The sequence below is a fragment of the Ruegeria sp. AA3 genome, assembly GCF_056542905.1.
Window position 1 is genome coordinate 737,823 of the sequence record NZ_JBQGAQ010000001.1, and the last position, 113,743, is coordinate 851,565.

Annotated in this window: 113 protein-coding genes, 1 tRNA gene and 2 pseudogenes (2 of these 116 only partly in view); 55 read left to right on the plus strand and 61 right to left on the minus strand. The window is 57.1% G+C overall.

Annotated features, from left to right (window positions below):
* Positions 1-1,289 carry the 3' portion of a DEAD/DEAH box helicase gene (locus tag ACR0JR_RS03675; protein WP_480455036.1) on the plus strand. 64 nt of this gene lie to the left of the window's left edge, so only the last 1,289 of its 1,353 coding nucleotides appear in the window; its start codon lies off the left edge, out of view; its stop codon occupies positions 1,287-1,289.
* Here ACR0JR_RS03675 and ACR0JR_RS03680 read toward each other — a convergent pair.
* The 3 genes from ACR0JR_RS03680 to ACR0JR_RS03690 are packed head-to-tail and all read right to left on the minus strand — an operon-like array spanning position 1,286 to position 3,308.
* Positions 1,286-2,188: an EamA family transporter gene (locus tag ACR0JR_RS03680; protein ID WP_480455037.1), complete on the minus strand. Its 903-nt coding sequence runs from the start codon at positions 2,186-2,188 to the stop codon at positions 1,286-1,288. The two genes, ACR0JR_RS03675 and ACR0JR_RS03680, sit on opposite strands and share 4 nt — an antisense overlap.
* A gap of 21 nt (positions 2,189-2,209) precedes the next feature.
* Positions 2,210-3,112, minus strand: coding sequence for a fatty acid desaturase (locus tag ACR0JR_RS03685; RefSeq protein ID WP_480455038.1), 903 nt, complete (start codon positions 3,110-3,112; stop codon positions 2,210-2,212).
* Complete coding sequence (locus ACR0JR_RS03690) at positions 3,105-3,308, minus strand: DUF2061 domain-containing protein (protein WP_010440411.1); 204 nt, start codon at positions 3,306-3,308, stop codon at positions 3,105-3,107. The genes ACR0JR_RS03685 and ACR0JR_RS03690 overlap by 8 nt, the downstream gene beginning before the upstream one ends.
* A gap of 108 nt (positions 3,309-3,416) precedes the next feature.
* Between ACR0JR_RS03690 and ACR0JR_RS03695 the strand changes: the two genes are divergently transcribed.
* Positions 3,417-4,283 (plus strand): helix-turn-helix domain-containing protein, encoded by an 867-nt coding sequence (locus tag ACR0JR_RS03695; protein ID WP_480455039.1) that lies wholly within the window; start codon positions 3,417-3,419, stop codon positions 4,281-4,283.
* A gap of 76 nt (positions 4,284-4,359) precedes the next feature.
* On the plus strand, positions 4,360-4,542 hold the full coding sequence (locus ACR0JR_RS03700) for a hypothetical protein (RefSeq protein ID WP_010440418.1): 183 nt from the start codon (positions 4,360-4,362) through the stop codon (positions 4,540-4,542).
* A gap of 1 nt (position 4,543) precedes the next feature.
* On the opposite strand, the gene ACR0JR_RS03705 is transcribed toward ACR0JR_RS03700, so the two are convergent.
* From ACR0JR_RS03705 to bcoG, 3 genes are read right to left on the minus strand one after another with little or no spacing between them, the layout of a single operon-like run.
* Complete coding sequence (locus tag ACR0JR_RS03705; RefSeq protein WP_170781673.1) at positions 4,544-5,305, minus strand: SDR family oxidoreductase; 762 nt, start codon at positions 5,303-5,305, stop codon at positions 4,544-4,546.
* Positions 5,302-6,768, minus strand: coding sequence for a carnitine 3-dehydrogenase (locus ACR0JR_RS03710; RefSeq protein ID WP_480455040.1), 1,467 nt, complete (start codon positions 6,766-6,768; stop codon positions 5,302-5,304). Before ACR0JR_RS03710 ends, ACR0JR_RS03705 begins: the two co-directional genes overlap by 4 nt.
* A gap of 29 nt (positions 6,769-6,797) precedes the next feature.
* Positions 6,798-7,721, minus strand: coding sequence for a 3-dehydrocarnitine:acetyl-CoA trimethylamine transferase BcoG (gene bcoG / locus ACR0JR_RS03715; protein ID WP_480455041.1), 924 nt, complete (start codon positions 7,719-7,721; stop codon positions 6,798-6,800).
* A 132-nt stretch (positions 7,722-7,853) separates the two neighbouring features.
* Between bcoG and ACR0JR_RS03720 the strand changes: the two genes are divergently transcribed.
* Positions 7,854-8,840, plus strand: a complete 987-nt coding sequence (locus ACR0JR_RS03720) for a GlxA family transcriptional regulator (RefSeq protein WP_480455042.1) — start codon at positions 7,854-7,856, stop codon at positions 8,838-8,840.
* Positions 8,841-8,915: 75 nt separating this feature from the next.
* On the opposite strand, the gene ACR0JR_RS03725 is transcribed toward ACR0JR_RS03720, so the two are convergent.
* Genes ACR0JR_RS03725 through ACR0JR_RS03735 form a run of 3 tightly spaced genes read right to left on the minus strand, consistent with a single transcriptional unit; the run spans position 8,916 to position 11,936 of the window.
* Positions 8,916-9,962 (minus strand): aldo/keto reductase, encoded by a 1,047-nt coding sequence (locus ACR0JR_RS03725; RefSeq protein WP_480455043.1) that lies wholly within the window; start codon positions 9,960-9,962, stop codon positions 8,916-8,918.
* A gap of 32 nt (positions 9,963-9,994) precedes the next feature.
* Positions 9,995-10,453, minus strand: a complete 459-nt coding sequence (locus ACR0JR_RS03730; protein WP_480455044.1) for a DNA polymerase III subunit chi — start codon at positions 10,451-10,453, stop codon at positions 9,995-9,997.
* A gap of 4 nt (positions 10,454-10,457) precedes the next feature.
* On the minus strand, positions 10,458-11,936 hold the full coding sequence (locus ACR0JR_RS03735; protein WP_170773912.1) for a leucyl aminopeptidase: 1,479 nt from the start codon (positions 11,934-11,936) through the stop codon (positions 10,458-10,460).
* Between the two features lie 219 nt (positions 11,937-12,155).
* On the opposite strand from ACR0JR_RS03735, the gene lptG reads away from it, so the two are divergent.
* The 5 genes from lptG (at position 12,156) to rsmA (ending at position 18,551) form a co-directional block, all read left to right on the plus strand.
* Positions 12,156-13,256, plus strand: coding sequence for an LPS export ABC transporter permease LptG (gene lptG, locus ACR0JR_RS03740; protein WP_480455188.1), 1,101 nt, complete (start codon positions 12,156-12,158; stop codon positions 13,254-13,256).
* A complete protein-coding gene (locus tag ACR0JR_RS03745) occupies positions 13,256-15,421 on the plus strand; it encodes an LPS-assembly protein LptD (RefSeq protein WP_480455045.1) in 2,166 nt (721 codons plus the stop codon). Before lptG ends, ACR0JR_RS03745 begins: the two co-directional genes overlap by 1 nt.
* Positions 15,412-16,665: a peptidylprolyl isomerase gene (locus tag ACR0JR_RS03750; protein WP_480455046.1), complete on the plus strand. Its 1,254-nt coding sequence runs from the start codon at positions 15,412-15,414 to the stop codon at positions 16,663-16,665. The genes ACR0JR_RS03745 and ACR0JR_RS03750 overlap by 10 nt, the downstream gene beginning before the upstream one ends.
* Positions 16,662-17,627: a 4-hydroxythreonine-4-phosphate dehydrogenase PdxA gene (pdxA, locus tag ACR0JR_RS03755; RefSeq protein ID WP_480455047.1), complete on the plus strand. Its 966-nt coding sequence runs from the start codon at positions 16,662-16,664 to the stop codon at positions 17,625-17,627. Before ACR0JR_RS03750 ends, pdxA begins: the two co-directional genes overlap by 4 nt.
* An 81-nt stretch (positions 17,628-17,708) precedes the next feature.
* Positions 17,709-18,551, plus strand: a complete 843-nt coding sequence (gene rsmA, locus ACR0JR_RS03760) for a 16S rRNA (adenine(1518)-N(6)/adenine(1519)-N(6))-dimethyltransferase RsmA (RefSeq protein ID WP_480455048.1) — start codon at positions 17,709-17,711, stop codon at positions 18,549-18,551.
* Between the two features lie 56 nt (positions 18,552-18,607).
* Here the strand turns inward: rsmA and ACR0JR_RS03765 are convergent, their stop codons facing one another.
* The 3 genes from ACR0JR_RS03765 to prfA form a co-directional block, all read right to left on the minus strand.
* The gene (locus tag ACR0JR_RS03765) at positions 18,608-19,186 is read right to left on the minus strand and encodes a DUF4167 domain-containing protein (protein WP_010440450.1); all 579 of its coding nucleotides are present in this window, start codon (positions 19,184-19,186) and stop codon (positions 18,608-18,610) included.
* 228 nt (positions 19,187-19,414) lie between these two features.
* The gene (prmC, locus tag ACR0JR_RS03770) at positions 19,415-20,272 is read right to left on the minus strand and encodes a peptide chain release factor N(5)-glutamine methyltransferase (RefSeq protein WP_170470761.1); all 858 of its coding nucleotides are present in this window, start codon (positions 20,270-20,272) and stop codon (positions 19,415-19,417) included.
* Positions 20,269-21,324 carry a peptide chain release factor 1 gene (prfA, locus tag ACR0JR_RS03775; protein WP_480455189.1) on the minus strand — a complete coding sequence of 352 codons (1,056 nt, stop codon included), beginning with the start codon at positions 21,322-21,324 and terminating at the stop codon, positions 20,269-20,271. The genes prmC and prfA overlap by 4 nt, the downstream gene beginning before the upstream one ends.
* Before the next feature lie 62 nt (positions 21,325-21,386).
* Between prfA and ACR0JR_RS03780 the strand changes: the two genes are divergently transcribed.
* Positions 21,387-21,689, plus strand: a complete 303-nt coding sequence (locus ACR0JR_RS03780) for a hypothetical protein (protein WP_170781662.1) — start codon at positions 21,387-21,389, stop codon at positions 21,687-21,689.
* On the opposite strand, the gene ACR0JR_RS03785 is transcribed toward ACR0JR_RS03780, so the two are convergent.
* From ACR0JR_RS03785 to ACR0JR_RS03800, 4 genes are read right to left on the minus strand one after another with little or no spacing between them, the layout of a single operon-like run.
* On the minus strand, positions 21,615-22,016 hold the full coding sequence (locus tag ACR0JR_RS03785) for a DUF1499 domain-containing protein (RefSeq protein WP_170781661.1): 402 nt from the start codon (positions 22,014-22,016) through the stop codon (positions 21,615-21,617). The genes ACR0JR_RS03780 and ACR0JR_RS03785 overlap by 75 nt on opposite strands.
* A gap of 55 nt (positions 22,017-22,071) precedes the next feature.
* A complete protein-coding gene (gene speB, locus ACR0JR_RS03790) occupies positions 22,072-23,019 on the minus strand; it encodes an agmatinase (protein WP_480455051.1) in 948 nt (315 codons plus the stop codon).
* Between the two features lie 59 nt (positions 23,020-23,078).
* Positions 23,079-24,047 (minus strand): agmatinase, encoded by a 969-nt coding sequence (gene speB / locus ACR0JR_RS03795; protein WP_480455052.1) that lies wholly within the window; start codon positions 24,045-24,047, stop codon positions 23,079-23,081.
* Positions 24,048-24,059: 12 nt separating this feature from the next.
* Positions 24,060-25,223, minus strand: a complete 1,164-nt coding sequence (locus ACR0JR_RS03800) for a M20 aminoacylase family protein (protein WP_170781659.1) — start codon at positions 25,221-25,223, stop codon at positions 24,060-24,062.
* A 66-nt stretch (positions 25,224-25,289) separates the two neighbouring features.
* Here ACR0JR_RS03800 and mazG point away from each other — a divergent pair, with 66 nt between their 5' ends.
* The 3 genes from mazG (at position 25,290) to ACR0JR_RS03815 (ending at position 27,595) form a co-directional block, all read left to right on the plus strand.
* Positions 25,290-26,147, plus strand: coding sequence for a nucleoside triphosphate pyrophosphohydrolase (mazG, locus tag ACR0JR_RS03805; protein WP_480455054.1), 858 nt, complete (start codon positions 25,290-25,292; stop codon positions 26,145-26,147).
* A 63-nt stretch (positions 26,148-26,210) separates the two neighbouring features.
* Complete coding sequence (locus tag ACR0JR_RS03810; protein ID WP_480455056.1) at positions 26,211-27,149, plus strand: nucleoside hydrolase; 939 nt, start codon at positions 26,211-26,213, stop codon at positions 27,147-27,149.
* Positions 27,146-27,595 carry a GNAT family N-acetyltransferase gene (locus ACR0JR_RS03815; RefSeq protein WP_480455057.1) on the plus strand — a complete coding sequence of 150 codons (450 nt, stop codon included), beginning with the start codon at positions 27,146-27,148 and terminating at the stop codon, positions 27,593-27,595. The genes ACR0JR_RS03810 and ACR0JR_RS03815 overlap by 4 nt, the downstream gene beginning before the upstream one ends.
* Here the strand turns inward: ACR0JR_RS03815 and ACR0JR_RS03820 are convergent.
* The 6 genes from ACR0JR_RS03820 to ACR0JR_RS03845 form a co-directional block, all read right to left on the minus strand.
* Entirely contained in the window at positions 27,592-27,759 is a 168-nt protein-coding gene (locus ACR0JR_RS03820) for a hypothetical protein (protein WP_010440483.1), read from the minus strand. The genes ACR0JR_RS03815 and ACR0JR_RS03820 overlap by 4 nt on opposite strands.
* Before the next feature lie 100 nt (positions 27,760-27,859).
* Positions 27,860-28,177, minus strand: a complete 318-nt coding sequence (locus ACR0JR_RS03825) for a hypothetical protein (RefSeq protein ID WP_480455059.1) — start codon at positions 28,175-28,177, stop codon at positions 27,860-27,862.
* A 135-nt stretch (positions 28,178-28,312) separates the two neighbouring features.
* Positions 28,313-29,590 (minus strand): phosphopyruvate hydratase, encoded by a 1,278-nt coding sequence (gene eno / locus ACR0JR_RS03830; protein WP_480455190.1) that lies wholly within the window; start codon positions 29,588-29,590, stop codon positions 28,313-28,315.
* Between the two features lie 144 nt (positions 29,591-29,734).
* Positions 29,735-30,613, minus strand: a complete 879-nt coding sequence (locus ACR0JR_RS03835; RefSeq protein WP_480455061.1) for a DMT family transporter — start codon at positions 30,611-30,613, stop codon at positions 29,735-29,737.
* 136 nt (positions 30,614-30,749) lie between these two features.
* Positions 30,750-31,163: a Fur family transcriptional regulator gene (locus ACR0JR_RS03840; protein WP_010440496.1), complete on the minus strand. Its 414-nt coding sequence runs from the start codon at positions 31,161-31,163 to the stop codon at positions 30,750-30,752.
* A 72-nt stretch (positions 31,164-31,235) separates the two neighbouring features.
* The gene (locus tag ACR0JR_RS03845) at positions 31,236-31,940 is read right to left on the minus strand and encodes an endonuclease/exonuclease/phosphatase family protein (RefSeq protein WP_029621850.1); all 705 of its coding nucleotides are present in this window, start codon (positions 31,938-31,940) and stop codon (positions 31,236-31,238) included.
* A gap of 215 nt (positions 31,941-32,155) precedes the next feature.
* On the opposite strand from ACR0JR_RS03845, the gene ACR0JR_RS03850 reads away from it, so the two are divergent.
* Positions 32,156-33,067 (plus strand): adenylate/guanylate cyclase domain-containing protein, encoded by a 912-nt coding sequence (locus ACR0JR_RS03850; protein WP_083829000.1) that lies wholly within the window; start codon positions 32,156-32,158, stop codon positions 33,065-33,067.
* Here ACR0JR_RS03850 and ACR0JR_RS03855 read toward each other — a convergent pair.
* Complete coding sequence (locus ACR0JR_RS03855; RefSeq protein ID WP_480455191.1) at positions 33,043-34,461, minus strand: protein adenylyltransferase SelO; 1,419 nt, start codon at positions 34,459-34,461, stop codon at positions 33,043-33,045. The genes ACR0JR_RS03850 and ACR0JR_RS03855 overlap by 25 nt on opposite strands.
* Positions 34,462-34,548: 87 nt before the next feature.
* On the opposite strand from ACR0JR_RS03855, the gene ACR0JR_RS03860 reads away from it, so the two are divergent.
* Entirely contained in the window at positions 34,549-34,968 is a 420-nt protein-coding gene (locus ACR0JR_RS03860; RefSeq protein ID WP_480455062.1) for a cupin domain-containing protein, read from the plus strand.
* Positions 34,969-35,069: 101 nt separating this feature from the next.
* On the opposite strand, the gene ACR0JR_RS03865 is transcribed toward ACR0JR_RS03860, so the two are convergent.
* A complete protein-coding gene (locus ACR0JR_RS03865) occupies positions 35,070-36,149 on the minus strand; it encodes an anhydro-N-acetylmuramic acid kinase (RefSeq protein ID WP_480455064.1) in 1,080 nt (359 codons plus the stop codon).
* A 230-nt stretch (positions 36,150-36,379) separates the two neighbouring features.
* On the opposite strand from ACR0JR_RS03865, the gene tyrS reads away from it, so the two are divergent.
* Together tyrS and ACR0JR_RS03875 are read left to right on the plus strand one after the other, a co-directional pair.
* Positions 36,380-37,630 (plus strand): tyrosine--tRNA ligase, encoded by a 1,251-nt coding sequence (gene tyrS / locus ACR0JR_RS03870; RefSeq protein ID WP_480455065.1) that lies wholly within the window; start codon positions 36,380-36,382, stop codon positions 37,628-37,630.
* A gap of 254 nt (positions 37,631-37,884) precedes the next feature.
* Complete coding sequence (locus ACR0JR_RS03875) at positions 37,885-38,970, plus strand: DUF2652 domain-containing protein (RefSeq protein WP_480455066.1); 1,086 nt, start codon at positions 37,885-37,887, stop codon at positions 38,968-38,970.
* A 385-nt stretch (positions 38,971-39,355) separates the two neighbouring features.
* Here the strand turns inward: ACR0JR_RS03875 and ACR0JR_RS03880 are convergent, their stop codons facing one another.
* Positions 39,356-40,615, minus strand: coding sequence for a YfiM family lipoprotein (locus tag ACR0JR_RS03880; protein WP_480455067.1), 1,260 nt, complete (start codon positions 40,613-40,615; stop codon positions 39,356-39,358).
* 355 nt (positions 40,616-40,970) lie between these two features.
* On the opposite strand from ACR0JR_RS03880, the gene ACR0JR_RS03885 reads away from it, so the two are divergent.
* The 4 genes from ACR0JR_RS03885 to ACR0JR_RS03900 all read left to right on the plus strand — a co-directional run bounded on the left by ACR0JR_RS03885 (position 40,971) and on the right by ACR0JR_RS03900 (position 45,178).
* The gene (locus tag ACR0JR_RS03885; protein ID WP_480455068.1) at positions 40,971-42,521 is read left to right on the plus strand and encodes a trimethylamine methyltransferase family protein; all 1,551 of its coding nucleotides are present in this window, start codon (positions 40,971-40,973) and stop codon (positions 42,519-42,521) included.
* 78 nt (positions 42,522-42,599) lie between these two features.
* Positions 42,600-43,703, plus strand: a complete 1,104-nt coding sequence (locus ACR0JR_RS03890; protein WP_480455069.1) for a mandelate racemase/muconate lactonizing enzyme family protein — start codon at positions 42,600-42,602, stop codon at positions 43,701-43,703.
* A 12-nt stretch (positions 43,704-43,715) separates the two neighbouring features.
* A complete protein-coding gene (locus tag ACR0JR_RS03895; RefSeq protein ID WP_480455070.1) occupies positions 43,716-44,447 on the plus strand; it encodes an SDR family NAD(P)-dependent oxidoreductase in 732 nt (243 codons plus the stop codon).
* Positions 44,444-45,178, plus strand: a complete 735-nt coding sequence (locus tag ACR0JR_RS03900; protein ID WP_480455071.1) for an SDR family NAD(P)-dependent oxidoreductase — start codon at positions 44,444-44,446, stop codon at positions 45,176-45,178. Before ACR0JR_RS03895 ends, ACR0JR_RS03900 begins: the two co-directional genes overlap by 4 nt.
* 12 nt (positions 45,179-45,190) lie before the next feature.
* Here ACR0JR_RS03900 and ACR0JR_RS03905 read toward each other — a convergent pair whose 3' ends face one another.
* The 4 genes from ACR0JR_RS03905 to ACR0JR_RS03920 are packed head-to-tail and all read right to left on the minus strand — an operon-like array spanning position 45,191 to position 49,717.
* Positions 45,191-46,531: an NAD(P)/FAD-dependent oxidoreductase gene (locus ACR0JR_RS03905; RefSeq protein ID WP_480455072.1), complete on the minus strand. Its 1,341-nt coding sequence runs from the start codon at positions 46,529-46,531 to the stop codon at positions 45,191-45,193.
* Positions 46,528-48,024 carry an aldehyde dehydrogenase gene (locus ACR0JR_RS03910; RefSeq protein WP_480455073.1) on the minus strand — a complete coding sequence of 499 codons (1,497 nt, stop codon included), beginning with the start codon at positions 48,022-48,024 and terminating at the stop codon, positions 46,528-46,530. The genes ACR0JR_RS03905 and ACR0JR_RS03910 overlap by 4 nt, the downstream gene beginning before the upstream one ends.
* A 3-nt stretch (positions 48,025-48,027) precedes the next feature.
* Entirely contained in the window at positions 48,028-48,945 is a 918-nt protein-coding gene (locus tag ACR0JR_RS03915) for a dihydrodipicolinate synthase family protein (protein ID WP_480455074.1), read from the minus strand.
* A 7-nt stretch (positions 48,946-48,952) separates the two neighbouring features.
* Complete coding sequence (locus ACR0JR_RS03920; RefSeq protein ID WP_480455075.1) at positions 48,953-49,717, minus strand: GntR family transcriptional regulator; 765 nt, start codon at positions 49,715-49,717, stop codon at positions 48,953-48,955.
* Positions 49,718-49,795: 78 nt separating this feature from the next.
* On the opposite strand from ACR0JR_RS03920, the gene ACR0JR_RS03925 reads away from it, so the two are divergent.
* The 3 genes from ACR0JR_RS03925 (at position 49,796) to ACR0JR_RS03935 (ending at position 52,128) form a co-directional block, all read left to right on the plus strand.
* Positions 49,796-50,746 (plus strand): GlxA family transcriptional regulator, encoded by a 951-nt coding sequence (locus ACR0JR_RS03925; protein WP_010440542.1) that lies wholly within the window; start codon positions 49,796-49,798, stop codon positions 50,744-50,746.
* A 74-nt stretch (positions 50,747-50,820) separates the two neighbouring features.
* The gene (locus ACR0JR_RS03930; RefSeq protein ID WP_480455076.1) at positions 50,821-51,576 is read left to right on the plus strand and encodes an SDR family NAD(P)-dependent oxidoreductase; all 756 of its coding nucleotides are present in this window, start codon (positions 50,821-50,823) and stop codon (positions 51,574-51,576) included.
* A gap of 9 nt (positions 51,577-51,585) precedes the next feature.
* The gene (locus tag ACR0JR_RS03935; RefSeq protein WP_480455077.1) at positions 51,586-52,128 is read left to right on the plus strand and encodes a sugar O-acetyltransferase; all 543 of its coding nucleotides are present in this window, start codon (positions 51,586-51,588) and stop codon (positions 52,126-52,128) included.
* A 193-nt stretch (positions 52,129-52,321) separates the two neighbouring features.
* Here ACR0JR_RS03935 and ACR0JR_RS03940 read toward each other — a convergent pair whose 3' ends face one another.
* From ACR0JR_RS03940 to ACR0JR_RS03960, 5 genes and pseudogenes are all read right to left on the minus strand, one after another.
* Positions 52,322-53,095 carry a class I SAM-dependent methyltransferase gene (locus tag ACR0JR_RS03940; RefSeq protein WP_480455078.1) on the minus strand — a complete coding sequence of 258 codons (774 nt, stop codon included), beginning with the start codon at positions 53,093-53,095 and terminating at the stop codon, positions 52,322-52,324.
* 233 nt (positions 53,096-53,328) lie between these two features.
* Positions 53,329-53,493: pseudogene (locus ACR0JR_RS03945) on the minus strand (hypothetical protein); the annotation flags it as partial.
* A gap of 384 nt (positions 53,494-53,877) precedes the next feature.
* A pseudogene (locus ACR0JR_RS03950) lies at positions 53,878-55,137 on the minus strand (ABC-F family ATP-binding cassette domain-containing protein); the annotation flags it as partial.
* Positions 55,138-55,205: 68 nt separating this feature from the next.
* The gene (locus tag ACR0JR_RS03955) at positions 55,206-55,940 is read right to left on the minus strand and encodes a GNAT family N-acetyltransferase (RefSeq protein WP_480455079.1); all 735 of its coding nucleotides are present in this window, start codon (positions 55,938-55,940) and stop codon (positions 55,206-55,208) included.
* 101 nt (positions 55,941-56,041) lie between these two features.
* Entirely contained in the window at positions 56,042-56,518 is a 477-nt protein-coding gene (locus tag ACR0JR_RS03960; protein ID WP_170470812.1) for an outer membrane protein assembly factor BamE, read from the minus strand.
* Between the two features lie 84 nt (positions 56,519-56,602).
* Between ACR0JR_RS03960 and ACR0JR_RS03965 the strand changes: the two genes are divergently transcribed.
* From ACR0JR_RS03965 to ACR0JR_RS04000, 8 genes are all read left to right on the plus strand, one after another.
* Entirely contained in the window at positions 56,603-57,139 is a 537-nt protein-coding gene (locus ACR0JR_RS03965; protein ID WP_480455080.1) for a YceD family protein, read from the plus strand.
* Between the two features lie 205 nt (positions 57,140-57,344).
* The gene (gene rpmF, locus ACR0JR_RS03970) at positions 57,345-57,551 is read left to right on the plus strand and encodes a 50S ribosomal protein L32 (protein ID WP_008756996.1); all 207 of its coding nucleotides are present in this window, start codon (positions 57,345-57,347) and stop codon (positions 57,549-57,551) included.
* Between the two features lie 24 nt (positions 57,552-57,575).
* On the plus strand, positions 57,576-58,661 hold the full coding sequence (plsX, locus tag ACR0JR_RS03975; RefSeq protein WP_010440567.1) for a phosphate acyltransferase PlsX: 1,086 nt from the start codon (positions 57,576-57,578) through the stop codon (positions 58,659-58,661).
* Between the two features lie 24 nt (positions 58,662-58,685).
* Positions 58,686-59,657, plus strand: coding sequence for a beta-ketoacyl-ACP synthase III (locus tag ACR0JR_RS03980; protein WP_480455081.1), 972 nt, complete (start codon positions 58,686-58,688; stop codon positions 59,655-59,657).
* Positions 59,658-59,753: 96 nt separating this feature from the next.
* The gene (gene ihfA, locus ACR0JR_RS03985) at positions 59,754-60,056 is read left to right on the plus strand and encodes an integration host factor subunit alpha (protein WP_008755922.1); all 303 of its coding nucleotides are present in this window, start codon (positions 59,754-59,756) and stop codon (positions 60,054-60,056) included.
* A gap of 18 nt (positions 60,057-60,074) precedes the next feature.
* The gene (locus tag ACR0JR_RS03990; RefSeq protein ID WP_480455082.1) at positions 60,075-60,662 is read left to right on the plus strand and encodes a MerR family transcriptional regulator; all 588 of its coding nucleotides are present in this window, start codon (positions 60,075-60,077) and stop codon (positions 60,660-60,662) included.
* A 61-nt stretch (positions 60,663-60,723) separates the two neighbouring features.
* Positions 60,724-60,800, plus strand: a tRNA-Pro gene (locus ACR0JR_RS03995).
* Positions 60,801-60,861: 61 nt separating this feature from the next.
* Positions 60,862-61,941 (plus strand): 2'-deoxycytidine 5'-triphosphate deaminase, encoded by a 1,080-nt coding sequence (locus ACR0JR_RS04000; protein ID WP_480455192.1) that lies wholly within the window; start codon positions 60,862-60,864, stop codon positions 61,939-61,941.
* A gap of 3 nt (positions 61,942-61,944) precedes the next feature.
* Here ACR0JR_RS04000 and ACR0JR_RS04005 read toward each other — a convergent pair whose 3' ends face one another.
* From ACR0JR_RS04005 to argS, 6 genes are all read right to left on the minus strand, one after another.
* Positions 61,945-62,184 (minus strand): hypothetical protein, encoded by a 240-nt coding sequence (locus tag ACR0JR_RS04005; RefSeq protein WP_480455083.1) that lies wholly within the window; start codon positions 62,182-62,184, stop codon positions 61,945-61,947.
* 65 nt (positions 62,185-62,249) lie between these two features.
* The gene (gene scpB / locus ACR0JR_RS04010; RefSeq protein ID WP_480455084.1) at positions 62,250-62,900 is read right to left on the minus strand and encodes an SMC-Scp complex subunit ScpB; all 651 of its coding nucleotides are present in this window, start codon (positions 62,898-62,900) and stop codon (positions 62,250-62,252) included.
* On the minus strand, positions 62,893-63,687 hold the full coding sequence (locus tag ACR0JR_RS04015) for a segregation and condensation protein A (protein WP_480455085.1): 795 nt from the start codon (positions 63,685-63,687) through the stop codon (positions 62,893-62,895). Before ACR0JR_RS04015 ends, scpB begins: the two co-directional genes overlap by 8 nt.
* Positions 63,677-64,684 carry a beta-N-acetylhexosaminidase gene (gene nagZ / locus ACR0JR_RS04020; RefSeq protein ID WP_480455086.1) on the minus strand — a complete coding sequence of 336 codons (1,008 nt, stop codon included), beginning with the start codon at positions 64,682-64,684 and terminating at the stop codon, positions 63,677-63,679. Before nagZ ends, ACR0JR_RS04015 begins: the two co-directional genes overlap by 11 nt.
* A complete protein-coding gene (locus ACR0JR_RS04025; protein ID WP_480455087.1) occupies positions 64,681-65,721 on the minus strand; it encodes an SPOR domain-containing protein in 1,041 nt (346 codons plus the stop codon). Before ACR0JR_RS04025 ends, nagZ begins: the two co-directional genes overlap by 4 nt.
* An 89-nt stretch (positions 65,722-65,810) precedes the next feature.
* Positions 65,811-67,556, minus strand: coding sequence for an arginine--tRNA ligase (gene argS, locus ACR0JR_RS04030; RefSeq protein ID WP_480455088.1), 1,746 nt, complete (start codon positions 67,554-67,556; stop codon positions 65,811-65,813).
* 136 nt (positions 67,557-67,692) lie between these two features.
* Between argS and ACR0JR_RS04035 the strand changes: the two genes are divergently transcribed.
* Positions 67,693-68,244: a putative pterin-binding protein gene (locus tag ACR0JR_RS04035; RefSeq protein WP_480455090.1), complete on the plus strand. Its 552-nt coding sequence runs from the start codon at positions 67,693-67,695 to the stop codon at positions 68,242-68,244.
* Here the strand turns inward: ACR0JR_RS04035 and ACR0JR_RS04040 are convergent.
* On the minus strand, positions 68,226-69,383 hold the full coding sequence (locus ACR0JR_RS04040) for a deoxyguanosinetriphosphate triphosphohydrolase (protein ID WP_480455092.1): 1,158 nt from the start codon (positions 69,381-69,383) through the stop codon (positions 68,226-68,228). The genes ACR0JR_RS04035 and ACR0JR_RS04040 overlap by 19 nt on opposite strands.
* A gap of 76 nt (positions 69,384-69,459) precedes the next feature.
* Here ACR0JR_RS04040 and ACR0JR_RS04045 point away from each other — a divergent pair, with 76 nt between their 5' ends.
* Entirely contained in the window at positions 69,460-69,783 is a 324-nt protein-coding gene (locus ACR0JR_RS04045) for a HesB/IscA family protein (RefSeq protein ID WP_480455093.1), read from the plus strand.
* Positions 69,784-70,063: 280 nt separating this feature from the next.
* On the plus strand, positions 70,064-70,843 hold the full coding sequence (gene xth / locus ACR0JR_RS04050) for an exodeoxyribonuclease III (protein WP_010440595.1): 780 nt from the start codon (positions 70,064-70,066) through the stop codon (positions 70,841-70,843).
* A 4-nt stretch (positions 70,844-70,847) separates the two neighbouring features.
* On the opposite strand, the gene ACR0JR_RS04055 is transcribed toward xth, so the two are convergent.
* Positions 70,848-71,999 carry an FAD-dependent monooxygenase gene (locus ACR0JR_RS04055; RefSeq protein WP_480455095.1) on the minus strand — a complete coding sequence of 384 codons (1,152 nt, stop codon included), beginning with the start codon at positions 71,997-71,999 and terminating at the stop codon, positions 70,848-70,850.
* A 72-nt stretch (positions 72,000-72,071) separates the two neighbouring features.
* Complete coding sequence (gene dksA / locus ACR0JR_RS04060) at positions 72,072-72,494, minus strand: RNA polymerase-binding protein DksA (RefSeq protein ID WP_039537084.1); 423 nt, start codon at positions 72,492-72,494, stop codon at positions 72,072-72,074.
* Between the two features lie 376 nt (positions 72,495-72,870).
* Here dksA and ACR0JR_RS04065 point away from each other — a divergent pair, with 376 nt between their 5' ends.
* From ACR0JR_RS04065 to ACR0JR_RS04095, 7 genes are all read left to right on the plus strand, one after another.
* On the plus strand, positions 72,871-73,716 hold the full coding sequence (locus ACR0JR_RS04065; protein WP_319544767.1) for an AAA family ATPase: 846 nt from the start codon (positions 72,871-72,873) through the stop codon (positions 73,714-73,716).
* A 90-nt stretch (positions 73,717-73,806) separates the two neighbouring features.
* Positions 73,807-74,256, plus strand: a complete 450-nt coding sequence (locus tag ACR0JR_RS04070; RefSeq protein WP_170781626.1) for a GNAT family N-acetyltransferase — start codon at positions 73,807-73,809, stop codon at positions 74,254-74,256.
* Positions 74,253-75,617 (plus strand): DUF2927 domain-containing protein, encoded by a 1,365-nt coding sequence (locus ACR0JR_RS04075; RefSeq protein WP_170781625.1) that lies wholly within the window; start codon positions 74,253-74,255, stop codon positions 75,615-75,617. The genes ACR0JR_RS04070 and ACR0JR_RS04075 overlap by 4 nt, the downstream gene beginning before the upstream one ends.
* 6 nt (positions 75,618-75,623) lie before the next feature.
* Positions 75,624-75,791 carry a hypothetical protein gene (locus ACR0JR_RS04080; RefSeq protein WP_170781624.1) on the plus strand — a complete coding sequence of 56 codons (168 nt, stop codon included), beginning with the start codon at positions 75,624-75,626 and terminating at the stop codon, positions 75,789-75,791.
* Positions 75,792-75,795: 4 nt separating this feature from the next.
* On the plus strand, positions 75,796-76,980 hold the full coding sequence (locus ACR0JR_RS04085; protein ID WP_480455098.1) for a vWA domain-containing protein: 1,185 nt from the start codon (positions 75,796-75,798) through the stop codon (positions 76,978-76,980).
* A 159-nt stretch (positions 76,981-77,139) separates the two neighbouring features.
* On the plus strand, positions 77,140-78,912 hold the full coding sequence (locus ACR0JR_RS04090) for a hypothetical protein (protein WP_480455100.1): 1,773 nt from the start codon (positions 77,140-77,142) through the stop codon (positions 78,910-78,912).
* Between the two features lie 85 nt (positions 78,913-78,997).
* Positions 78,998-79,687 carry a M48 family metallopeptidase gene (locus ACR0JR_RS04095; RefSeq protein WP_170540452.1) on the plus strand — a complete coding sequence of 230 codons (690 nt, stop codon included), beginning with the start codon at positions 78,998-79,000 and terminating at the stop codon, positions 79,685-79,687.
* Positions 79,688-79,755: 68 nt separating this feature from the next.
* Here the strand turns inward: ACR0JR_RS04095 and ACR0JR_RS04100 are convergent, their stop codons facing one another.
* The 6 genes from ACR0JR_RS04100 to ACR0JR_RS04125 form a co-directional block, all read right to left on the minus strand.
* Positions 79,756-80,298 (minus strand): RSP_2648 family PIN domain-containing protein, encoded by a 543-nt coding sequence (locus tag ACR0JR_RS04100; RefSeq protein WP_480455101.1) that lies wholly within the window; start codon positions 80,296-80,298, stop codon positions 79,756-79,758.
* Complete coding sequence (locus tag ACR0JR_RS04105) at positions 80,295-81,497, minus strand: RSP_2647 family RNA methyltransferase (protein WP_480455102.1); 1,203 nt, start codon at positions 81,495-81,497, stop codon at positions 80,295-80,297. Before ACR0JR_RS04105 ends, ACR0JR_RS04100 begins: the two co-directional genes overlap by 4 nt.
* A 41-nt stretch (positions 81,498-81,538) precedes the next feature.
* Positions 81,539-81,811, minus strand: a complete 273-nt coding sequence (locus tag ACR0JR_RS04110; protein WP_480455103.1) for a hypothetical protein — start codon at positions 81,809-81,811, stop codon at positions 81,539-81,541.
* The gene (locus tag ACR0JR_RS04115) at positions 81,798-84,590 is read right to left on the minus strand and encodes a [protein-PII] uridylyltransferase family protein (RefSeq protein ID WP_480455104.1); all 2,793 of its coding nucleotides are present in this window, start codon (positions 84,588-84,590) and stop codon (positions 81,798-81,800) included. The genes ACR0JR_RS04110 and ACR0JR_RS04115 overlap by 14 nt, the downstream gene beginning before the upstream one ends.
* A complete protein-coding gene (locus tag ACR0JR_RS04120; protein ID WP_480455105.1) occupies positions 84,587-84,976 on the minus strand; it encodes a DUF4440 domain-containing protein in 390 nt (129 codons plus the stop codon). Before ACR0JR_RS04120 ends, ACR0JR_RS04115 begins: the two co-directional genes overlap by 4 nt.
* 78 nt (positions 84,977-85,054) lie before the next feature.
* The gene (locus ACR0JR_RS04125) at positions 85,055-86,128 is read right to left on the minus strand and encodes a hypothetical protein (RefSeq protein ID WP_480455106.1); all 1,074 of its coding nucleotides are present in this window, start codon (positions 86,126-86,128) and stop codon (positions 85,055-85,057) included.
* A 305-nt stretch (positions 86,129-86,433) separates the two neighbouring features.
* On the opposite strand from ACR0JR_RS04125, the gene ACR0JR_RS04130 reads away from it, so the two are divergent.
* The 4 genes from ACR0JR_RS04130 to ACR0JR_RS04145 all read left to right on the plus strand — a co-directional run bounded on the left by ACR0JR_RS04130 (position 86,434) and on the right by ACR0JR_RS04145 (position 88,653).
* Positions 86,434-86,859 (plus strand): DUF2852 domain-containing protein, encoded by a 426-nt coding sequence (locus tag ACR0JR_RS04130; protein ID WP_170540470.1) that lies wholly within the window; start codon positions 86,434-86,436, stop codon positions 86,857-86,859.
* 65 nt (positions 86,860-86,924) lie between these two features.
* Complete coding sequence (locus ACR0JR_RS04135; RefSeq protein ID WP_010442168.1) at positions 86,925-87,356, plus strand: RDD family protein; 432 nt, start codon at positions 86,925-86,927, stop codon at positions 87,354-87,356.
* Positions 87,357-87,432: 76 nt separating this feature from the next.
* Positions 87,433-88,257, plus strand: a complete 825-nt coding sequence (locus ACR0JR_RS04140) for an arginyltransferase (protein ID WP_170779962.1) — start codon at positions 87,433-87,435, stop codon at positions 88,255-88,257.
* Between the two features lie 6 nt (positions 88,258-88,263).
* On the plus strand, positions 88,264-88,653 hold the full coding sequence (locus ACR0JR_RS04145) for a VOC family protein (protein ID WP_170540473.1): 390 nt from the start codon (positions 88,264-88,266) through the stop codon (positions 88,651-88,653).
* A gap of 70 nt (positions 88,654-88,723) precedes the next feature.
* On the opposite strand, the gene ACR0JR_RS04150 is transcribed toward ACR0JR_RS04145, so the two are convergent.
* The 3 genes from ACR0JR_RS04150 to ACR0JR_RS04160 all read right to left on the minus strand — a co-directional run bounded on the left by ACR0JR_RS04150 (position 88,724) and on the right by ACR0JR_RS04160 (position 93,224).
* On the minus strand, positions 88,724-91,078 hold the full coding sequence (locus ACR0JR_RS04150; RefSeq protein ID WP_170773268.1) for a TRAP transporter large permease subunit: 2,355 nt from the start codon (positions 91,076-91,078) through the stop codon (positions 88,724-88,726).
* Positions 91,079-91,095: 17 nt separating this feature from the next.
* Positions 91,096-92,022, minus strand: coding sequence for a TRAP transporter small permease subunit (locus ACR0JR_RS04155; RefSeq protein ID WP_170472153.1), 927 nt, complete (start codon positions 92,020-92,022; stop codon positions 91,096-91,098).
* A 119-nt stretch (positions 92,023-92,141) separates the two neighbouring features.
* Positions 92,142-93,224 carry a TRAP transporter substrate-binding protein gene (locus ACR0JR_RS04160; protein ID WP_170473331.1) on the minus strand — a complete coding sequence of 361 codons (1,083 nt, stop codon included), beginning with the start codon at positions 93,222-93,224 and terminating at the stop codon, positions 92,142-92,144.
* Between the two features lie 246 nt (positions 93,225-93,470).
* Here ACR0JR_RS04160 and ACR0JR_RS04165 point away from each other — a divergent pair, with 246 nt between their 5' ends.
* Together ACR0JR_RS04165 and ACR0JR_RS04170 are read left to right on the plus strand one after the other, a co-directional pair.
* Positions 93,471-94,904 (plus strand): cache domain-containing protein, encoded by a 1,434-nt coding sequence (locus ACR0JR_RS04165; RefSeq protein ID WP_029622026.1) that lies wholly within the window; start codon positions 93,471-93,473, stop codon positions 94,902-94,904.
* A complete protein-coding gene (locus tag ACR0JR_RS04170; protein WP_010442161.1) occupies positions 94,904-95,551 on the plus strand; it encodes a response regulator transcription factor in 648 nt (215 codons plus the stop codon). Before ACR0JR_RS04165 ends, ACR0JR_RS04170 begins: the two co-directional genes overlap by 1 nt.
* Positions 95,552-95,634: 83 nt before the next feature.
* Here the strand turns inward: ACR0JR_RS04170 and ACR0JR_RS04175 are convergent, their stop codons facing one another.
* Positions 95,635-96,015, minus strand: coding sequence for a bleomycin resistance protein (locus ACR0JR_RS04175; RefSeq protein WP_480455108.1), 381 nt, complete (start codon positions 96,013-96,015; stop codon positions 95,635-95,637).
* 51 nt (positions 96,016-96,066) lie between these two features.
* Entirely contained in the window at positions 96,067-96,912 is an 846-nt protein-coding gene (locus ACR0JR_RS04180; protein ID WP_480455109.1) for a HalD/BesD family halogenase, read from the minus strand.
* Positions 96,913-97,337: 425 nt separating this feature from the next.
* On the opposite strand from ACR0JR_RS04180, the gene ACR0JR_RS04185 reads away from it, so the two are divergent.
* From ACR0JR_RS04185 to ACR0JR_RS04195, 3 genes are all read left to right on the plus strand, one after another.
* A complete protein-coding gene (locus tag ACR0JR_RS04185) occupies positions 97,338-99,089 on the plus strand; it encodes an acetolactate synthase 3 large subunit (protein WP_480455110.1) in 1,752 nt (583 codons plus the stop codon).
* 66 nt (positions 99,090-99,155) lie between these two features.
* Complete coding sequence (gene ilvN, locus ACR0JR_RS04190) at positions 99,156-99,716, plus strand: acetolactate synthase small subunit (protein WP_010442156.1); 561 nt, start codon at positions 99,156-99,158, stop codon at positions 99,714-99,716.
* A 337-nt stretch (positions 99,717-100,053) separates the two neighbouring features.
* A complete protein-coding gene (locus ACR0JR_RS04195; RefSeq protein WP_480455111.1) occupies positions 100,054-100,752 on the plus strand; it encodes a helix-turn-helix domain-containing protein in 699 nt (232 codons plus the stop codon).
* A gap of 10 nt (positions 100,753-100,762) precedes the next feature.
* On the opposite strand, the gene ACR0JR_RS04200 is transcribed toward ACR0JR_RS04195, so the two are convergent.
* The 4 genes from ACR0JR_RS04200 to prfB all read right to left on the minus strand — a co-directional run bounded on the left by ACR0JR_RS04200 (position 100,763) and on the right by prfB (position 104,927).
* Positions 100,763-101,560, minus strand: a complete 798-nt coding sequence (locus ACR0JR_RS04200) for a DUF2189 domain-containing protein (protein ID WP_480455112.1) — start codon at positions 101,558-101,560, stop codon at positions 100,763-100,765.
* A gap of 29 nt (positions 101,561-101,589) precedes the next feature.
* Positions 101,590-102,987, minus strand: coding sequence for an amidase (locus ACR0JR_RS04205; protein ID WP_480455113.1), 1,398 nt, complete (start codon positions 102,985-102,987; stop codon positions 101,590-101,592).
* A 104-nt stretch (positions 102,988-103,091) separates the two neighbouring features.
* Positions 103,092-103,799: a M50 family metallopeptidase gene (locus ACR0JR_RS04210; protein WP_480455114.1), complete on the minus strand. Its 708-nt coding sequence runs from the start codon at positions 103,797-103,799 to the stop codon at positions 103,092-103,094.
* Complete coding sequence (gene prfB, locus ACR0JR_RS04215) at positions 103,800-104,927, minus strand: peptide chain release factor 2 (protein ID WP_480455115.1); 1,128 nt, start codon at positions 104,925-104,927, stop codon at positions 103,800-103,802. It abuts the gene before it with no gap.
* Between the two features lie 89 nt (positions 104,928-105,016).
* Here prfB and ACR0JR_RS04220 point away from each other — a divergent pair, with 89 nt between their 5' ends.
* Positions 105,017-105,835 carry an aminoglycoside phosphotransferase family protein gene (locus ACR0JR_RS04220; RefSeq protein WP_480455116.1) on the plus strand — a complete coding sequence of 273 codons (819 nt, stop codon included), beginning with the start codon at positions 105,017-105,019 and terminating at the stop codon, positions 105,833-105,835.
* Here the strand turns inward: ACR0JR_RS04220 and ACR0JR_RS04225 are convergent.
* The 3 genes from ACR0JR_RS04225 to ACR0JR_RS04235 all read right to left on the minus strand — a co-directional run bounded on the left by ACR0JR_RS04225 (position 105,829) and on the right by ACR0JR_RS04235 (position 110,861).
* Positions 105,829-108,315, minus strand: coding sequence for a penicillin-binding protein 1A (locus ACR0JR_RS04225; RefSeq protein WP_480455117.1), 2,487 nt, complete (start codon positions 108,313-108,315; stop codon positions 105,829-105,831). The genes ACR0JR_RS04220 and ACR0JR_RS04225 overlap by 7 nt on opposite strands.
* A gap of 95 nt (positions 108,316-108,410) precedes the next feature.
* Positions 108,411-109,631, minus strand: a complete 1,221-nt coding sequence (locus ACR0JR_RS04230) for an N-acetylmuramoyl-L-alanine amidase (RefSeq protein WP_480455118.1) — start codon at positions 109,629-109,631, stop codon at positions 108,411-108,413.
* Between the two features lie 66 nt (positions 109,632-109,697).
* The gene (locus ACR0JR_RS04235; RefSeq protein ID WP_480455119.1) at positions 109,698-110,861 is read right to left on the minus strand and encodes a pyridoxal phosphate-dependent aminotransferase; all 1,164 of its coding nucleotides are present in this window, start codon (positions 110,859-110,861) and stop codon (positions 109,698-109,700) included.
* On the opposite strand from ACR0JR_RS04235, the gene ACR0JR_RS04240 reads away from it, so the two are divergent.
* The 3 genes from ACR0JR_RS04240 to ACR0JR_RS04250 form a co-directional block, all read left to right on the plus strand.
* Positions 110,860-112,245, plus strand: coding sequence for a M48 family metalloprotease (locus ACR0JR_RS04240; RefSeq protein ID WP_480455120.1), 1,386 nt, complete (start codon positions 110,860-110,862; stop codon positions 112,243-112,245). The two genes, ACR0JR_RS04235 and ACR0JR_RS04240, sit on opposite strands and share 2 nt — an antisense overlap.
* Positions 112,242-113,000, plus strand: coding sequence for a DsbA family protein (locus ACR0JR_RS04245; protein WP_480455121.1), 759 nt, complete (start codon positions 112,242-112,244; stop codon positions 112,998-113,000). Before ACR0JR_RS04240 ends, ACR0JR_RS04245 begins: the two co-directional genes overlap by 4 nt.
* A 232-nt stretch (positions 113,001-113,232) precedes the next feature.
* Positions 113,233-113,743, plus strand: the 5' portion of a protein-coding gene (locus ACR0JR_RS04250; protein WP_480455123.1) for a CHAP domain-containing protein. 98 nt of this gene lie beyond the right edge of the window; 511 of the gene's 609 nt are visible here — the first part of the coding sequence; it begins with the start codon at positions 113,233-113,235; its stop codon lies beyond the right edge, outside the window.

Consider the following 113,743-nt stretch of genomic DNA (forward strand, 5'->3'; position numbering starts at 1 on the left):
ACGAAAATCCGACCCCGATCCAGGAAGGCGCAATTCCAGCCGCACTGGAAGGGCGCGATGTTCTGGGGATCGCCCAAACCGGCACCGGCAAAACCGCCAGCTTTACCCTGCCGATGATCACGTTGTTGGCCCGTGGGCGCGCCCGCGCGCGCATGCCGCGCTCGCTCGTCCTGTGCCCGACTCGGGAACTGGCGGCGCAGGTGGCCGAAAACTTCGACACCTACGCCAAGCATCTCAAGCTGACCAAAGCGCTGCTGATCGGCGGCGTTTCGTTCAAGGAACAGGATGCGCTGATCGACCGCGGCGTGGACGTACTGATTGCCACCCCCGGCCGTTTGCTGGACCATTTCGAGCGCGGCAAACTGTTGCTGACCGGCGTTCAGATCATGGTGGTGGATGAGGCCGACCGAATGCTCGACATGGGCTTTATCCCCGATATCGAACGCATCTTCTCTCTGACACCATTTACCCGCCAGACCCTGTTCTTCTCTGCCACCATGGCGCCCGAGATCGAGCGGATCACCGACACCTTCCTGTCGGCCCCCACCCGGGTTGAGGTTGCGCGTCAGGCCACCGCGTCGGAAACAATCGAACAGGGCGTGGTGATGTTCAAAGGCGGTCGCCGCGACCGCGAGGCCAGCCAGAAGCGCAAGACCCTGCGCGCATTGATCGATGCCGAGGGCGACACCTGCACCAACGCGATTATCTTCTGCAACCGCAAGACGGATGTAGATATCTGCGCCAAGTCGCTGAAGAAATACGGCTATAACGCCGCCGCGATCCATGGCGATCTGGACCAGTCGCAGCGGATGAAAACGCTGGACGGATTCCGCGATGGATCATTGCGCCTGCTGGTGGCCTCGGACGTGGCAGCGCGGGGGCTGGATATCCCTTCCGTCAGCCATGTGTTCAACTTCGACGTTCCCGGCCATGCCGAGGATTACGTCCACCGCATCGGCCGCACGGGCCGTGCCGGGCGCGAAGGCAAGGCGATCACCATCTGTTCGGGCCGAGATGAAAAAGCTCTGGCCGCGATCGAGAGCCTGATCCAGAAGGATATTCCGCGCATCGACAATCCGGTCAAGGCAGACGAGCCCAAGCCCGAAGCGCCGAAACCTGAGAAAAAGGCCAAAGCCTCGGAAGGCAAGAAAAGCGAGAGCCGCAAAGAGCGTGAGCCCAAATCCCGAGGCCGTGGTCGTCGCGACGATAGCGGGCCAGCGGTTGTGGGCATGGGCGATCACCTGCCCAGCTTTATCGCACTCAGCTTTGATGAGCGTCGCGCAGGCTAGATCGTCAGCACAAGCGCCAGTATCGACAGGCCAAGCAACGTCATCCCGGCGATCTCGCGCCGGGTGATGGTTTCGCGGAAAAACAGCAGCGATGCGACCAGGCTGAGGATCAGTTCGATCTGCCCGAGGGCCTTCACATAGGCCGCATTCTGCAGCGTGAAGGCAAAGAACCAGCAAAACGAACCACAAAGGCTGGTCAGGCCGACAAAAACGCCGGTCCGGCGGGTCTCCCACACGGCGCGCAGCTCAGCCCGATCTCGCCACAGCAACCAAAGCCACATGCTGAGGAATTGGAACGTCACCACGGCGGCCAGTGTCACAAGCGCCCGGAACCACGCATCGATATCGCCCAATTGCAGTGAGGCACCGCGATAGCTGACCGAGGAAAAGGCGAACAACACACCTGACCCAAGTCCAAGGCGCGAGGCCTTGTTTGTCAGATGTTGCCACCAAGCCCCGCTGCCACCGGGTGTTTTTGACAACAACAGAACCGCCAGCAATCCAAGCAGAATTGCCCCAAGCGCCCCGGTCGAAACCTGATCGCCGAGGATGAGGAACCCCACGATAGCGGTTTGAATAACCTCGGTTTTCTTGAAGGTAATCCCAACCGCAAAGTTGCGCTGCTTGAACAGAGCCACAACGCAGATCGTGGCCAATATCTGCGAGGTCCCGCCGATGACAGCAAAGATCCAGAACTTCGCCGTCAACGCTGGCAATTCGTACCCTGTTGCGCCCAAAGCTATGAAAAGTCCCAGCAACGCTAACGGCATCGAATAGGCAAATCGCGCGAATGTCGCCCCGGCAGCCGAGAGTTTCACGCTGCTCAGCGATTTCTGCAGCATGAACCGCACCGTCTGGAACGATGCTGCTGCGATGGTGACGGGAATCCATAAACTCATGGTTTCCCTTCTGTCGTTAAATCAAGGCTTTGGCCAGAGCGGATGCGCCACTGGATCCTTGGCGTGCCAGAAATATTCCCGAAATATTTGCGCATATGAACGGTATACATAGGCCTCGTTACAAGCCAGATAGCGCTCTTTTCCTGCACGGTAGAGTGTCGGCAAACGGTACCACGGCGCGGCTGGATTCATATGATGAACGACGTGCAGGTTGTTGTTAAGAAACAGAAATGAAAGGATGCCACGATCTTCGACAATCACGGTCCGGGCACGGGATTTCTCATGGGCGCGATGCTCCAGGAATGTGCGGATCTTGACCAGACCCAGCCCGATATATGCAGATAAGGCAAAGGCCCAAATCGGCATTTGCGAAAGTGCGGCGATCCAAAGCACCGCAACAACGCCGGGCAAATGTAGCGCCCATGCCAACTGAATCTCCCGATCCCCGTGCAATGCACCTCGTATTTCATCCCGCAGGAACGCAATCTGCCCAATTGCAGGCCCCAGAACCATCCGCCCAAGCAGAGTATTGTTCACCTGATACATCCGCCTCTGCCAACCGGCCAGAGACGCCCAGACCTGCGGGTCAAGATAGTTGGTCTCAGGGTCATCGTAAGGATCGGTCAGGTTCGCATCACAGTGATGCGCCAGATGCAGGTCCCGAAACCGATTGTATGGAATGAACAAGGTCAGCGGCAGTGCCATCAGCGCCTCATTTAGCCATTTCTGGCGAAAGGGATGCCCGTGCAGCGCCTCATGGGTCAGCGAGGAATGCAAAGCGGCCACCAGCCCCATGACTGGGATTGCCAGCCAAAGAGACACATCAGCCAGCCAGAAGATCACGCCAAGCCAAACGGAATAACACGCGAGGATCAGGGCAAATGTCGCCCACTCGGGCGACTTGGGTGTGGTGGGATCAGCCATTGCGGCCCCACGAAATCCCGGCCCATACGCGTTCGTAAATCACGTACATCGTCAGACCAATGGCCGTGTTGACCAGAGCAACCATTCCCCCGAGCGCTGCCGAGCCTGTAGCGATCAAACCAACCAGCGTCATCATTGCTAGTCCCATCGCATTCCACACCAGCGCTTTCACGACTGACCTGCGTCGCGTTTCCATTCCAGACCCCATTCTTGTTTTTGTAACACCAGCGTTACAGACGCATCCAAGGGTCGGGAATTCTGAATATGATTAACAATTCACAACATAGGTGATATTAATCACCATATGATTGAAAAAATCGACAAACGGGATCGTGCCTCGCAGTTCCGGCAGCGCCTGGCCAGGGCGATGCAAGATCGCGACGTCAGTCAGAGTGCGCTGGCACGTAGCATTGGTGTTGACCGATCAACTGTCTCACAATTGCTGACCGGAGCAGGCGCACGCCTGCCTAATGCGCATGTGGTTGGCAGCTGCGCCTCGGCGCTCGGGGTATCCGCCGACTGGTTATTGGGCCTCTCCAACCGACCTGAAAGCGCGGCGGAATTGCTGGCCAGCTCCCTTACGCTGACTGAAGCCGCGCGAGCGCTTGTAGATGAGCGAATCTTTGAATGGCACCAAGAGGCCGCCGGCTACAAAATACGTTATGTTCCCGCCACCCTGCCCGACATGCTCAAGACCCGTGCAGTTTTGGAATGGGAATACGCTCCGCATTTGGGCCGTACTGCGGATCAAGCCATTGGCGCTTCGGCGGACCGGCTGGCCTGGATGCGTAGCGCACAGTCCGATTATGAAATTGCGATGCCGCTTTATGAGCTCCACAGCTTTGGTCACGCCACCGGATACTACGAGGGGCTGCCCCTGCAGGTCCGGCTGGATCAAATCGACCATCTGCTAAGCCTATGCAAACAACTCTACCCCCGCCTTCGCATTTATCTATTTGATGCCAAACGGCTTTACTCTGCCCCGGTTACGATATTCGGTCCGCTTCTATGTGTATTCTATGCTGGAAGCCACTATATGGCCTTCCGCGACCGCGACCGGATTGAGGTGTTCACTCTTCATTTCGATCGGCTTGTGCGCGAGGCGGCGATGACCGCCCGTGATTTCCCAACGCATTTGCAACAATTACGTGCCGAAATTACACAGACATGACCTGAGCGATATCCTGTTGTATAGTCACTTGGCGCGAACCCATAGACATTCCGATCTGAGATGGAGGATGACGGGAATGGACGCACTCAAAACCGCAGAATACGCACGTGCCCTTTACACGGCTCATGGAGATCGGGCCGAGGCCGAAGCTGCGCAGAAAATGCGCGAAAGCCAAGCCGCCGGAAACCAACAGGAGGCGCAGGACTGGAAAGCCGTCCGCAGCGCCATCCGCCAGATCCGCGGCCCCAATCAGGGCTGATCTACAGTTTCGGGTCAGGATTGACTGTATGACCATCCACCGCGATCACCTGACCCGACACCAGCCGCGCCGCATCTGACGCCAAAAATACAGCCATGTTTGCAATGTCCCGCCCCTCGACGAAGCGGCCCATGGACGTGCCCGAGGCGTAACCGTTGTAAACCTGATCCCGGGTCATGCCCTTTGCAACGGCTTCGCGTTGCAGCACGCCCTCCATGCGTGGTCCTTCTACTGAACCGGGGCAGATTACATTGCATCGGATTCCGTGCGGCCCCAGTTCCATCGCCAGCGTTTTGCCCAGGCCCACCATGCCCCATTTCGCCGCCGCATAAGGCGCGCGGTTGGGATAGCCGTATTGGCCTGCAGTCGAAGACGTGATCAGGATCGCACCACTCCTCTGCTGCTTCATTATTGGAGCAGCGTATTTGGAACACAAAAACGCCCCTTCCAGATTTACTGAAAGACAAGAACGCCAATCAGTTAGAGGCACATCCTCAACCGCAGCGGTCGGCCCGGCGACCCCTGCATTCGCGCACAGCACGTCGAGCCCACCCCACGCCGCCTCAACTTCTTTGAATGTAGATGAAACAGCGGTTTCATCCGAAACGTCCAATAGACTTTGCTTCCAGTCTGATGGACATTCTGCCAGCGCATCTACGTCAATATCCGCCACCCAGACCTGCGCCCCGGCAGCATCAAACGCCTCCGCCATTGCGCGACCGACACCCGAGGCGCCGGCAGTAATCAGAACCCGGCTGGTCATGCAGGCTTGCGGATCGCAGCGCCCGCACCTTCCGGATAAGGCAATCCGGCCTGCGCCTCAGAAATCCGCGCCATCGCGGCCTCGATTTCGGGTGATGGCGGACTGGGGCGGCGGGTTTCAAGGCTGACATGCAACAAAAAGCTTTCGCCAGTGGCCAACAACGTCTCACCTTCGTACATGCTGTGGAAGACATGCAGCTTCTTGCCCTGCCCCAACAACATCTGCGTACGGCACTCGATCCGCGAACCGGCATGGGTCTCTTGCATATATCGGATGTGGTTCTCGGCGGTGAAATAGCTGCCGCCAGTGGCGATATATTCCATGTCACAGCCGATTATCTCCATGAACCGATCCGTGGCGGCTGCAAAAGCTTCAAGGTATTTGGCCTCGTTCATATGGCCGTTGTAATCCGTCCAATCCAGCGGCACGGCGCGCGATAGCGTCAGAATGGGCTGGCTCAGATCCGCTTGATCCAGGGTCGGCAAGACTCCCGGTTTCAGCGCCGCGTCATGTTGGTTCAACACCGCCCCGGCCCCGTAGTTCTGCGCCTTCAACGCCCGCATCATGCCCACAAGGTTGTTGTCGCGAATGCGCTCCAACTCCCTAATTGAGTGCATGCCCGATTGTGCATCCGACTGATCTGCGATCATGTCGACCAATTCATCGGTGAACTCGGGTACATCCATCAGCTTGGTCCAGGGCCATTTCAACGCCGGGCCGAACTGTGCCATGAAATGCCGCATCCCGGCTTCGCCACCGGCCACGCGATAGGTTTCGAACAGTCCCATCTGCGCCCAGCGGATGCCAAACCCCATGCGGATGGATTCGTCGATCTCCTCGGTTGTTGCGATACCGTCCTTGACCAGCCACAGCGCCTCGCGCCAGACCGCCTCAAGGAAACGGTCCGCGATATGCGCGTCGATCTCTTTTTTGACGTGCAACGGAAAGAACCCGACCGAGGTCAGCAGTTCCTTCGCCTTCGCGACCATCTCAGGTGTATTTTTGTCAGTCGGCACAAGTTCGATCAACGGCAACAGATAAACCGGGTTGAATGGATGCGTGACCACGATCTGCTCGGGCCGCGACGCACCTTCCTGCAACTCAGACGGTTTGAACCCGCTGGTCGAGGACCCAATGATGGCACCAGGGTCACATGCCTCCTGCAGACTTTTGTAAACCTTCAGTTTCAGGTCGAGCCGCTCCGGCACGCTTTCCTGAATCCATATGGCGCCGTCTACGGCGTCACCAATCTCATCATGAAAACTCAGCGCCCCCTCCGGCGGCAGGGGCACATCGCTCAGGCCTGGCAGAGAGCGGCGTGCATTGTCCAGCACCTCGCCAATCTTTCGTTCCGCCTCCGGATCCGGATCAAACACCCGAACATCCCAGCCATTCAGGAGAAACCGCGCAGCCCATCCGCCGCCGATCACACCGCCACCAATGATTGCAGCAATCTTTTTCATATCGCTTGACCTTACTCGTAGGGCGGGCTTCAGCCCGCCACTCCTGCCGGTGCCCGCTTGACCAGACCCAGTTTCTCACGCACTTCCTGTGGCCCGATCACGCGCGCACCCATGTTTTCGATGATGCTGCCCGCACGCTCGACCAACTGCCAGTTCTCAGCCAATACACCCTTCTCGAGCCACAGATTGTCCTCCAACCCGACACGCACATTGCCACCCGCCAGAACTGAGGCCGCCACGTAGGCCATCTCATTTCGACCCAATGAAAACGCACTGAACGTCCAGTCATCTGGCACGTTGTTTACCATCGCCATGAAGGTGTTCAGATCATCGGGTGCACCCCAGGGCACACCCATGCACAGTTGCACCAGCGCATTCGGTTCGAGAACACCCTCTTTCACCAGTTGTTTGGCAAACCACAGATGACCGGTATCAAAGGCCTCGATCTCGGGCTTCACTCCCAGATCGGTCATTATCTGCCCCATCGCGCGCAAGGCGCCGGGGGTATTGGTCATCACATAGTCGGCTTCGGCAAAGTTCATCGTGCCACAATCCAAGGTGCAGATTTCCGGCAAGCACTCGGCTACGTGTGCCACACGCTCAGTGGCACCAACCAGATCGGTTCCGGCCTCCGCCAATGGCAGCGGATTTTCGATCCCGCCGAACACCATGTCCCCGCCCATGCCAGCCGTCAGGTTCAGCACTGCATCAACCTCAGCATCACGTATACGGTCCGTCACCTCACGATACAGCGCCAGATCACGCGACGGCGCACCCGTCTCAGGGTCGCGCACATGGCAGTGCACCACCGCCGCACCAGCCTTGGCTGCAGCAATCGCGCTTTCGGCGATTTGCTTGGGTGAGCGCGGGACATGAGGGCTGCGATCCTGTGTTCCGCCCGACCCAGTCACGGCACAGGTGATAAAGACTTCGCGGTTCAATTCCAAAGGCATGGCGTTTTCCCCAGCTTATACCCGGTTTTACCTTGGGTTTTCCCCAGGCTTCTCCCCGGATTCCGATTTGCGTCAACGCCAACTCTGGCGCAGCCTTGGCCAAACCACTTGGCAGAATGCGAATCAGACTTGATGAAATCCGCAAAAAACATACTCCAACCTGAACATCGCGCCCTGAAAACGGCGGTACTGGTGCTGGACGAATGCAACACGCTCAGCTTTGCTGCTGCGGTCGACCCAATGCGCGCAGCCAACCGATTGGCAGACCGGCCCGCTTTTGACTGGGACTACGTCACCGCAACTGCTGAGCCCGCGATGTTAACGAGCGCTCTGAATGTACAAGGCATCCCATTGGCACGCCTGCAAGGCTGCGACCTGATGATTGTCGTTGCGGGCTTCCAACTCGCACGTCACGCAACGCCTAGCCTACTTGCCGGTCTTCGCCGGATCGCCGCCTCGGGCGCCACAATGGCCGGGATAGATGGCGGCCCTTGGTTGCTGGCCGAGGCTGGGCTGCTGGATGGTCACGCTGCGACGACGCATTGGGAGGACTTGGAAAATTTTTCTGCCCGCTTCCCGAATGTCGATGTGCGACCCGACCGGTTCACCGTGTCCGAAAACCGCCTGACCTCGGGCGGTGCTGTTCCGGCGATCGATATGATGCTGCACATCATCGCCGCCCGCCACGGTGCAGGATTTGCTGCACGGGTCTCCGGACTGTTCCTCTACGAAGGCACATCCGAACCCTCAAAACCGCAAAGCCGTACCGGCGCACCGCATCGCCATACTGCCCTGACCGCCAAGGCAAACTCGCTGATGGAATCATCTTTGGACGAACCCCTTCCACTGGCTGACATCGCTGACGCTCTCGGCACCAGCGCCCGCACCCTACAGCAGCAATTCCGGCTACGCCTAAATACCACACCGCAAGACCACTACCTGCAACTCAGACTGGCCGAGGCCCGCCGTCTCGTCACCGATACCGACCTGCCGCTGATGGACGTGGCACTCGCCACAGGCTTCGCGTCACAATCCAGCTTCGCCCGCGCCTTCCGCACCGCACACGGCCTCTCGGCCCGCGATCTCAGACAAGACCGCACACAACCCACCCATCACTGAGGCGATCCAGCTTCATCTGGCCAAAAATATCTCGGGGGAGTCGCCAAAGGCGACGGGGGCAGAGCCCCCAACCCTTCAATATGGCATCGGAAACGCCCGGTGCGCCGCACTGATCTCGGCCATCACTTCGGACGACAGCTTCAGATCCTTGCCCACCAGAATATGCTCCAACTGCGCCACCGTCGTCGCGCCAAAAATGGTCGATCCCATAAACGGCCGGCTGCAACACCACGCCAGGGACATGTGCACCGGATCCAACCCGTGTCGCTGCGCGATATCCAGATAAGCAGCCACAGCATCATACACGCGATCCGTTTTCCGCCCGCCCATATTTGGCACCAATGCCATGCGTGATCCCTCGGGCACGGCACCCCCTTGATATTTCCCCGTGAGAAAACCCGCCGCCAAGGGTGAGAATGATAGCAACCCGACATCTTCGAGCAGACACAATTCCGCCAAATCCGTATCGAACAACCGGCAGAGAAGCGAATACTCGTTCTGGATCGACGCGACCCGAGGTCCGCCGACCTCGTCCGATGCCCGCAACCATTGCGCGGTGCCCCAAGCACTTTCATTCGACAGACCAAAGGCGCGGATATTGCCCTTGTCCAACTGCGCTTGCAGAGCAATCAGACTCTCGCGCATCTCATCCACGATCTCATCCCGGTCGTGCCCCAAGGGCGCATAGTCCCAGTTTTGCCTGAACATGTAGCTGCCGCGATTTGGCCAATGGAACTGATAGAGGTCGATGACATCCGTCTGCAATCGACGCAATGATCCTTCAATCGCCTCAGGAATGGTTTCTTTCGAGATCGGAGCCCCATTGCGCGCATGCACGAATCCCTCGCCGGAGTGCTTCGTGGCCAGCACATAATCCCCACGCCGCGAGGGATTGGCGGCATTCCAATTGCCCAGAATCTCTTCAGTCCGCCCGATTGTTTCCTTGGAAATTGGATTCACCGGATACATCTCGGCGGCGTCGACAAAGTTGATTCCACCCGCAAGCGCCATATCCATCTGGCGGTGCGCCTCAGCTTCCGATGTTTGTGTGCCAAAGGTCATTGTGCCCAGACATAAATCCGACACCATGATCCCGGTACGCCCCAAAGGCTTCATATCCATTTAAAATCTCCCAAAAAAATTAATGCTGCCGATCAAGCCTCGGCCTTCTTCTCCCATCGTCCGGATTCCTCGGACCAATATTGAGCCGTGCATCCTGAGCCGGTCAGGGATTTCCATTGCCCACGCGCATGTTGCACCGCCTCCGGGTCGTTGCCGTCAAACAGAATACAGACACGCTCCAACGCCGAAACCTCGTCCGCCTCAATCGGTGCCCCATCGACGGCCATCACGCAAGTCGCCCCATTGGCGGCCTCTGGTCCGGTCGTCAGCAAAATCGGCTGCGCCGCGTCATGCGGGCCACCTTCACGGCCATGTGGCAGGAACCCCTCTTCGGGACCCAGCCACAGTTTTTCATCCAGCCAGTCCATCCGCGCTGGGTCAATCCCCCGCACGGCAATCCGCCACCCGGCCTGCCGCGCCTTGTCCAACAGCACAGGCAGGGTGTGCTCCAACGGCTGACGAGTCAGGTGGTAGAAATAGACCGCACCCACGGATCTATTCGCCCGTGGTCTCGAAATTGTCCTGTACGAAGCGGCTTAGCGCACGGACGCCCCAGCCGGTGGCCCCTTTGGGCGCATAAGACGTCTCGGAGGACACCGAGGCCACACCAGCGATATCGAGGTGAATCCAAGGTGTCTCTTCCTTGACAAAGCGCTGCAGGAACTGCGCCGCTGTGATCGAACCAGCTGGCCGTCCCCCTACGTTCTTCATATCCGCAATGCGTGATTTTAGCTGCTTGTCATAACCTTCGCCCAATGGCAGCCGCCATGCGCCCTCATCCTCGGCCTTGGCGGATTTCAGGAAGGCATCACAGAACGTGTCATTGTTCGAAAACACACCGGCATTCTCATGCCCCAGTCCAATGATCACTGCCCCCGTCAAAGTGGCCAGATCGATCATGCCCACCGGCTGGAACCGATCCTGCGCGTACCACATGACGTCGCACAGAACCAAACGACCCTCGGCGTCGGTGTTGATGATCTCAACAGTGTCGCCTTTCATCGATTTGACGACATCACCGGGGCGTGAAGCATTGCCCGACGGCATGTTCTCGACCAACCCGACCAGCCCCACGACATTGGCCTTTGCCTTGCGCTTGGCCAGCGCTCGCATGGTTCCGGCAACAACACCCGCGCCGCCCATGTCCATGGTCATGTCTTCCATGCCACCCGCGGGCTTCAGCGAGATACCCCCGGTATCGAACACAACACCCTTGCCGACCAAGGCCAGCGGCGCGTCATCCTTGTCACCACCATCCCACTGCATCACCACAACTTTCGAGGGGCTGACTGAGCCCTGCCCGACACTCAGCAGCGTGCGCATGCCCAGTTCGGCCAACTTGTCTTCTTCCAGAACCTCGACCTTCAGGCCCAGCGATTCCATCTCGACCAACCTGTCCGCGAATTCGGTTGTCGTCAGCACATTTGCGGGTTCATTTGTCAGATCCCGTGTCATGCGCACCCCATCCGCGACGGCATAGAGCGGCGCAAATTTGGCCTCGGCCTCTTCCGGTTTAGAATGACCGATAACGATCTCTCCTGTCGGATCAGAATCTTTGGTTTTGTGGACATCAAAATCGTAGGCCCTCAGAACCATGCCCAAAGCCAACTCTTCGATTCGCGCGTGGTTGGCGGCCATGACCAGCACGGATTTACCAGCAGACAGCTTTGCCAGATTAGCCCCGGCCTTTCGTGCTTCGTCGAAATCGGGTCGGCGCGGCAGGACCAAAATATCCAGCGCCTCCGCCTCCATTCCTGCCGGCCATGCCAGCGAAATCACATCACCCGATTTCACTTTGCTGAAACGCTCGCTTTCGACCAGCCGCGCAATACCACCTTTGGTCAAACGATTGGCCCGTCGCGCGGCAGGGCTCATCTTGCCATCGGCGGGAATGAGAATGGCCACGCGCCCTTCGGCCTGCGCCATCGCATCAAGGTCAAAAGGGGTGAAACGGACGGGCATGAGACTGCTCATATCATTCTCCTGAAAAATGCGTTGCCCAAGTCCTAGCCCGCGCAGCCACCGTTGACCAGATAGCAGTTTTCCCCGCCGGGCAATTGCATTATGGTCGCGCGAAAATAACGGCAGGCTCGGGGGAGAGAACGTGACACCAATCGGCAGTTACAGGCCGTCGCGCATGATTCCATGCCCGATCGTGATTCTTGGATGCCGGGGTTTGACGGGGATGCCCACGTGATCCTCGACCGCTATTTTGCCCGCCGCTTTATCCAAAGCTTTCTCATAATCGGCGGAATCTTTCTGACTTTGATGATCCTGATCGATCTGATCGAGCAGGTGCGCCGGTTCGATGGTACTGGCCTGTCCTTTGGTCAGCTATTGCAGTTGACGCTTCTAAACACGCCCGCCGCGATTAGCGAGATGCTACCGCTTTTGATGATCTTGGCCACTATTGCATTGTTCGTTGGCCTTGCCCGCAGTTCCGAATTGGTCGTGACCCGAGCCATCGGCCGGTCTGGAATCCGCGCGTTATTGGCCCCGGTATTGCTGGCGCTGACAATCGGAACACTCGCGGTTGCTTTGCTGAACCCGATTGCCGCTGCCACCTCAGAAGAATTTCAGCGTCTGTCGGATGGCTACCGAAACCAAGGCAGTTCGGCCCTTTCGATCAGCCGCGAAGGGCTATGGCTGCGCCAGGGTTCAGCCAATGGCCAGTCGGTGATCCACGCAACCGGTACGGTCAACGGAGACAGGTTCGCCTTGAAAGACGTAACCATCACCACATTCGCACCCGACGGTAAACCGAACCAACAAATTTCAGCCCGACAGGCCGATCTTGAGGATGGGTTCTGGACCCTGCATCAGGCCAAGATCTGGCCTATTCAGGATGACCTCAACCCCGAAGCAAATTCCAGCACGCACGAGGTACTGAACCTCCCGACAACGCTGACACGAGATCGGATTCTGGACACTTTGGGGCAGCAGGATTCAGTATCCGTCTACGACTTGCCGCAATTGATCCGAGATCTGGAAGAGGCCGGATTTTCCACCAAACAATATGAAGTCTGGTTGCAGGTACAGCTCGCCCGTCCGCTGTTTCTGGTCTCGATGGTTCTGATCGGTGCGGCCTTTACAATGCGCCATGTCCGGTTTGGTGGCACGGGTGTTGCCGTACTAACTGCCGTTTTGCTGGGGTTCGGCATTTATTTCATTCGAAACTTTGCGCAAATTCTTGGCGAGAACGGACAATTGCCGATCCTTGTTGCGGCCTGGGCTCCACCTTTTGCGGGTATCCTTTTGTCACTGGGTCTTTTGCTTCATGCGGAGGACGGCTGATGCGCCCTATCCTCTCCTTACTACTTTCGACCGCATTGATCCTGTCCCTGCCTGCTGTTGCTATGGCACAGTCGGAAGTGCCAGGCGCCACCAACGACACCGGTACGGCTGAGCAAAATCAACCAGCCCTACTTGTGGCCGATGAGATTTTCATCACCCCGGACCGCAAACTGGTCGCCGAAGGAAATGTCGAAGCTTTTCAGGGCGACGTGAAACTCACAGCCCAAAGCGTCACCTATGATCGTGAAACAGGTGAGCTGACTCTGGTCGGCCCAATCCGGATCGATCAAGGTGGGGACAGCACATTGCTGGCCGATTCTGCACAATTGGATAGCGGCATCCAGAATGGCTTGTTGATGGGCGCGCGCATGGTATTTGAGCAGCAGGTTCAGATCGCGTCGGTCCAAGCTACCCGTGCGGCGGGGCGATACACACAGTTCAGCAAAGTGGCGGCAACCTCATGTCATGTCTGCGCAAACGGCAACCCACCAATCTGGCAAATTCGCGCACGCAAAGTCACGCATGATCAGCTCGAAAGGCAGCTGTATTTCGAAGGCGCCCAGTTCCGCATTCTGGATGTACCTGTCTTCTATTTCCCCACCCTGCGCCTGCCCGATCCAACTCTCGAACGCGCGACAGGTTTCCTGGTGCCATCAATCCGCACGACCTCGCAGTTGGATACTGGCCTACAGGTCCCTTATTTCTTCAAGATCGGGGATCACAAAGACCTGACGCTGACACCCTATCTGTCATCCAAAACCCGCACCCTAGGATTTCGGTACAGACAGGCGTTCAAATCCGGTCGCATCCGATTAAGAGGCGCCTATACGCGAGACGATCTTCGACCTGGCAAAGATCGCGGATACCTCTTTGCAGATGGTCGCTTCAGCCTGGGAAACAGCTATCGACTGACGTTTGACATCAAAACAACCTCGGACGACTCGTATCTGGCCGACTATGGCCTGCCCGATTTTGATCGCCTGCGCAGCGAGATCGCCCTTGAAAGGATAAAACGCGACACTGCATTCAGGACCGGCTTCATCCACTATAAGACTCTGCGGGATAGCGAAGATCAGGACGAGATCCCATCGCGTATCTTCGACCTTAACTATCGAAAACGTTTATTTCCCAATGCCCTCGGAGGCGAAGTTCAACTGGCCTTTCTTGGCCACACTCACACTCGCACCAGCGATGAGGATATTGTTGGGCGCGATGTTGCCCGCGCGACTTTTGACGCAGAATGGCTGCGCAACTGGACTTTCGCAACCGGGCTACGTGCCGAGGCCCAGCTGGGCGCAGCAATTGACACGTTCAACATCAGAAATGACAGTAGTTATCCGAACAATGTGACGCGCTCGACGCCGCGCGCGGCCTTTACTTTGCGCTACCCAATGTTGCGACGCGAGCAATCTGGCGCAACGCAAATTCTGGAACCTATTGCACAAATCGGTTGGACACATGTTTCAGATAACGATGTGCCTAACGACGAAAGCACATTTCAAGAACTCGATCAGGGCAATCTGCTCGCGCTTTCGCGATTTCCTGCGCCGGACCGGCGCGAAGATGGCACAACCGCAGTGGTTGGCTTGAATTGGTCCCGCTACAACGCTGATGGTTGGCGGGCACTCGCAACAATAGGGCAAGTTTTTCGGTCCGACGCAGATCCGGATTTCACACTGACTTCAGGGTTGCAGGGGACGAAATCGGACATTCTGCTGGCCGGTCAACTTGACAATGGCAATGGGCTGACATTGGCAGCACGTGGACTGCTTAACAGTGATTTCAGCTTTACCAAGGCCGAATTGCGCGCAGCTTGGATAAAAGGGGATACTGCATTAGCTGCCGGTTATATCTGGCTCGAGCCAGACCCTGCTGAGCTCAACAACGATGAAATTTCAGAACTGCGTGCTTCAGGGCGCTATCGTGTGGACCAGAACTGGCTGACAAGCGCCAGTGCGCGCTATGATTTCAGCGAATCTGAGCCACTCCGACTGGGATTTGGTTTGACCTACCAGAATGAGTGCGTGCAGGTGAATGTGAACGTCAACAGACGCTTTACCTCCACATCAAGTATTGAGCCTTCGACGGAATTCGGCTTTACCGTAGCCCTGACAGGGTACTCCGTCGAAGGCAATGGACAAAAGTTTAAGAGAAGATGCAGTTGATCTCAGGTTTCACAAAATCTCTTCGCGCGGGCTATCGTAATTCGGTCCTGCCGGTGTTGGCCGCCGCGTTTGTTGCCCTGGCGACACCCCCGGCCCAGAGTCAAAGCCTTTTCTCTCCTGCAATCCGGGTCAATCAAGACATTGTCACTTGGTATGAACTGCAACAGCGCCAACAGTTTCTGGATCTTCTGGGTATCCCCGGCAGTTCCGAAACAGAAGTTCGCAATGCATTGATCGATGACAGGCTGCGTAAACAGGCTATGCGTGATGCCGGGATTCAGGCGACGCCGGAAGATGTTCAATCTGGAATTGATGAATTCGCCTCACGCGGCAACCTAAGCACGGACGAGTTTCTAAGACTACTGAACGAGGAGGGTGTTTCCACGGAAACCGTACGGGATTTCGTGGCCGACCAATTATCCTGGCGGGATTATGTCGCCACTCGCTTTTTGTCACAGGCCCGGCCGAGCGAGGATGAAATCAATCGCGCACTGGGACAGGGCGGCGGCGGCGGCTTGCAGGTTTTATTGTCAGAAATCATCATTCCAGTAACCCCGCAAACACTGGCTCAAGCCGAGGCTCTGGCCGACGAAATTGCATTGCTCCCTGATCAGGAGAGCTTTTCGGCCGCCGCAACACAGTACTCTGCAGCGGCTACACGTGAAAATGGCGGGCGGCTCGAATGGCTTTCGATCACAAATCTGCCGCCCGCTCTGCAGCCGGTCATCCTAGGCCTGAAAAATGGTGAGATTACTGATCCGCTTGCGCTGCCAAACGCGGTGGCGCTATTCCAGATGAGGGGTATCCGTGAAACAGCGGGCAGTGCTCCGCGATATTCCGAAATCGACTACGCCATCTATTACCTCCCAGGTGGCCGCAATACAGATACGCTCGCAAAAGCCACCAAACTCAAGGAAGAGATCGACACCTGCGATGATCTCTATGGATTGGCCAAGGGTCAGTCGCCGGATATTCTTGATCGTATCAGCGCTAAACCGTCCGAGATACCACGCGATGTTGCATTGGAACTGGCCAAGCTTGACCCAAATGAGGTTTCAACTGCACTGACACGAAACAACGGTCAGACGCTGATGTTCCTGATGCTGTGCAACAGAACCCGCGATCTGGGTGAAGAAACGACCCGAGTGGATGTCGCCAACGCTCTGACACAACAACGCTTGCAGGCTCTTGCTGATAGCCTGCTGGAACAGCTCCGAGCAGAAGCCGTCATCATCGAGCAATGACACCATCTATCGCACTCAGCTGCGGCGAACCTGCAGGAATAGGCCCCGAGATCGCGGCCAAAGCCTGGCAATCATTGCGCGATGAATGCCCGTTCTTCTATATCGGCGATGCCTCGCACCTCCCGGCCGGCACTCCGATCAATCGGATATCTGACCCAGCAGAAGCCCGTGCAGCAAGCGCCACTGCCCTGCCCGTTCTGCATGTCGAGTTTTCGTCTGCAAATACACCCGGACATCCCGAAGCCAAAAATGCGCCCGCTGTCGTTGATGCTATTGAACGGGGTGTCGAGTTGGTCCAATCCGGTGCAGCATCGGCGCTTTGTACAGCACCGATCCACAAGAAGGCACTGATCGATGGGGCTGGATTTGCGTTTCCGGGACATACCGAATTCCTAGCCTCACTGGCGGGACAGTCGCGAGTCGTGATGATGCTCGCGAGCGATCAGTTGCGGGTGGTACCAGCCACCATCCATGTTCCGCTATCGCAAGTCACAAGCGCGCTCACTCCAGAAGTTTTGCGTGAAACGATCGAGATCACCGCACGGGGTTTGCGCGACCAGTTTGGCATCCCCAATCCCAGAATCGCCGTGGCTGGATTGAACCCCCACGCGGGCGAAGAGGGAAAGATGGGGACTGAGGAGCTCAACTGGATCGCGCCGCTGATCGCCGATTTGTCACCCATTGGCTATTCAGTGACCGGCCCGCACCCCGCAGATACCATGTTCCACACCGCGGCACGTGCGCGCTACGACGCGGCGATCGCAATGTATCACGACCAGGCGCTAATCCCGATCAAAACGCTGGATTTCGACCGAGGTGTAAACGTGACGCTGGGCCTGCCCTTCGTCAGGACCTCGCCGGATCACGGCACGGCCTTGGACATTGCAGGCCAAGGGATCGCAAACCCAACCAGCCTGATCGAGGCGCTCAAACTGGCCCAGAAGATGGCGCATTCCCGCTAATGCTTCATCTGGCCAAAAATATCCCCGCCGGAGGCAAAAAATATCTGGCGCACCAAATCCAATCCGAACAACGATAAAGCCATGAGCGCCATCGACTCCCTCCCCCCGCTGCGCGAGGTTATCGCCACCCATCAGCTCTCGGCCCGCAAATCGCTGGGTCAGAACTTTCTGCTCGACCTCAACCTGACGGCAAAGATCGCGCGGCAGGCCGGAGACCTGGACGAATGCGATGTCCTTGAGATCGGGCCGGGACCTGGTGGTTTGACCCGTGGCCTGCTGTCTGAGGGGGCCCGCAAAGTTGTCGCCGTTGAAAAAGACACCCGCTGCATCGCAGCCTTGAACGATATTGCCGCCGCTTATCCCGGCAGGCTCGAGGTCATCAACGGTGATGCGCTGGAAATCGATCCATTAGCCCATCTTACGCCTCCGATTCGCGTGGCCGCGAACTTGCCTTATAATGTCGGGACCGAGCTTCTGGTCCGCTGGCTCACCCCGCCCGTATGGCCGCCCTTCTGGCAAAGCCTGACCCTCATGTTCCAGCGCGAAGTGGCCGAGCGGATCGTAGCACAACCCGGCAGCAAGGCCTATGGCCGCCTTGCCATCCTCGCCCAATGGCGGGCCGAAGCGCGCATCGCGATGTCCCTGCCGCCCGGAGCGTTCACACCCCCACCGAAGGTCTCTAGCGCGGTGGTTCACCTGACAGCGTTGCCCGAGCCCCGGTATCCAGCGGACGCCCGCACCCTGTCCCGTGTGGTCGCTGCGGCCTTCAATCAACGTCGCAAAATGCTGCGTGCCTCGCTCAAAGGTACGGCCCCGGATATCGAAGACCGCCTGCTTGCCGCTGGTATCAAACCCACTGAACGCGCCGAGCAGATTCCGCTGGAAGCTTTCTGTGCCTTGGCTCGCGAAATTCAGAAACCCTGATCGCAATAAAAAGCCCCGGGTAAAAACCTCGGGGCTTTTGTCGGCGTGAGCCGATCTTATTCGGCCGCTTCTGGTGCGTCGCCTGTATCGGCGGGCGTATCCTCAGCTGCAGGCGGTGCTTTGGGCTTGCGCGCCCGCGGTTTACGCGCCGGCTTTTCCTTCTTCTCCTGAGCCGGAGCTTCGGCACCTTTGCTTTCGGGTGTCTCGACCAACCCGCTTTCAGGCGTCGGTTCGGCCGAGGCGAAATCCATCACATCAGGTTGCGGAGCTTCGGCAGGGTCCGCCTGACGAGCCGCTTCGCGCTCCTGACGTTCGGCACGCTCACGGTCACGTTCAGCTTGCCGTTCGCGGTTCTGGCGCTCTTGCTCTTCGCGGCGCGCTTCGATCTCGCGCTGCGCCTCGCTCAGCATGCGCAGGTAATGCTCGGCGTGTTGCTGAAAGTTCTCGGCCGCCACACGGTCATTCGACAGCTGTGCGTCGCGCGCCAGTTGGTTGTATTTGTCAATGATCTGCTGCGGTGTGCCACGCACTTTGCCCTCAGGACCCGAGCTGTCAAAAACCCGGTTAACGACGTTGCCGCCAGAAGGACGATTGCGGTTGTTCTTGGCCCGCGAGCGGGATTTGGAAGATCTCATCTTACTTTACGTCAGCCTTATCAATTCACTGTCGATCAGCCCGTATCTAACGCTGCTCAGTGGCTTTGTGCCGTTACGCGCTATCGACTTTTTGGGCTTGGCGTCAGGGGTGCGCTGAAACAGCGTCAACCTCGCCGACTAATCCTGAGTAAACATGTCCTGAGCGCTCAGACAAGAGGATTCTCACAATTGTCGCAGCTTTTTTACATCAATCGGCATTTTTCAGCTTCAGATTCCCCTGGATGGTGGCATTCTTGCCCCTACAACCCGGTCACGCCCGTCCAGATCAGGGATCACCTGCGTGCGCGTCAGTCCAGCGGCATCAAATAACGCTGATACATAAGCGCCTTGTGTTGGACCGATTTCTACCAAAATACGCCCGCCAGGCATCAGATAATCTGGGGCCGAGGCCGCTATACGACGGTACGCATCCAATCCGTCGCCCTCATCCGTCAAAGCCATGCGCGGCTCATGTTCACGTACTTCCGGCGAAAGATCATTCATTTCTTCCGCCGAAATATAAGGCGGATTCGAAACAATCAGGTCAAATTGCCCCTGAATGTTTTCAAACCAATCCGACCGCCGAATCTCCAAACGCGCCTGAACTTGATGCTGAACAGCATTGGCGCTGGCCTGCAGGCAGGCCGCTTCGCTCAAATCCACCCCGACGCCCGAGGCGCTCGCCCGTTCAGCTAGCAAAGTAATCAAGATACAGCCCGAGCCCAAACCCAGGTCCAGAACATGATCGAACGGTTCACTTAGAGCTGCTTCGATCAAAGCTTCGGTTTCGGGACGAGGGTCAAGTACATCACGGCTGACCCGGAACCGACGACCATAGAATTCGCGCTCGCCCAGAAGGTGCGACACCGGCACCCGGATGGCACGAAGAGAAATCAACTGGTCATAGCGCTCTGCGATATCAACGGGCAGCTCCTCGGGTGCGATCAGCGTCACACGGCTGGCCTCGATCCGTGCCGCATGGGCCAGCAGCACCCGCGCATCCCGCGCCGGATCGGGCACCCCTGCCGCGCGCAAACGCGCGGTGGCCGCTACCATGGCCTGCGCAGCTGTCAGTGCCGCAATCATTGCGCCATCTCGGCCAGCAGCCGGGCCTGATCATCTGCGGTTAGCGCATCAATCACCTCATCCAGATCGCCCTGCATCACCTGATCCAGCTTATAGAGCGTCAGGTTGATGCGGTGATCCGTCATACGACCCTGTGGGAAATTATAAGTCCTGATCCGTTCCGACCGGTCACCCGAGCCCACTTGGCTGGCGCGATCCGCTGACCGCTCACTGTCGATCCGCTGCCGCTCCAGATCGTAAAGGCGCGTTTTCAGCACCTGCATCGCAATCTCACGGTTGCGATGTTGCGATTTCTCGGAGCTGGTCACCACGATACCGCTGGGCAGGTGCGTGATCCGCACCGCCGAATCCGTAGTATTAACGTGCTGCCCACCCGCGCCGGAACTGCGCATCGTGTCGATGCGGATGTCATTCGCGTCGATCTGGATGTCTACATCCTCAGCCTCAGGCAAAACCGCGACGGTCGCTGCCGAAGTGTGAATACGCCCGCCACTTTCGGTTTCGGGCACACGCTGTACCCGATGCACGCCAGATTCATATTTCATCCGCGCAAAGACGTTGTCGCCTTTGATATGAGCCACTACTTCTTTGATCCCGCCGAGATCCGAGGCCTGTTCCTCGATGATTTCAAACTGCCACCCCTTACCTTCGGCATAGCGCTGATACATACGCAGCAGGTCTCCGGCGAACAGGGCCGCCTCATCGCCACCTGTACCGGGCCGTATCTCCAGCATTGCCGGGCGCGCATCCGCCGCGTCTTTGGGCAATAATGCCAGCTGTAGCGCATGCTCGGCTTCGGGGATACGGGCCTGCAGTTCGGGAATTTCCTCCTCGGCCAGCTCTTTCATGTCTGGGTCGGCCAGCATCGCTTCGGCCTCGGCCAAATCGGAGACCAACAAACGCCATGCCATGATCTGATCAACCACCGGCTTGAGGTCGGAATACTCCTTGGCCAAGGCCGCAATATCTCCGCCCGATGCGCCATCAGCCATGGCCGCTTCTAGGTATTGGAATCGCTGGGTGATCTGTTCTAGGCGTTCTTCGGGGATCATCCGCGCGGTGTCTATCATCCGGGGGCTTTGGTCAAGGCCTTGCCTTGTGCTAGGCTTAGCGCATGAAACGACTGATCCTGGCCCTGACACTTGTTGCAACCCCTGGTTTGGCCGACGTTGTTGGCCCCGGGGGCAAGGTGCAGGACTGCTATTGCACCGACAAATCAGGCACCCGCGTCGAATTGGGAGAGATGATCTGCCTGCAGGTCGACGGTCGCATGTTCATGGCCCAATGCCAGATGTCACTGAACGTGCCCATGTGGCGCGAGGTGCAGGAAGGATGTTTGTCGTCAGGGTTGCAGCAAAGCAAGCCAGTGGGAGACCCGCTGTCGATTGACGCCGAAATCTTTCCGACCAAATCTTGAGCGCGCATAGATGCGCAGCTTATCCCCGTCATGCTGAACGGTGGTGTAGTCGGGAAACCCGAATACCCTGGAACGGATGACATAAGTTATCATTCCCTCTTCGATCGAACCTGCCAGCACGGTCGTGCGCGGCGTCGAGCGGGCGATATGATCGAGTTGCTCCATCGCTTCCGGGGCTGCCTCAACGACCCGCACTACGCCGTTCCTAAAATCTCGATCCAATCCTTCGGGGGCAACATGCCAGCGCGTTGGGTCAGACGGCGCAAGGCGAACATATGCACCCATCGCAATGCCCACCGAAATCAACAGCCAAAGCACCATTTTCATCTGCCCTTCGAGCCCTTTGCGCAAAGCCTACCCAGTCCGAGGGCGACCAACACCCCTACCGTGGCGTCACGCCCGGCAGAATGCACAGCATCTCGAACAGCAGGTTTGCTGCCGTCAGCGCCGTATTGCCCGACGGATCATATGGCGGAGAAACCTCTACCAGATCGCAGCCCACCACGTTCATGCCCGCCAGTGCATGGATCAGCTGCAGCGCCTGCGGAGTGGTCAGACCCGCGATCTCGGGCGTGCCCGTTCCGGGTGCATATGCCGGATCGAGGCTGTCGATATCATAGGTGATATAAACCGGATGATCCTCGACCGTCTTGCGGATAAGTGAGCCGATTTCGGTCAGGTTCTGTTGCCACAGCTCCCACGCCGGGTACTGGCGAAAGCCCCAGCCCTGCGCCTCGGTAAAGTCGCTGGCGGCATAGCCCGAGCCGCGAATGCCGATCTGGAAGGTCTTGTCGGGCACGATCAACCCTTCCTCATAGGCTCGTCGAAAGACGGTGCCATGGGTCTCTTTCTCGCCAAACATCTCGTCATTGACATCAGCATGGGCATCCACATGGACCAGAGCCACTGGACCATGCTTGGCCGCCATCGCCCGCAGGATCGGCAAAGTGATCGAATGATCACCTCCCATTGCCACCGGGATGACGCCTTGCGCCAGAATGCCGTCATAGCTGCCCTTGATGATCTTAAGACTATCAGCCAGCGAGAAGGTGTTGATCGCCAAATCTCCAATATCCGCGATCTGCAGATGTTCGAACGGTGCCGCGCCATTGGCCATGTTATAGGGCCGTATCATCGCACTTTCGCTGCGGATCTGCTTGGGTCCGAACCGAGTGCCCGACCGCCAAGAAGTGCCGATATCCATCGGAACCCCGAGGATCGCCACGTCCAGCCCTTCAAGCGACGACGCCTGCGGCAGGCGCATGAATGTATTCGGCCCCGAAAACCGCGCCAGATCATTGCCTCCAATGGGTTGGTTATGTTCGGTCATGTACTGTCTCCGATCCGGTGCCTTACCAAGCAGATACCGGGATTATGCCTAACCAAAGGTTAAGGCTTCACCAGCTTGTTCCACCCCAACAGGCAAATGATCTGCGTCGCCACATGGGCCCCCGCAATCGCCGTCGCACCAGATGTGTCGTATGGCGGAGAAACCTCGACCACATCACCACCTTTGATGTTGATACCGGCAATGTCGCGCAGGATGATTTGCGCCTGAATGGAGCTCAGCCCACCCCAGACCGGTGTCCCGGTGCCCGGGGCAAAGGCCGGGTCCAGACCGTCTATGTCAAAGCTCAGATAAACGGGTCTGTCGCCCAATATCCCTTTGATCTTCTGCGCCACAACGGCGGGTCCGGATTCATAAACCTCGCGCGCATCGATGATATTGACGCCCAGCGTGTCCTCATTTGTGGTGCGTATCCCCACCTGAACCGAACGTTTCGGGTCCACGATCCCCGATTTCACCGCCTTGTAGAACATGGTCCCGTGGTCCACGCGGGACATGTCATCATCGGCCCAGGTGTCCGTATGCGCATCGAATTGCAGCAGCGACATCGGCCCATATTTCTCGGCATAAGCTTTGAGGATCGGGAAGCTGATATAATGATCCCCGCCTAGCGTGACCGAAGCGACATTGGTCTTCAGAATGGTACGGATGTGATCGGTCAGGGTGTCGGGAAAGGCCGGGATATTGGCATAGTCATAGGCCATGTCGCCATAATCCACGATGGCCAGCTCACTCAGAGCATCAAAAGGCCAGCCATAAGGCGCATCAGGCGATTGCAACGCACTGGCCTCGCGGATCGCACGAGGGCCAAGCCGGGTTCCGGGGCGGTTTGTCACCGCCTGATCGAAAGGCACGCCGGTTACCGCGATATCCGCTCCGGTCAGGTCTTTGGTATAGAGCCGCCGCAGGAATGAGGTCGCGCCGCCAAAGGTGTTCTCATAGGACAGCCCCTTGAGATCGGGGTTGGTGAACGCCTCATCCACCTGGTTCTTTGCATCTTCCAGTGCCATGTCTTTTCCCTATCAGCCCAACGGCTGTGCCTTTTCAACGATCCGCGCGAAGAAGGACGCTCCGATCGGCGCGACGTCATCATTGAAGTTGTATTTCGGATGGTGCAGCCCGGCACCCTCTCCTTGACCCATGAACAGATAAGCACCGGGTCGGGCCTGCAGCATGTAGGAAAAATCCTCTGCCCCCATCTCACGCCCAGCATTATCCTTCACACGTTCCGCACCCGACACATCCCGCGCCACTTCGGCCGCAAACGCGGCCTTTTCGGCATCATTGATGGTGGCAGGATAACCCTCTTGATACTCCAGTTTGGCCTCAACACCGTACGAGGCCGCCTGCCCTGCCACAATCTGCGCCATCCGTTCTTTGACCATTTTCTGCACTACAGGATCAAAGGTGCGGACAGTGCCGTTCAAATAAGCGGTGTCGGGAATGACATTGTTCACCGTTCCGGTGTGGATCTGCGTCACCGATACCACCAGATCGTCAAGTGCATAGTGATTTCGACTGACAATTGTCTGAATTGCCTGCGCCATCCCGCAAGCCGCCATCACCGGGTCTTTCGTTTCATGTGGCATGGCCCCGTGGCCGCCAACACCTTGAATATGAATCTCAAACGTATCCACTGCCGCCATCAAAGGCCCCGGCGTGGTTTCGAACAGACCCTCAGGCCGACCCGGAGTATTGTGGATGCCATAGACCTGAGAGATATCGAACCGATCCATAATGCCTTCTTCGACCATGACGCCCGCGCCGCCACCTTCTTCCTCGGCAGGTTGAAAGATCAGGGCAACGCGGCCTGCGAAATTCCGTGTCTCGGCAAGATAGCGCGCTGCGCCCAACAGCATGGTGGTGTGGCCGTCATGCCCGCACGCATGCATCATGCCGGGGTTCTTCGAGACGTAGTCAACGCCCGTCTCCTCGGTAATCGGCAGCGCATCCATATCGGCACGCAGACCAATGGTCGGACCCTCGCCCTGCCCATTGATGATCGCGACCATGCCTGTTTTGGCGATCCCTTCGTGCAGCTCATCCACGCCGAACTCGCGCAAACGCTCGGCTACGAATGCAGCGGTCTCATAGCATTCGAATTCCAGTTCGGGGATGGTGTGAAGGTGCTGGCGCCACTTGGCCATATCGGCGGCGTAATCGGCAATTCGGTTGACGACGGGCATCTGGGGTGGACTCCTGATCCTGACTGCGGGATGGATGCATCTGACACCGGAACGAAAGGGTTCGCAATGGCCGAAAATCCTCTGATCCACGATACCGATGCGGGTATCGAGCGTTTGCTGGAAATCATGCGTCGTCTGCGCGATCCGGAAACCGGCTGCCCTTGGGATATCGAACAGGATTTCGCCACCATCGCGCCCTATACGATCGAAGAAGCCTATGAGGTCGCCGATGCCATCGAACGTAAGGCCTATGACGAGTTGAAAGGGGAGCTGGGTGACCTGCTGTTCCAATCCGTCTTCCACGCGCAAATGGCTGAAGAGGCTGGGTATTTCACCTTTCAGGACGTAGTGCGCACCATGTCGGACAAGATGGTTGACCGCCACCCGCATGTGTTCGGTGACGAATCCCGTGACAAGTCCGCCGACCAACAAACGAAGGATTGGGAGACCATCAAAGCCGCCGAACGCGCGGGCAAAGAACAGAAAGGCGCACTGGACGGCGTCGCCGCCAACCTGCCTGCTTTGCTACGTGCGCATAAACTGCAGAAACGTGCCGCGCGTGTGGGCTTCGACTGGCCCGACGCCAGCCATGTGCTGGCAAAGATCACCGAGGAGGCCGCCGAACTGGAAGAAGCGCGCGACAGCATGGATGCCGATGCGCTGGAAGATGAATTCGGTGATCTGCTGTTCGTGATCGTCAACCTCGGCCGCCACTTAGGCATCGAACCCGAGGCTGCCCTGCGCCGCACAAACGCGAAGTTTACCCGCCGTTTCGAGAAGGTCGAAGCCCGGCTGGCTAAACGCGGGAAAACGCCCACCCAAAGCGATCTGGCCGAAATGGATGCGCTGTGGGATGAGGTGAAATTCGAGGAGCACCGCGCCAATGGCAAACTCCCGCCGGTGAATGCTCCGGCAGACACGTAATTCGGCTAGACAAGTCCCGCGACACTTGCGAGTGTCCCACCTTCACGGCCCTCGGAGACCCCCATGCCCCGTAAAATCATCATCGATACCGATCCCGGTCAGGACGACGCCGTTGCGATACTTCTGGCCCTTGCCAGCCCTGAAGAGATCGAGGTTCTGGGCATCACCGCCGTCGCCGGAAACGTTCCGCTGGAACTTACCGCCAAGAATGCACGCATCGTATGTGAATTGGCGGGCCATACCGATATCCCCGTCTATGCCGGATGCGACCGACCGCTGAAACGCCCGCTTGTCACCGCCGAACATGTTCATGGCAAAACCGGGCTCGACGGTCCTGTTCTCCCCGATCCTGAAATGCCTCTGGCCGAAGGACACGCGGTCGATTTCATCATCGAAACCCTGCGCGCGCATGAGCCCGGCACGGTCACGCTCTGCCCGCTGGGGCCGCTGACCAACATCGCCTCGGCCTTTCTGAAGGCGCCCGATATCATCGACCGGGTGCAAGAGATCGTCTTAATGGGCGGCGCCTATTTCGAAGTTGGAAATATAACTCCAGCTGCGGAATTTAACATCTATGTCGACCCGGAAGCGGCTGATATCGTGTTTAAATCCGGCATCCACATCGTGGTGATGCCGCTGGACGTGACCCATGACGCGCTGGTCACGCCTTATCGCAATGACGCCTTCCGAGCATTGGACAGCAAGGTCGGTCATGCGGTGGCAGAAATGACCGATTTCTTCGAACGCTTCGACAAAGAAAAATACGGCTCGGAAGGCGCGCCGCTGCACGACCCCTGCGTGACCGCCTATCTGATCCGGCCCAATCTGTTCTCGGGCCGCCACATCAATGTTGAGATCGAAACCCAATCAGAACTGACGTTGGGCATGACCGTGGCCGATTGGTGGCGAGTCACCGACCGCGCACCAAATGCCATGTTCATAGGCGACGTGGACGCTCAGGGCTTCTTCGACCTGCTTACAGAAAGGCTTGCCCGCCTATGACTGCCGCACTCCGCCTTGCCCGTCCCGACGATCTGGATCGCCTGATGGCACTGATCGCAGCGTTTCATTCGGAATCCGGCATCGCGCAGGATGACGAGAAGCGCCGCAACGCGCTGGCCCCTCTGCTGGATGGCATACCGCATGGCTGCATCTATCTGATCGGGCCGGGCCGAGCGCCGCTGGGCTATGTCATCCTCACCTTCGGCTGGTCAGTCGAGTTTGGTGGCATGGACGCATTTGTGGATGAGATTTACATCCGCCCTGCTGTCCGTGGCCGCGGTATCGCAACCGAAGTGCTGCATGATCTCCCCAAAGCGCTGGCCGAAGCTGGCCTGACCGCCCTGCATCTTGAAGTCGACCGCACCAATGAGACTGCGCAGAAACTTTATCTGCGGTCAGGTTTCAAACCGCGCGAACGCTATATGCTGATGAGCAAATTGCTCTAGCGCGATTCACCCCGGAAGATCACAGCGGGGTTCACCATGTCCTGAACCGGATCATCCTGCGAGACCTCCATCCCCGTGATCGGATAGGTCCCCGGCTCCGAGCAAGCGGCCAGAAGCCCGACGGAAAGCATTGAAATTACAAGAAAGATCTTTGAAGCAGACATATCGTCCCCCTTTCTGCAATACAGGCAGAATATCGGGGCTTGTTCCGCCGCAATAGGAACAAGTTCACACATAATGATTCTTATGTCGAAATATTCTAGCTTAGAGGCAATTCTTGTTGAACGTCTGTTCCATGGTTTTTAGTTGCCTTGGCACCCGCTTGGGCTGCGGCAACGCGTTGAGCTGCTCGGTTATGTTCTCGCCGGTGTACCAGGATTCGAACAAAAGGGCTTTGATGTCATCGTCCAGCACCGTATCGGCGACGTTATAAGTACACAGACATTCCTCCATCGTGATCTGCCCGCTGGGATCACCTTCCACCATCTTCTGACACACTGCCTCTGGCGGTCGATCAGCAAACACCAACTGAGGCAAGATCAACAGCGAAACTGCACCCACGAAGAGTTTTAGATGGCTCATATGACGTCCTCTCCCATCGACCACCGCGTGATGGCCTATCTGACACAGATTAGACGGAACGACGACAAGACAAAGAAAAAAATAGCCCCGGCGATAACGCCGAGGCCCATTCAAGTCCAAATGCAGAGACGCAGATCAGCGTTTCAGGATAGACGAACCTGCATATTCCGCGACCTCGCCCAGCGATTCCTCAATACGGATCAACTGATTATATTTCGCCAACCGGTCCGAGCGCGCCAGAGAGCCGGTTTTGATCTGGCCACAGTTTGTCGCGACCGCCAGATCGGCAATCGTGGCGTCTTCGGTCTCGCCCGAGCGGTGCGACATTACGTTGGTGTATCGCGCGCGGTGGGCCATATCGACGGCACGAAGGGTCTCGGTCAGCGAACCGATCTGGTTCACCTTGACCAGCATCGAGTTCGCACAGCCACGCTCGATTCCTTCGGCCAGACGCGCCGGATTGGTCACGAACAGATCGTCGCCGACCAACTGCACCTTGTCCCCGATAGCGTCGGTCAGGGCCTTCCAGCCATCCCAGTCATCTTCGGACATACCGTCTTCGATCGAGATGATCGGGTAATCGTTGACCAGTGCTGCCAGATAGGCGGCGTTTTCATCGGATGTCAGCGATATGCCCTCGCCCGCCAGCACGTACTTACCGTCTTTGAAATACTCGGTCGCAGCGCAATCCAGCGCCAGATGGATTTCCTCACCCGGCTTGTAGCCCGCTTTTTCGATGGATTTCAGAATGAAATCCAGTGCCTCACGAGTCGACGCGATGTTCGGAGCAAAGCCGCCCTCATCGCCCACACCAGTGGCCAGACCAGCCGCCGAGAGTTCTTTCTTCAACGTGTGAAATACCTCAGACCCCATGCGCACGGCCTCACGGATATTCGCGGCCGAGGTCGGCATGATCATGAATTCCTGAATGTCGATCGGGTTATCGGCGTGTTCTCCACCATTGATGATGTTCATCATCGGCACCGGAAGAACGCGCGCTGAAGTACCGCCGACGTAGCGATACAGAGGCTGTGTGGTGAAATCCGCCGCCGCCTTGGCCGTCGCCAGCGAGACACCCAGAATGGCGTTCGCGCCCAGACGGCCCTTGTTCTCGGTCCCGTCGAGTTCAATCATCGCCTTGTCGATGGCCACCTGCTCAGTCGCATCAAAGCCCACCAGTTCTTCGGCTATCTCACCGTTAACGGCAGCGACCGCTTCCAGCACGCCCTTGCCCATATAGCGGGCCTTGTCGCCATCACGTTTTTCCACTGCCTCATAGGCACCGGTTGACGCGCCCGAGGGCACGGCAGCGCGGCCCATAGTGCCGTCTTCCAGAATCACGTCCACCTCGACCGTCGGGTTACCCCGGCTGTCCAGAATTTCGCGCGCGTGGATGTCGATGATCGTGCTCATGATATGGGTCCCGATGATGCCAACAGTTGCATGCCTCATAGCAGCACGCGGCAAAAAGTAAACCGCTTCCGTTATCGCTAACACGTATATTTTTCAGCCTTTAGGGCTAACAGTTTGCTGTTTGCGCCAACAGGTAGCGGGTGCTTAGGCCGCTGCCAGCGCCTGCGCCAGCTGGCGTTCTCGAATGAAGGTGTACAAACCTGATCCGATAATCAGACCGGCACCGGCCAGCGTCATGCTGTCAGGGCGTTCGCCGAACATCAGCATGCCGGCCATGATCGAGAACACCAACCGGGTATACCGAAACGGCGTCAGCGCCGAAGCCTCGCCGATCCGCATCGCGGTTACGATGCCATAATAGCCCAAAACGCCGAACCCGATGGCACCCAGATAAGGCCCGATCTGCGCAGACTGCAGCGGCACGATGGGCTGTACTGTGAACACCATCAGGGCCGCACCAGCCAGCGCTACTCCGATATAGGCCTGCAATGCGACGACCGACGAGGCTACACGAACATCCAGCCTGCGTGTGATCAGATCACGCGCTGCGATCGCAACAACCGAAACCAAAACAAACAGAGATTCTGGCTGGAAACCTTCGAGCCCGGGGCGAATGATCATCAAGACGCCGACAAAGCCAATGCCGATGGCGCTCCAACGACGCCAGCCGACCTGCTCGCCCAGAAACAGCGCAGCCCCCATCGTAACGAATAGCGGCATCGCTTGAAAAACCGCAGCTACGGTCGACAGATCGACCAATGACAAAGCGGTCACGAAGCTGAGCGCTCCAAAAGCCTCGGTCCCTGCCCGAAGCAGTGGCAGCGGTTCCCACGCGACAGGATCGAAAATGCGTTTACGTGTCACCAACGACATGATTGCAAAGACGGTTCCGCAGAACAGACCCAACACGATCATGATCTGCCCGGTCGAGACACTGACCGAAAGGTACTTGATGAACATGTCCTCAAGCGCGAAGGCTGCCATCGAGCCGATGATCAGCAAAATGCCGTTTACGTTGTTCATGCGCGTTTCCGTTGGAATTGACCGCTAACTTGCGAGTCCTTCCAGCACAAAAATCGTAACCTTCACGACGTCGCAAGCAGTATTGCGACATGTTCGATGATTTCCCGTGCGCCGACCAATCGATTTTCGTGATGAGTTAGTCTTTTTCCAGCGGTACGCCGTACAATTCCAGGCGATGGCCTTTCAGCTTATACCCAAGCTTGGCCGCAATCTTTTCTTGCAGTGCTTCAATCTCAGGGTCTACGAATTCGATCACCTCGCCTGACTGCATGTCGATCAGGTGATCGTGGTGATCGCGCTCTGCGTCCTCGTATCGCGCGCGGCCATCACCGAACTCCAATCGCTCCAATATCCCGGCCTCTTCGAACAGCTTAACGGTGCGATAGACCGTTGCGATCGAAATCCCCGAATCCTCTGCCGAGGCACGGGCATACAGCTCTTCCACATCCGGGTGATCCTCGCTCTGCTGCAATACCTGGGCGATGGTCCGGCGTTGACCGGTCATGCGCAGGCCCTTGGCTTCGCAACGAGCGATAATCGTATCGGACATGGTGACCCCCGGAACTGTTCGAAACTCTGTCATAGTATGTCTGAGTGCCTTGCGCCACACAGGATTTACGCATCAGGCAGCGCGTCGCAAATCGGCCCAAACCGGCAAATGGTCAGACGCGATGTGCGCCGGTCGCGCATCGTGCACCCCATGCAATGCTGCCTCAAGCCCCTGCCCCACTGCGATCCTGTCCAGCGCGCCCAATGGCTGTGCAGCCGGAAAGCTGGGTACGGGCGGCAAAAACCTCATGTCCGGAGCCAGATGATCCAGAACCGGTTGTCGCGACCATTCGTTGAAATCGCCAGCCCAGACGGTGGGCATATCCTCAAGATCGGAGTCACAGCGCTTGATATGGTTGATTTGCTGGCGTCGCGACGCGGGCAATAATCCCAGATGCATCCCCATCACGCGCAAGGGCCCGATCTGTGTATCAAATTCAACCCGCACAGCACCACGCGGCTCCAGCCCCGGCAACTCGTGATGCCCTGTCCGGCGCACCGCAATTGTGTCTCCACGCCAGATGACGGCGTTGCCGTGCCAACCCAGACTGCCCGCACCACCCAGATCGACAATCTGCCAGCCGGCTTCGTCCAACATGAAATGCGGCAACGCGGCAGGGCGCGGTGGCAAACGTTTGTCGGCCTCCTGCAGCACAACAATATCCGCCTGCATACTCTCAATAACCTGCAATATCCGCTGCGGTTGCCGTCGGAAGTCGAGTCCCACACATTTCTGAATGTTGTAACTGGCTAGACGCAGTGTTGACTGAAGGACCATGGGATTCCGATGTTTGCTCAAACACTAAGAGTGCCACTCTCAGCGCCTAGTGCAACATGAAATTCCTGCAGGAACCAGATAGATTGCTTTGGTTCAATCACCACTAATCAACTTAAAATTGCTTTTACCACAATGCGCTCCACCAAAACGCAAATATCGTGTACACGTGCATCTCTATGGGTAAAGTGCCCGTAAAGCCAAACTAAGGATCAAACGTGAATACAACATTCGCCACCCTGGTAATCGCAGACATTTCAGGGAGCACCCCATTGTACAAAGCAGTGGGCGAAGGCGAAGCGCAGCGCCTTATCCAAATGGAGCTTGATCGGCTACGTCGCGTACTTGCAACCCATGGTGGCACACAAGTTGGCCAGAAAGGGGATGATGTTCTAAGCTTTTTCCTGGATCCAAACGCAGCATTGAATGCAGCGATGGGTCTGATCGAACAGTCCCCGGAAACCTCACTGTCGGTGCATGTTGGTGTACATTGCGGGCCGATCGTCATCGCCGAAAAAGGTGTTTATGGCGAAGCGGTGAATGTGACCGCCCGTCTTGCCACAGCCGCCAACCCAGGAGAAGCCTGTGTCAGCAATGGCGTCGCGACGATGCTACAGGAAAACTTGCGCCAGATTCTCAAACCGCTTGGGCAACTCAACCTCAAAGGTTTGACAGAGCGGTTCATGGTCTATTCCTTGATGAACCCGGACATGGACCCGTTCACGCAAACCAGATTGCCACTGTCCCATGGCCGGACCGAAGATCACTGGAAGCCAGCGGAACGTTTGACCCTTTTGCTTAGCCATGGGGAGCGCTCGTGGCGCTGCCACGAGAATGGCGAGCTGGCAATTGGCCGATCACAAGATTGCGACGTCGTGCTGTCCCAACCATGGGTGTCGCGCCTGCATGCTGTCCTCAGTATCAAGGATGGCAAGCTGATCCTGTCAGACCGAAGCACATCCGGCACCTATTTGAAATCTGAGGCTGGTCGTGAAATCCAGCTCAAGCGCGAATCCGTCATGTTGGCAGACAGCGGCTGGATTTCTCCAGCGCTGCCCATTGAACAGTCCGAAACCTGCCTGCAGTTCGAGCTTTTGGGCCGCAGTCAGGTACCACAGAACGTGGCATGAACCACTTCGCTCTCGGATGGAGGGCGTGTCAGATCAACCGCATCGGACTGATCCTCGTAGGGTCGTGACAAAACGTCGTTCAAACGATGGAATGGTCCGTAATCTCCCTGAACGGCCGACTGTATCATCTGCTCAATCCGGTGGTTGCGCGGAATGAAAGCCGGGTTTGCAGCACTCATTACGACGTCAGGAGTATCTTCGCGCTGCAAACGCGCGCGCCATCCTTCAGCCCATTCGTCATACGCCGCGGGATCAGTGAACTGATCCCGCGCATGATCACCGCCCAGCGCACGAAACGTGTTGGTAAAGTCTGCCTGATTCTGCGCCATCCGCACCAGCAGGTCCGAGATCAGTTCAAGGTCCCCCTCCTCAGCTCGAACCAATCCGATCTTGGCCCGGAACCTCTTCAACCAATGCTCTTGCATCAGGTCAGGCATGGCATGGACAATTTCGGTTGCTTCTTCAACCACCGCGTCTTTGTCTTCGAACTGCTGAATCAATGAAGTCGCCAATTGCGCCAGATTCCAGACCGCAATCTCAGGCTGGTTGGAATAGGCATAACGCCCCATCCGGTCAATCGAGCTGAACACCGTATTCGGATGATAGGAATCCATAAAGGCGCAAGGTCCATAATCTATGGTTTCACCCGCGATCGAGCTGTTGTCCGTATTCATCACCCCGTGAATAAATCCAACGCTCATCCACTGGGCAATCAGTCGCGCCTGCGCATCGCGCACAGCACGCAGCAATCCCATCGGACCTTGTGCGTCCGGATAGTGACGCTGAATAGCATAGTCTGTCAGCTTTCGCAGATTGTCCAACTGTCCTCGGGCGGCAAAAACCTGAAAGGTACCCACGCGTAAATGGCTCTGCGCCACGCGCGTCAGGATCGCACCGGGCATCGGACCTTCCCGTAACACGATCTCACCGGTCTCGACCGCCGCCAGGGCGCGTGTCGTCGGAATGCCCAGCGCATGCATCGCCTCAGACACGACATATTCGCGCAACACCGGCCCTAGCCAGGCGCGCCCGTCGCCCCGGCGCGAAAACGGCGTCTGGCCCGAGCCTTTCAGCTGAATATCCCGCCTGACCCCGTCTGCGCCGATGGTCTCGCCCAACAGAACTGCACGTCCATCTCCAAGCTGGGGGTTATAGGTACCGAACTGATGCCCGGAATACAGCTGCGCCAAGGGCTCGGCACCTTCCGGAACGATATTCCCTGCAAACGCCTGTGCCATCTCTTCAGCCTCGTCGAGCGTTATCCGCAATAGCTGTGCCAGATCGGTATTAAACGCAATCAAACGCGGCGCGCGGACCGGTGCAGGAGCCTGCCGCGCAAAGAACCCCTCCGGCAGGCGGGCGTAACTATTGTCAAAAGGGATCATCATGGTCATGCGGCAAACATATGCGCTGGTTACACAATTGCCATAGCGGATCATACGACGCCGTGCATAATCAGCGCAATCGAACCCGAGGCCGCCATGAACCCACAAGACATCATCAATCACCTGGATCTGCAACCGCACCCCGAAGGAGGTTGGTTCAAAGAAACCTGGCGGGCCGACAATCCCGGCCGCGCCACCGGTACTTGCATCTATTTCCTGCTGACCGAAGGTCAAAGCAGCCATTGGCACAAAGTCGACGCGACCGAGATCTGGCTCTACCATTCAGGCGCACCGTTGACCTTGTCGATCAGCGCAACCGATGCGGGTCCGGCAATCGCTTACACGCTCACCCCGGACTTGGCCAACGGCGCACCCCAGCTGATTGTTCCCAAGGGGTATTGGCAAGCAGCGCGCAGCACCGGAGCTTACACATTGGTCAGTTGCACGGTATCCCCAGGCTTTGAGTTTGAAGGTTTCGAGCTCGCAGAACCCGACTTCGATATTCCCGCAAAATAATAATCACTGGACCCACAGGATTACATCCCAAAGGCATCCGCTTCTTTATCTGGCTCAAAATATCCCGGGGGAGGACGCGCAGCGACCGGGGGCAGAACCCCCTACCCGCCAACCACCTCACCCCGCGCTGGCGACGACACGACGCCGCCTCCAACCAATGCACTAACCCCGGTTGTACCCGGACCAGATGTCGGTAAGCCCCGCGCTACCCGAACCGCAAGATAGGCAAATGCTTGGGCTTCAAGCATATCGCCGTCCAGACCAACCGCCTCAACCGGCCCTACTGGGCAATCCAGCGATACGCGCAGCATTTCCATCAACACCGGGTTCTTGCGGCCACCCCCCGTCACCAGAATGCGCGAAGGTGGCTTGGGGCAATGCTCCATTCCCTGCACAACACCTGCTGCACTCATGCCCGTCAACGTGGCGACCGCATCTGCATCGTTCAGTTCTTTCACCAGATCGATCATTTCCGAGAAATCATTCCGATCCAGCGACTTGGGGGGCATACGATTAAAGAAAGGTTCGGCCAGAAAGAGCTCCAGCGCACCGGTTTCGACCGTCCCACCACGCGCCAGCTCGCCATCCTGGTCCATCGGCAGGCCCAATCGCGCCTGCATCAGGTCATCTATCGGCGCATTGGCTGGCCCGGTATCGAAAGCCAGCAACGCCCCAGGTGCTTCGGGTCCATCAAATGACGGATCGACATAAGTCAGGTTTCCCACACCTCCGAGGTTGAGGAAACACATCGGCTCTTGCGCCCCAATCCACTTGGCGCAGGCAAAGTGAAAGAACGGTGCCAACGGTGCCCCTTCACCGCCCAGCGCCACATCGTCGCTGCGAAAGTCCCAAACCACTGGTAATCCAAGGGCCTGCGACAGGCCCAAACCGTTACCCACCTGCAAAGTCCCACGCCCACGTGGTTCATGCGCCAGCGTTTGGCCGTGGAAGCCGATCAGGTCAACTTCTTCGAATTCAGACAGAACCTCGGCATGCGCGCGAGTTACCAATTCAGCTGCAGTATCGACTTTGGAGCCATGCCACTGCCCGAGCGCTGAGCGCAAGGCCTCACGCTCTTCCTCTGAATACGCCCGGTAGGCAATTGGTCCAAAATCAAAAATTTCCTGCCCATCGGTTTCGATCACTGCCGCGTCGACACCGTCCAGAGAGGTTCCTGACATGGCACCTAACGATCTGATCGCTCCCGATTTGCTGATGACCCTGCCCACATCGACCTCATTGTTCCGTTCAAACACCCGTTCGCCGGGTTCTGGGCACAACCTGCACGGTAACGCCAAGCCAAGGCAAGACACATCAGGCGCGAGCGGCACTTTTCTTGGAAATGGTGCCTTTTCCTTGCCTCTGACGCCGCCTATACAGTGCTCCGCAGTAGTAACCCCGAGGGCACGATATGACCTACCACCCCAAATCGGATTTCATCGCCACGATGATCGAGCGCGGCTTTCTCGCCGACTGCACCGATTATCAGGGCCTTGACGACGCGCTGATCTCTGGGGTGCAGACGGCATATATCGGCTATGACGCCACGGCGCAGTCTCTGCATGTGGGTCACTTGATGAACATCATGGTGTTGCGCTGGCTGCAAAAGACAGGTCACAAACCGATCACCCTGATGGGCGGCGGCACTACGAAAGTGGGTGATCCGTCATTCCGCTCGGACGAACGCCCATTGCTGGGCCCCGAACAGATCGACGCCAACATCGCGGGCATGAAACAGGTGTTCTCGAAATACCTGTCCTATGATGACAGCGAGACCGGCGCGCTGATGCTGAACAATGCCGAATGGCTGGACAGCCTGAACTACCTCGATTTCCTGCGCGATATCGGGCGGCATTTCTCGGTCAATCGGATGCTGAGCTTTGAATCCGTGAAATCGCGGCTGGATCGCGAGCAATCGCTGTCGTTCCTCGAATTCAACTACATGATCCTGCAGGCCTATGATTTTCTCGAATTGAACCGCCGGTACAACTGCGTTTTGCAGATGGGCGGCTCGGACCAGTGGGGCAACATCGTGAACGGCATCGACTTGACCCGCCGCGTCCTGGATCACGAAATCTATGGCCTGACCACGCCTCTGCTGACCACAAGCGATGGCCGTAAAATGGGCAAGTCGCAGGGCGGCGCCGTGTGGCTAAACGGCGATATGCTGTCGCCCTACGAATTCTGGCAGTTCTGGCGCAACACCACCGACGCTGATGTGGGCCGGTTCCTGAAAATCTTTACCGAGCTTCCAATCGACGAATGTGATCGCATGGGCGCGCTGCAAGGGTCCGAGGTCAATGAGGCCAAGGTGCGCCTTGCGAACGAAGTCACCACCCTGCTGCACGGTGCCGAAGCCGCCGCAACCGCCGAGGCAACCGCGCGCGAGGTGTTCGAAAAAGGCGGCGTTGGCGGAGACCTCCCGACCCTAACCCTCAGCGCATCGGAACTGGGTGAAGGCATGTCCATCGTTCAGTTGATCGTCAAATCCGGCCTCGCCAAATCCGGTAAAGAGGCCAAGCGCCTGATCGCTGAAAACGGCGCCAAGCTGGACGATGCCCCGCTGACTGACGCAGGCCTGTTAATCGACGCAGGCGCACTGTCATCGCCCATCAAATTGAGCGCAGGCAAGAAACGCCATGCGCTGGTGAAACTTGGTTAATCCAGTCAAAGAACTGCTATCAAGCATTTGTGCTTTGGAGAAAATGTTGCAGATCGAGTAACTCGATCTGCAATTTTTTTTGCATTCACTCGACGGGGATTGCCTTGAGCCCGAAAGAGAAGATCAATTGTCAGAAAATGGTATCAGCCGGTGCCATTTCTGGTCGTTCAGCTCTTGTTTGTGAACTGCGTTGCCCGAAATAGTTTCAAAGTCTACCATGAGTATTGACGCTCGAAATTAGGGATATTGTGATTGTGTCTGTTCAGACAGGTTACCTGCTAATCGCCGATATCACCGGTTACACAGGATACTTGACCCGGTCTGAGTTGGAGCATGCCAACCCAATCATCCATTCTTTGCTTGAGGCAATTGTGATGGAACTGAAAGACCCGATGAAGTTGCGAGGCCTCGAGGGTGACGCCGTTCTCGCTTATTCGAGTGGACCGTTCCCTTCAGGTGAAACTTTCCTCAACATATGTGAAAGCCTTTATCGGGCGTTTGCCGAACGCCGCCGGAACATTGTGCAGAACACGACTTGTCCCTGCAATGCATGTCGCAACGTTGCTGATCTCGATCTGAAGATCCTTGCGCATCACGGGAAATTTGAAGAGCTTTCGATTGGCCCGATGAAAGATATTTCCGGTGCTGACGTCATACTCGTGCATCGGATGGCAAAAACAGATGTGAAAGAGGATACAGGTATCCTCAGCTACGCGCTGTTCTCAGAAGACGCGTTCCAGGCAATGGGCATCGAGTCTGATCTCATGCAATACAGCGCTCAGTTCGAGCACTTTGGCGACGTACCCATGCAGGTCTACGACCTTGCTGCAGCCTGGCAACGATACCGTGAAGTCGCCGGACCTGTCCGCGTTACAGACGAAGAAGCAGTATTCACAACTCGGCACATGCTGAACGCACCCCCGGGAGTGGCTTGGGAAATGCTTACAGATCCCCGGCTCAAGATGCGCTGGATGATGTTGAAGGACGCCTATCGCGAAGGAGATGCATCGCGCACATCGGTCGGCGTTCGGTTGCACTGCATTCATGAAGCCGCACATTTTCAGATGTTGATCGTCGACTGGCAGCCATTCGAATATGTAACCGACATTCTGCACAACTCCTCCATCGAAGGTCTTACGAATATTGAGACTTATGAATTGGTCCCGATTGAAGAAGGCACCGAAATTGTATTTCGTATGGGCCGACTAACAGACTCTGACGGAAAACATCATCCGGCGGAGGAAGCTGCGGTGATCGAATTATTCGAAAGTTTTTATCCGGTGGCTTTTGGCATTCTCGATGAGATGGCGCTGGAGTTTAATCAAAAGAAACAAGAGTAATAACGCTGAATCTTTGACGGCATCTACGCACCTTAATGGGCTGAGAATATCGTACCATCATCGAACAAGATGCTATCTTTGCAATCAGGGTTGTTCACCTAGAGCCAGATTGTACCGGTTGCCCGCAAGGTGGCAGATGCGGGCCTGATGGTCACCGCGTCGGTGCTGCCAACGCCGATCATACAAAGTGCAGGAAAAAGTGGAACGGTGGTGAAACTGGGTTGATCTAGGTAAACGGCCACCTTTGAGCTTCCACAGATTAGCAGCTGGTATTTCAGATTGAACAATTCAATCTGAATTATATTAGCGCCAGGCTGGCAGAGGTGCGCTTTGAGTTCGGACTAGGCATTTCCTCGCGTCTAAGTCCACCAAAGGTGAATGACGTTCAATCGATGCGATTACCGCGTCTATGCAATTCAAGTTCATCGATCCGAGCCTCGATCAGATTCAGCATTTTAAGATACTCGATGCTCTCGACATCTTTGTAGTTATTCTCAAAATCTTCTTCGGACATGATCTGGGGAATATCTTCGAATCCTATGATGACATCATTTTCCGACCGGATCCCATGTATGAGTTCAGCCCAATCAGGGGCTGGTGTAGACATAAATTTGTTCGACATCCGAATTCCAGAATTATTCGCCGCCAAGTCGGTGAAGTCGAAACCTCCAGACTTAACGGTGTCGTAGAGCTCCTTGAATTCTCCTACTGATACGGCAAAGCCACGGTTGCTTGCAGCTTGCAACGCGGCGGCAGTTGTGAAGTGTCGGCGACTGTCAATGCGCCCATTCAGAGTCAATTCACCACAATCAGCTTTCCAGTTATTGTCCTCAGCAAATTCACTTCCAACCATGCCACCAACAATCAAGGTAAAGTCTTTCGCGCCACAAATCAGTGTAAGGGCAATAATCGCGGACGTGTAAGCGTTCGCCACACCCTCGGATTGGCTTCCTTCTTGAGCGGCCTCTAGCATAAACAGCAAGTAGGGCAGGTAACTTCCGCTTGTCGGCAGTTCGCCGAGATCCATTGCTGAACGAAACTCCAAATAATAGCGGTCAATGTCTCCTGAGTCGGGCATGTCGGAACCACGCAAGCTCCCAAAAATCCCTCGCATTAATCCGTTACTACCCATTTCGTTCATCGTCAGACGGAAGGCCACGTTGCCATCATGAATATGCATGCTATCCGCGACGTTCAGAACGATATTACCGAACTGCTCTCCCACAATTACATTACCGCCTATTCGCGCGAGGCTAATTGCGAGACTTGGAGGGACTGTGACGGGCCCTAGTTGAACGCTTGAAAGCACAAATGGGCCTTCAAATTCAGGTACAGATGCGCGCAGGTTCATCCATTTGTTAGTGTACGGAACCGGGACTGAGGCAATTCCATAAACGCTCTTACCATCAACACTGAGTTCGCCGCGAAATCCGGGAACGAAGCGCCCTCCTAGCTTTAAGACACTATTGAGTTGATCCTCGTTCGTAGTGAATGAAGCCGTTTCTGATAACTTTGGCTGAATAGCGGACCTCAGGCCTCGTACGAATTCACGCGCTTCTGTCACATCTTTAGGAGAAGGTGGTGCTCCTGCTTCGACTAGTGGAGCGTCCTCGACGACGACCAGGACAAGCACAATCAAAGCCATCAACACTGCGGCAACTGAAATTATCGATATCTTTAGAAACCTGCGCAACATGCATAATCCACTCGGCCAACAACACTATTTAAGTATGCAAGCCCTCAAAAAAGAAATCATCTGAAATCGATGAACGCCAACCTGTGAAACGAATTTGGATAATGCAGCCCAAGCATCGGAAAATGCCAATGCTTAATTGGTCATGAGACTGTCAAACCTGAGACAACAATACCAACATCAATAACCTTCTTCGGATTGCCGCATTATTGACGACTCCCGGCGTCGTATTTCGCAACAGACTTTCGCATTCCTGCATGTGAGCCCCACCCTTTCCGTTCCACTCTGAACCGGAAGGAGGCACCATATGACCAGAACTGCCACTGCCACACGTACCGGAGGGCGCTCTGCCCGACGCGCCATCCGCACCGCTCCAAATTTCGAGATGCTACCAGGGCTGACCCATGGCTTACCGCTCTGCGAAGTGATGGACGGAACTCAGGTTGAACGCATCGATGCGGCATCGATGGAAATTCTGGAAAACGTGGGTGTCCAGTTCCGCGACCCCATCGCGCTGGAAGACTGGAAAAAGGCCGGTGCCAAAGTTGAAGGTGAACTGGTCTATCTGGATCGCGGTCTGGTGCGCGAGTTGATCGCGACCATCCCGTCAGACTTCACCTACCACGCGCGCGATCCGAAAAAGAACGTTCGACTTGGTGGCAAACACTCGATTTTTGTACCGATGACCGGCGCGCCGTTCCTGCGCGATCTGGACGATGTGCGCCGCAACCCGACGCTGGAAGATCTGGCGATGTTCCACAAGCTCAGCCACATGTTACCCGCGCTTCATTCGTCGGCCCATCATATCGTCGAACCCTATGACCACCCGATCAGCCAGCGACATCTGCGGATCACCTATTCGTCGATGAAACACTCGGACAAGACCTTCATGGGCATGACCACCAGTCCCAAGAATGCCGAAGATGTCATGGAGATGTGCGCGATCCTGTTTGGCGAGGATTTCCTTGAGGATCACCCTGTCACCACCGGCAACTGCAACGGCAACTCCCCGCTAGTCTGGGATGAAACCATGTTGGGGGCAATGCGGGCCTTCTGTCGCCGTAAGCAGCCTGTGCTGTGCTCGCCCTTCGTACTAGGCGGGGCCAACACGCCTGCCAGTGTACCCGCCACCGTGGCGCAGCTGAACGCCGAAGCGCTCAGCGCGTTGGCCTATACGCAGGTGATCCGCAAAGGCGCGCCTGCGATTTACGGGCACTACCTGTCGACTGTATCGATGAAATCTGGTGCACCGATGGCCGGTACGCCCGAGATCAGCCTGATGAACTTCATGATCGGACAGATGGCCCGGTACTATGACGTACCATGGCGCACCTCGAACACGCTGGGCGGGGCAAAAACCTTTGACGCGCAGGCAGGCTATGAATCCGCAACCACTCTACAGGCGGTGATCCATTCCGGCGCCAACTACATTTGGCATTCGGCCGGTTGGAATGAGGCCGGGATGCACTGCTCGACCGCGAAGTTCATCGTCGACGCGGAACAATGCGCCATGGCCTATCGCATGGCCGAGGGTCCAAAATGGCACGATTTCGATCAGGCGGTTTCCGCCGTTGGTGATATCGGCCCCGGCGGGCACTATCTGGGTCACCCCCACACGCAGGACAATTTCCAAAGCGCGTTCTTCATGCCCGACATGTTCGACAATAATTCGATCGAGCAATGGCAGGCTGAGGGATGTGTCGAAATCACCGAACGCGCCCTCAAGCACGCCCGCAAGCTGTTGGCTGAGTACCAAGAACCGACGCTCGATATCGCAAAGAACGAAGAGCTGCTGGACTACATCGCACGGCGTGAACGAGAAATTCCGGCAGCCGATGAGTTGAATCAAACATACTGAGATACACTCCCCTGAAACTCACTCGCCCGAACTATTGGGCGGGTCTTTTCCATTCAGAGACATCGGGAAACACAAAACGTGAGAATTGCTGAAATCCACATCTACGGCCATGATCTACCGGTGAAAAATGGCCCATACACCATGGCCCGCGCCCAGGTCTGGGCTCTGGATACAACTCTGGTCAAACTGGTTGCTGATAACGGTCTAGTCGGATGGGGCGAGACCTGTCCGGTCGGTCCCACCTATGCTGAAGCACATGCGGCAGGCGCACGGGCCGCGCTAGCGCAGATGGCACCAGATCTGCTGGGCGCTGAGGTCTCGCCGCTTGGCTTGCATCGCCAAATGGACAGCCTGTTGAACGGTCATAACTACGCCAAAGCGGCAATTGATATCGCGGCGCATGATCTGTTGGGCAAACACTATGGTGTAAGTGTATCGACCCTGCTGGGAGGTGCTGTAACCGACAAAGTGCCCTCGTATTACGCAACAGGCGTCGGCGCACCGGATGACATCGCCCGGTTGGCTGCGGATAAGCAGTCCGAAGGCTATCCTCGCCTGCAGATCAAGGTCGGCGGTCGCCCGGTAGAGCTGGATATCGAAACCATCCGCAAAGTTTGGGAGGTGATCGGTGGCTCTGGCATGCGCCTTGCCGTGGATGGCAACCGTGGCTGGACCACCCGAGATGCGCTGCGTGTGAGCCGCGAATGTCCCGACATTCCCTTCATCATGGAGCAGCCCTGTAACACGATTGAAGATCTGCAGAAAATCCGGCCACAGGTTGGTCACGCGATCTACATGGATGAAAACAGCACCAGCCTGAACACCGTCATTACCGCGGCGGGCACCGGGCTGGTGGACGGGTTCGGCATGAAGGTCACCCGTATAGGCGGCCTGCACCCGATGCGCGCCTTCCGCGATCTTTGCGAGGCCCGCAACCTGCCCCATACCTGTGACGATAGCTGGGGCGGCGACATTATCGCAGCGGCCTGCACCCATATCGGTGCTACGGTGAAGACCGAATTGCTCGAAGGTGTATGGCTCGCTGCACCCTATATCGAAGGCAATTACGATCCCGAAAACGGTATCCGGATTGAGGGCGGGCATATCCGCGTTCCCTCCGCACCGGGGCTCGGCGTCTCACCTGACGAAAGCCGATTTGGCGCGTCGGTCGCATCCTACTGATTGGACGCAGACATGGATTTCACAGGAAAAACAGCCCTGGTGACCGGTGCCGCCGGGGGTATCGGAGCCTCTCTCGTGCAGCGCCTGCGCGCTGCGGGCGCGCAAGTGGCGGTGGCAGACCGCTCACCGGAGGGGATCGAAGCAGAAGCGCATTTCCCCGGTGATCTTCTTGACACGAGCTATGCCGACGCACTGCCCGCGAAGGCCGCAGATGCTCTGGGCAGTCTTGATATCGTAGTCAACAATGCGGGCGTCATCACGCGCGGGGCTGTGACCGAGACTTCGGATGAGGATTGGGCCCTGTCGTTGGGTGTGAATGTCGAGGCCCCGTTCCGCATCTGCCGGGCCGCCATTCCAATCATGGCCGCGGCAGGTGGCGGAACAATCGTAAACACCGCGTCCTGTTGGGGCCTCCGACCCGGCCCGGATCATGCGGTCTACTGCATGACCAAAGCGGCCATCGCCAGTCTCACACAATGCATGGGGCAGGATCACGCGCATCAGGGCATCCGCATAAACGCCGTTTGCCCGAATGAAGTGAACACACCGATGCTGCGCTCCGGCTTTGCAAAACGGGGGTTTGATCCCGATAGTGCCGTTGCCGAGCTTGGAAAATCAGTGCCGTTGGGCCGAATTGCCGAACCCGAGGATATCGCGGACGTGATCCTGTTTCTGGCCTCGGACGCCGCGCGGTACATGTGCGGTGCGTTGGTTGAAGTGAACGGAGGCAAGCCGGTGCAATGAACAGATTTGTCGGAAAAACTGCGCTGGTTACTGGCGGACGCAGCGGCATCGGGCGCGCCATCGCCCAGCGTCTGCGCGACGAAGGGGCCGATGTCTACACCGCTCAACGTGGGCAAGACGACGACTTCCCCTCCTTCCATGCGGATTATTCAGACCCCGACAGAACCTCACAGATCATCGAGCAGGTCATTGCTCAAGCGGGTCGGCTGGATGTGCTGGTCAACAACGCGGGCATGATGCAGGAAGCATCGGTCGACGACATGTCTCTGGCGGATTGGCAACGCAACATCATGGTCAACCTGACCGCCCCTTTCTTGCTGATCCAAGCCGCTCTGCCGTATCTGCGCAAAACTAAGGGAAGCATCGTCAACATCGGCTCGGTCGAAGGGCTGGGCAGCAATCCCGGTCATGCCGCCTATTGCGCCTCAAAAGCCGGGCTGCACGGGCTGACCCGCGCGGTTGCCGTCGACCATGGCGCAGAGGGCATCCGCTGCAATGCGGTTGCTCCGGGCTGGATCGACACCGATCTCAACCTCGATTTCATCGACAGCATGGACGACCCCGCCGCGTTCGGCCGGGATATCGCCCGTATTCATCCCGTAGGCCGCACTGGTGATCCCAAAGAAGTCGCCGCACTGGTCGCGTTTCTGGCTGCTGATGAGGCCGGGTTTGTCACCGGCCAGATTTACACCGTCGATGGCGGGCGGATGGCAAAGCTTAGCCTGCCCTGACCAGCAGGCGGGTTATTCCGCCCCGGATCGCCACTCTTTCCAGCGCAGATACGCATTGGCACCCGCTGATGCGAAGGGCTCGGGTGGCAAGCGCGGCGGCATCGGCTGCGCTAGAAAATGGTCTGAAACCTGGGAGTCTTTCCCCAGCGCAAGCTCTGCTACGCCCATTCCTTGCAACGTGCCGCGGGCGATGCCCAATCCGTTCTGGCAGCAGGCGGCATAGACCCCTTGATCAACCTCACCAAATGCGGCTGAACCATTGCGGCTAAGGCACAACATCCCGGCCCAGCGATGCTCCATCCCCACATCGGGCAGGTTCGGAAACCGTTCTCGGAATTTGCGGTCGTGCACAGCGCCTGCCCGATCCAACTGGCTATCGCTGCTTCGGATATCCGGATGATAGCTGGAACAGGTTCGGATCAGAATACGATCCCCATAGCTGCCCGAAACCCGCCGCACCGAAGTGCCCATCGGATCCGCAGGCGTCACCGACCAGCGCGGCTGCCCGCCCAACTTGGCGATCTGCGCTTCGCTCAACGGTTCGGTGATCGACGCGTAGAGACAGATGTGCATCAAACGCCGCTGATAGAATCCAAAGCTTTCCAGATGACCATTCGTGGCCATCACAATCTGCCCGGTCGAGATCTTCGCCCTATCGGTCTCTACCTCCCAGCCACTGCCCTTCTTACTAAACCCCGTGACGGGTGAATTCTCAAACACCCCAATCTGTCCTGCAAGGTACGCGGACAGGGCACGGACGTAAAAAGCGGGCTGAATCATCACGGTTCCCGGCGCAAACAGGCCAGAACTGTAATGCGGACTACCCGTCAGCGCCTGCATTTGGTGTGCATCATACAGCTCGTAAGACTCTCCCATCTGCGCCAGATGTTCCGCATAGTCTGCGTTGTGCCGATCTCCATCTGGTGTCGCTGCGGCATTGATCTTGCCGCACGGGTCAAACATCTCCAGCGACAGATCACATTCTTCTGCGACTTGCGTCGCAAAAGAAATGGCCTGCCGGTTCAGCGCAATCGAGGCCCGGTCCGCCTCCAGCCCGTCGCTTGCATAATTGTCCGAGGCCAGATCATGCGGCAAATCGATCATGAAGCCCGAGTTGCGCCCGGCCGAGCCTTCGGCAAAGCGCCCTGCCTCCAGCACGACAACCTTCAGCCCCGGATCAAGCTGATGCAGCCGCCGCGCCGCAGACAGCCCGGCAAAACCACCGCCGATGATGGTCACATCTGCGGTCTGGTCTTGCTCAAGCCGGGGCAGCGATTGCTGCGGCGGCAGGATCGCATTCCATCCCGCCGCGCCGGTCTGCCGGGGCAACCGTTTGGCGGCGTAGCTCGTCAATCCACCGCCTCATCTTCGTCATCAGTCAGATCAATCCAAATGGTTTTCAGCTGGGTATACTGATCATGCGCATGGACCGAATTGTCCCGACCACCAAACCCCGATTGCTTGTAACCGCCAAATGGTGTGGTGATGTCACCTTCGCCAAAGCTGTTGACCGTGACGGTTCCCGCCCGGATCGCCCGTGCGCCCCGGATGGCGCGTTTGGCGTTGGCCGTGAAGATCGACGCACACAGGCCATACTCAGTGTCATTAGCAATGCTAATCGCCTCGTCAAAGCCAGAGACTTCGATCACCGACAAGACCGGGCCAAAGATTTCCTCGCGCGCCAGCGTGGCATCGTTTCCGGGCACTTCGATCACCGTGGCCTCGACGAACCCATTCTCCGCCTTGCCACCAATCAGCACGGTTTCGGCCTGATCCAGATAGCCGCACACCTTGGAATAATGCCCTTCACTGACAAGCGCGCCCAACCGAGTTTCAGGGTCCAGCGGGTCGCCGACATTCCAGTGCTTGGCATGATGCGCGATCCGTTCCAGCAATTCTGCCTTCACGTCCTTATGCACGATCAACCGCGAAGAGGCCGAGCAATTCTCGCCCATATTCCAGAACGCGCCATTGACGATATGCGCCGCCACCCGGTCGAGGTTTTCGGCATCGTCCATCACGATGGCGGGGTTCTTGCCGCCCATCTCAAGCACCACCTCCTTAGCATTGCTTTCGGCTGAATAGCTCAGGAATTTCTTGCCCGTCACGGTCGACCCGGTGAAGGACACCATGTCGATATCCATGTGCCGCCCAATGGGTTCGCCAACCTCGGCACCGCCCCCCGGTACCACGTTCAAAACCCCGCGCGGCAAACCCGCCTCTGCAGCCAATTCCGCCACTTTGAGCGCGGTCAGAGAGGTCTCGGTCGCAGGCTTCACCACCACGGAACAACCCGCTGCCAATGCAGGCCCGATCTTCCATGCCAGCATCAGCAAAGGGAAGTTCCACGGCAGCACCAGCCCAACCACACCGATAGGTTCCCGCACGACCATGGCGATATGGTCATCACTGGCCGGTGAGACCTGATCATAGATCTTGTCAATCGCCTCGGCATGCCATTTCAGGCAGTGAATCGTCTCGGGCACATCCACGGTTTCGCAGTCATAGATAGTTTTACCGCTGTCGATGCTTTCCATCACCGCCAGTTCCCGCGCATTACGGGTGATCAGCTTGCTCAGGCGGATCAGCACGTCCTTGCGATCCGACGGGTGCATCTTAGACCAACGCCCATCGTCAAAGGCCTCACGCGCCTTTTCGACTGCGAAATCCACATCCTCGGCACCGCAGTCGGCAATACTGGTCAACACCGCGCCGGTTGCCGGGTTCACGGTCTCGAACACCTGCCCCGAGATTGCCGGGCGATAGCCGCCGTCGATGAACGCGCCCGTCGGCAAATCCAGATGCGCAGCGATGGAGTCGTATTCGTCTTTCGTCAGCAAGCTCATGCCTTAACCCTCCGCCACGATATCTGCAATTTTGCGTTTCAGAACCCGCGTCACCTGTTCCAGCGCGCGTTTGTCATCTTTGTTCAGCCCTTTGAGCGGGGGCCGCACCTCACCCGCATCGAACCCGTTCATCGTGACGCCATGCTTGATCGTCTGGATGAACTTGCCGCCCTGCTCCAGCACCCGCATCAATGGCATCAGCGCGCTCATGATGCGGCGGCCTTTGGCAAAGTTGCCCTCGATCACACAGGCCTGATACAGCGCCACATGCTCAGCGGGCAGAAAGTTCGATCCGCCGCAGACCCAGAACGGCGCGCCCCAGGCGAAGAACTCCAGCGCCTGATCGTCCATGCCGCAGCCCAGCTGAATATGAGGGTAATCCCGCGCCAGCAGATGCACCCGGTTGATATCGCCCGAGCTTTCCTTGATGCCGCAGAAATTCCGACTGCGCCCCACACGATCCAGGAACTCTTCGCCCATCATCGTGCCGGTCCGATGCGGATAGTTGTACAGCATCACTGGCAGATCAGCCGCCTTGTCGATCGCCAGAGCGTTCAGTGCATTCTCACGATCTGTCGGCACCGAATACGGAGGGCTGGCCAACAGGATCGCATCCGCGCCCAGTTCCCTCGCGCCCGAGGCCAGCGCAACGGAAGCGCCGGTCAGCATCGCCCCCGTTCCCACAACCAGAGGCGCACGCCCCTTCAGTTGTTCATGCGTAAAGCGCGCCAATTCCAGCCGTTCATCAACCGTCTGGGCATAGTTCTCACCGGTCGATCCACCCGAGATCAGCCCGTGCACACCCTGTTCGACCAGATAGTCTATCACCTCGGCCAAGGCGTCCCAGTTCACGCTGCCATCCGCCGCGTAGGGCGTCACCACCGGCGTGTAGATACCCTCAAATCTGAAGATCGGTGTCATGTGTCCCTCATGCAGATGTCTTGCCGGGGACCTGCCCCAGCGGAAAATCCAAACCCTCAGGCATCACGAACAGCTCGATCTGATCGCGCGACAGGGTCCAGTGGTCGTCGGCAAGCTGCGCAGCAGCCGCCTCATCGCCCGCCTCGATGGCGGCGATGATGGCGTCGTGCTGGTGGCTGGCCTGCGACAGGTTCTCAGCCATCCGTGCGGTCTGCGGGCGATAAAATGTCATCCCGATCCGCGCATGATCGATCAGAAGCCGATTGAACGAAGGCGATAGATAGACATTTCCTGCCATCTCACCGGTCACCTCGTGAAACCGAGTGTTGGCCAGCGTCCGATCTTCAGCCGAGCCGTTGCGCAAGGCCTGCCGGAACGTCTCTTGCGCCGCTTTTAACTGATCGATCTGATCGGGCGTCGCATTGGAGGCTGCCAGCCGCAGCACCGCGCCATAGACCATCGGCGCAACCAGAAAGAAATCGCGTAGCGTGGTATGAGACATCTCTGACACCCGCGCCCCGCGATGGGTGCGCAGGTCCAGATAGCCCTCACCGGCCAACTGCCGGAACACTTCGCGCAACGGCGTGCGCGACAGGCCAAAGGCCTGCGACAGCTGCGCCTCGTCCAGATCCTCTCCGGGGCTCAGGCGCAAGGTCAGAACCGACATCTTGAGATGTTCGGCCAGCGCCTCTTTCGGTGATCTGTGCTCGCCCTTCATCCCACGCCTTCCATTGCCGTTTTCGATTCGCGTATGCGTATCGTGGTATCTCATAAAAATACATGTTGTATACAGTTAGTTTTCGTGCAGCATGCCGATACATTCAGAAACGCCCTGATTCCGGTCCACCCCATGCACAAACCGCAACACTTCACTTTCATACTGGTCGAGGAATTCTCGCACCTCGCCTTCTCATGCGCGGTCGAACCGTTGCGCATTGCAAATTGGGTGGCGGGTGAAGAGCTCTACCAATGGTCCTTTCGGTCAGAGCACGGAGAGCAGGCGGTTTGCTCCAACGGATCAATAACTCTGGTACATGGCGGGCTGCAGTCCGTGCCCAAATGCGACCAGTTGTTTGTTTTGTCGGGCATTCACATGCGAAATCATGTCACGAAGCCACTGCTGGCCACATTGCGCCGTGAACGCGCGCGTGGGACCAATATCGGCGCGCTTTGTTCTGGTGCTTGGTTGCTGGCCGAAGCCGGGTTTCTGGACGGTATGCAGGCTGCAATTCATTGGGAATATCACGATTCTTTTATGGAGGCTTTTCCCGAAATCAACCTGGTTCGCAGCGTTTTTGTCGCTGACGAAAAACACATGACCGCATCGGGCGGCACGGCCACTGCCGATCTGATGCTGCACCTGATCGAACGGGATCACGGCCACGACATGTCCGTCGCCGTTGCCGATCAGATGGTCTATAACGCCGTGCGTAATGCCACCGCTGATCAGCGCGTCTCGCTGCAATCACGCAACGGGATGCGCAATGCGCATTTGGCCAAGGCGATCAACATCATGACCGAAAACATCCAAAGCCCGCTGTCGCCATCAGTCATTGCCGCCGATATCGGCATTTCGACACGACAACTCGAACGCCTGTTCGGAAAATTCCTGAACACTTCGCCCAAAAAATACTTCATGGAATTGCGCCTAGAGCGGGCTCGTAATCTGCTTTTGCAGACCGAGTCCTCAGTGACCGAGGTCGCCTTTGCCTGCGGGTTCGAAAGTGCCGGTCATTTCTCGCGCGTCTATCGTGCGACCTTTGGGATCACGCCCATGCAACAGCGCAGCAGGCTGGATTGATCAATACTGTGACTGGACAGCACCCCTTGCTTGCGATTATCTGAACAAGTGTTCAGATCAAGATGAGGCCCTTCATGCAACTCTCAACCACAGCTGCAGTCATCACCGGCGGTGCGTCCGGCCTGGGTGAAGCCACAGCCCGTCATTTTGCCGAGAGCGGCGCACAAGTAACCATCCTTGATCGTGATGCCGAGCGCGGCCCTCAGGTCGCGGCTGAGATTGGTGGGTATTTTGCACAGACCGATGTGACGGATGAGGCCTCGGTCGCTGCGGCCATTGCGCAGGCGAAGGACAAGATGGGTCGCATCACCGCGGCCGTGAACTGCGCCGGGATCGCGATCGGAGCCAAAACCGTCGGCAAAGACGGCCCCCACCCCTTGGACGCCTTCCAGCGCACCATCGACATCAATCTGGTCGGCACTTTCAACGTCTCACGCCTTGCCGCTGCCGAAATGGCTAAGAACAATCCCGAACCGGACGGCGCGCGCGGCGTAATCATCAACACCGCCTCTATCGCCGCCTTTGACGGGCAAAAGGGTCAGGCCGCTTATGCAGCATCGAAAGGCGGCGTGGTCGGCATGACCCTGCCCATGGCCCGCGATCTGGCATCCTCTGGCATCCGCGTGATGGCCATCGCACCGGGTATTTTCATGACGCCCATGCTGGCTGGTCTGCCCGAAGAGGTGCAGCAGCAACTTGCAGCGGACGTCCCCAACCCTGCCCGCCTTGGCGATCCCCTTGAATACGGGCGGCTGGCCGGGTTTATCGTCGAGATGGGCTACCTTAACGGAGAAGTCATCCGCATCGACGGTGCCCTCCGGATGCGGTAAATCAATGCCATGACCGAGCGGCAGAAAATGGAGGCAGGCGACTGGTATCGCTGCCTTGATCCAGAACTCGATGCGTTGCGTGCCACCGCGCGCCGTGCTGTCCATGCCCATAACACTTGCCCGCCAGATGAAAGGGGCAATTTGGCTCCGGAACTCGCGGCGCTTCTTGCCCATGTCGGTCAGGACAGCTTTGTCGAGGCACCATTCCATTGTGCCTACGGAATAAACCTGTCTCTGGGTGATCGGGTTTATCTGAACGCTGGCTGTGTCGTTCTCGACACCGCGCCGGTGCGGATCGGCAATGATACGATGCTTGGGCCCACGGTACAGATCTACTGCGCCGAACACGCGAAAGACCCCGCCTTGCGCGCGCAAGGTCTGGAAATCGCTCACCCTGTGACAATTGGCGAGAATGTCTGGATCGGCGGTGGCGCGATCATCATGCCCGGCGTCACAATCGGAGACCGCGCCATCATCGGCGCCGGAAGCATAGTTACGAAAGACGTCTCGGTCGGAGCGACCGTCGTCGGCAACCCGGCCCGCCCGATTTGACCTCACGCGTGGCCGCAAGCCATATGTCCAGCACCTTGTTTTTCTTCTTTTCTTAGGCCCGACCCACAGGATAACGCGGAGCGGCGACAAAAAGTTCTGAGCCTGGGTGTATCTGTTTTGCTTTCGTTGGTGTTGTCACCTTTGCGAGACTTTGCTGCCGTTCGCTGTCGCCGCCCCAATGTCTGCTTGTCGATCAGGATGGTTTACTGACGGAGAAACTAAATCGGCCAGTCGAGAAGAAATGCTCCCCACTTGCATTAAGCGCCGCTTGTTCTTCTGCCCACGCCTGCAGGTCATCATCTGGAACAGTTTTTTGTCCCTTCACGTAAGCCACAATGAAGGGCACCACCATTTCGCCATAGCAACCATCGTATCTGTCCGTATTAATGATGGAGAAATAGCTCACTTCATTGACTACCAAACCCGCGTTTCGAAGACGAGCACCAAGCGTTCGCGGAAGTTTGCTGTCGGCGCAATGCGGTGCAAAAGCCTTGAGCACCTTGTCCATTCGATCCGGGTACTCGCTATGCCAACAGACACCCTCCCAATCCGTCGCAAGGATCAAAGCACGTCCGCCGGGTTTGAGAACACGAAAAACCTCGCTGCAAAACTTCGCTACATCAGGCACATATTCAGCAACTTGGGTGCTAACGACCACATCGAAGTAACTTTCTTCAAACGGGAGCTTGGTCGCGTCGGCGCAACGATAGCTTAGCCAGTCATGCCCACTTCGTTTCGTTGCGCGTTCTACCATTTGTTCCGAAATGTCGATGCCTACAACTTCACCATCGGGTCCTGTTTGATCCGCTATTTGAGCCGCGAGAAAGCCGGGGCCGCTTCCAATATCCAAGACCCGCTCGCCCTTTCGAACCGAAATCCTTCGAAGGGTGTCGTCTCTTTGAGAAACTACATCCGGCCCAAGGTAAACCGCCTCTAATCGCTCCGCTGCCGCGTCGTCGTATTCCATGCCCATAAAGTGATCCCCCCGGTTCCTGGCAGTCACGCTAACATTGTGGTTGCTGGTCGGGAAGTGGGGCGGCATCGCTGAGCGTTACCGATACGAAAGCAATTCAGACATAGGGGCTCTCTGCAGCATTGGGGAATAAGGGCTCGGAGCGATTAACAAGTCGTATTCAAACCATTAACCTAAGTTTTGTACAATTCAGACAATTCAACCGAATGTAGATGTATAACTCGGACTTAACCAGTTTCGGCCTTCTCTTCCAACAACAGCCACTCTTCCTCGGCCGCTGACAGTTTTTCCTGCCGTTCGACCAAGGCGTCAGTCGCTTTCTGAAACTTGACCGGTTCGCGGGTGAACAGCTCGGGGTCCGACATCAGTTCCTCAAGCTTGGCGATCTCGGCCTCAAGGCGCGCAATCTCGGCAGGTAGCTTCTCTAGCCGGTGCTTTTCCGAGAACGAGAGGCCGTGTTTTGGCTTTGCCTCTTGCTTCACCTTCGGCTTTGAAGATTTTGTTTTATCTTCTTTTTTCTGAGCTATCTCTCCACGTTGCGCGATGTAGTCGGACCACCCTCCGGCGTAAACGGTTGCGCGCCCATTGCCCTCCATCGCGATGGTTGTGGTCGCAACCCGATCCAGAAAATCCCGATCATGGCTGACCAGCAACACAGTGCCATCATAGTCGTCCAGCAGTTCCTGCAGCAGATCCAGCGTTTCAACATCCAGATCATTCGTCGGTTCGTCCAGCACCAGAAGGTTTGAAGATTTTGCCATCAGCTTGGCCAACAACAACCGCGCTTTTTCCCCACCAGACAAGGACTTAACAGCCGCTCTTGCCTGTGCGTCATCGAACAGAAACTCTTTGAGATAGCCCACCACATGCTTGGGCTGCCCACCCACCATCACTTGATCAGCCTTGCCAGACACCCGCATCTCAGGATTGCCGGTTAAGCTGTCCCACAAGCTCATTTCCGGATCCAACTGCGCACGCGCCTGATCAAATACAGCGATCTCCAGATTGGTGCCCTGCACCACAGATCCTTCATCAGGATCGACCTGACCCAGTAGCATTTTCAGCAGCGTTGTCTTACCCACACCGTTGGGGCCGACAAAGGCCACACGGTCACCACGCTGCACCAAAAGATCAAAGTTGCGCACGATCTGCTGAGATCCAAATGCCTTTGAAACGCCAGTGGCTTCGATGACCTTACGCCCGGGTTTTGGACCAGATTCCAAAGCCATAGCGGCAGAACCCTGACGTTTGATCTGCGCTGCCCGCTCAGCTCGCAATGCCTGCAGCGCCCGCACCCGGCCCTGATTGCGCTTACGGCGCGCGCTGATACCTTCAACAGCCCATCGCGCCTCGGACTTGATCAAGCGGTTCAACTTGTGGCGCTGTTGATCTTCCTCTTCCCAGACCTTGTCGCGCCAGCTTTCAAAAGCCTCAAACCCCTGCTCCTGCCGCCGTACAACGCCGCGATCAATCCACAGAGTCGCGCGGGTCAATGCACGCAGGAAGGCCCGGTCATGCGAAATCAGAACGTAAGCCGCACGGGTCGATCCCAACTCACGTTCAAGCCATGCGATCGCTTCGATATCCAAATGGTTCGTTGGCTCGTCCAGCAGCATCAGGTCTGGTGCCTCGGCCATTAGCTTTGCCAATGCCGCCCGCCGTCTTTCCCCGCCAGACGCAGTTTCAACCGGACGGGCGGGATCGAATTTTAAGCCTTCGCCAGCGCGTTCGACCTTATAGAGCTCCCCGGGCTCCAACCCGCTTGAGGCATAGTCACCAAGAGTCGCGAACCCCTGCATATCGGGATCCTGCTCCATGTAACCCACAGATTTACCCGGAGGGATGACAATATCGCCCTGATCGGCCTCAACCAATCCGGCCATTACTTTCATCAGGGTAGATTTACCTGATCCATTACGTCCGACCAGCGCAACGCGATCACCGGGCTGAACCACAAGGTCCAGACCGGAAAACACCGGATCCCCCCCGAAGGTCAGAGAGATACCGGACATCTGCAACAAAGGAATTCTCGCCATGCCCGCCAGCTAAACCGGCTGGGGCAAGGCGTCAACGCCCCTGTTTCACCTTTTGAATAATACCCATCTCACCCGGCCACGGCCCGCAGAAGGCGTTTACGCGCGGCTGGAATTGCGCTGATTTCAAGTCCTGTGAACACATGCAACGTGTTCATCTGGCGATCCACGACCGCGTGATCACTGACCCACCCGCCCATCATCAGATAGGTGCGCAGCAATGGCGGCATGCGCAGCATCGCCAGTTTTGCATTTGGTCTGCGACGCAACCGTGTGGCAAACCGAAAAACATCGGGTGCCTTGACCCTTGGCAACCACCGTTTTGGGGCCAAATGCTTGTCTTTGAGCATGGCAAAAGCATCCAGATACTCAACCGTCTCAGTCCCCGCAAAGGACGAGCAGCCAAAAAGCATTTCGACCCCGTTCTGGTCGACATATGCCGTCATTGCCCCCCAGGCGACACGCAAAATATCCGGATCGTGCCGGTCAGGATGAATACAGAAACGACCCATCTCGACCATTGGCCCAGTAAAGCCACGCAGCGCCGACAGGTCATAGAACTGAGCCGAATAACTGCGCCCTACTTCGTCACCGTCCTGCATCGTCAGCATGCGGAAGCAGCATACCAACTCTCCATTGGTGCGCATGTCCTCGATCAGCATGTGGTTACAGTGCTCATCAAAAGCATCGCCATCCAGATCCTCGGTCGCGAAGGCCAGCGTCCGCAGCTTCTGTGCCTCGGCCACATCACACGCGGTTTGTGCTAAGCGCGCTTGATAACGGCCCTTCTCCAACAAAACAGCCATGGTCGCATCCTCCTGCGGTGGCTGACCGGTCAATCATCTGAAACACTTATATAGTGCATGTGACCGTCATATGACCGCCACACCGCCCCTACACAGCTTAGTTACTGACTGACCCCCGGAATGTTCGCCGGATTGAAGTTGCCGATATTACCAAGAAGCTGACGCAGGAAGCCTTTGTCCTCAACATTGGAATCGGTCACACGGCGGTCGAGGACAATGACATAGCCATCTTCCAGACCAAACCGCTCGATATTGCGGACGACACCGCGTTGGTCGAAGCTGATTGCGACCAACTGGCGCGAAACGACCTCGGGCTTTTTCGGTCCATAGTGACGAATTCGAGACGCGACGTAGTAATAACCCGAATCCCGTACAACGCCAGATGCCGTTGGCGCACCGATCGTTTCTTCGACGCTTTCGCGCGTGTCGACGCCGACTTTGATCTTGGCCAGATCCTCCGGCGGCGGCACATAGCCGTGATTCTTGAAGATCGGCGAACACGCGCCCGCGACTGCCAAACAGACAGCAAAGACAAGCGTTTTCGATGCTGGTTTCAGCCTGTTCACACCCTTCAACATTGACACCCTCTTGCCATGGCCCCTTGCGGACCCTATCCGATTACAGAAACCGGCGCTCCGGTTCAACACAGGAAAGACTCAACTATGAGCAACCAAACATCATTACGGGTGGCTGACCTGCCCCAGAACGCTGCAACCCCGTTTGAACTGCGCCCAGATAGCGACACGCTTGAACCGATCAAACGGGAGCTCGGCCTGCTGGGGCTGCGCAAGTTGAGCTTTGTCGGGCAGCTAAGCGCCCAGGGCAAACGTGACTGGCTTCTGAAAGGCAAACTTGGTGCGACGGTGATCCAACCCTGCGTCGTAACGCTTGAACCCGTGACAACCCGGATCGACACGCCAGTCACTCGCGTGTTTCTGGCGGATTGGACCGATCCGGACGAGCCTGAATTCGAAATCCCAGAAGATGACGAGACCGAACCATTGGGCGCTGAAATTGATCCGGCGCAGGTTATGATCGAAGCGTTATCACTTGCGTTGCCGCAATATCCCCGCAAGGACGGTGCCGAACTTAAGCAAGTCGACTATACTGAGCCCGGAAAACAAGCGATGACCGACGAGGATGTCAAACCCTTTGCGGGGCTGGCTGACCTGCGGGATGCGTTGAAAAAAGACGAGTGACAGGCAAGGGATTTCCTGTCATAGCAGGCGGCCAGAAAAACCGCTTGAACATGGCGAGAATCGCAGTATTTTCGCGCGCTCATTGGAATTTGGGTTGGACATTGCGGGGCAAGCCCCTTAAACGCGCGTCAAACCACGAGAAAACAAAGTACGTAACCCGGCTGACAGCGAATCTATCAGCCCATATCAGACAAAGGTTGAGACCATGGCCGTCCAACAGAACAAAGTTTCCAAGTCGCGTCGCAACAACCGCCGCGCACACGACGCTCTGGTTGCTGCAAACCCGAACGAATGCCCGAACTGCGGCGAGCTGAAGCGCCCGCACCATGTTTGCGCATCCTGCGGTCACTATGACGATCGTGAAGTCGTCGCTCAGGCCGACGAAATCGACCTGGACGAAGACGCGGCCTAAGCCTGATTGGACGCAGGCCAAGGCATGACGGATCAGCCCACGCAAACCGGACGGATCATCATCTCGGTTGACGCTATGGGCGGAGATTCGGGCCCCGCCGTCGTTGTGGCGGGTATTGCCAAGTCTGCGGACAAGAACCCGAAGATCGGGTTCATCCTGCACGGCCAGGAACAGGAATTGCGCAAGCTGGTTGCCAAACGACGTGTCCTTGATGGGCGCGTCGTTTTTCGTGATTGCCCCGACGTCGTCACGATGGAGGACAAGCCCAGCCAGGTTGTCCGTAGCGGCAAGAACACATCGATGTGGTCGGCGCTGGAAGCGGTGCGCGCAGGCGAAGCGCATGGCGCGGTGTCCTGCGGCAACACTGGCGCATTGATGGCAATGTCGATGCTGCGGCTGCGCAAGCTGCCGGGTGTAAACCGCCCTGCCATCGCGATCCTGTGGCCCTCGCGTAATCCACACGGGTTCAATGTGATGCTGGACGTGGGCGCGGATGTACGTGCTGATGCCAAGGATTTGCTGCAATATGCTCTGATGGGTGCTTCATACGCGCGCAACGGTATGGCGCTCAGCCGCCCCCGTATCGGTCTGCTGAACGTCGGAACTGAAGAGCACAAAGGCCGCGCCGAATTGAAAGAGGCGCACGCCATGATCTCGGACTTTGCCGATCAGGCGAATTTTGAGTTCGTGGGCTTTGTCGAAGGCAGTGATATCCCCGGCGATAAGGCTGACGTGATCGTCACAGACGGTTTCACCGGCAACGTTGCGATCAAAACCGGCGAAGGCACCGCGAACCTAATCGGTGATCTGCTGCGCGAGGCATTCAAATATTCGCCCCTGTCCCGCTTGGCATCGATTCTGGCGATCACATCGCTAAACCGCCTTAAAAAGCGGATCGATCCGCGTCGCGTAAACGGCGGCGTGTTCCTCGGGCTGAACGGAACCGTTGTGAAATCCCACGGCGGAGCAGACGCGACAGGCGTTTCGGCTGCGGTCAAACTTGCTTTCACTTTGGCAGAATCCGGCTTTGCCGAAAAATTGGCGGCACGGGTTGCATCAACTGCCGCACTTGCACAAGATGCGGCCCATTCCGTGTCTCAATCGGAATAATAACAAAAAAGGCAGTACCCCAGCATGGCAGGCCGCTCAGTTGTTGTAGGTGTCGGACATTATTTGCCGGAGCGCGTTGTACCAAACGCCGAATTCGAAAAAACACTGGATACGACGGACGAATGGATTCGCACCCGGTCCGGTATCGAGCGACGGCATTTCGCTGCCGAGGACGAAACCACATCCGATCTTGCCACCAAAGCGGCCGAGGCTGCGCTGACCGATGCCGGACTGACGGCAGATGATATCGACGCGATTGTGCTGGCAACCTCGACGGCTGATCTGACATTTCCATCGGCTGCGACTATGGTGCAGGCGCGGCTGGGTATGACCAAAGGATTTGCGTTTGATGTGCAGGCCGTTTGCGCCGGGTTCGTCTTTGCACTTTGCAATGCCAACGCTCTGATCCTGTCTGGACAAGCGAAGCGCGTGCTGGTGATCGGAGCCGAGACATTTTCGCGAATCATGGACTGGACCGACCGGTCCACCTGTGTGCTGTTCGGCGATGGCGCAGGCGCACTTGTGCTGGAATTACAGGATGGGCAAGGCACTTCTGATGATCGCGGCATTCTTTCCACCGACCTGAACTCGGACGGGCGATACAAAGACCTGCTTTATGTTGATGGCGGGGTTTCGACCCAATCAACCGGCCACTTGCGGATGCAGGGCAATCAGGTCTTCCGCCATGCCGTCGAGAAGCTGGCCAAAACCGCCGAAGTCGCGCTTGAGCGAGCGGGCCTCACCAGCGACGATGTCGACTGGATTGTGCCGCATCAGGCCAATATCCGCATTATTCAAGGCACTGCCAAGAAGATGGGCCTGCCGATGGAAAATGTCGTTGTCACCGTGCAGGATCATGGAAACACCTCCGCTGCGTCGATTCCCTTGGCCTTGTCGGTGGGCAAGAAGAACGGCCAGATCAAAACCGGTGATCTAATTGTAACTGAAGCGATCGGCGGCGGTCTGGCATGGGGTGCGGTTGCCCTACGCTGGTGATGGGCGCAATCCGGCTTACGAAGCCGCCTGCAATTCATTGATATTGACAGTGAATTTCGCATCGCCATATGCTCGCTCATCAACAGGGGAAAAAGTATGGGCGATAAAACACTGACCCGAATGGATCTGAGCGAGGCCGTCTTTCGTGAGGTCGGCCTGTCACGCAATGAAAGTGCGCAGCTTGTCGAAAGCGTTCTGAACCACATGTCCGACGCGCTGGTGCGTGGCGAGCAGGTCAAGATTTCGTCTTTCGGTACATTCAGCGTTCGGGACAAAACCGCCCGCATCGGACGTAACCCCAAGACCGGAGAAGAGGTTCCGATCCAGCCGCGCCGCGTGCTGACTTTCCGCCCGTCGCACCTGATGAAGGATCGCGTCGCTGCAGGGAACCGCAAGTAAGTTCAGGACAGTTTGGTTATGAGTAAGTCCCCCGACGCCTTTCGCACCATTAGTGAAGTTGCGGACTGGCTAGGAGTTCAGGCTCATGTTCTGCGCTTTTGGGAAAGCAAGTTTACGCAGGTAAAGCCGGTAAAGCGTGCCGGTGGGCGGCGATACTACCGCCCGAATGATATGCGATTATTGGGTGGCATCAAGAAACTGCTGCACGAGGATGGCACCACCATCAAAGGCGTACAGAGAATCCTGCGGGAACAAGGCGTTGCACACGTTGCTTCACTTTCACCGAGCCTGGATGACAGCCCGCCCGTTTCGCCTCCGAATGACACGGTTGTTCCGTTTACCGCAGCATCCTCGGCGCAGCCTGCGAACCAGATTAACATGGATCTCGGCGAACCCGGCCAAGCTCCGGCACCAATAAAGCCCGACATTAGCGACCAACCCAAGCTGCAACCTGATGCAATGGACGCCGCTCCACTTATGGGTGGAATAGCATCATTGGCATGGAACCGGGCAGAGTATGACGACAAGCTTCTGCACCAAATTGCACCGATTGCAAAAGACCTGCGCCGTTGGCTGGATCGCGTTGAAAACCGGGCGGCGGGATAGCAAAAAAGGCGATGATTTCCTCTTGCCCCTGCCGGGAAAGTCTTTATGAACACCTCAACGTCGGGCTATGGCGCAGCCTGGTAGCGCGTCCGTCTGGGGGACGGAAGGTCGCAGGTTCGAGTCCTGCTAGCCCGACCAAATCACACCGACGTTTATGGCACACAGGCCAGATCCCGCTCTGGCAGCAGAGGGGATCGAAATGACAGGTGTTTGCCCAAATCAGCAGCTTGAGGCGATGATCGCGCGTGGTGAGATTACTGCAAGCCCGGACATCATCCCTGCGCAGGTGCAGCCCGCCAGCCTTGATCTACGTTTAGGAACAGTAGCTTACCGGGTACGTGCCTCATTTCTGGCAGGCGAAGGACGGTCTGTTGCAGATCGTCTGGCCGAGTTTGAAATGCACCGCATCGACATCACCGAAGGCGCGGTTCTGGAAAAAGGTTGCGTCTATCTGGTGCCGCTGATGGAATCGCTCGCCCTCCCCGATGACGTCAGTGCGGTGGCCAATGCCAAAAGCTCGACCGGGCGGCTGGACCTACTGACCCGTACTATCACCGATGGTGGTACCGAGTTCGATCGGGTCCCCGCTGGATATACTGGTCCTCTATATGCCGAGATCTGCCCGCGCTCTTTCTCGGTTTTGGTGCGCCCCGGAATGCGGTTGAATCAGATCCGTTTCCGCAAGGGTCAGGCTGTGTTGAGCGACGTCGAACTGTCCGCGTTGCATAGTCAGACACCGCTGGTCGATGGCCCAGCCGTGATTCAGGACGGTCTGGGATTCTCGGTCGATCTGCAGCTACCCGATACCGACCTAGTTGGCTATCGCGCCAAACCACACACCGGGGTGATCGATCTGGACCGGATCGGCGAATACGACCCGCAGGAATACTGGGAAGAGGTGCGCACCAAAGACGGACGCATCATCCTCGACCCCGGCGCGTTCTACATTCTCGTCAGCCGCGAAGCAGTGCATATCCCACCGATGTATGCCGCCGAAATGGCCCCCTATCTGGCCATGGTCGGTGAGTTCCGGGTGCACTACGCCGGTTTCTTCGACCCGGGCTTTGGTCATGCCGAAGCGGGCGGCGCAGGATCGCGCGGCGTGTTGGAAGTGCGCTGCCACGAGGCGCCCTTTGTGTTGGAGCACGGACAGGTCGTCGGGCGTTTGGTATATGAGAAAATGGCTGAGATGCCGACGCAGCTGTATGGCGCGGGCATTGCCTCAAACTATCAGGGGCAAGGCCTCAAACTGTCTAAGCATTTTAAGGCCGTAGGCTAACAATCAAAATTTCATGAAGCGGCGCATCTGCCGAGTTACCTGTTTCATCTGCTTGACGCTCTGCTTCTGGCGCCCAGCCGCATCGCGCATTTGACGATTTGCTTCGGAATCACTTTGGGTCTCTGACGGCCCCGGTTTGCGACCGGCCCGGCTCGCCATATCAATACCCTTGTCGACCCCACGGTTCACAAGGCGGCGCAAAACCTGACGCACGATCATGTCAATGATCCGATTGGCATTCATTGGTTCAACTCCGTTTCCCGCGCACTACAATAGGCATGTTCTGTGCCAACAAAAGGGCTGTTTGATCACTCTTCCTCGAACAGCTCGGTCTGATCTTCGTCTTCATCCTGATCCTGCCCTTCACCCAACGGCACTGTGCCTGGAGGCGGCCGGTTTTCCAACAGCCCCGCCGCGCGCAGTTCTTTCAGACCCGGAAGGTCACGGGCGTTTTCCAGACCGAAATGATCCAGAAATTCGGGCGTTACCACAAATGTAACTGGACGGCCCGGCGTCATGCGGCGGCGCCCCAGCCGAATCCACTCCATCTCCAGAAGCTGATCGATGGTGCCACGCGAGACGGAAACGCCGCGGATTTCTTCAATCTCAGCCCTTGTGCAGGGTTGGTGATAGGCAACAATCGCCAACGTTTCGATGGCTGCCCGGCTCAGCTTGCGCGTCTCAACCGTTTCTTTCTGCATCAGGAAACCCAGGTCGGGGGCAGTTCGGATCGCCCAGGCCTCGCCAACGCGCGCCACGCGCACTCCGCGCCCTTCGTATCGTTTCTGCAGCAATTCAACGGCCTGCGCAGCATTGCTGCCATGCGGCATCCGCGCCTCAAGATCAGCAATCGTCACCGGTTCTGCACTGGCAAATAACACGGCCTCAACCATACGCTCCTGTTCGGCCAAGGGCGGCGCTTCAAACAGAGTGCCGGTCTCTTCTGGGGCGTCAGTCACGTTTTTCGGTCCTCTTACGCAGATGGATCGGTGCAAAGGTCTCGCTTTGCTTCATCTCCATATGTCCTTCTTTAACCAGCTCCAGCGAGGCCGCAAAGGTCGCGGCGGTGGCCGAGCGGCGGCGCACCGGATCGGTGTCCCAACCTTCGGGCAGATAGGTCTCCATATCCGTCCAGGCACCGGCAAAACCAATCAGAGGGCGCATCCGTTCCAACGCCTGTTCCATCGTGAAGACGGCATCGCGGTCCATCACAAAGGGTCGGAATTCGTCTCGGGTGCGGATACGCGCATAGCCCTGCATAAGGTCTAGCAGCGTGGCAGAATAGGTCACGGTGCGGATACGGGTGACATCCTCGCCCTGCCCGCGTTTGAAGAAGTCACGACCCAGCTGATCGCGCGCCATCAGACGCGCAGCGGCATCGCGCATGGCCTGCAAGCGTTCCAGCTGGAATGCGAGGTGTGCGGCGAGTTCTTCACCCGAGGGGCCTTCGTCATCCGGGTCGGGCGGCAGCAACAGGCGGGATTTGAGGAAAGCCAGCCAAGCGGCCATCACCAGATAATCCGCTGCGAGTTCAATGCGCAGCTGACGCGCCTTTTCGACAAAGGTCAGATATTGCTGCGCCAGCGCCAGAACCGAGATTTTGCGCAGATCCACCTTTTGGGTGCGAGACAGGGTCAGCAGCACGTCCAACGGGCCTTCAAACCCGTCGACGTCAACAATCAGCGCTTCGGCTGCAAGCCGATCCGCGACCGAGACCGGGTCTTCGCTGAAAAGGTTATCCTGCATATACCTGCCCGCCCATTAGGGCAGATAGTTCCGCTTCGGCGGCTTGGATGTCAAGTTCCTGTGGCGGTTGCCGCCGAGCTAACGCCCGATCTGCGCGGGCTTGTGCCGCATCTGACATCTGGCCGGCGGCTTCAAGCACCTGAGCACGTTCTTCAAACGCGCCGTTGCAGTGCAAGGCCACATCGCATCCGGCGTCCAGCGCCTGGCGGGCCAGGTCGGCGGGCGTGCCGTTGAGCGCTTTCATGGTGATATCGTCGGTCATGATCAGACCATCAAACCCAATGTGTTCCCTGATCAATGTCATCATTCCGGCAGAAATGGTCGCAGGTCTGGGATCAATCTGGTCATAGACCAAATGCGCCGTCATTCCCATTGGCAGGTCGTTGAGCGCGCGGAACGGTGCAAAATCTGCCTCTTCTAGTGCTTTCAGCGAAAGGTCCACATGCGGCAGGTCGTGATGACTGTCGAGCGTTGATAAGCCATGGCCAGGCATGTGCTTCACAACCGGCAGTACTCCTCCGTCCAAATGCCCGTTAGCGACGGCACGGCCAATCGCAGAAACTTGTTCGGGATCAGATCCATAGCAGCGGTTCTTCAGAAACGTGTGTGTGTTGTCGCGAGCCAGGTCAACCATTGGTGCGCAGTTGCTGTCGATGCCCAGCTCCAGCAATTCATGCGCGATCAGCCGATAGCGCAGATACATCGCACGCTCGGCTTGATCTCCGGCACGCGCGACATGATCCAGCGGCGGCATCCATTCACGGGCTAAAGGTCCGCGCAGACGTTGCACGCGGCCCCCTTCCTGATCCACGGTGATCAGGCAATTTCGACCAACAGCCTCGCGAAAGTCCTCGCACAGGGCGCGGGTCTGGTCGGCAGTTTCGATGTTGCGGGCAAACAGAATGAACCCGAACGGGTTCATCTCTTTGAATAATGCTTTCTCATCCGGCGTCAGGCGCAGCCCTTCGGCATCGGTGATAACCGCGCCAAATCTCACCGGACGGCGACCGGGATACAGTCTGCACCCTGCGCAACCAATGCGGCGCAGAACTGGCGTGAGTCGCTCAGATCATCAAACCCCATGACCCGCAAGCGATAAAAAGTGCGGCCCCCGCTTGAGGTTTTCTGGATAACGCGCTGTTTTCCATCCATATACTCACCGAACTGACCGTTCAAACGCGCCCATTCCGCTTGCGCCACATCGGCGCTTTCATAGGCCCCAAGCTGAGCCAGACGCGTGCCTTTGGCCAGCGTATCCGGGTCTACATCCAGACCAACGGCAGCCTTTACGGCCGCGTTTATTGCAGCCTCGGTTGCGCTGCTGGACGAGATTGTGCTGGGAGTTGCACGAGCTGGGCGCACATGCGGACGTAGCGAACGCCGCACTCCGGGCAGTGCTGCAATCTTCGGGTCAGGCTGTTGCGCGGCATAGTCCGCCGGATCAATCGCGGGCTCTTCCTCGGGGGTAACCAGCGAGGCCAGCTGCACACCCTGCTCTTGCTCCTGCGCGGGCACAGGTGCGGCGAGCCCTTGGGCCAAAGCCTGCATGACTGCCTGATCCGTGGCGGGCTCTTCAACCACATGTACGGCATTCGTCGCCTCAAGCGTCGCCATCGGTGTGTCTTCATCCGTCAGCGACACAGGGCGTGGTGCCAGAATGAGCCGATCTGCCGGAGGTGCAGCGGTTCCAACTGCGGCGACCGCATTCACCGCCAGCCCCTGGTGATCCGCAGGCGTACCGCCGGGATTTTCGGGTTGCACGCGCATCGGCCCGTCGGCAGCGCGCACAACCGGCACACCGCTAACGTCGCGCATGATCAGCTGGTAGCCCCAGACGCCAACACCTGCGACCAGCGCAAGAGACGCAACCGCGCCAAGCACGTTCACAATTCGACCAAGCCCAGCCCCTGCGCGCGGCGCATCGTCATAGCCATAGCTTTCGTCAGGATAGTCATACGCATCTGCAGAATGCGTTTGATTCGAGTATTGCATCTGCTCGGAGCTGTTCTGCCCCGAGTAATCGTAACGTGCCATATCCGCCTCACCGCCCGTTTCACGCCTTACAAAGATGGCGCGCGGGTCATTTCTTGCCTACCTCGTACCGGCGGTTCGGGCGATATTGTTTACCGCATCTCCTGCGCCGGGGTAACGCCAAGAATACCCAAGCCCGCTGAAATCACAACAGAAACAGCGCGTGCCAATGCGATTTTCGATTGGCTTGTGGCAACATCGCCATCCTGGATAAAGCGCAGCTGAGTTTCGTCATTGCCTTTGTTCCACAGCGCATGAAAATCCCCTGCCAATTCATAGAGATAGAATGCGACCCGGTGTGGCTCGTTGGTACGCGCAGCAATTTCCACCAGCCGTGGCCACTCCGCTAGCTTCTTGGCAACAGTCAGCTCAGAGGCGTGATCAATCTTGCCCAGATCGGCCCCTTTAAGGGTCGCATCATCGGCCGCGATCCCGGCTTCGGCCGCGCGGCGCAGTACACTCATGACGCGGGCATGGGCGTATTGCACGTAGAACACCGGGTTCTCGCGGCTTTGTTCCAGCACCTTGTCGAAATCGAAATCCAGCGGCGCGTCGTTCTTGCGAGTCAGCATAACGAAACGGGTCACATCCGGCCCGACCTGATCGACCACATCGCGCAGGGTGACAAAGTTCCCTGCCCGTTTGGACATCTTGAACGGCTCGCCATTCTTCCAAAGCTTCACCAGTTGCGTCAGCTTGATATCCAACGGCACCTTGCCATCGGACAGCGCCGACACTGCCGCCTTCATCCGTTTGACATAGCCGCCGTGGTCCGCACCGAACACATCGATCAACGCGTCAAACCCGCGGCTCACCTTGTCGTAGTGATAGGCGATATCGGGGGCAAAATAGGTCCAGCTGCCATCCGACTTCTTGACCGGGCGATCGACGTCATCCCCGTGTTCGGTCGACTTGAACAAGGTTTGCTCGCGCGGCTCCCAATCCTCGGGCTTCTTGCCCTTGGGCGGCTCAAGCACGCCTTCGTAGATCAGGCCCTTGTCGGTCAAAGACTGCAGCGCCGCCTCGATCCGACCCGTGCCGTAGAGCGATTTTTCTGAGAAGAAAACGTCCATCTCAACGCCCAGCGCTTTTAGATCGGCGCGGATCAGGTCCATCATCGCATCGGTTGAAAACTCACGCAGTGCTTCCAGCCATTCGCTTTCCGGCTTGTCGATCAGGCTGTCACCATATTTCTCTTTCAGCGCCTCGCCAATCGGGATCAGGTAGTCGCCAGGATACAGGCCCTCAGCGATCTCCGGGCTCAAACCATTCGCCTCGCGATACCGTTCATAGGCCGACCGCGCCAACACATCCACCTGCGCGCCGCCATCGTTGATGTAGTATTCGCGGGTCACATCATGGCCCGAATAGGCCAGCAGGCTTGCCAGCGCATCACCGAACACAGCCCCCCGCGTGTGGCCCACATGCAGCGGGCCGGTCGGGTTGGCCGAGACATACTCCACGTTGACCTTCTGACCATGCCCCATGGTCGAACGGCCATAATCGGTGCCTTTTTCCAGCACCGCAGCCAGCACGCCCTGCCAGACCGAAGGCGCAAGCCGCAGGTTTAGAAAGCCCGGGCCCGCCACCTCGGCGCTGGTGATCCGGTCGTCTGCAGACAGCTTGCCTGCCAGCACATCCGCAATGTCCCGCGGCTTCATCTTCGCCGGTTTCGCCAGTACCATCGCCGCATTGGTCGCCATGTCGCCATGCGCTGCATCGCGCGGAGGCTCAACCGCCACGTTGTCAAAGCTCAATCCCTCTGGCAGCGCGCCTTCGGACTGCATCTGCGCCAGCGCGTCCAGTACAAGGCCGCGGATCTCGGAAAACAGGTTCATTTCGGATGTCCTTTTACTTGTCGCGGGGTTTAACACGCATCGCGGCAAGGTCAATGGACGCCCTTAGTTTGTACTTGGCATAACGCACAGGCCGGGTAGTTTCGGGCCTGACGCCACACACGCCCCGGAGATCCCCATGTACCGCGCTCTGCCCTTAGTCCTGCTTCTATCTGCCGCCATACCCGCATGGGCCGAACTATCGACGCCCGAAGGTCACGTCATTCTGACACTGGGTGGCGCCGTCGATGAGACCAACCTGCCCGCACGAACAGAAAATGACGGTGGCCTGTTCGGTTACCTCGAAGTCACGCACGCAGGAGCGGCCGGGTTCGACGCAACCATGCTGGAGGGATTGGAGCAGATCGAGATCACTATCCCCTATGGCCCGCCAGAGAGCCAGCGCGACTATATTTTTTCAGGCCCACTGCTGTCCGAAATAATGAAGTTGGCCGGAGCAGAGGGTAAATCCGCCCTGCCCATGGCAATGGACGGCTATCAGGCGGAAATCCCTTGGCAGAGCATCAAAACACATCAACCGATTGTAGCCACCCATGCGGACGGCGTGCCCATGGGAATCGGCGGCTATGGCCCCACAATGATCGTCTTCCCTCCAACCGATGATGCAGAATTGGCTCAGATGCAGGCCAGCCAACAAGTCTGGGCCATTGCCTATATCGCGATTGAATGATCTCCGGTCAGGCGGGCATGGTCCTGCAGCGCAAACCTGTCCGTCATACCCGCGATATAATCCGAGACGATCCGCGCCAACGCCGTTTCGTCAGCCGCCGCCTCGATATCGCCATGCCAGTGCCCAGGCATCTGCTTCGGGTCGGCAAGATAAATCGGAAAGAGCTCTTCGACCACCTTGCTGACCTTGGTGCGCACTTGCATCACGCTTGGTGCGCGATACATACGTGAAAATAGAAACGCCCGGATTTGTTTGAGCTGAGCCCATAACTCATCTGAGAACTGAATGACCGGATAGCCCAGATTCCGAATATCCTCGACCGATTGCGCCCCTGAGGAAGCGATCAACGCGCGCGACGTGTCAATAACATCCGAGACCATCACGCCAAAAACCCGCCGCAGCGCTTCATGGCGACGCCGGTATGGGTCCAGACCCGGATATCTGCGATCGACTTTTGCAAAACAGGCATCGATGATGGGAAGTTGCTGAATGTCGTCATCGCTGAACAGACCAGCGCGCAACCCATCGAACAGATCGTGATTGTTATAGGCTATGTCATCAGAAAGCGCGGCCACCTGCGCCTCGGCGCTCGCGTGTGTGTTAAGTTCGAGATCAAAGCCCTGATTGCACTCGGCCAGCGCCCATGGCAATTCGCCTACGACGGGACCGTTATGCTTGGCGATGCCCTCCAGACATTCCCAGGTCAGATTGCAGCCGTCGAACTCGGCATAGTGGCGCTCAAGTTTGGTTACGATCCGAATGGCCTGTGCGTTGTGGTAAAAACCGCCATAGGGCTCCATCAACGCGTGCAAGGCATCCTCACCCGTATGACCAAAAGGCGTGTGCCCAAGGTCGTGCGCCAGAGCGACCGCTTCGGTCAGCTCCGGGTTCAACCCCAAAGCGCCAGCAATCGTCCGCGCCACCTGCGCAACTTCGATTGAGTGGGTCAAACGAGTACGATAGCTGTCACCTTCGTGCTCAACAAAGACCTGTGTCTTGTGCTTGAGCCTCCGAAAGGCACTGGCATGAATGATCCTGTCGCGGTCACGCTGAAAGCATGAACGAAAGCTGCTCTCTTCTTCCGGCACCAATCGCCCCCGCGCGCGGCCCGGATCCGAGGCAAAACCCGCTCTGTCCAATGGTGTTGTCCTTGTCGCCTGTCTTCAGGTTTCATATATTGTACGATGCTAAGGAAATAAACCTTTGGAGACCGGCATGAATCTGCCCCCAATAGTTACAGAACGCGCCTTTGATCGCTTGGCCGAGATTGGCGCCGCAGATCAGGGCCAGGCCCTGCGCGTCGCAGTAGAGGGCGGTGGATGTTCAGGATTTCAATACGAAATTGCGCTGGATAAGCCTAAGGAAGACGATTTGGTATTAGAGGGCAAAGGCCAGAAGGTTATCGTCGACTCGATCTCTCTGCCATTTCTGGAAAATGCGGTGATCGATTTCACACAGGAACTGATCGGTGCGCGCTTTGTTATCGAGAACCCCAATGCCACATCTTCCTGCGGCTGCGGTACATCTTTCTCAATGTAGCCAAAGTGGGGGCTTTGCCCCCACACCCCCAAGGTATTTCTAGCCAGACGAAGTGGGATCCGCTCTCTGACCGTTAAGGCCAGAGAGCTTCACCTGGCACGGTCATCGGCGCCTCCGCCTGTACCGCATAATCATTATTTTCAAGTATGGTTAAGAATCCGTTTCTTTATCTGGCCCAAAATACCTCGGAGCGCGAGGCAGAGCCTCGCTGGCCCGTTCTGTTCCTTGCCGTCAGGTGCAATCTGCGCGATAGGTTGCGGATGGCACCGGAGGATCGCGCATGAAAATCGCCACGTTCAACATCAACGGGATAAAAGCTCGGGCCGAGGCGCTACCGCGCTGGTTGGATGAGGCGCAGCCGGATGTCGTTTTGCTGCAGGAAATCAAATCGATTGATGAGAATTTCCCAAGCGAGATATTCGAAGAACGCGGATATAACGTGGAAACGCACGGGCAAAAGAGTTTCAACGGCGTCGCAATCCTTTCGAAACTGCCGTTGGAGGATGTCTCCCGAGGCCTTCCCGGTGATGACGACGATGAACAGGCCCGTTGGATCGAAGCGACTGTCATCGGGAAAAAAGCTCTTCGCATCTGTGGGCTGTATCTGCCTAACGGCAATCCGGTGCCGGGGCCGAAATATGACTACAAGCTTGCGTGGATGGAGCGTCTCTATGAACGCGCGCGTGATTTGCTGGCCACTGAAGAGCCCGCGCTGATGGCCGGGGACTACAATATCATTCCGCAAGCCGAGGACGCAAAACGACCCGACGCCTGGCGCGAGGACGCTCTTTTTCGGCCCGAAAGTCGCGCTGCATTTCGAAAAATCTTGAACTTAGGCTTTACTGAAGCCTTCCGCGCTCGCACGCATGGTCCGGGTCATTATTCGTTCTGGGACTATCAGGCCGGTGCGTGGAACAGAAACGACGGGATTCGGATCGATCACTTCCTCCTGACTCCGCAAGCAGCAGATCTGATGCGCGATTGTCGGATCGATTTCGAGATTCGTGGGCACGAAAAACCTTCGGACCATGTGCCGGTTTGGGTCGATCTCGATCTCTGATGGATTACGCCGTCGCGTCGTAGCGGTAGATCCATTCATAGCGCCGTGCCAAGCGTGGACCGATAGCCATCAAAGCGGCCTGAGCCGCCATCCTCATGGGGCCGCGAAGGTGGAAATTGCGGGCATTAGCTCCGGCGGCGGCGACCACTTGCCGGGCCCGAGGTCGTCTGGTCGCCTCATAGGCAGCCAAAGCGCGGGTAACGCCTGATTGGTCCTGAAGCGACCGGATCAGAACCCAGGCGTCTTCCAAAGCAAGGCACGCTCCTTGAGCCATAAAAGGCAACGTCGGATGCGCCGCATCACCAAGCAAGGCCAACCGCCCGTTCTGCCAGCTTTGTGCCACCGGACGCAGGAACAACGCCCACAAATGAACATCATCAACTTCTGACAGGATATCGCGCACCGGTCCTCCAAAATCGGCAAACCGACGGCGTAGGTCATCTGGATCACCCTGGCGCCGCCAACCTTCCTCCTGCCAATCGGAACGCTCTTCGATGGCCACGATGTTCATAAGATGTTGGTTGCGCAGTGGGTAAGTCACAACATGCCGACCCGGACCCATAGTGAGAGACGCTCGCGGCACGTCTTCGCGTTGGTTCCAAGGGATCGTTGCGCGCCAAGCGACCTGATGGGTAAATTTGGGGGCTTCGGGCCCGTTCAGAAGCGGGCGGATTTCACTGCGCCCCCCGTCAGCGACGATCGCGCATTCGGCATGCAGCCGTTCGCCACTCTCCAAGACTATCTCGGCCTCTCCCGGGTGTTTGCATGCTTTGCTCACACGCGCGCCCAACCGAATATCGACCCCGGCGTGTAGTGCAGCCTTGAGCAACAGGCCCAACAGATCAGCACGATGATAATAGTAAGTCGGTCCGGCAACCGGAGCCGGAACCCGACTGATCACCCGTCCCTTCCGGTAGTCACGCAGAATGGTCCCGCCAGAGACCTGCCCTGCCTTTGGTGTCTCCCCCGCTACGCCCAAAGCGCGCAGAACTGCCATGCCATTGGCGCTGATCTGCAGCCCCGCACCGACTTCGATCAGTTCGGAGGCTTGTTCCAGCAAGGTTACCCCGGCTCCATGATTGCGCAAAGCCAGTGCTGTGGCCATGCCACCAATCCCGCCACCTATGACGCAGAAATTCAGACCGTTTATGTTCATGGCTCTGCCATAACGCAAAAACGCCGGGGCGACAGGCCCCGGCGTTGACGTTTTATCTTGATTTTCCAGCGATCAATCGTCGCGGTGGACCTTTTCACGGCGTTCGTGGCGCTCTTGCGCTTCCAAGGTCATCGTCGCGATTGGACGTGCATCCAGACGCTTCAACGAGATCGGATCACCGGTTTTCTCGCAATACCCGTATTCACCCTCATCAATACGGCGCAGGGCCGAGTCGATTTTGGCCACCAGCTTACGCTGACGGTCTCGCGTGCGCAGTTCCAACGCGCGGTCGGTTTCTTCGCTTGCGCGATCAGCGACATCAGGAATGTTACGGGTGTTGTCCTGCAACCCTTCGATCGTATCGCGGCTGCCTGCGAGTAGTTCTGTCTTCCAATCCATCAGCTTGCGGCGAAAATACTCAAGCTGTCGATCATTCATGAAAGGTTCATCTTCGGCCGGGCGATAATCTTCCGGCAGAAAAACTTCCTGCTTCATATTTGCTCCCTCGGTATGGCCTGAAACGTCGGTTGCTGTTGTGTTAGCTGACATTCGGCACCCCCTTCTGCGGAGCGTGTATCCGACGGCGCAAAGATTGTCACTACACAAACTTGTCGCTCGTCGCCGCGTCACTCCGCCTGCTCTAATAATGAGACTTGTAACAACAAAACCTTGTTTTTCTGTGGTTATCACATGGCGTTTTTCGGGCACCCTCAGCCACCAGGCTAATTTGAAGCGGGCGAATCGCCCGAGAGGGATTGAACTCACGGTAGAAATCATCTCAGCGCGACGCAGCGGCCCGGCTTGTAAAAACACCTGCCCCTCTGTAACCCCTGCAAAGCAAACACTGCCCTAACACCATATGAGGGGTCCCATGACCGCACGTTTCCAAGGCACCGCAGAATATGTTGCCACCGACGATTTGACCATTGCTGTGAATGCTGCCGTCACACTGGAACGCCCTCTGCTGGTCAAGGGTGAGCCGGGAACTGGCAAGACTGAGCTGGCGAAGCAGATCGCGGGTGCTTTGGGGCTGACGATGATCGAGTGGAACGTGAAATCCACAACCCGTGCGCAACAGGGCCTGTATGAATACGACGCCGTCAGCCGTCTGCGTGACAGCCAGCTTGGCGATGAACGGGTGCATGAGGTGTCGAACTACATCCGCAAGGGCAAGCTGTGGCAGGCTTTTGACGCCGATGAAAAGGTGGTTCTGCTGATCGATGAGATCGACAAGGCCGACATCGAGTTTCCCAACGATCTGCTTCAGGAACTCGATAAGATGGAGTTCCACGTCTACGAGACCGGCGAGACAATCAGGGCCAAGAACCGCCCGATCGTGATCATTACCTCGAACAACGAAAAGGAACTGCCGGACGCCTTCCTGCGCCGCTGCTTCTTCCACTATATCCGCTTCCCGGATGAGGCCACGATGCGCAGGATCGTCGAGGTGCATCACCCCGGCATCAAAGACGCTCTGCTGACCACCGCACTAACCCAGTTCTACGAAATCCGCGAGACACAGGGGTTGAAGAAAAAACCCTCGACTTCGGAGGTGCTGGACTGGCTGAAGTTGCTCTTAGCTGAGGATTTAAGTGCCGAGGATCTGAAGCGCGACGGCGTTAATGCGCTGCCAAAACTGCATGGTGCGCTTCTAAAAAATGAGCAGGACGTACATCTGTTTGAACGGCTGGCCTTTATGGCGCGCAGCAAGCGGTGATCACGGCTTGTCATCGGTACGCTCGGATGTCAGCATTGCGTTAACGAAAAACCCCGCGACAATCGGGCCTCCAGAGCAGGAAACATGGCAATGTCGACCACCCCCACAATCCGCCCTTTGCGATCAGAGGATCGGGACCAATGGGCCGATATGTGGCGTGACTACCTTGCATTTTATGAAACCGAGGTGCCGGATTCGACTTACAAAAGCACCTTTGCTCGGCTCTTAGGTGATGATCCGAATGACTTTTCCTGTTTTGTCGCCGATCTGGATGGGCAGCTGCTCGGACTGACCCACTACCTTTTTCATCGCCACGCATGGAAAGAGGAGAGTGTCTGCTATCTGCAGGATCTCTATGCCCGCCCCGAAGCGCGTGGAACCGGTGTTGGACGCGCCTTGATTCAAGCAGTCTACGACGAAGCGGATAGGCAGAAAGCCCCTTCAGTCTATTGGCTGACACAGGAAAACAACCATACCGCGCGCAAACTCTATGACCGCATCGGCAAGTTGTCGCCGTTCCTGAAGTATCAGCGACCATGAGGCTTTTGGGAGCAACCCTCCTCCTGGCGGCGCTGTCTGCCTGCACGACGGTCGACCGGATCGAGACGCCGACCCGTACCCAGGTGATCGAAGCATCGCTGCCGCCGTCTAAATCTTTCGGCGCCGTCCGTCCCAGCCCGCCTGCCCGTTCAAACAAGAACATCGCCGCCGATTTCCTCTCGCTGCACTTCGCGCTTGAAAGCGGCGCGGAACTTCCGGTCTTTACTCGGTTCGACGAACCGATCACGGTGCGCCTGACTGGGACACCCCCTCCAACGATGCAGACCGACCTGAGCCGGCTACTGACACGGCTGCGACGGGAGGCGAAGATCGACATCCGACAGATTCCAGAGGGCCAGGCGAATATCACCATCGAGGCCGTAAGCCAGAAACAGATTCGCCGCATCCTTCCGCAGGCTGCGTGTTTCGTCGTTCCAAACTCTTCAAGTTTGGAAGAATACCGCCGCGACCGGCGGAAAAAGAAAAGCAACTGGACCGAACTTCGCAGCCGCGAGAGGATCGGAATTTTCATCCCTTATGATGCCAGCCCACAGGAAATTCGCGATTGCCTGCATGAAGAGTTGGCTCAGGCCCTTGGACCGCTAAACGATCTCTACCGCCTGCCGGATTCTGTATTCAACGACGATAACTTTCACACGGTTCTGACCGGGTTCGACATGTTGATCCTGCGAACGGCCTACTCGCCCGAGTTGCAGAACGGTATGACAAGCGAACAGGTCGCGGCGGTTTTGCCCGGTGTCCTAAGCCGGCTGAATCCGCGCGGGGATCGCGTTGCACCGCAACCGGTAACCGAGACACCCCGCGCCTGGATAAACGCAGTACAGCGCGCATTGGGGGCTGGTGCGGGCACCGCCAAGCGGGTCAATGCCGCGAAAGAAGCGGCACAGATCGGGCAACAACAAGGCTGGACAGACCACCGCCGCGCCTACCCGCATTACCTGCTGGGGCGCATGGGGCAGTTCGACGACCCCGAAGCCGCGCAGAGGCAATATGACATCGCGAAGAAGTACCTGCGCTCCACACCCGGAACAGAGGTCCAGCGCGCCCATATCACAGCCCAGACTGCGGCATTTGCCTTGGCGCAGGGTCAAGGGGCGCAGGCGCTGCCCGAATTGAACAGTGCGATTGATGTCATGACGCGCTCTGAAAACGCCGCGCTGCTGGCGACTTTGTTGCTGCTGAAATCCGAAGCTTTGCGCCAGTCTGGGCAAATTGATCAGGCACGCAGCGTTCGGCTGGACAGTATCGGGTGGGCGCGCTACGGCTTCGGCTCGGAATTGGTGGCACGCTCGGTATCGCAAGACATTGCGCAGGCGGCCGCCGCAGGTACGGGTGGATAACGGCATATGGTAGTGGTTTTGGGCATGGCACTTTTAGGGGCTTTGCTGGGCGTTCGAACTGCGCGGAATCGCAATGGCAGCGGTGCAGATATGGCCCAGTATGCTGCCGGATACGCGATCGCTTTTGCGCTAATCGGACTGGTGATCTCGCTGGTTCTGGTGCGATTGGTTTAAAGATATGTTCCTGCCCTTTTTCGAGAACCTTCGAAACGCCGGTATTCCCGTTTCCTTACGCGAATACCTGACTTTTCTGGAGGGAATGAAAAAGGGCCTCGCCACCTACGATGTCGAAGCTTTCTACTACCTCGCCCGCGTGTCGATGGTGAAGGACGAACGCAATATCGACAAGTTCGACCGCGCCTTTGCCGCAAGTTTCGAAGGCCTGGACGCAATCAGTTTTGAGCAGGTGCTCGAGGCCGTCGATATTCCCGCCGAATGGCTTGCAAAGATGGCAGAAAAACATCTGAGCGCCGAAGAAAAGGCCGAGATCGAGGCGCTGGGTGGTTTTGACAAGCTGATGGAGACACTGCGCGAGCGCCTGAAGGATCAGCAAGGCCGACATCAAGGCGGCAACAAATGGATCGGGACAGCAGGTACCTCGCCATTCGGGGCCTATGGCTACAATCCCGAAGGCGTGCGCATCGGCCAGAAAGAAAGCCGCCATCAACGCGCGGTTAAAGTCTGGGACAAGCGTGAATTCAAGAACATGGATGACACGGTTGAACTCGGCACCCGCAACATCAAGGTCGCCCTGAAACGCCTGCGCCGCTGGGCGCGTGAGGGCGCTGCGGAAGAGCTGGATCTGGATGGCACAATCCGTGCCACCGCCGAGCATGGCTATCTGGATGTCAAAACTCGTCCTGAACGGCACAACGCGGTTAAAGTGCTTTTGTTTCTCGATGTGGGTGGTTCAATGGACCCGCACATCAAGGTGGTCGAAGAGCTGTTCTCGGCCGCGCGGACCGAGTTCAAGCATCTGGAATACTACTACTTCCACAATTGCCTCTATGAAGGTGTCTGGCGTGACAACCGCCGCCGCTGGGATCAGCAGACGCCAATGCACGAGGTGCTGCGCACCTACGGTCCGGACTACAAATGCATCTTCGTTGGCGACGCTTCGATGAGCCCCTACGAGATCGCGTATCCCGGTGGCGCAAATGAGCACTGGAACCAGGAGGCCGGACAAGTCTGGTTGCAGCGCGCGCGCGAACAGTGGACATCGAACCTATGGATCAACCCGGTGCCCGAGAAGTATTGGGAATACACGCATTCGATCGGCATGATCCGCGAGATTTTTGAGGATCGCATGGTGCCCATGACGCTGGCGGGGCTAGAACAGGGCATGCGGGAACTGACACGTTAGGGCCGTTGGAATTCTGATTGGCCGGATCCGGGAAACAATCAGACTGAATTCTCATGATTCACGCTCCAAAATGAGCACTCCGGAAACAATCTAAGCTAAGTTCCCCACCTCTCTCAAATCTATGATATACAGAGCAGGGTTTGAGGCTGGGGGGCTGAGATGACCAATTCCAAATTTCGCAATATTCTGACGTCTGTTTTGACGGTTACTTCGCTGGTTCTTGCATCGGGAGCTGTCGCTACCATTATACTGGGTCCCGATGCGGCTTATGCCAAGAACGACAAGAGCAATGGTAACGGGAAAGGAGCAGGCCGCAGTGGTGGAAAAGGAAAATCCGGCAAAGGCAATGACAGCACCAAGGGCGGCAAAGGAATATCCGGTAAAGGCCATGGGGCCAAAAGCACGGATAAAGATGCAGGTGGTGCCAAGTTCAATACTCGACGCTCAGGCAAAGCTTTTAAATTTAATAAAAATCAGAATGCAAAATCCCAACGGTCGGCCAAGAACAAGAATAAGAATAAGGGACAGAACAGCAAAGTCCGGGAAACTACACTGGCGGGCTTTGGACGAGAGTTCAAACGCGATGTTGAGCAACTTTTTGGAAAACGTACGCGATCAAAATCCAATACAAGTGCCAAGCGCGTAAAGAAAACTCACCGTCAAGCTTCCGTAGCTCCGCTCGAGCATTCCCCGCGCCCTGTTGCCCGTACGGATTATTATTCCAAGCGCCATGTCGACAAAAAACCCGGCACGCGTCGTTACCGCGATCCGCTTGTTGCAGCGATCACCGATCCCTATGGCTCGGATAAGCTGCGTAACCTGAATGCGTCCAAGGCGGCGGCGCCGGCGTTCCGCAATGCCTCAGCCAACAGCAATGTGGGCAAGATCGCGACCTATCAGGCTGAGGCGGAAACCTATTACGACCTGCGCGATGACCTCTATGAGGCGCGCCGTGAACTGCGTGACCTGAACGAGAGCTATGATGGCCGCAGCAGCGAAGACATCGCTGATGACATCGCCGCGCTTGATCCTGCAGACCCGAATTACGAAGACGATCTCAGTTCGCTTGAGGATGAACTGCGTGATGCAGAAACCTATGAAGAGTCGCGCGACGATCTGCGCGCGGATGTGAGGGATCTGAGATACGAAACCCGCGACGCGTTGCAAGATGCGGAGGCTGCCTTTTATGACGCTTCGAAAGGGCGGACATTGACCAAGGCGACGCTGGGCGAGTTCCATGGTTATCTCGACCTGCCACAGCCAAGTTACCGGCACAAGGACTGGGCAACGATCCAGCCGGTGCCTTACGATCCTGATGACTACAGCTATTCGGATGATAAGACGTTCTATGATGAAACCGACTATCGACTGCGCTACGATAAGCCATATTCCGATCGGAAGAAGGACCGCTACCGCTATTACCGCGATCCGCTTGTCGCGGCGATCACCGATCCCGATGGCTCGGATAAGCTGCGTAACCTGAATGCGTCCAAGGCGGCGGCGCCGGCGTTCCGCAATGCCTCAGCCAACAGCAATGTGGGCAAGATCGCGACCTATCAGGCTGAGGCGGAAACCTATTACGACCTGCGCGATGACCTCTATGAGGCGCGCCGTGAACTGCGTGACCTGAACGAGAGCTATGATGGCCGCAGCAGCGAAGACATCGCTGATGACATCGCCGCGCTCGATCCTGCAGACCCGAATTACGAAGACGATCTCAGTTCGCTTGAGGATGAACTGCGTGATGCAGAAACCTATGAAGAGGCGCGCGACGATCTGCGCGCCGATTTGAGGGATCTGAGAATTGACACCTTGGTCGCAGAGAAAGAGGCCGAACATGCGTTTTTCGAAGCTTCAAAGGGCGCGGTTTTGACTAAGCAGTCGCTCTCCGAGTTCCACTCGAACCTTCAGTTGCCAACGCCAAGTCAGTAGCAATCGTCTACGCAACACCCTCCAATCGGGCCTGTATCTGGAATAGCGACTTGCCTCTACAGGGCGGGCCGCCCATATCTAACACATGCTCCGATTAACACCCATCTTGCTGGCCATCGCCTATGCCGTCGTCATGTATCGGATTTCCGTTTGGCGCACGCATCGCGAGCTGGATGCAAAATCGACTGAGTTGGCTGATCCCGCTCTCAAACGTATGACCGACCGATTGGCGGCAGCTTTGGAAATCGATCGTGTGCCAGTCTACATCTACGAAATCGATCCGGTGAATGGTCTGGCAGCCCCTGATGGACGCATTTTCATTACACGTGGATTCTATCGAAAGTTTCACAATGGCGAGGTTTCGGCAGAAGAAATGGCGAGCGTCATCGCGCACGAGCTTGGGCATGTAGCACTGGGACACGCCCGGCGGCGCATGATCGATTTTTCCGGCCAAAATGCGCTGCGGGCGGCGTTGATGATGCTGTTGAACCGTTTTATTCCGTTCATCGGTGCGTGGATCGCGAATATGCTGACACATCTGTTGGCCTCGCGATTGTCGCGTGGCGACGAGTATGAGGCAGATGAGTATGCCGCGGCGCTTTTGACAAAAGCCGGAATTGGGATTGGGCCGCAGAAGTCATTGTTCCACAAGCTTGAAGATCTGACACAACAGCGTGCAGGCGTAGCACCAGCCTGGCTGATGAGCCACCCGAAAACGGATGAGCGGATTGCAGCGTTGGAGGTGTTGGAACAAAAGTGGGGCGTTGGTGGTTAGTTTGGAAGCGAGGAGCCAGCCTCTCGCACACCCGGGAGTATTTTAGGCCAGATAAAGAAGATCCCGCGTTAGTTGGCGAGCGCTTTGCCTAGTCTTGGCAGCCGTGCTTTCTTCATCAGTGCGCGTAATGTCCATTTATCGCCCGATAGGCGGTTGGCGACTGACAGAACGCTGGTAGCGATTTGCGACATGCCTTCTGGATCCGAAAGCCAGAAACCGTGCAGCAAACCATCGGGGTCGCGCCGATCAAGCCCTTCTTCGGCAAGGATGTTTTTTGGGAAGTCCTTGGCGTTGACGGTGACTATGGCATCCGACGAGCTTGTGACTGCTGTTGCCAGAACGTGGATATCTGCCGCATCCGGCAACCACAGACGTTGCTCTGCTCCGGGTGTGGCAGGATGCTCGGCAGCTGGCCAATTTGCCTGAACCAGTGCGATTTCGGCACGCGCCTGTACCTCGCCCTCCGGGCCGAGTTTGCGCGCCGCGCGGGCCCATTCTTCCAAGATGCGCGCGGACCAGACAGGTGTAAAATGGCCAAGCTTGGCGGCGCCCAGCAACATTTCTCGCATCACCGTTGGATAGATGACGCAGGTATCCAGAACCGCTTTCACAGCCGGTAGAACACAGCTTTGAGGTAACCGCTTTCGGCTAGTTGCGGCAATTGTGGGTGGTCAGGGCCGGCAAATCCGGTGTGGACTAGTTGCGCCTGTCGCCCAGCACGTCCGATGCCGCGCGAAGACGCATCACGGAACCGTCCTAAATCAGCGGCATGAGAACAGGAGCAGAGGCCAAGGTAACCGCCGGGCTTGACCAGCGGTGCTGCCAGACGTGCGATGCGCTCATACGCGCGCAAGCCTGCGTCCAACGCCTGTTTCGAGGGTGCAAAAGCTGGAGGATCGCAGATTACAACGTCGAATTCTGCACCCTCTTCCCCCAGCTTGGCCAGCACATCGAAGGCATCCCCTTGACGGGTCTGAAAACGGTCGGCAAACCCTGATACCTCAGCGCCCTTTGCCGCCAATTCCAGAGCGGCTGCCGATCCATCAACCGACACGGCGTGTGCCGCGCCGCCCGCCAGCATGGCCAAGCCGAACCCACCGACATGACTAAAAACATCCAGTACACGCGCACCGGGGTGAACCAACTTGGCGGCAAACGCATGATTGGGGCGCTGGTCATAAAACAGGCCGGTTTTCTGCCCGCCCGTCAGGTCGGCCATATATGTTGCACCGTTCATGGGCACCGGCAGCGGTGCCTCGGGCGCAGTGCCGCGGAGGGCCAGGCTGAGATCGTCCAGCCCTTCCAAACCGCGCGTGCGGCCCGAGGCATTTTTCAACACCGTAGATACCCCGGTGATCTTGACCAGCGCATCCGTCAGCGCATCGAGATGCGCCTCGGCCCATGCGGCGTTTGGCTGGATCACGCAGGCATCTCCGAAGCGGTCGATGATGACACCCGGAAACCCATCCGCCTCAGCATGGATCAGACGGTAGTATGGGGCATCAAACAAGTTTTCGCGCATCTCAAGCGCATGGCGAAGTCGCGTTTCGAACCAATCCGCGGTCAGCTGTGTCCCGATATCGCGATCCAGCACCCGGCACATGATCTTCGAGGCCGAGTTTACTGCGACCAGAGCGATGGGTGCGCGTTTATCATCTTCGAGCACAGCCAATGCTCCGGCTTCGATTTTTCGAGTCCGGCGGTCGGTCACGATGTCATTGGCATAGACCCATGGAAACCCATGGCGAAGGCCACGCGCGTTGGCCTTGGGTTTCAAACGGATACGGGGGCGTTCGGATGAATTTGTCATGGCGCCCTCATAGTCGCGAATAGGCAGGGGTAAAAGCCCTGTTAGCGGTTGCGATTGCGCCAGCCGCCACGCCGCTTGGGCGCTTGGGCAGTTTGCAGCCCTTCGGTCAGTACCTGCGTCATAGGGTGGTCTTCTGCCTGAGCCGAGTAAATCGAATGCAGAGAGCTCACTGCCTGTTGCTGATCACGGTCCGCAGGCAGGCTCAGCGCCCAATCTAGAAAGATGCTGCGGCATTCAGGCAAGGTGATGCCTTCAATCCGATAAGCCTCGCGGATCAGACCTTTATGGTCATTAGGATCATCATTGCGTGCCATCTTCAATCTCCCCAACCACGCCGCTGATCAACTGGGCGGCCCTACTGTAACTGTCCTTCAAGGCAGATTGCAGCTGCTCGACCTGATCGAACCCGGTGGCCCGGCACAGGAAGGCTGTGCCTCCCTCGCCAATCTTATCGGCCTCAATCACTTTTCCCGACAGCAGCCGCGCTGCGCATTGCACCGACCAGCATAAGTCGTAACAGTCCCTGAGGGTTTGTGCCTGCGCGACATCCAGCAACGCGGCTGCGACCGCGCCGTCAAGACCCGAAGCCACGTCGCGCTGAGAAAGCCCCGCCATCAAAGCTCCGGTTTCAGCCAACAATTCGATATCCATCATGCGGCCCGGTCCGTTCTTGGCGTCCCACACTCCGGCGGGTGCTTTGGCGGCAGCAAGCCGGGCGCGCATTTCGGCAACCTCTTTCAGAACCATGTCCCTATCGCGTGGTTGCGACAGGAATTCAGCGCGAAAGGTTTCGATATCCTCCGCCAGCTCAGCATCGCCCGCAACAACATGGGCTCGGGTCAGCGCCAGGTGTTCCCACACCCAGGCTTCATTCTGCTGGTAGTTGGTGAAGCTGCCCCAACTGGTGGCTACTGGCCCCTGATTGCCCGAAGGTCGAAGGCGCATGTCGACCTCATAAAGACGCCCCTGCGACATCGGCGCGCTGAGCGCTGTTATCAGGGCTTGGGTAAACCGAGCGTAATATGTCCGCGTGGCCAGCGGGCGGGGGCCATCAGACATGTCCTGATCCTGTGGGTCGTAGATGACAATCATGTCCAGATCGGATTGCGAGTTGATGCGCCCTGCCCCAAGCGATCCCATGCCCAGAACCGCGGCGCCACGCCCCGGTGCAGGGCCGTGCTTTTTGGCAAACTGCTCGACAACGCAAGGCAGCACCGCCGCGATAACGGCCTGCGCAAGTTCAGCATATTGCCGCCCGGCCTGCGCCCCGTTGATCAATCCGCGCAGATGATGCACGCCGATGCGAAAGTGCCATTCCTTGCACCAGCGACGCGCAAAATCCAGCTGCGTTTCATAGTCGTCTTCTTCTGTCAGGGCCCGTGTAAGATCGGCCTGCAACGTAGCCAGCCCCGGCCAGTCGCTAAAGAAACTTCCGCCTATCACCGCGTCAAAAACAGAGGCATTGCGCGAAAGATGGGTGGCAAGAGCGTGAGATGTACCGACGATATCGACCAGCAGATCGATCAGTTGCGGATTCGCCTCAAACAGTGAAAACAGCTGTACCCCAGCTGGCAGTCCAGACAGAAACCCGTCCAACGCAAGCAACGCTTCTTCGGGTTTCGCGGTCTTTGCCAGTCGCGATAAAAGCTCGGGCCTTAGCCGCTCGAATATCCGAGCCCCCCGCTGAGACCGAAGCGCCGGATAGGTGGGCCAGCGGGCCAGAACACCCTTGTCGAATTCGACCTCCTGTAACGGCGCAGGCTGCGCGCCGGGTCCGGGGGCAAAGAACCCCTCAGTCAATTCGTGCACTTCGGTCAGGCGGCGGGTCAGATCGGTGGTCAGTTCGTCGCTAGAGATACCCATCAGGCAGGCAACTCGTTCGATCCCATCGTCTGAATTCGGAACCTTGTGGGTTTGCGCATCATGTACCATTTGGATGCGATGCTCGACCTCGCGATGGGCGCGGTAATGATCCGTTAGTTTTACGGTGACATCCTCGGGCACCCAGCCTTTCGACGCCAGCGCCGCCAAACCAGGCACGGTTCCCCGCACCCGCAGGTCAGGGTCGCGGCCTCCTGCGATCAGTTGGCGGGTCTGAGTAAAGAACTCAATCTCGCGTATACCGCCCTGCCCCAGCTTCATATCATGACCTGGAATCGAGAGGCTGCCCCCGGTTCCCTTATTCTCGCGGATGCGCAGACGCATGTCATGAGCGTCTTGAATCGCGGCAAAATCCAAGTGCCGGCGCCAGACGAACGGGCGCAACGCATCCAAAAACCTCTGCCCCGCCGCGATATCCCCGGCACAAGGTCGCGCCTTGATATAGGCCGCGCGCTCCCACGTGCGTCCAAGGCTTTCGTAGTACCGCTCAGCCGCTTCCATCGCCAGACACACTGGCGTGACTGCCGGGTCAGGGCGCAGGCGCAGATCAGTGCGGAATACATAACCATCCGCCGTTTTGTCGCTGAGCGTCGCACAAAAGTTACGCGTGGCGCGAACCATTCCCTGCCGGGCCTCGTAAAAATCATCAGGGTCGAAACGTGTTTCATCGAACATCACGATCAGGTCGATATCCGAGCTATAGTTCAGCTCGTGCGCACCCATTTTGCCCATCGCCAGAATGACCATACCGGCGGCGGTTTCGACATCGTCTTCAGTCATGCCCGGCAGCTTTCCACGCCGAACTAGAGCTGCGATCTCGGCCTTCGCTGCCACATCGGTGGCCAGCGCCCCGAAATCGGTCAGCGCAGAAGTCACTTTTTCCAACGGCCACGCACCCGCCAGATCTGCGAGGGCCGTCAGCAATGCCATGCGCCGTTTTGCTTGCCGTAATCCGGGTTTCAACTTATCCGATGGCAGCTTCCGAGTCGCCTCCATCACATCCGCGAATGACTGGTCTGGTCGCTGCAGCGCTTGCGGCAGCCAATCCCGTTCTTGGTCGATCAATCCCTTAAGATAGGGGCTGGAGCCAGCAGTTCCTGCGATCAACTCACCCTGTTCGGTCGTCAGATCGGGCAGTGCAGCACGTGTTTCCTGCCCTAGTTCGGCATGAAATGTACGCGGTAGACGGTTTATGGCGAGAGCGTCACTCATGCTTTATCCAAAGGGGTGTCCTGGCTGAAGCTGTTGACCCAAACGTCATGCCGCCGCTCCCAAAGTGATGAGATCAGCATCGCTTCCCATTCTTCTCTGTCGGGTCGCCGATAATCTGCGCGGTACGAGAGCAAAACTATGTCCGCCGACAAAACACGCAGTCTGGTGTCGCTGAGTTCATACTGTGCCATCGTCGGCGCATTGGCAAATTGCCCGACATGATCATCGCGATTTGCAAAACCGCTCGGATAAACGCCCAGAAAATCCGCGCACAATAGCGCGCGGTCAGCTTGAGCGTTGCCATCGACCAACGCCTCCCACACCTGCTTTTCCAACAATAGAATTTCATCAAGGGTTGGAGGGTTGGTGTTCTCGTCGTTTTCCATATGCCTATGTCTTGTGACCGATGAATATCAGATACAGCCAAGGCAAACACTTGGATCGATTAAGCTTTGGCCAATTCGTTATAGCCACAGATCAGGCGGCGGCAAATCGAAATTGTACGGGTTATCAGGCCCCTGCCCGATCTGGTCCCACGCGTCATAAAGTCCATCTTCGCGCATCTTCACGAACACCGCCTCAAGCTGATCGTTCAATTGCGCCAACCCATCCCAGGCCTCACCCATGCTGTATTGAAACATGGCCAATTGATCAGCAAGCTGATCTGAAAAGGGAGGAAATTCCAAGCTTTCAAGATCGCGAAACACGATAGGCACATAATCGTAAAACTGAAACTCCCGCGTCTGGGCATTCAAATAGTTTATCTGCCCCTCAAACGCGACTTCGGCAAGCAGCTCGTACTGACCATAAGCATTCATTTGAAATTCGATCGAATACTGGAGACTGAATGAAAAATCGGCGATTCCGTTTTGAAACGCCTCTCCAGCAATCGCAAGAACTTCATGATAGCAATAAGACGTTAGGACCGGATCTTCACTTCCAAAGAGCATTTGGGTCTGAAAGCTTTCTTCACGCTCTGCTTCGATGGACAAATGGTAAAACTGAACCGACTGATCCGTATACTGCCCCTCAAATCCAAAGCTTGAATAGGTTTGATAACCTGCCGGCACAAACTGACCATTCTGATGTGCGAACTCAAGTTCGACAATTTGTTCGTGATACAGCTCAGAAATTTGCGTCGTGCTGTTATCGGACACCATTTGGTATCCCGTCAGCAAAAGACCGAATTCCACCCCATCAATTCCGGCCCCGTGATAGACACCAACCTCCGAATAGACAGGCCCACCGCCTCGCTCATGAAGTGTGATGTTGGGCAGATCGTCTTTACCAGTCAGATCATAAGGGTCGAGGTTTCGAAACGGGACCTCATTCTGACCCACTGAGCTTGCGCTGACATCCAGCGAAGTATCTTGCGCAATACATGTCGGATCGGTGGCGATTTCATATTGGAAGAGTTCATCGTGACCCAAGGGCCGATCACCCGCACCGTAAGTGCTTGCAACCAAATGAGGTTCGATCGGCAGTATGAACTCATCCCCCAGCAAAGGCTGCCAACGCGATGTATTCCCAGCAATCATTTTAAGGCCTCCCTGCAAGTCTAAGCTCAGCATTATGTATGCACATAAACGTGGATCACTAGCGAAGAGGTTGAATATTAAGCGATCTTAATCGGGCGTTAATTCGCATTGCACGCACATACTCGGCTGAAGTACCGGAACAGAAGCGATCGCCACCTCTCTTATTTACAAAGGCCTTTTTTAGCGAAACGAACCCGTTTTTGAGCTAATGTAAATCTTTTTTACATACACCCCTTGCATTGCCGATCGACCCCTCCCATCTAGGAAATGTGAAGAGAATTTACATCCTAACTGGAGAGAGCAAAATGACCGCATTGTCCGACCACGCCGTTCCCCAAAACCCGGGGTGGCTGCACCGAAGCGAAGCCTGGCTTGACAGCAAGGGCAAAGGCGCCTGGATCGCCGCAATGGTCCTTGGCTTTATCTTCTTCTGGCCGATCGGCCTTGCCTTCCTTGCCTATATGATCTGGAGCAAACGCATGTTCAGCAAATCCTGCAGCCGTCGTTCATCGTGGAACAGTCATATGAGCGCAATGAAACCTTCGGGCAACAGCGCATTTGACGCGTATAAGGCTGACACGCTGGCGCGGCTCGAACGTGAACAGAAGGACTTTGAGGCCTTCCTGCATCGCCTGCGCGAAGCCAAGGATAAGGCCGAGTTCGACGAATTCATGGACGAACGCGCCCGCGACAATCGCGACGACGCAGACGATGGCAATAAACCCGTCTAATCTGAACTTGCCCTGTCCCGCCTGTCGGGACAGGGTGTTTCTGACAAACTTCCGGACCGCACTCTATGACTCACCTGCCTGATCCCGACAGCCAGCCCGAATTTTATCAATCCGTGGCGACCAAACGCTTCTTTGCTTGGCTGTTCGACATCGCCTTCATCTCGCTGCTGTGTACAGTTGCAATTCTGCTGACCTTTGGCATGGGTTTTTTCATCCTGGCCCTGATCTATGCCGTGGTTAGCTTCGTCTACCGCGTTGTCACTATCGCGAATGGCTCGGCCACGTTGGGGATGCGCTTTATGGGGATCGAGTTGCGTGATGCGTTTGGTGCCCGGATGGATACAGGCAAAGCCATCGCACACACGGCAGGCTATTTCGTTAGCATGGCGTTTCCAGTACTGCAGATCATCTCGGTTATCATGATGATGACCAGCGCCCGGTGTCAGGGCCTTACCGATGCCTTCCTTGGCACCGTGATGATCAATCAACGCGCCTGACTAAACACCTGAGTGAAACACTTGGCGGCACCAAAAACCGTTGTTATCATCGGTCCCGAGGAAATGCGGGACCTTCATGCGACACACGCTGCCAATCGCGCCACAATTCTATGTGACGGCACCCCAACCCTGCCCTTATCTTGAGGGTAGAATGGAGCGCAAACTGTTCACCGCCCTTCAGGGAGAAGGCGCGGACCAGCTGAATAATTGCTTGTCGCAACAAGGATTTCGCCGTTCGCAGAATGTGCTTTATCGTCCGTCCTGCACCGATTGCGCCGCCTGCCTGTCAGCGCGCATCGATGTTTCAAGCTTTCGCCCCAGCAAAAGCCAGAAACGGACCTATCGGCGCAATTCCTACCTGAATCGGCGTGCCACATCGCCGTGGGCCACTGATGAGCAATTCGACCTGTTCCGGCGCTATCTCGATGCTCGCCATGCTGATGGCGGTATGGCCGATATGGATGTGTTTGAATTTGCCGCGATGATCGAGGAAACCCCGATCCGCAGCCGCGTAGTGGAATATGCCGATCCCGATACAGACGAATTGATCGCAGTCAGCCTGACCGATGTGCTGGATGACGGGTTGAGCATGGTCTACTCGTTCTACGATCCACAGTTTCAGCAACACTCGCTGGGTACGTATATGATCCTCGACCATATTGAGATCGCGCGCGAGGCCGGATTGCCTTACATCTATCTGGGATATTGGGTCCCCGGCAGTCCGAAGATGGACTATAAAGCCAAATTTTCGGGGCTTCAGGCCTATATTCGAGGCGAATGGAAGCAGATTGAAGACCCGGAACAATACGCCCAGACAGCGCACCACCCTCTGTCATCGGCCCCCATTGCCGAGCAGGTGGCCAATATCCAACTGCCTGACAGACATCCGACGAAAGGCTAACCTGCAATGAGGCAGAGCCTTCACGCGGTCACTCTTGTAGTGCCGGATTACGATGATGCGATTGCGTTCTACACCAATGTGCTGAGCTTCTCGCTGCTCCAGGATATTGATCTGGGTGGTGGCAAACGCTGGGTGCGCGTCGCGCCTCCGGGATCATCTGGGGGTACGCTTTTGCTTGCCAAAGCTGCAAATGGCGTTCAGCGCTCGTGCATCGGGAACCAGACAGGGGGCCGTGTCGGCTTCTTCCTTGAAACAGATGATTTCAATCGGGACTACGAAAACATGCGCGTCAACGGCGTTCATTTTGAAGAACCGCCTCGCTACGAACCCTACGGTACCGTAGCGGTCTGGCGTGACCCCTTCGGCAATCGCTGGGACCTGATCCAGTTCACCTGATCCCCTTCACAGTTGCATAAAGCAAAGGGGGCATCGAAGCCCCCTTTCCCTTGGACATAAATCGCCTCAATCAGCTTGGTATCAGATCGGGCACAATGGTGACGATCGAGGGGAAGAACCACAAGATCGCGATACCCACCACCTGAATGATCACAAACGGTATGATGCCACGATAGATGTGGCCGGTTGTGACCTCTTTGGGCGCAACCCCGCGTAGATAGAACAGCGCAAATCCGAACGGTGGCGTCAGGAACGAGGTCTGCAGATTCACCGCCACCATGATCGTCACCCATTTCGGGTCGAACGACCCGCCGTAGATCACCGGCCCAACGATCGGGATCACGATGTAGATGATCTCGAGGAAATCCAGCACAAAGCCCAGGAAGAACAACACAAGCATCACGATCAGGAAGACCGTGAATTCGTTGTCGAAGCTCTTGAGGAACTGCTGGATATAATGCTCCCCTCCGAACGAGATCACCACTAGGTTCAGCAGTTGCGATCCGATCAGGATGGTAAAGACCATCGAGGTCACCTTGGCCGTCTCGCGCACTACAGGTGTCAGAACCCCGCTCGAGAACAGCACCCAACATGCGAACAACAGCCCGAACAGCGCGTAAAGATAAGCGGAATAGGCAATGATGAAGGCAATCCAGCTTTCGACCGTGACACCGCCCTGATTGATACGCAGATCAAAGTTCACGCCCATCAGCAGCGCAATGATCACTGCAAAGGTCGACCATATGATCACCTTGCCCGATCTACCCTGATCCTGCAGCTTGCGATAGGCCGCCAACATTATAGCCCCACCCGCCCCCAGTGCCGCTGCGGGCGTGGGGTTGGTAACACCACCAAGGATCGATCCCAGCACCGCGATGATCAGGACCAGCGGCGGGAACACCACCCTGATCAGATCATTAGTGGCGCATCGTGCGGCCGCCTCTTTGCAGCCGTACATGGCAAACGCGAAGGGTATCGCCAGCAACAGGAACGTCGCCCCGGACGACGTTGTCGGTGCAATCAGCAGCACATCGACCAGCAGCATCAGCAACAAGCCGATAGCCCCGACGATCAGAGGTTGCGGCGACCGCGATGGAGCAATCCCGCGTCCCAGTACCAACGTGAGCCCCAGCAGAACCACAATAACGGCGACACCGTTTCCTATCGGTGCAGCGGCAGCGATCTTGGCCTCTTGTGCAGCCGCAAGTTCCTCTTCGCTCAGACGTTGGGATTCAGCTGCACCTCCTGCCTCATCGATCGCTTCCTGCTCGGCCACCGCCTGATCCCAGGCGGATTGACCATGCAGTTCGATCATCGAAGCCTGACACTCTTCCGAGACGTTTGTGCGCAGTGATGCGCCCTGCCCGATATCCGAGAATGCCGAGACTGAGACATTCTGGCTTCCGATCACGCCCGCACTGCCCAGCAATACAGCGCCAACGATCAGAGCAACCGGAGCACCCAGCAGCCAAGTCAGACCTTCCGAGCGCGTGATGGTTTCACCCGAACCGCCCGACAGCTCAACCGCAGGGGCCTTTTCCGGGTTCAACAGTGCATAACCAAAGGCATAGAGCGCATATAGCAGCGCCAGCATGATCCCCGGCAGCAGCGCCGCCTGGAACAAGGTGCCCACCGAAACAACCGCGGGTTCACCCAGATAGGTCAGCGCGTCGGTACACCCGGCCTCAACCGCGCGCGTTTCCTGCGCGGTCGAATAGAGGTCACCAGCCAGCGTTCCAAGAAGAACGATCACGATGGACGGTGGAATGATCTGCCCCAACGTACCCGAGGCCGCGATCACACCCGTCGCCAGTTCCGGCGAATAGTTGTTCCGCAGCATGGTAGGCAGAGCCAACAAGCCCATGGTGACCACAGTCGCGCCCACGATACCGGTCGAAGCCGCAAGGAATGCACCCACGACCACAATCGAGACCGCAAGGCCACCGGGCAAGGGTCCGAAGACGCGCGCCATCGTGGTCAGCAGGTCATTCGCGATCTTCGACCGCTCCAGCGTGATTCCCATCAGAACAAACATCAGCACTGCCAGCAGGGTTTCAATCGATTGCCCGGCCAGAACACGCTCGTTCATACGGTTCACGATGAAAGAGACGTTCCGGTCCAGCGCGGTTTCCCAGCCTTGTACAAAGACCGGTTCGGCGATCCTTGGCAAATCCGGGTATCGGAACACGGATATCACATCAGGTTTGACGCCCGAATTCACCACGTCGCGGTAGGCTTGCGAACCGGTGTCGATCGCTTGGTGTATCAACAGCCCTGCGCTGTCCAATGCGGCGATGATCCCGAAGGAAATCACCCCGGCCCCGCCGATGGCAAAGGCCACCGGGAAACCCGAAAGGATGCCCCCGAAGAGGCAGAAGAATACGATAATGAGGCCTATCTCGACGCCATCAAGTCCGAATAGCATTGTCTGGTTCTCCGTCCCTAATGCGCGCCTTCGTAGGCTTCTTCACCCTCGCCAAGGCTGTCCTTGTCGAGGTATTTTCCTTCACTTTCCGGCCCTTCCACGTATTCCAGATACGAACGATACAGGAAGGCAATCGCGTGCAGGAACACCATGGCGGCGAAGGCCACCAGCAGAATTTTGAACAGGAAGTAGGCATTGAACCCATTGGGGCTGAACCCGATGGTTTCAACGTTCCAGCGCAGCGCTCGGGACTTGGCTAGCAGCCGGTCCAGCGTATCACTGGCCGAGGGTTTCGGCACGATCAGGTGCCGCCACATGAAGTACCAGCCATACATCCAGGTCAGCACGGCCATCGGCATCATGAACAGAACCGCTCCGCACATATCAACGACGCGTTTGGCCTTGTGGCTGATGCCCGCATAGATCAGGTCAACGCGTACGTGACCACCTTGCACGAACGTATAAGTGCAGCAGAGGCAAACAACCATCGCGTTATAAAGTTTAAGTTCTTCGGCGAACCAACTGATATCCATCTGAAAAGGGATGCCCAAACCAAAGGACATATCTGGCCGCGTGAACACCCGCTGCATGAATACAATCACGATCTGCTGGATCACCATCAGCAGTCCCGCCCAGGCAAAGAAACGGCCCGTGGTGTTGGCAAAACCCTCGAGCCCGCGCACCATCCCCCACATAAAGTTCCGGTAGTAGAGCCCTATGGCCGTCAGCACCAGAAACAGCGCGAAGATCACGAAGAAGAACTCGACAGACCCGCCATAGTAAACAAAGCGCATGATTGCTTCTTTGTTCGACCAGTCCAGCCAGAGCTGCGGATGCGTGATGGCGTATCCGAAATTATAGAAGGCTTCGGCAATGTTCTGAATGAACCATATCAGTCCATTCCACAGGGCGCCGAAGAACGAGATACCGTTTTCGTCCTGCATGTTGTCCCCAGGTCGTATCGGTTGCACGTTTGATTATTGCGGCATGTCCGAACCGCTTATGTGCAACGGGAAAGGCTCCCCCGCCTTTACGGGGGAACCGATTGCATTGAGCGGTTTACTTAGCCGCGAACGCGGTCGCGTTGTGCGGTGTAAACACCCGACGACAGGTTGTTCCATGCCGAGGACTCAGCCATCGACGCCATGGCGCTGTCGTGGATGCGCTTGAACAGCTCGTCACCCATGTTCTCGTCCAGAACTTCCTGGCTGGCTGCACCAAATGCGTCCCAAACACTGTCAGGGAATTCCATGACCTTGACGCCACCGGCTTGCAGGCGCGCCAGCGCGGCACCGTTGTTGGCCAGGAATTGTGCCAGATTCCACTGGTGGCATTCGGCTGCTGCGATCTCGATGATCTTCTGCTGCGCAGCGGACAGGCTGTCATAAACCTCGCGGTTAGTGGCCAACGACAGACCCGCACCCGGCTCATGGAAGCCTGCGGTGTAGTAGGTCTTGGTGATTTCCTGGAAGCCCGCTTTTTCGTCAGCCCAAGGACCGATCCACTCGGTTCCGTCAATCGCACCGGACGACAGCGCCTGATACACTTCCGAACCCGGAATGTTCTGAACCGATGCACCCAGCTTGCCCAGCGCCTTACCGCCCAGACCCGGCATACGGAACTTCAAGCCGTTAAAGTCTTCGGGGCTGTTGATCTCTTTCGAGTACCAGCCACCTGCCTGCGCGCCAGTATTACCGGCCAGGAAGGATTTCAGGCCGAAGATTTCGCCCAGCTCATCATGCAGCTCCATACCGCCGGCATGGTAATACCAGTTCACCAGTTCCTGCGCGGTCATGCCGAACGGAACGGCAGTGAAGAAGGCATAGCCCGGGTGCTGACCCACAAAGTAGTAGTCTGCCGCGTGGTACATATCAGCCTGACCGGACGATACCGCGTCAAATACTTCGAAAGCACCAACCAGTTCACCCGCTGCTTTGATTTCAACGTTCAGGTCGCCATCCGACATGGTGGTGATGCTGTCGGCGCAACGCTGCGCGCTGTCGAACACGCCTGCAAGGCCACGGCCCCACGAGGTGACCATAGTCAGCGTGCGCTTGCCCTGCGCGTAGGCGGGCGCTGCCAGCGTGGTGGCTGCAGCAGCCGAGCCGCCCAGTGCCGATGTTTTTAGAAACTTACGACGATCCATATGAGTGATCCTCCCCTTCATATTCATTCCCCGGGTGATGCCGGGTCGATCGTTTCCAGTGCGCGTTAGCCTAGTTCCGCACACATGAATGTGAATACCTACTACTACGTAGCCAGTCAGATTTTTTTGGATTTGAGGGCGCAATTCGGGCTGATTTCGCGTGCCCAGCGCTAAATCGCGTTGCCTGAGGTCACTGATCAACCAATCTTTTTGCAATTTCGCTGCGGCTTGCGTATCGATTCGATCATGAGAGGTTTCCGGAATCTCATCTCGCTGACCTACGCGCAGAAATTGTCGCTGGTCGCTGCCATCCCATTGATCGCGGCGGTGGCTGCGATCGCCTTGGTGGTCGCATATGAATCCCGCGCAACCGCTGAAAGCGAGATCCAAGCGCTTGAACGCCGCCTGATCGAAGCCAAGAAGGACGAACTGCGCAACTACGTCACACAGGCGCGCAACGGGTTTGCCTATATCTACGGCCGCGCCTCGCCCGATGACGAGGTGGCGAAGAACCTGGTCACGCAAATCCTTTCGGCGATGATCTACGGCAAAGACGGGTTCTTCTTCGTCTACGATTATGACGGCAACAATCTGGTCAGCCCGCGCCAGACCGAGTTTATCAACCGCAACTGGGTTGGCCTAACGGATAGTGATGGCACGCCCATTGTGGATGAGTTCATAAGCCTCGCCCGCCAAGGCGCAGGATGGCACAGCTTTATGTGGCAAAAGCCTTCAACCGGGGAAGAGGCGCAGATGATCGCCTATGTCGTCGGCCTTCAGGATTGGCGTTGGGTGGTGGGCACAGGCGTTTTCATCGACGATATCGTCGCCACAGTCGCCAACGCACGGGCCGAGGTCGAGGCGCGCGTGCAGCGCACATTCCTCTATATCGGGGGTATCGTTCTTGCAGCCGTACTGATCGTCTTTGCATCCGGAATGTTGCTGAATTTTCGCGAACGCAGGTTGGCTGACGCCAAACTGAAGGAACTGACCCAGCGCGTGCTTGATACCCAAGAGGAAGAGCGCGGGCGTGTCGCCCGTGAATTGCACGATGGCATCAGCCAAATACTGGTCGGCGTCCGTTATGCGCTGGACAATGCCCGTCGACGGTTGGGCCGCGGAGACGACGCAGCCGCGCAAGCTCCGCTGCAAACAGGTATCGATAATCTGGCCACCGCCATCACCGAAGTCCGCCGTATTAGCCGCGATCTGCGCCCCGGCGTTCTGGACGATCTGGGTCTTGGGCCTGCCCTAAAAGCGCTAACAGACGACTTCAGCGAACGCACCGGGATCGAGACCGAGTTTTCGACAGTCGTGTTCCGTAACCGGCTGGATCAGGACAGCAAGATCGCCCTTTATAGGATTGCACAGGAAGCCCTGACCAATATCGAGCGCCACTCAGGCGCGACCCGTGTTACCATAGATCTGCGGGGTCATAAGAAAGGCGCCACGATGCGGATCACCGACAATGGCCGCGGATTGCGTAGCGAACCCGGTCAAGTCAGCGCCGGGATCGGATTGCGCAACATGCAAGAGCGGATTGAGCAGCTTGACGGCAGCCTGCGTATCCTCTCCTCTCGCGGCGGACAAAGCGGCACTGTGATTGAAGTCAGCCTGCCACTCAGCCATATGCTGCCACCGCAGGAAGATCCAACGCCAAAACGAAAGGCCGGTCTCTGATGTCCGACACGACCACCCGTGTACTTATAGTCGACGATCATCCCATGGTCGCCGAAGGCATTCAGTCACTACTGGAAAGCTTTGATGAAATAGACGTGGTTGGCACGCTCTCAAACGGGCAAGAGGCGGTTGATCAGGCGACCCAGCTCGAACCAGACGTGATCCTGATGGATCTCAACATGCCCGGTCTCAGCGGGCTCAACGCCACTGAGATTATCTTGGAACGCCTGCCTGAAACCCGCATTCTGATCCTATCAATGCACGACAGTCCCGAATATATCTCGACGGCGCTCAGTCACGGAGCCAAGGGCTACATCCTCAAGGACGTTCCGACCGAAGAAATCAAGCAAGCTATCGACGCGGTGATGCGTGGCGAGCGCTATCTCTGCACCGGCGCCAGAGGTTCTTTGGAACCGAAAGAAGGTGACACGCGTGAAGCGCTAACCGGGCGCGAACAGACCATCTTGCTGGAACTCGCGCAGGGCAAATCCAACAAAGAAGTCGCACAGTCTCTGGATATTTCTGTCCGCACGGTCGAAACCCACCGTAAGAATATCAAACGTAAACTGGGGATCTCTTCGACTGCCGGTTTGACCCGCTATGCGCTGGAACACGGCGTTCTGCAGGGCACCAGCCCCGGGCTCTGACCACAGCGCGATACGCGCTGCCCGGCCCAACCGGAAAAGGCGCGCCGAATGGCGCGTTGATTACGGGCGGGAGCCATGCCCAGTTACCTGGGGCGAATGTCCTGACCAAAGAAGATCAGCGTTCCATCTTCGTCGATCACATGAAATTCGCGCTGCTGATAGCGCTGATCGAAAGGCGGGCGCACGCGGCCTTCTGGCAAATCGGCCAACTGCCCTTTCATCTCTTCATAAAGCTCATCAATTCCGTCGACATCAATATAGAAGGATTGGTTATCACCCAATGGTTTACCATCCGATCGCGGCGGGCATTCCAATAAACGAATGGCAACTTGATCCAACCTTAGAAACGCATAGTTCTCCTGCCTGAAATTGCAGGTAAATCCCAGCTTCTTGCAATAAAACTCAATCTGCGTGTCCAAAGACGAACAAAGAACAAATGGTGTGAGTTGCAGTATTTGCGACATTAATGGTTTCTCCGCAGATAATATGGTGGCCAGTCTAGCCTCTCGCTTAACTCAATCCAGCAATTCGTCATCCCGAAGCCCGGCACGCGCGTAATGTTGGGGCAAAACCCGACCATAAAGTTGCCGTGTACGCTCAACCCCGCCGCACATCCCTTCGGTTTCTACAAATGAAAAAATTCCGACATAGCGTTTGCGGTCACCCTCGACCGGAGCAACCCGGTGCAAGGCATAACGCCCTTTGAAAATCTGCAGGTCTCCTGGTTGCAGTTCCAGTTGGTGCACACCCCTCCTGCTGCCATCCAAAATCGCAGCGACGCCATTAAAATTTTCGTCCTCACTGGTCCGCAGGTTGGGTGCATATTCGAACGCACCGCCTGCTTCACCATTCTGAATTGCCAGCGTCACAGTGTAATTATTGGTGTCGAAATGCCACGGAAAGCCGCCTCCCTTCTCGACCACATTGATGATCACGTCCGCCAACGGATCGTCATATCTAAAGAACCGATCCTCTGGCTCGTTCAGCGCCTCGCGGATGAAGGGCATGAAACCTTCATACTCATAAATACGTCGCAAAGGGCTTGAGGCTGCAAAGTTATCCGCTGGCACAAAGGCATTGGACCGGTCGAAAAACCGTCGGATCGGATGCCCGATACCAAAGCTCGGGTCGTCCTGAGTGAAATAGGCATTCGTGCGATTGAATGACCGATGCGCCTTGGGAGCGACCTCGTCGGCCTCGGCAATCAGTTTTTCCAATCCCTCTTCATGCACAAAGGACGGCAGGACTGCACATCCATCAACATCCAGATCCCGACGCAGGTCCGCAATCAACTGCCTATATCCATAGGAGTCAGGCCGATCGATCGGATATCGCCCTAAATCTACAAGATCGTGCAACATGTCTGACCTCCCGATGTAGTGCTGTTTTCATCAGCCTGCCTCAGCATCGGGGGTTGCTCTGGTCTGTTTCAGACATGGACCTGACGCAATCAGACCAGCCTCACGCAACGTCATGCACTCAAAATTTCACCCAAATTTCACGGATGTTTCTCGATCTGCGTCATTTTGCGCAATAAAGTAACAAAAAATATGAACACTGACTTACAATATTTTTGTATTTGCCTGTTGACGCCCCTTCCCCTCAAACATAATGTCCCTGCACGCAAAGAAGGAGCCTCTGGCGATGAAAGCGCTAGTCGTAATCGTAGGAAACACGCGCATGGGCCGGTAACGGTAAACCATAATCGAACCCATGCGCCTCCGAAAATCTCGGGGGCTTTTTTTTGGCAACACGCAAGACACATGTCGCGAACGGAGCAAAGCAGATGACACGTGAGATGACCGGCGCAAAGATGGTAGTTCAGGCCCTCAAGGATCAGGGCGTGGACACAGTTTTCGGATACCCCGGTGGCGCCGTCCTACCGATCTATGATGAGATTTTTCTGCAAAACGACATTCGCCACATTCTGGTACGGCATGAGCAGGGTGCGGTACATGCCGCTGAAGGCTATGCCCGCTCAACCGGCAAGCCCGGCGTTGCCTTGGTTACATCCGGTCCCGGTGCGACAAATGCGGTGACCGGCCTGACCGATGCGTTGCTGGATTCGATTCCGATCGTTGTTCTGACCGGTCAGGTTCCGACCTTCATGATTGGCTCTGATGCCTTTCAGGAAGCGGACACCGTAGGCATCACCCGCCCCTGCACCAAGCACAACTGGTTGGTGAAGGATACGGACTCGCTGGCGGCAACAATGCATGAAGCCTTCCACGTGGCAACCGCGGGTCGACCCGGCCCGGTGCTGGTCGACATTCCGAAGGACGTTCAGTTTGCCTCGGGTGAATACAAGACGCCAAAACCGTCAACCTCCCACTATCAGCCAGTATTGAAGGGCGATCTGGAAGAAATCACCGAACTGGTCGCGGCAATCGAGACCGCGAAGAAACCGGTCTTCTATACTGGCGGCGGAGTCATCAATTCGGGCCCTGCAGCCAGCCAGCTGTTGCGCGAGCTTGTGGACGCAACCGGCTTCCCGATCACTTCGACCCTGATGGGGCTTGGGGCTTATCCGGCCTCGGGTGAAAACTGGATCGGTATGCTGGGGATGCATGGGCTCTACGAGGCCAACATGGCGATGCATGATTGCGATCTGATGATCAATATCGGCGCGCGCTTTGACGACCGTATCACCGGCCGTATCGATGCGTTCTCGCCGAACTCGATCAAGGCCCATGTGGATATCGACCCATCCTCAATCAACAAGGTGATCCGGGTGGACATCCCAATCGTTGGCGATGTTGCCCATGTGCTTGAGGATATTCTGAAAGTCTGGAAGGCACGCGGTCGCAAAACAGATGCTGCCAATATCAAACAGTGGCAGGACCAGATCAACGAGTGGCGCAAAGTTAACTGCCTTGCCTTCACCAACAGCGAGAAAACCATCAAGCCGCAATACGCGCTGCAACGGCTTGAAGAGCTGACAAAGAACCACGATCGATACGTCACGACTGAGGTTGGACAACACCAGATGTGGGCGGCTCAGTATCTCGGCTTTGAAGATCCAAACCGCTGGATGACATCGGGTGGTTTGGGCACAATGGGCTATGGTTTCCCCGCCTCGATCGGTGTGCAGATGGCGCATCCCGATGCGCTGGTTATCAACGTGGCAGGTGAAGCGTCGTGGTTGATGAACATGCAGGAAATGGGCACCGCAGCACAGTACCGCTTGCCGGTGAAGCAGTTTATCCTGAACAATGAACGCCTTGGCATGGTGCGCCAGTGGCAAGAGCTGCTGCATGGCGAACGCTATTCGCACAGCTGGTCCGAAGCACTGCCTGATTTCGTCAAACTCGCCGAGGCCTTTGGTGCCAAGGGTATCCTGTGTTCCGACCCAGCAGATCTGGACGACGCGATCATGGAGATGATCGACTATGACGGCCCTGTGATCTTTGACTGCGTGGTCGAAAAGCACGAAAACTGTTTCCCGATGATCCCATCAGGCAAAGCCCATAACGAAATGCTGCTGGGCGAGGCCGAAACGCAGGGCGTAATCGATAGCAAAGGCTCGGTACTGGTTTAACAAATTCGACGAATTTTGTCGGGCGCTTCGGTGCCCGGCCATCGAAAGATGATGAAAGGGACGTAAATGTCTGCCCTACAAATCAAAAAAGGCGCAACTCGCCATTCTGCTTACAACCTACGCCCAACTTTCTCGGACGTTCAGGAACAGCATACAATTGCTGTTCTGGTTGAAAACGAACCGGGCGTTCTGGCGCGGGTGATCGGACTGTTCTCGGGCCGCGGCTATAACATCGAAAGCCTCACGGTCGCCGAGGTGGATCATACAGGCCACCTGAGCCGGATCACGATTGTCACCACCGGCACCCCGCAGGTCATCGAACAGATAAAGGCGCAGCTCGGGCGCATCGTCTCGGTTCGCGATGTCCATGATCTGACCGTGGAAGGCGCCTCGGTCGAGCGCGAACTGGCGATCATCAAGGTTGTCGGCGAAGGAGACAAACGGGTCGAGGCGTTGCGTCTGGCCGATATTTTCCGCGCCAATGTGGTCGATAGCACGCTGAATTCATTCATTTTTGAAATCACCGGCGCGCCAGACAAGATCGATGCGTTTGCTGACCTGATGCGCCCTCTAGGGCTAATCGAAATCGCCCGGACCGGTGTTGCTGCCCTGCTGCGTGGTGACTGACATTTTGGCGCCATCCTCGGCTGTGATTGCCCAGCCGAGGACCCGGCAACGCGGTAAGCTTAAACAATAATCCGAAACTAGCCTGTATTCCGCGCAATTCACGAACAATATCATGTAAAAGATCATGCAAATAAACTGAATCGCTATTGATTTTGCATGACGTAACGTTAGCCTGACCCGCGTAGCGGGGCCTCATCCGGCGCCCCCATTTGTCGTTTTACGATTTCTGACTGACGTGCAGCCACTGTGTTGACGCCTTCTCGTTGTTTCGAATCTCAAGCAGAACCGTGGAATTGACGTGACTGACAGCAATCGCAGCCCTGCTAAATTACGTAGAATGTTTGGCGCGAACCTTCGGCAGCTTGCACAAAGATACCCATCAGTGTCTGAGCTATGCCGCCAGCTGGGAATCAATCGAACGCAGTTCAACCGATATCTGGCCGGTGAGAGCTTTCCGCGCCCGGATATCTTGGACAGGATTTGTCGGTTTTTCGATGTCGATGCGCGTATCCTTCTAAAACCATTGGATGAAATCGAGCCCCACGCCCCGCATCCGGCGGTAAATGTCATCGATCGCTACCTCTCGGCTAACGTCGATACGACGTTTGCGACCGGCTTTTACCAAGCCATTGAGCGTGACCAGACAGCCGCGAGCCAGCCCCATCACCGGCTGTACCATGTGCGTCAGATCTTCAATTGCACCCTGCTACGTGGTTATGACCCCTGTTCCTCAGTATCCGAGAGACCCGCCACGCGTGAGGTACGGGGTATCGTGTCTTATGCAGATGGAAAGATTTGCGCGTTGATTTCACGAAAGGGCGCACAAGATCGTCGAATGATGGTTCTGACTGAAACAAGCGAGGAGAACGGCACCCGATTGTTGGGCTATGTCTATCGGCTGGCAGAAGGATCCGAGCTAGGCCAGAGCACCCAACGGGTTGAGCTACGGCACTTGGGACATGACCTGTCTGCTGCGTTGAAATTGGCGCGCAAAGCAAAGCGCTCAGCACACCCGAGCAGGGGCGCTTCGACCTGAGATTGTGCGTTCAGGCACTCTCAGGTTCAGCAGTTTCTGATGATCCACCATCCGAGATCAAACGATAGAGATGCCAGCTTGCGTGTCCAAGCAACGGCAGAACCAGAAACAGGCCCAAGAACCAGGGCACCATCGCGAGAAATGTGACAATCGCGATGAATCCACCCCACCCCAGCATCACTTTCATGTTCGTTTTGACGTAACCAAAGCTTGAGATCATCGCTGTCACGAAATCTAACTCGCGATCCAGCAACATTGGTATCGATAGTACCGTGATCATGTACAAAATGATCGCAAACACAGCACCTACCAATGTGCCCAAGGCTAACATCCCCAAACCATTGGGGGTCAGAAAGACTTCAAACGAAGTCGAGATGTTGGTCATCGTCGACAGCCCCATGAACAGGGCAAAGATCATGTGACCCAGAAAGAACCAGAACAGGAAAATCACCACTATGATCGCGCAAATCGACGGCAGTTGCCTGCGGCTTTGCTGAACGACGACGCCGAATATCGCAGCAGGGTTCAACGGTTCGCCCTGCTCCAATCGGTGCGACACCTCGTACAGACCTACGGCGGCGAACGGCCCGATCAAAGGAAATCCGATTGCGGCCAGAACCAGCCAGAATGATGTACCGGTCTTTAGTGTAACCCAGGCCATGAGCCACCCGGCCAAGACGTAAAAACCAGCAAAAAGAAGACCGTATAGCGGCGCGCTGCGAAAATCTTGCAAGGCGCGACGCAGCGCTTGTTTCAGCATCGCAGTATCGACCGGTTTCAACGTCGGCACACCAAAGGGTTTATTCATTCCTGTTTGCTCCTCCCAGGCGCTTCTTTCTACATGGCGGGGCGTTTCTGTGGCCAGTGCGTTTCTGCGTGATAAGCGGCGCCCAACGACAAGATTTTCGCATCCGATCCGCGCGGGCCAAATAGTTGCAGCCCCATCGGCAACCCATTGGCCCCAAACCCGGCTGGAGCTCCCAAACAGGGTAGACCCAGCAGGCTGACTGGCGTCACAACTTGCATCCAGCGATGGTAAGTATCCATCCCCTGCCCTTCGATTTTGGTTGGGTATGGTGTTTCGATCTCGAATGGCCAGACCTGCGCAGCTGGCAATACCAGAGCGTCACAATCAGCAAATATCTCTGCCGCGCGTCTGTGCCAGTCTGATCGAATAACACTGGCGCGGTGCACATCCATTGCGCTGAAAGACAGCCCACGCTCCAACTCCCATTGCGCTGTATCTTTGAGTACGGCTTTATCCCGAGCCAGAGGCTCAAGCCCAGTTGCCACGCTCCACGAGCGCAAAGTGATCCAGCTGTCCCAGATCAGGTCCGCATCAAAGGGTGGTTCAAGCGTCTCAACCCGCGCGCCGTTTCCTTCGAAAACCCGCAACGCATCTCTGCAAAGCTCAAGTATGCCTGGCTCATATGAAAACGCCCCGCCCCAGTCAGCCAGCCAGCCGATACGCATTCCATTCAGATCGGCGGTCTGAACGGGGGACACCGCCACGACCTTGGTGCTCAGGGGCATTCTTGGGTCTGGACCAGACATCACATCGAGCAAAAGCCCGATATCTTCGGGGCTGCGCGCCATCGGTCCCAATGTTGAAAGCTGGTGCAGATAGCTGTCGCCAGCTGGTTCGGAAGGAACCCGCCCCCAAGTAGGCCTGAAACCATAGACGTTGTTCCATGCCGCAGGGTTGCGCAAGCTGCCCATCATGTCGGACCCGTCGGCCAGCGACAGCATGCCCGTCGCCAACGCCACAGCCGCGCCACCCGACGAGCCGCCACAAGATTTTGCCGTATCGTACGGGTTGCGGGTTGCGCCATAGACGGGGTTGAACGTGTGCGAGCCAAGTCCGAATTCCGGCGTATTGGTCTTACCGATCAGGATCGCTCCGGCTGCGCGCAACCGGGCGGCCAACAGATCGTCAGTTTGTGGGACATGATCCTTGAACAATGGCGAACCCTGGGTCGAGACGATCCCCGCCACATTCACCAGGTCTTTCACCGCGATCGGTAGCCCGTGCAGCGGCCCACGCGTGAGGGCAGCATCCGCCGCCCGCGCCTCTTCCAGCAAAGCGTCTTCCTCTCGGAGCGCGACAATCGCGTTCACCGGGCCATTCACCTCAGCGATCCGGTCCAGTGTCGCGCGCATCAACTCAACCGCTGAAAGCTGACGGTTGGACAGGCTATCGAGAATGTCCTTTGCAGAGGCTCTGTTCAGATCCATGTGGGTTGGCCCTTTGCCTGTTCCCGATCAGCCTAACGACGTGGTCGGACCATTTAAAGCCACTGTTTAGATGTATCTTTTTTGGATGTGAGCAAAGGTTATGCTCACTTGATCCTGACGTCGATCCGAACACTGCTATCGCGGCCAAGCATGTTCCTCAGGCCAAAGATGATCATGACTAGACTGATGGTCAGCCACAGCCCACCCCACATCATTGTCGTTCCACCGAACTCGTCGGCCAGCATGTGCGCGTCTGAACGCAAGCCCGAGCGCCGGAGGGTGTCATCGAAGATATCAAAGGGCACGTAGATCATGCTGGTCAATCCAATGACTCGCAAAATCAGATCGCACAGATTGCGGCTCAGGTACCAGGCGATCGCCACCATCACCACGCCGCTGCCCGCACAGAACGCCATGGCAAACGGGTCACGGATATAGAGCAGAGTGACCACCAGCATGACGCCACCAAAGAGACCAAGCGCCATCCGATCGGCATTCGTGCGTAAGGCGATCATAAGCAGCCCCATCCCAAGCATCAATGAGCCCAGATACCCGGCTGAAAGGCTGATAAACCGGTTGCCGCCTCGGCCGACCACCAGACCACCCTGTTGCGGTGAGACCGAAAAGCTTTCGACCGATCCTCCGGTCAGAACGATAGCAAGGGCGTGCGAAAGCTCATGCAGAAAAACAACCAGGATTTTCAATGGAAGCACCAGCATCGTGTTCCAGAACACAAACACCAACGCGACAATGATGATCAGTTGCCAGTGGCCTCTGATCAGGTTTGCTACAGAGGTCAGGTGCTTTCGCAACTAGCCTTCGCCTTGCGCCTCGGACCGGCTTTTACCCGAGACATTCAGCGCTAGCGTCGCTGCCATGAACTCATCAAGGTCGCCGTCCAGTACGCCCTTGGTATCCGAGGTTTCATGGTTGGTTCGCAGATCTTTAACCATCTGATAGGGCTGCAGCACGTAGGACCGGATTTGGTTGCCCCAACCCGCATCGCCCTTGGCCTCATGCGCAGCGTTAATGTCAGCATTCCGGCGATCCAGCTCCTGCTGATACAGCCGCGATTTCAGTGCCTTCATGGCGATATCGCGGTTCTGATGCTGCGATTTCTCGGAACTCGTCACAACAATCCCGGTCGGGATGTGTGTGATGCGTACCGCCGAGTCCGTGGTGTTCACGTGCTGACCGCCTGCGCCCGAGGACCGGTATGTATCGATGCGGATGTCCGAAGGATTGACCTCGATCTCGATATTGTCGTCCACCACCGGATAAACCCAGACCGAACTGAACGAGGTATGCCGTTTGGCTGCCGAGTCGAAAGGCGAAATGCGCACCAGCCGGTGCACGCCGCTTTCCGATTTCAACCAGCCATAGGCGTTGTGACCGGTGATCTTGTAAGCGGCAGATTTGATGCCCGCTTCTTCCCCCGCCGTCTCGGATTGTAGTTCAACCGTATAGCCCTTTTTCTCGGCCCAACGCACGTACATCCGCGCCAGCATCGAAGCCCAGTCACAGCTTTCTGTACCTCCGGCGCCAGAGTTGATCTCAAGAAATGTATCATTGCCGTCGGCTTCGCCATCCAGTAGCGCCTCAAGCTCTTTCTTGGCGGCTTTAGTCTGCAGGCTTTTGATGGCGTTTTCGGCGTCGGTGACAACCTCTTCGTCCTCTTCCATCTCGCCCAGTTCGATCAGCTCGATATTATCGCTGAGATCGGTTTTGATGGATTCGTAGGTCTCGATGGCATCGACCAGCAACTGCCGTTCGCGCATCAGTTTCTGCGCATTCTCCGGATTGTCCCACAGGTTTGGATCTTCAACACGTGCGTTGAATTCCTCCAACCGGTGCGGTGCGGTTTCATAGTCCATACGCTGCGCCAGCAGCTCCAGCGACTTTTCGATTTCCGCCACGATATTCTGGGTTTCGGCGCGCATGGTCAGGTCCCAACTTGCTCAATCAGGCTTGCGTGATAGCAAGAGGTGCAGGTCACCACAAGACGGGCAGGATCGTAATGCAGAGCGCAGTGAAAAAGTTAGCGGACAATTGGGGGCTGCATAACCTGTCTTACGTCGCAGATACCGGCCATGCACAGGTTTGGAAGGTTCAAACAGCCAATGGAAGCGCAGCGCTGAAATTTTACCATCGCACGGATCGGGGCAATGAGGCGGCAGGTACTACGCTGCTGAAGCATTGGGAGAATCGCGGTGCTGTTCAAATACTGGCGGAAGCGCAAAATGCCGTGCTGATGGAGTGGTTGGAGGGGTCGTCTCTCGGCGATATTGCGCGCGCTGGTCAGCCAGGCAGAGCCCTTGCCAGTCTGGCTGATACAGCGCGACGTCTACATCACATGCCGCTCAAATCACCCAAAGAGTTGAAGCCGCTCAGTGATGTCTTTGAGCCCCTATTCTCCTGCCGATTTTTGCCGGACTGCACCGCAGCATTACAGTGCAACATGAAGAGAGCGATCAGTCTGGCGCGTCGCCTGTTGGACACCCAGGTTCAGACAGTCGCATTGCATGGTGACCTGCATCCCGACAATGTTATTCAGACTGCAGCCGGGCCACGCGTGATAGACGCAAAAGGGTATTTGGGTGATCCCGCGTTCGAGCTGGCGAATGCCCTGCGCCATCCCAAAGGCATGCCCTCTCTAGTGCAACAACGCAGCCAGATTAAAAGATGTCTAAAGCTCTACGCCGATGCGCTGCTTGTGAGCGAAGACCGACTGGCAAAATGGGCCGCTGCAAAATGCGCACTTTCAATTTTCTGGCGCTCACATGGTTCGGTTGAGACCGACCGTGAGGCTGATCTGCTCCACCTATTCTTAGATATAGCGGATCAGTAAAGACCGCCGCCCTGCAGATCACCTTGGCTGGCATTGGGGCCGACCGTGATCGTATCACCCGTCGAGGTGGTTACCTGACGGCCCGAGCTGGCCTCTTCAAACAATGGCAAATCCGAGCCCATAGCAAAACCACCATCATAGATGCGGTCGATGAAGCCGTCGACGCCATCACGGAAATACTCGGCGACCACATATTCTCCACTGGCATCTTCAGGTAGGCGCGCGCCGCTGAACCGGTCGATCTTGATGAAATGGCCGCCCGGAGGCACTTCAAAGGGGCCTCCGCCGTATTTCTCGACGGCCTTTTCCATGAAGCTCTGGAACACAGGGCCACACAGGGTGCCGCCATAGGCGCCCCGGCCCATCGGGCGCGGGCGGTCATAACCGATGTAGCAACCAGCCACGATGTTTGATGTAAATCCGATAAACCACGCATCCTTGGATTCGTTCGTTGTGCCGGTCTTGCCCGCCGTGGGCACTGGCAGGTTCACAACGCGCGACGCGGTGCCGCGATCCACCACGCCTTTCATCATCGACGTTAGCTGATAGGCAGTGATAGCATCCATGACCTGACTGCGATCGGTAAGGATCGTGGGCGATTCATCGGGCTCAAGCCAGCTGGAGTTGCAGTCCACACACTGGCGGTCATCATGGCGATAGATGGTCTTGCCGAACCGGTCCTGAATACGGTCAACCAGAGTCGGCTCAACCCGCTCGCCGCCATTGGCGAACATCGCATAGGCAGCAACCATTTTATATAGCGTGGTTTCCTCGGACCCCAGCGAGTTCGCAAGGAATGCGCCCATACGGTCATAAACGCCGAACCGTTCGGCATACCCCGCAACAACGGGCATGGTGACCTCTTGCGCCAAGCGGATGGTCATCAAGTTCCGCGACATCTCGATCCCGGTGCGCAACGGCGTCGGACCATAGAACTTGTTGGTCGAGTTCTTGGGACGCCAAAGGCCCTGCGGTGTATTCACCTCGATCGGCGCATCCACAACGATTGTGGCTGGGCTATATCCGCTGTCTAGCGCCGCTGCATAAACGAATGGCTTGAAGCTGGACCCAGGCTGCCGCTGCGCTTGCGTGGCGCGGTTGAACACCGTGTCCTGATAGGAAAACCCCCCCTGCATCGCGAGAACACGGCCCGAATTCACGTCCATCGCGACAAAGCCGCCCTGCACTTCTGGCACCTGACGGGCGGACCATTGCCCCTCTTCTCCCGCCATTACCAGAATGACATCGCCACGTTTGAAATTGGCTGCGAAATCACCCTGCATCCACTTGATGTCTTCGCGCGGGATAATCCCATCTACCGGGCCGTCTTCGATGCCAACAGTCAGGGATTGCTCGGCGACATTCAATACAACGGCCGGATACCATTGCGTCGGCAGCACCACGTCGCGGGGGATTTCCATGATCGCCAGCGCCTCGCGCCACTGAGCTTCATCTGTCAGCTTTTCTTCCGGGATCACCTCACCCGTACCACGCCATTTCCCACGCGAACGGTCGTATTTCTGCAGAGCCGTGCGCAGGGCTTTCGCCGCTTCGACCTGCATTTCCTCATCAACCGACGCCCGGACGGTAAAGCCGCCGGTAAAGAACTCACCTTCGCCGAAATCTTCGCTCAGCTGGCGGCGAATCTCGTCGGTGAAATAATCACGAGGAGGCAGCGCGGTGCGGAAGCTTTCAAAGTCACCGTTTTGGACCGAGCGCAAGGGCATCTCGACCTCGGTCTCATAGGTCGCCTGATCAATATACCCGTTCTGCTGCATTTCGCGCAGCACATAGTTGCGGCGGTTGAGCAGGCGTTCCTTCTGACGAACCGGATGGTAGTCGGACGGCGCTTTGGGCATAGCGGCCAGCATCGCCGCTTCGTGTGGTGCCAGCTCTTGCAGGGTCTTGTTGAAATAAGTCTGCGCCGCGGCGGTCACGCCATAGGAGTTCTGGCCCAGAAATATCTCGTTCATATAGAGTTCGAGGATCTGTTCCTTGTCCAGCGTATCCTCAAGCCGAGTGGCGAGGATGATTTCCTTGATCTTGCGCTCGGCCCGGCGATCGCCGGACAGCAGGAAGTTCTTCATCACCTGCTGCGTGATCGTTGATGCACCACGTACGGTTTCGCCCTTGGTGCGCACGGCCTCGACCCCGGCAGCAATGATACCGCGCGGGTCATAGCCCTGATGGGTATAGAAATTCTTGTCTTCCGCCGAGATAAACGCCTGTTTCACCAGATCGGGGATTTCCTCGGACGGCGTGAACAGACGGCGTTCCTGTGCAAATTCGTCGATCAGCTGTCCTTCGCCCGAGTAAATCCGGCTGATGGTCGGCGGCTTGTATTGCGCCAGCGACTCATGGCTGGGCAGATCGCGCCCATACATCCAGAACACCGCGCCAACGACCAGCGCGGCCATAAAAATACCCAAGGTCACGAGGCTGAAAATTGCCCCGAAAAACGAAAGAATGAACCGGATCACGTTACTGCCTTTTACTCGCGGTGACGCCTATATAGTGTCGCCCCCCCGCAGGGTCAAAACACGAAAGGCTACAATGGCCGTTTTGCGCCGCTACGTTATTGACCAATCAGCGATCGTTTCACTAAATCGTCCTGACGCCAGTTCTCAAGCCCCTGCACTAGCCCGCGCGCCATCGAGGCCCGCCAGTCCGGATCAGAGATGTTCTTGAAATCACGCGGGCTGGACAAGAACCCCAACTCGACCAACACAGATGGGATGTCTGCGGCCTTCAGTACCGAGAATGACGCAGAACGCAGGGGTCTGCGATTCATCGGCCCACCCTGCTGTGCCATACCATCGACCAATGAACGTGCCAGCGCTTTGCTGCGCGGTTTGGTCTCTTGCCGGGCCAAATCCAGCAGCACATCAGCGACCTGATCGTCCGCTCCGCTCAGATCGATACCCGCAATCAGATCGCCTCGGTCGTGCCGTTCTGCCAGCTTCTGGCTGGCAACATCCGAAGCCTCTTCTGACAGTGTGTAGACGACAGCCCCATGCGCCAACCCCTCGGAAAGCGAATCCGCGTGCAGCGAGATGAATACGTCCGCCCCGGCCCTGTGCGCCAAAGCAATGCGCCGCTCTAGCGAGACAAACTGATCGTCGACGCGTGTCATCACCACTTCGTATCCGCCTGTACGCAGCAACGCCTCGCGTAGTTCGCGTGCGAAGGTCAGCATCAGCGTTTTCTCATTGGTATCAGCGACTTCGGCACCCGGATCGATGCCCCCATGGCCGGGGTCCAACATGACAAGCAACACATGTCGATCAACGCGCCCGGGCATCGCCGGTGTCACCGCGGGCTCCGGAAGGTCCCACCCTGGCTGGCGCGGAGCACCCGCGCTGGCCGCGAAACTGTCAAAGTCAGTCCCTTTCAGATGCAACGACAAATGTGCAGCACCCGTCGCTTGATCAATCCGCAGATCGGCGGTTTCTACAGCCAAAGGAGCACCAAGCTCCAGCACTAGGCGCGACCAGCCGGGCACATAGGCTCCGTACTGAATACCACTGATACGGTCAGTTTGAAGGAAGGTCCCGCGGTCCAAACCAGACCAATCGACCTCCTGGAAATCCAGCACCATCCGGTAGGGATCACGCAATGTGAACACGCGGTATGGCACACCCTGGCTGAGGCCAAGGTCCAGCCGCACCCCGGTATTGCCCTCATCGACGATGCGGCTCTGCTCCGGAAGGGCGCGTGCAAGTGCGCTGAAGTCCTGCGCGATAGCAGCACCAGTCAGCGCCCAGATCAGGGCGAGTGCGAAGAAGATCCTGCTCATGGTCTCAAGTTTTCCCGAGATCGTTTGAGGCAGAGCCTATAGCAATCCCCTGCCTTTGTGAACGCTTTAGGCCGTTTGCGGGATCGCGCCTCGCTCGGCCATAAAACGCTGCAGCCGATCCAGCCCATCCTGAATGTCTTCGTTCGACCGCGCATAAGAAAAACGCAACGTCGTGTGCCCGCGCACCGGATCGAAATCCAGCCCCGGTGTCACGGCAACCCCGGCCTTGTCCAGAATCTCGGCCGCAAAGGTACGGCTATCCTGCGTCAAATCCGAGACATCTGCGTAGACATAAAACGCCCCATCCGGCGGTGCGATATTGGCAAACCCGGCCTTGGGCAACCCATCCAGCATCAACAGACGATTACGGCGGTAAACATCCAGATTGGCCTGCAGCTCATCTTCGCAATCCATCGCAGCCAATGCCGCCACCTGGCTCGCATGGGGAGCACAAATGAACATGTTCTGCGCAATTCGCTCGACCACGCGCACCTGATCTTCGGGCACAACCATCCAGCCAACACGCCAGCCGGTCATCGAGAAATACTTGGAGAACGAGTTGATCACATAGCACTCATCCGTCAGCTCCAACGCAGTGACGGCTTTGGCTTCGTATTCCAGCCCGTGATAAATCTCATCACTGATGAATGAAGCCCCCTGCCCGTGCGCCGCTTCGATCAGTGCCTGCATCGCGGCATGGTCCAACATCGTTCCTGTGGGGTTCGCAGGTGAAGCAACCATCAATCCCTGCAGATCGAGCCCTGTGAAATCAGCGGGCACTGGTTGCAGCCGGTTTTCAGGCGCAGTCGGCAGATCAACCGGAACCAACCCCAGCGCCTTGAGGATTTGCCGATAAGACGGATACCCCGGTGCCCCTATCCCTACCCGATCACCGCTGTCGAAAAGCGCCGTGAAGGTCAGCAGGAACCCGCCGGACGACCCCGGTGTGATCACCACCCGTTCGGGGTTAAGATCAACATTATACCACTCGCCATACAACCGCGCGATCCGCTGCCTGAGCGCGGGCAAACCCAAAGCCACCGTATACCCCAGCGGCCCCTGTTCCATGGCCCTCGCCAGCGCTCCGGTCGCCCCTTTAGGTGCCCCGGTTCCCGGTTGACCGACCTCCATATGAATGACATGCCGCCCGGCCTCTTCGGCCTTGCGTGCGGCCTCCATCACATCCATCACGATGAAGGGATCGACCCCGGAACGGGTTGAGTTTCTCATGGCCATCTCCCATGTTGCAGCCATGGCTTTTGAACGCTTATCCCGGCTGGCGTCAATCCCGGCCGTGTTGCTGATCGCAGTGACGTGGTTGGTCAGTGTCGTTCAGACCAACGCGCAAAGCCTGATCCGCGATCCCGATATAGAACACGGCCTAAGAGAACTGGCTTTTCCGATCTTGCGCGCGGCTGGCCTGAACACCAACCGGGTTAGGGTACTGGTGGTAAATGACAGCGTATTCAATGCTTTTGTTATAGACTACAACACCATCTACCTGAATTACGGTCTGATCCTGACCGTCGAAACCCCCGAGATGTTGCAGGCGGTGATCGCGCATGAGGCCGCCCATATCGCCAACGGTCACCTTGCACGCCGTTCGGAAAACCTGCGGGCGGCACAGCGCAACGCGCAGCTAGGCACGCTGCTGGCGCTCGCGGCCGCAGCAGCGGGCGGCGGAGAGGCTGCGGCAGGCATTGCTGTGGGCACTCAGGCTTCGGCATTACGCAGTTTCTTGGGGCATACACGCGCCGAAGAGGCCTCGGCCGATCGCAGTGCTGCCAGCTATCTGCGTTGGGCTGGGATCTCACCACGCGGGATGGTTGATTTGCACCGCAAGTTTGCCGGGCAGGAACTACTGAGCGAAATCAGGCAGGACCCGTATATGCGCTCGCACCCAACCAGCCGAGAGCGCCTTCGCGCGGCTGAGACGTTTCTGGATCAATATGCCGACAAAGCTAAAAAGAACCCAAACGCAGATTACTGGTTTGCCCGCGTAAAAGGAAAACTGTCAGCCTTCTTGCGATCCCCGACCTGGACTCTACGCCGTGCAGCCGAGGAAACCGACCGAGACATCCGTCTGATGCGTGAAGCATCGGCCTACCACCAGAACCGAGACTTGTCCCGCGCCCGCGCCGCGATTGACGGAGCGTTGGCAATCCGCCCCGATGATCCGTTTTTCTACGAACTGAAAGGCCAGATTCTGCTGGAGAACAGACGCCTGAACGAGGCTGTTGAAGCCTATGGTGCTGCAGTCGATATGGCACCGAACAATTCTCTGGTTTTGGCGGGGTATGGGCGCGCTCTACTGGCGGATGGTCAAACCAAGAAAGCCCTGCAAGTTCTTGAAAAAGCAAGGGCAAGAGATTACCGAAACGCCCGATTAATGCGTGATCTTGGCTTAGCCTATTCGCAGGTGGGCAACAATGGAATGGCGTCTGCTGTGACCGCAGAGCGATATGCGCTGCAGGGCCGTCTTGCTGATGCTGGCATCCATGCTAAACGCGCGGTTGCACAACTCCCCGAAGGGTCTCCGGGTTGGCAAAGGGCGCAGGATGTGCTGATTGCCTCGGAGCGCCTGAAAAAGAACAAAAGAAGGAAACGGAAATGATCCTGAGACATGCTGCACCGGCCCTATTGGGTCTTTCCCTGATCACCAGTCCCGCGCAGGCGCTTGACCTAAACGCCATGAGCGACGCCGAGAGAGCCGAGTTTGGCGCGCAGGTGCGCGAATATCTGCTGGCAAATCCGGAGGTGATCATCGAGGCGATCAACATCCTTGAAGAGCGCAACGCCGCAGCCGAGGCGAATGCCGACAAAGAACTCGTCGCCGCCAATGCGGAAGACCTGTTCAACGATGGTTATAGCTGGGTGGGCGGCAACCCAGACGGTGACATAACTCTGGTCGAGTTCATGGACTATCGCTGTGGCTATTGCCGGCGCGCCATGCCCGAAGTGGCCACCCTGCTGGCCGAAGACGGGAATATCCGTCTGGTTATTAAGGAATTGCCAATTTTGGGCGATGCCTCGGTGGTGTCATCCCGCTTTGCCATCGCGACCAAACAGGTGGCGGGAGATGAAGCATACAAACAGGTTCATGATGCCCTGCTGGCCTTTAGCGGTGAGCCGTCCGAAGTCACACTGCGCCGCATCTCTGATGGGCTGGGACTGGACAGCGACGCGATCATCGCGGCGATGGACAGTGAAGAAGTCACCGAGGAGATCGCCAAAACCCGCGCGCTGGCACAAAAACTACGAATCTCTGGAACGCCTTCATTTGTTCTAGGCACTGAAATGCTGCGCGGTTACCTACCCGCAGATCAGATGCTGCAGATTGCGAACGGAGTTCGTGCAGAACAAGGTTAAGAGCAGAGGTTGGAATGCTCGCCCGACGTTCACTTTACCGATGGGTTCAACTCACCTTTGGCCCAACAGCCATCTACATTGGATATTGAGCCTTTTGTGAGCCTTCTCTTCAAACCTATCAATTGAATTGAAGCGATTGAGTGGGCTTTCCTGAGCATGCATTGGACCACCTTGGAACTAGGGAACCGGCAAAATTTTGCCGGGACCTTTTTGGGCTCTTTTCACAAGCTGCATGATCACCTTAAAACTCTGTAACCACTCAAACCGGCATCAAAGAATCTTGCAAATCAGCAACCGCAAAACAAATACGATTTGGCCGCGCCTGCCAGTCACCGCCCGCGCTGTGATTGCGATGGGCCTTATTGGTTTTGTCTCGGCCTGCGCTCAGAATCCAAACGATAGTGATCTTGATCCGGAGCGACAGGCAATGGCGCTGCAAGAGGTTTCGAAAAAGCATGCCCGCGGGCAAAGAGTGTGGTGCGTACCCTACGCCCGAAACCTCAGCGGCATCCAGATCCGCGGTAATGCCAAGGACTGGTGGGGCAAAGCTGGCAATATCTTTGACCGGGGCAATGAGCCAGAGGTTGGTGCTGTGATGTCGTTTCGTGCAACCCGCGGAATGCCTCTGGGTCATGTCGCCGTCGTCTCTGATATCGTCACCGACCGAGAAGTCATCATCAACCATGCAAACTGGCACCGCAACAAAGTGTCGTTGAAAATGGGCGTCATGGACGTATCCAAAA

Coding starts and splice junctions, on each gene's coding strand:
- ACR0JR_RS04135 (WP_010442168.1), top strand. CDS start 86,925: ATGACTCACCTGCCTGATCCCGACAGCCAGCCCGAATTTTATCAATCC.
- ACR0JR_RS03910 (WP_480455073.1), bottom strand. CDS start 48,024: ATGAGCTTGCTGACGAAAGACGAATACGACTCCATCGCTGCGCATCTG.
- ACR0JR_RS04195 (WP_480455111.1), top strand. CDS start 100,054: ATGTTTGGCGCGAACCTTCGGCAGCTTGCACAAAGATACCCATCAGTG.
- ACR0JR_RS04110 (WP_480455103.1), bottom strand. CDS start 81,811: ATGGCACGCAATGATGATCCTAATGACCATAAAGGTCTGATCCGCGAG.
- ACR0JR_RS04240 (WP_480455120.1), top strand. CDS start 110,860: ATGGCCATCTCCCATGTTGCAGCCATGGCTTTTGAACGCTTATCCCGG.
- ACR0JR_RS04165 (WP_029622026.1), top strand. CDS start 93,471: ATGAGAGGTTTCCGGAATCTCATCTCGCTGACCTACGCGCAGAAATTG.
- ACR0JR_RS03725 (WP_480455043.1), bottom strand. CDS start 9,962: ATGGATATGAAGCCTTTGGGGCGTACCGGGATCATGGTGTCGGATTTA.
- ACR0JR_RS03785 (WP_170781661.1), bottom strand. CDS start 22,016: ATGAAAATGGTGCTTTGGCTGTTGATTTCGGTGGGCATTGCGATGGGT.
- speB (WP_480455052.1), bottom strand. CDS start 24,047: ATGGCACTGGAAGATGCAAAGAACCAGGTGGATGAGGCGTTCACCAAC.
- ACR0JR_RS03705 (WP_170781673.1), bottom strand. CDS start 5,305: ATGACCAGCCGGGTTCTGATTACTGCCGGCGCCTCGGGTGTCGGTCGC.
- ACR0JR_RS03940 (WP_480455078.1), bottom strand. CDS start 53,095: ATGGAATACGACGACGCGGCAGCGGAGCGATTAGAGGCGGTTTACCTT.
- prfB (WP_480455115.1), bottom strand. CDS start 104,927: ATGCGCGCCGAAACCCAGAATATCGTGGCGGAAATCGAAAAGTCGCTG.
- ACR0JR_RS03845 (WP_029621850.1), bottom strand. CDS start 31,940: ATGGTCCTTCAGTCAACACTGCGTCTAGCCAGTTACAACATTCAGAAA.
- ACR0JR_RS04180 (WP_480455109.1), bottom strand. CDS start 96,912: ATGTTGCACGATCTTGTAGATTTAGGGCGATATCCGATCGATCGGCCT.
- ACR0JR_RS03935 (WP_480455077.1), top strand. CDS start 51,586: ATGACCGAGCGGCAGAAAATGGAGGCAGGCGACTGGTATCGCTGCCTT.
- ACR0JR_RS03750 (WP_480455046.1), top strand. CDS start 15,412: ATGCAGTTGATCTCAGGTTTCACAAAATCTCTTCGCGCGGGCTATCGT.
- ACR0JR_RS03765 (WP_010440450.1), bottom strand. CDS start 19,186: ATGAGATCTTCCAAATCCCGCTCGCGGGCCAAGAACAACCGCAATCGT.
- tyrS (WP_480455065.1), top strand. CDS start 36,380: ATGACCTACCACCCCAAATCGGATTTCATCGCCACGATGATCGAGCGC.
- ACR0JR_RS03990 (WP_480455082.1), top strand. CDS start 60,075: ATGAGTAAGTCCCCCGACGCCTTTCGCACCATTAGTGAAGTTGCGGAC.
- ACR0JR_RS03965 (WP_480455080.1), top strand. CDS start 56,603: ATGAGCAACCAAACATCATTACGGGTGGCTGACCTGCCCCAGAACGCT.
- ACR0JR_RS04105 (WP_480455102.1), bottom strand. CDS start 81,497: ATGACAAATTCATCCGAACGCCCCCGTATCCGTTTGAAACCCAAGGCC.
- ACR0JR_RS03885 (WP_480455068.1), top strand. CDS start 40,971: ATGACCAGAACTGCCACTGCCACACGTACCGGAGGGCGCTCTGCCCGA.
- ACR0JR_RS03680 (WP_480455037.1), bottom strand. CDS start 2,188: ATGAGTTTATGGATTCCCGTCACCATCGCAGCAGCATCGTTCCAGACG.
- ACR0JR_RS04125 (WP_480455106.1), bottom strand. CDS start 86,128: ATGATTGCTGGGAATACATCGCGTTGGCAGCCTTTGCTGGGGGATGAG.
- ACR0JR_RS03820 (WP_010440483.1), bottom strand. CDS start 27,759: ATGTCTGCTTCAAAGATCTTTCTTGTAATTTCAATGCTTTCCGTCGGG.
- ACR0JR_RS03860 (WP_480455062.1), top strand. CDS start 34,549: ATGAACCCACAAGACATCATCAATCACCTGGATCTGCAACCGCACCCC.
- dksA (WP_039537084.1), bottom strand. CDS start 72,494: ATGAAGCAGGAAGTTTTTCTGCCGGAAGATTATCGCCCGGCCGAAGAT.
- ACR0JR_RS04170 (WP_010442161.1), top strand. CDS start 94,904: ATGTCCGACACGACCACCCGTGTACTTATAGTCGACGATCATCCCATG.
- ACR0JR_RS04035 (WP_480455090.1), top strand. CDS start 67,693: ATGTACCGCGCTCTGCCCTTAGTCCTGCTTCTATCTGCCGCCATACCC.
- ACR0JR_RS04115 (WP_480455104.1), bottom strand. CDS start 84,590: ATGAGTGACGCTCTCGCCATAAACCGTCTACCGCGTACATTTCATGCC.
- prfA (WP_480455189.1), bottom strand. CDS start 21,324: ATGATCCCCGAAGAACGCCTAGAACAGATCACCCAGCGATTCCAATAC.
- ACR0JR_RS03855 (WP_480455191.1), bottom strand. CDS start 34,461: ATGACCATGATGATCCCTTTTGACAATAGTTACGCCCGCCTGCCGGAG.
- ACR0JR_RS04185 (WP_480455110.1), top strand. CDS start 97,338: ATGACACGTGAGATGACCGGCGCAAAGATGGTAGTTCAGGCCCTCAAG.
- ACR0JR_RS04025 (WP_480455087.1), bottom strand. CDS start 65,721: ATGGCACGTTACGATTACTCGGGGCAGAACAGCTCCGAGCAGATGCAA.
- ACR0JR_RS04230 (WP_480455118.1), bottom strand. CDS start 109,631: ATGAGCAGGATCTTCTTCGCACTCGCCCTGATCTGGGCGCTGACTGGT.
- ACR0JR_RS03900 (WP_480455071.1), top strand. CDS start 44,444: ATGAACAGATTTGTCGGAAAAACTGCGCTGGTTACTGGCGGACGCAGC.
- ACR0JR_RS04235 (WP_480455119.1), bottom strand. CDS start 110,861: ATGAGAAACTCAACCCGTTCCGGGGTCGATCCCTTCATCGTGATGGAT.
- ACR0JR_RS03835 (WP_480455061.1), bottom strand. CDS start 30,613: ATGAACAACGTAAACGGCATTTTGCTGATCATCGGCTCGATGGCAGCC.
- ACR0JR_RS04065 (WP_319544767.1), top strand. CDS start 72,871: ATGACCGCACGTTTCCAAGGCACCGCAGAATATGTTGCCACCGACGAT.
- xth (WP_010440595.1), top strand. CDS start 70,064: ATGAAAATCGCCACGTTCAACATCAACGGGATAAAAGCTCGGGCCGAG.
- ACR0JR_RS04120 (WP_480455105.1), bottom strand. CDS start 84,976: ATGGAAAACGACGAGAACACCAACCCTCCAACCCTTGATGAAATTCTA.
- eno (WP_480455190.1), bottom strand. CDS start 29,590: ATGAGCACGATCATCGACATCCACGCGCGCGAAATTCTGGACAGCCGG.
- argS (WP_480455088.1), bottom strand. CDS start 67,556: ATGAACCTGTTTTCCGAGATCCGCGGCCTTGTACTGGACGCGCTGGCG.
- ilvN (WP_010442156.1), top strand. CDS start 99,156: ATGTCTGCCCTACAAATCAAAAAAGGCGCAACTCGCCATTCTGCTTAC.
- ACR0JR_RS03840 (WP_010440496.1), bottom strand. CDS start 31,163: ATGTCCGATACGATTATCGCTCGTTGCGAAGCCAAGGGCCTGCGCATG.
- ACR0JR_RS04005 (WP_480455083.1), bottom strand. CDS start 62,184: ATGAATGCCAATCGGATCATTGACATGATCGTGCGTCAGGTTTTGCGC.
- ACR0JR_RS03810 (WP_480455056.1), top strand. CDS start 26,211: ATGCCCCGTAAAATCATCATCGATACCGATCCCGGTCAGGACGACGCC.
- prmC (WP_170470761.1), bottom strand. CDS start 20,272: ATGATTGCGGCACTGACAGCTGCGCAGGCCATGGTAGCGGCCACCGCG.
- ACR0JR_RS04070 (WP_170781626.1), top strand. CDS start 73,807: ATGTCGACCACCCCCACAATCCGCCCTTTGCGATCAGAGGATCGGGAC.
- ACR0JR_RS03920 (WP_480455075.1), bottom strand. CDS start 49,717: ATGAGATACCACGATACGCATACGCGAATCGAAAACGGCAATGGAAGG.
- ACR0JR_RS03915 (WP_480455074.1), bottom strand. CDS start 48,945: ATGACACCGATCTTCAGATTTGAGGGTATCTACACGCCGGTGGTGACG.
- ihfA (WP_008755922.1), top strand. CDS start 59,754: ATGGGCGATAAAACACTGACCCGAATGGATCTGAGCGAGGCCGTCTTT.
- ACR0JR_RS03955 (WP_480455079.1), bottom strand. CDS start 55,940: ATGGCTGTTTTGTTGGAGAAGGGCCGTTATCAAGCGCGCTTAGCACAA.
- ACR0JR_RS04140 (WP_170779962.1), top strand. CDS start 87,433: ATGCGACACACGCTGCCAATCGCGCCACAATTCTATGTGACGGCACCC.
- ACR0JR_RS03895 (WP_480455070.1), top strand. CDS start 43,716: ATGGATTTCACAGGAAAAACAGCCCTGGTGACCGGTGCCGCCGGGGGT.
- ACR0JR_RS04175 (WP_480455108.1), bottom strand. CDS start 96,015: ATGTCGCAAATACTGCAACTCACACCATTTGTTCTTTGTTCGTCTTTG.
- ACR0JR_RS03930 (WP_480455076.1), top strand. CDS start 50,821: ATGCAACTCTCAACCACAGCTGCAGTCATCACCGGCGGTGCGTCCGGC.
- ACR0JR_RS04090 (WP_480455100.1), top strand. CDS start 77,140: ATGACCAATTCCAAATTTCGCAATATTCTGACGTCTGTTTTGACGGTT.
- ACR0JR_RS03865 (WP_480455064.1), bottom strand. CDS start 36,149: ATGTCAGGAACCTCTCTGGACGGTGTCGACGCGGCAGTGATCGAAACC.
- ACR0JR_RS04055 (WP_480455095.1), bottom strand. CDS start 71,999: ATGAACATAAACGGTCTGAATTTCTGCGTCATAGGTGGCGGGATTGGT.
- mazG (WP_480455054.1), top strand. CDS start 25,290: ATGGCCGAAAATCCTCTGATCCACGATACCGATGCGGGTATCGAGCGT.
- speB (WP_480455051.1), bottom strand. CDS start 23,019: ATGACCGAACATAACCAACCCATTGGAGGCAATGATCTGGCGCGGTTT.
- ACR0JR_RS04205 (WP_480455113.1), bottom strand. CDS start 102,987: ATGGATCTGAACAGAGCCTCTGCAAAGGACATTCTCGATAGCCTGTCC.
- rpmF (WP_008756996.1), top strand. CDS start 57,345: ATGGCCGTCCAACAGAACAAAGTTTCCAAGTCGCGTCGCAACAACCGC.
- rsmA (WP_480455048.1), top strand. CDS start 17,709: ATGAGCGCCATCGACTCCCTCCCCCCGCTGCGCGAGGTTATCGCCACC.
- ACR0JR_RS03690 (WP_010440411.1), bottom strand. CDS start 3,308: ATGGAAACGCGACGCAGGTCAGTCGTGAAAGCGCTGGTGTGGAATGCG.
- bcoG (WP_480455041.1), bottom strand. CDS start 7,721: ATGCCTTTGGAATTGAACCGCGAAGTCTTTATCACCTGTGCCGTGACT.
- ACR0JR_RS04200 (WP_480455112.1), bottom strand. CDS start 101,560: ATGAATAAACCCTTTGGTGTGCCGACGTTGAAACCGGTCGATACTGCG.
- ACR0JR_RS03700 (WP_010440418.1), top strand. CDS start 4,360: ATGGACGCACTCAAAACCGCAGAATACGCACGTGCCCTTTACACGGCT.
- ACR0JR_RS04145 (WP_170540473.1), top strand. CDS start 88,264: ATGAGGCAGAGCCTTCACGCGGTCACTCTTGTAGTGCCGGATTACGAT.
- ACR0JR_RS03745 (WP_480455045.1), top strand. CDS start 13,256: ATGCGCCCTATCCTCTCCTTACTACTTTCGACCGCATTGATCCTGTCC.
- ACR0JR_RS03695 (WP_480455039.1), top strand. CDS start 3,417: ATGATTGAAAAAATCGACAAACGGGATCGTGCCTCGCAGTTCCGGCAG.
- ACR0JR_RS04085 (WP_480455098.1), top strand. CDS start 75,796: ATGTTCCTGCCCTTTTTCGAGAACCTTCGAAACGCCGGTATTCCCGTT.
- ACR0JR_RS03880 (WP_480455067.1), bottom strand. CDS start 40,615: ATGGCTTTGATTGTGCTTGTCCTGGTCGTCGTCGAGGACGCTCCACTA.
- ACR0JR_RS03925 (WP_010440542.1), top strand. CDS start 49,796: ATGCACAAACCGCAACACTTCACTTTCATACTGGTCGAGGAATTCTCG.
- ACR0JR_RS03800 (WP_170781659.1), bottom strand. CDS start 25,223: ATGCCCGTCGTCAACCGAATTGCCGATTACGCCGCCGATATGGCCAAG.
- ACR0JR_RS03960 (WP_170470812.1), bottom strand. CDS start 56,518: ATGTTGAAGGGTGTGAACAGGCTGAAACCAGCATCGAAAACGCTTGTC.
- plsX (WP_010440567.1), top strand. CDS start 57,576: ATGACGGATCAGCCCACGCAAACCGGACGGATCATCATCTCGGTTGAC.
- ACR0JR_RS03780 (WP_170781662.1), top strand. CDS start 21,387: ATGAAACGACTGATCCTGGCCCTGACACTTGTTGCAACCCCTGGTTTG.
- ACR0JR_RS04000 (WP_480455192.1), top strand. CDS start 60,862: ATGACAGGTGTTTGCCCAAATCAGCAGCTTGAGGCGATGATCGCGCGT.
- ACR0JR_RS03685 (WP_480455038.1), bottom strand. CDS start 3,112: ATGGCTGATCCCACCACACCCAAGTCGCCCGAGTGGGCGACATTTGCC.
- ACR0JR_RS04150 (WP_170773268.1), bottom strand. CDS start 91,078: ATGCTATTCGGACTTGATGGCGTCGAGATAGGCCTCATTATCGTATTC.
- ACR0JR_RS03980 (WP_480455081.1), top strand. CDS start 58,686: ATGGCAGGCCGCTCAGTTGTTGTAGGTGTCGGACATTATTTGCCGGAG.
- ACR0JR_RS03720 (WP_480455042.1), top strand. CDS start 7,854: ATGAAATCCGCAAAAAACATACTCCAACCTGAACATCGCGCCCTGAAA.
- ACR0JR_RS04015 (WP_480455085.1), bottom strand. CDS start 63,687: ATGCAGGATAACCTTTTCAGCGAAGACCCGGTCTCGGTCGCGGATCGG.
- ACR0JR_RS04045 (WP_480455093.1), top strand. CDS start 69,460: ATGAATCTGCCCCCAATAGTTACAGAACGCGCCTTTGATCGCTTGGCC.
- ACR0JR_RS04075 (WP_170781625.1), top strand. CDS start 74,253: ATGAGGCTTTTGGGAGCAACCCTCCTCCTGGCGGCGCTGTCTGCCTGC.
- ACR0JR_RS03735 (WP_170773912.1), bottom strand. CDS start 11,936: ATGAGCAGTCTCATGCCCGTCCGTTTCACCCCTTTTGACCTTGATGCG.
- ACR0JR_RS04155 (WP_170472153.1), bottom strand. CDS start 92,022: ATGCAGGACGAAAACGGTATCTCGTTCTTCGGCGCCCTGTGGAATGGA.
- ACR0JR_RS03815 (WP_480455057.1), top strand. CDS start 27,146: ATGACTGCCGCACTCCGCCTTGCCCGTCCCGACGATCTGGATCGCCTG.
- pdxA (WP_480455047.1), top strand. CDS start 16,662: ATGACACCATCTATCGCACTCAGCTGCGGCGAACCTGCAGGAATAGGC.
- ACR0JR_RS03825 (WP_480455059.1), bottom strand. CDS start 28,177: ATGAGCCATCTAAAACTCTTCGTGGGTGCAGTTTCGCTGTTGATCTTG.
- ACR0JR_RS04095 (WP_170540452.1), top strand. CDS start 78,998: ATGCTCCGATTAACACCCATCTTGCTGGCCATCGCCTATGCCGTCGTC.
- ACR0JR_RS04130 (WP_170540470.1), top strand. CDS start 86,434: ATGACCGCATTGTCCGACCACGCCGTTCCCCAAAACCCGGGGTGGCTG.
- ACR0JR_RS03710 (WP_480455040.1), bottom strand. CDS start 6,768: ATGAAAAAGATTGCTGCAATCATTGGTGGCGGTGTGATCGGCGGCGGA.
- ACR0JR_RS04080 (WP_170781624.1), top strand. CDS start 75,624: ATGGTAGTGGTTTTGGGCATGGCACTTTTAGGGGCTTTGCTGGGCGTT.
- ACR0JR_RS04245 (WP_480455121.1), top strand. CDS start 112,242: ATGATCCTGAGACATGCTGCACCGGCCCTATTGGGTCTTTCCCTGATC.
- ACR0JR_RS04160 (WP_170473331.1), bottom strand. CDS start 93,224: ATGGATCGTCGTAAGTTTCTAAAAACATCGGCACTGGGCGGCTCGGCT.